Annotated in this window: 121 protein-coding genes, 1 tRNA gene and 2 other annotated features (1 of these 124 running past the window's edge); of the genes, 100 read left to right on the top strand and 22 right to left on the bottom strand. The window is 33.8% G+C overall.

What is annotated here, in order from left to right:
- From ACVQ8P_RS03940 to ACVQ8P_RS03915, 6 genes are all read left to right on the top strand, one after another.
- Window positions 1–534, top strand: the 3' portion of a protein-coding gene (locus tag ACVQ8P_RS03940; RefSeq protein ID WP_462297642.1) for a DUF4097 family beta strand repeat-containing protein. 327 nt of this gene lie to the left of the window's left edge; 534 of the gene's 861 nt are visible here — the last part of the coding sequence; the start codon falls outside the window, past its left edge; it ends in the stop codon at window positions 532–534.
- 17 nt (window positions 535–551) lie between these two features.
- A complete protein-coding gene (locus tag ACVQ8P_RS03935; RefSeq protein ID WP_462297641.1) occupies window positions 552–1,274 on the top strand; it encodes an ABC transporter ATP-binding protein in 723 nt (240 codons plus the stop codon).
- Window positions 1,275–1,279: 5 nt separating this feature from the next.
- Window positions 1,280–2,380: an FtsX-like permease family protein gene (locus ACVQ8P_RS03930; protein WP_462297639.1), complete on the top strand. Its 1,101-nt coding sequence runs from the start codon at window positions 1,280–1,282 to the stop codon at window positions 2,378–2,380.
- A gap of 33 nt (window positions 2,381–2,413) precedes the next feature.
- Window positions 2,414–2,659 (top strand): hypothetical protein, encoded by a 246-nt coding sequence (locus ACVQ8P_RS03925; RefSeq protein WP_462297637.1) that lies wholly within the window; start codon window positions 2,414–2,416, stop codon window positions 2,657–2,659.
- Window positions 2,660–2,963: 304 nt separating this feature from the next.
- The gene (locus ACVQ8P_RS03920; protein ID WP_462297636.1) at window positions 2,964–3,650 is read left to right on the top strand and encodes a response regulator transcription factor; all 687 of its coding nucleotides are present in this window, start codon (window positions 2,964–2,966) and stop codon (window positions 3,648–3,650) included.
- A gap of 38 nt (window positions 3,651–3,688) precedes the next feature.
- The gene (locus tag ACVQ8P_RS03915) at window positions 3,689–5,158 is read left to right on the top strand and encodes a HAMP domain-containing sensor histidine kinase (RefSeq protein WP_462297634.1); all 1,470 of its coding nucleotides are present in this window, start codon (window positions 3,689–3,691) and stop codon (window positions 5,156–5,158) included.
- Window positions 5,159–5,183: 25 nt separating this feature from the next.
- Here the strand turns inward: ACVQ8P_RS03915 and yidC are convergent, their stop codons facing one another.
- Together yidC and ACVQ8P_RS03905 are read right to left on the bottom strand one after the other, a co-directional pair.
- Complete coding sequence (gene yidC / locus ACVQ8P_RS03910; RefSeq protein WP_462297633.1) at window positions 5,184–6,116, bottom strand: membrane protein insertase YidC; 933 nt, start codon at window positions 6,114–6,116, stop codon at window positions 5,184–5,186.
- Window positions 6,117–6,202: 86 nt separating this feature from the next.
- Window positions 6,203–6,478: an acylphosphatase gene (locus tag ACVQ8P_RS03905; RefSeq protein ID WP_462297632.1), complete on the bottom strand. Its 276-nt coding sequence runs from the start codon at window positions 6,476–6,478 to the stop codon at window positions 6,203–6,205.
- A 133-nt stretch (window positions 6,479–6,611) separates the two neighbouring features.
- On the opposite strand from ACVQ8P_RS03905, the gene ACVQ8P_RS03900 reads away from it, so the two are divergent.
- From ACVQ8P_RS03900 to greA, 7 genes are all read left to right on the top strand, one after another.
- Window positions 6,612–7,376, top strand: coding sequence for a TrmH family RNA methyltransferase (locus ACVQ8P_RS03900; RefSeq protein WP_462297630.1), 765 nt, complete (start codon window positions 6,612–6,614; stop codon window positions 7,374–7,376).
- Between the two features lie 120 nt (window positions 7,377–7,496).
- Entirely contained in the window at window positions 7,497–7,997 is a 501-nt protein-coding gene (locus tag ACVQ8P_RS03895; protein WP_462297629.1) for an HD domain-containing protein, read from the top strand.
- Between the two features lie 124 nt (window positions 7,998–8,121).
- Window positions 8,122–8,466, top strand: a complete 345-nt coding sequence (locus ACVQ8P_RS03890; RefSeq protein WP_462297627.1) for a winged helix-turn-helix transcriptional regulator — start codon at window positions 8,122–8,124, stop codon at window positions 8,464–8,466.
- Between the two features lie 43 nt (window positions 8,467–8,509).
- Window positions 8,510–8,732: a binding site (T-box leader), on the top strand.
- Between the two features lie 64 nt (window positions 8,733–8,796).
- Complete coding sequence (gene pheS / locus ACVQ8P_RS03885; protein ID WP_462297625.1) at window positions 8,797–9,843, top strand: phenylalanine--tRNA ligase subunit alpha; 1,047 nt, start codon at window positions 8,797–8,799, stop codon at window positions 9,841–9,843.
- A gap of 6 nt (window positions 9,844–9,849) precedes the next feature.
- Complete coding sequence (gene pheT, locus ACVQ8P_RS03880; RefSeq protein WP_462297624.1) at window positions 9,850–12,270, top strand: phenylalanine--tRNA ligase subunit beta; 2,421 nt, start codon at window positions 9,850–9,852, stop codon at window positions 12,268–12,270.
- 50 nt (window positions 12,271–12,320) lie between these two features.
- Complete coding sequence (gene mltG, locus ACVQ8P_RS03875; RefSeq protein WP_462297623.1) at window positions 12,321–13,457, top strand: endolytic transglycosylase MltG; 1,137 nt, start codon at window positions 12,321–12,323, stop codon at window positions 13,455–13,457.
- Window positions 13,458–13,540: 83 nt separating this feature from the next.
- A complete protein-coding gene (gene greA / locus ACVQ8P_RS03870) occupies window positions 13,541–14,023 on the top strand; it encodes a transcription elongation factor GreA (protein WP_462297621.1) in 483 nt (160 codons plus the stop codon).
- 66 nt (window positions 14,024–14,089) lie between these two features.
- On the opposite strand, the gene ACVQ8P_RS03865 is transcribed toward greA, so the two are convergent.
- The gene (locus ACVQ8P_RS03865; protein WP_462297619.1) at window positions 14,090–16,726 is read right to left on the bottom strand and encodes a YfhO family protein; all 2,637 of its coding nucleotides are present in this window, start codon (window positions 16,724–16,726) and stop codon (window positions 14,090–14,092) included.
- 234 nt (window positions 16,727–16,960) lie between these two features.
- Here ACVQ8P_RS03865 and ACVQ8P_RS03860 point away from each other — a divergent pair, with 234 nt between their 5' ends.
- The 6 genes from ACVQ8P_RS03860 to ACVQ8P_RS03835 all read left to right on the top strand — a co-directional run bounded on the left by ACVQ8P_RS03860 (window position 16,961) and on the right by ACVQ8P_RS03835 (window position 21,780).
- Window positions 16,961–19,036: a peptidoglycan D,D-transpeptidase FtsI family protein gene (locus tag ACVQ8P_RS03860; RefSeq protein WP_462297617.1), complete on the top strand. Its 2,076-nt coding sequence runs from the start codon at window positions 16,961–16,963 to the stop codon at window positions 19,034–19,036.
- 166 nt (window positions 19,037–19,202) lie between these two features.
- On the top strand, window positions 19,203–19,352 hold the full coding sequence (rpmG, locus tag ACVQ8P_RS03855) for a 50S ribosomal protein L33 (RefSeq protein ID WP_057973409.1): 150 nt from the start codon (window positions 19,203–19,205) through the stop codon (window positions 19,350–19,352).
- Between the two features lie 111 nt (window positions 19,353–19,463).
- Complete coding sequence (locus tag ACVQ8P_RS03850; protein ID WP_462297616.1) at window positions 19,464–20,138, top strand: rhomboid family intramembrane serine protease; 675 nt, start codon at window positions 19,464–19,466, stop codon at window positions 20,136–20,138.
- A 20-nt stretch (window positions 20,139–20,158) separates the two neighbouring features.
- On the top strand, window positions 20,159–20,359 hold the full coding sequence (locus ACVQ8P_RS03845) for a YqgQ family protein (RefSeq protein WP_462297614.1): 201 nt from the start codon (window positions 20,159–20,161) through the stop codon (window positions 20,357–20,359).
- 27 nt (window positions 20,360–20,386) lie between these two features.
- Window positions 20,387–21,352, top strand: coding sequence for an ROK family glucokinase (locus ACVQ8P_RS03840; protein WP_462297751.1), 966 nt, complete (start codon window positions 20,387–20,389; stop codon window positions 21,350–21,352).
- 20 nt (window positions 21,353–21,372) lie between these two features.
- A complete protein-coding gene (locus ACVQ8P_RS03835; RefSeq protein ID WP_462297612.1) occupies window positions 21,373–21,780 on the top strand; it encodes a rhodanese-like domain-containing protein in 408 nt (135 codons plus the stop codon).
- 49 nt (window positions 21,781–21,829) lie between these two features.
- Here ACVQ8P_RS03835 and ACVQ8P_RS03830 read toward each other — a convergent pair whose 3' ends face one another.
- Complete coding sequence (locus ACVQ8P_RS03830; RefSeq protein ID WP_462297609.1) at window positions 21,830–22,006, bottom strand: DUF3042 family protein; 177 nt, start codon at window positions 22,004–22,006, stop codon at window positions 21,830–21,832.
- Window positions 22,007–22,132: 126 nt separating this feature from the next.
- On the opposite strand from ACVQ8P_RS03830, the gene ACVQ8P_RS03825 reads away from it, so the two are divergent.
- From ACVQ8P_RS03825 to ACVQ8P_RS03790, 8 genes are all read left to right on the top strand, one after another.
- The gene (locus tag ACVQ8P_RS03825) at window positions 22,133–22,870 is read left to right on the top strand and encodes a glycerophosphodiester phosphodiesterase (RefSeq protein ID WP_462297607.1); all 738 of its coding nucleotides are present in this window, start codon (window positions 22,133–22,135) and stop codon (window positions 22,868–22,870) included.
- A 2-nt stretch (window positions 22,871–22,872) separates the two neighbouring features.
- Window positions 22,873–23,796, top strand: a complete 924-nt coding sequence (gene miaA / locus ACVQ8P_RS03820) for a tRNA (adenosine(37)-N6)-dimethylallyltransferase MiaA (protein ID WP_462297605.1) — start codon at window positions 22,873–22,875, stop codon at window positions 23,794–23,796.
- Window positions 23,797–23,815: 19 nt separating this feature from the next.
- Window positions 23,816–25,069: a methionine gamma-lyase family protein gene (locus ACVQ8P_RS03815; RefSeq protein WP_462297603.1), complete on the top strand. Its 1,254-nt coding sequence runs from the start codon at window positions 23,816–23,818 to the stop codon at window positions 25,067–25,069.
- A 100-nt stretch (window positions 25,070–25,169) separates the two neighbouring features.
- Window positions 25,170–25,559 (top strand): MerR family transcriptional regulator, encoded by a 390-nt coding sequence (locus ACVQ8P_RS03810; protein ID WP_462297602.1) that lies wholly within the window; start codon window positions 25,170–25,172, stop codon window positions 25,557–25,559.
- A gap of 25 nt (window positions 25,560–25,584) precedes the next feature.
- Window positions 25,585–26,928 (top strand): type I glutamate--ammonia ligase, encoded by a 1,344-nt coding sequence (gene glnA, locus ACVQ8P_RS03805; protein WP_462297600.1) that lies wholly within the window; start codon window positions 25,585–25,587, stop codon window positions 26,926–26,928.
- Between the two features lie 151 nt (window positions 26,929–27,079).
- Complete coding sequence (locus ACVQ8P_RS03800) at window positions 27,080–27,964, top strand: exonuclease SbcC (RefSeq protein ID WP_462297598.1); 885 nt, start codon at window positions 27,080–27,082, stop codon at window positions 27,962–27,964.
- Window positions 27,964–28,896, top strand: coding sequence for a hypothetical protein (locus tag ACVQ8P_RS03795; protein ID WP_462297596.1), 933 nt, complete (start codon window positions 27,964–27,966; stop codon window positions 28,894–28,896). The genes ACVQ8P_RS03800 and ACVQ8P_RS03795 overlap by 1 nt, the downstream gene beginning before the upstream one ends.
- A gap of 56 nt (window positions 28,897–28,952) precedes the next feature.
- A complete protein-coding gene (locus ACVQ8P_RS03790) occupies window positions 28,953–29,495 on the top strand; it encodes a dUTP diphosphatase (RefSeq protein WP_462297595.1) in 543 nt (180 codons plus the stop codon).
- Window positions 29,496–29,637: 142 nt separating this feature from the next.
- Here the strand turns inward: ACVQ8P_RS03790 and ACVQ8P_RS03785 are convergent, their stop codons facing one another.
- Complete coding sequence (locus tag ACVQ8P_RS03785) at window positions 29,638–29,994, bottom strand: hypothetical protein (protein ID WP_462297593.1); 357 nt, start codon at window positions 29,992–29,994, stop codon at window positions 29,638–29,640.
- A gap of 231 nt (window positions 29,995–30,225) precedes the next feature.
- Here ACVQ8P_RS03785 and ACVQ8P_RS03780 point away from each other — a divergent pair, with 231 nt between their 5' ends.
- From ACVQ8P_RS03780 to ACVQ8P_RS03760, 5 genes are all read left to right on the top strand, one after another.
- Window positions 30,226–30,423: a DUF378 domain-containing protein gene (locus ACVQ8P_RS03780; RefSeq protein ID WP_462297750.1), complete on the top strand. Its 198-nt coding sequence runs from the start codon at window positions 30,226–30,228 to the stop codon at window positions 30,421–30,423.
- Between the two features lie 33 nt (window positions 30,424–30,456).
- Window positions 30,457–30,666: a CsbD family protein gene (locus ACVQ8P_RS03775; RefSeq protein ID WP_462297591.1), complete on the top strand. Its 210-nt coding sequence runs from the start codon at window positions 30,457–30,459 to the stop codon at window positions 30,664–30,666.
- A gap of 737 nt (window positions 30,667–31,403) precedes the next feature.
- The gene (locus tag ACVQ8P_RS03770) at window positions 31,404–32,372 is read left to right on the top strand and encodes a LacI family DNA-binding transcriptional regulator (protein WP_462297590.1); all 969 of its coding nucleotides are present in this window, start codon (window positions 31,404–31,406) and stop codon (window positions 32,370–32,372) included.
- 161 nt (window positions 32,373–32,533) lie between these two features.
- Window positions 32,534–33,925: an SLC45 family MFS transporter gene (locus tag ACVQ8P_RS03765; protein ID WP_462297588.1), complete on the top strand. Its 1,392-nt coding sequence runs from the start codon at window positions 32,534–32,536 to the stop codon at window positions 33,923–33,925.
- Window positions 33,926–33,956: 31 nt separating this feature from the next.
- Window positions 33,957–35,645, top strand: coding sequence for an alpha-glucosidase (locus tag ACVQ8P_RS03760; RefSeq protein WP_462297587.1), 1,689 nt, complete (start codon window positions 33,957–33,959; stop codon window positions 35,643–35,645).
- A gap of 126 nt (window positions 35,646–35,771) precedes the next feature.
- Here the strand turns inward: ACVQ8P_RS03760 and ACVQ8P_RS03755 are convergent, their stop codons facing one another.
- Complete coding sequence (locus tag ACVQ8P_RS03755; protein ID WP_462297585.1) at window positions 35,772–36,635, bottom strand: DNA/RNA non-specific endonuclease; 864 nt, start codon at window positions 36,633–36,635, stop codon at window positions 35,772–35,774.
- On the bottom strand, window positions 36,635–37,321 hold the full coding sequence (locus tag ACVQ8P_RS03750) for a sunset domain-containing protein (RefSeq protein ID WP_462297584.1): 687 nt from the start codon (window positions 37,319–37,321) through the stop codon (window positions 36,635–36,637). Before ACVQ8P_RS03750 ends, ACVQ8P_RS03755 begins: the two co-directional genes overlap by 1 nt.
- A 1,037-nt stretch (window positions 37,322–38,358) precedes the next feature.
- On the opposite strand from ACVQ8P_RS03750, the gene ACVQ8P_RS03745 reads away from it, so the two are divergent.
- The 9 genes from ACVQ8P_RS03745 to ACVQ8P_RS03705 all read left to right on the top strand — a co-directional run bounded on the left by ACVQ8P_RS03745 (window position 38,359) and on the right by ACVQ8P_RS03705 (window position 43,392).
- Entirely contained in the window at window positions 38,359–38,553 is a 195-nt protein-coding gene (locus tag ACVQ8P_RS03745) for a hypothetical protein (RefSeq protein ID WP_462297583.1), read from the top strand.
- 212 nt (window positions 38,554–38,765) lie between these two features.
- Entirely contained in the window at window positions 38,766–39,146 is a 381-nt protein-coding gene (locus tag ACVQ8P_RS03740) for an ArpU family phage packaging/lysis transcriptional regulator (RefSeq protein ID WP_462297582.1), read from the top strand.
- A gap of 137 nt (window positions 39,147–39,283) precedes the next feature.
- Entirely contained in the window at window positions 39,284–40,126 is an 843-nt protein-coding gene (locus tag ACVQ8P_RS03735) for a hypothetical protein (protein ID WP_462297581.1), read from the top strand.
- A 19-nt stretch (window positions 40,127–40,145) separates the two neighbouring features.
- Window positions 40,146–40,691, top strand: coding sequence for a hypothetical protein (locus tag ACVQ8P_RS03730; protein WP_462297579.1), 546 nt, complete (start codon window positions 40,146–40,148; stop codon window positions 40,689–40,691).
- Between the two features lie 162 nt (window positions 40,692–40,853).
- Window positions 40,854–41,633, top strand: a complete 780-nt coding sequence (locus ACVQ8P_RS03725; protein ID WP_462297578.1) for a hypothetical protein — start codon at window positions 40,854–40,856, stop codon at window positions 41,631–41,633.
- Window positions 41,634–41,729: 96 nt separating this feature from the next.
- A complete protein-coding gene (gene terS / locus ACVQ8P_RS03720; protein ID WP_462297577.1) occupies window positions 41,730–42,488 on the top strand; it encodes a phage terminase small subunit in 759 nt (252 codons plus the stop codon).
- Window positions 42,481–42,696, top strand: coding sequence for a hypothetical protein (locus ACVQ8P_RS03715; protein ID WP_462297575.1), 216 nt, complete (start codon window positions 42,481–42,483; stop codon window positions 42,694–42,696). The genes terS and ACVQ8P_RS03715 overlap by 8 nt, the downstream gene beginning before the upstream one ends.
- A complete protein-coding gene (locus ACVQ8P_RS03710; protein ID WP_462297574.1) occupies window positions 42,674–43,054 on the top strand; it encodes a hypothetical protein in 381 nt (126 codons plus the stop codon). The genes ACVQ8P_RS03715 and ACVQ8P_RS03710 overlap by 23 nt, the downstream gene beginning before the upstream one ends.
- Before the next feature lie 8 nt (window positions 43,055–43,062).
- Window positions 43,063–43,392, top strand: a complete 330-nt coding sequence (locus ACVQ8P_RS03705; RefSeq protein ID WP_462297573.1) for a hypothetical protein — start codon at window positions 43,063–43,065, stop codon at window positions 43,390–43,392.
- 355 nt (window positions 43,393–43,747) lie between these two features.
- Here the strand turns inward: ACVQ8P_RS03705 and ACVQ8P_RS03700 are convergent.
- Window positions 43,748–43,821 (bottom strand) — tRNA-Arg (locus ACVQ8P_RS03700).
- Window positions 43,822–43,990: 169 nt separating this feature from the next.
- Here ACVQ8P_RS03700 and ACVQ8P_RS03695 point away from each other — a divergent pair.
- The 19 genes from ACVQ8P_RS03695 (at window position 43,991) to ACVQ8P_RS03605 (ending at window position 58,455) form a co-directional block, all read left to right on the top strand.
- Window positions 43,991–44,623 carry a TetR/AcrR family transcriptional regulator gene (locus tag ACVQ8P_RS03695; RefSeq protein ID WP_462297572.1) on the top strand — a complete coding sequence of 211 codons (633 nt, stop codon included), beginning with the start codon at window positions 43,991–43,993 and terminating at the stop codon, window positions 44,621–44,623.
- A 53-nt stretch (window positions 44,624–44,676) separates the two neighbouring features.
- Window positions 44,677–44,762: a sequence feature (ribosomal protein L21 leader region), on the top strand.
- 18 nt (window positions 44,763–44,780) lie between these two features.
- Entirely contained in the window at window positions 44,781–45,089 is a 309-nt protein-coding gene (rplU, locus tag ACVQ8P_RS03690) for a 50S ribosomal protein L21 (RefSeq protein WP_462297571.1), read from the top strand.
- A gap of 21 nt (window positions 45,090–45,110) precedes the next feature.
- Window positions 45,111–45,440, top strand: a complete 330-nt coding sequence (locus tag ACVQ8P_RS03685) for a ribosomal-processing cysteine protease Prp (RefSeq protein WP_462297570.1) — start codon at window positions 45,111–45,113, stop codon at window positions 45,438–45,440.
- A 28-nt stretch (window positions 45,441–45,468) separates the two neighbouring features.
- A complete protein-coding gene (gene rpmA / locus ACVQ8P_RS03680) occupies window positions 45,469–45,756 on the top strand; it encodes a 50S ribosomal protein L27 (protein ID WP_462297568.1) in 288 nt (95 codons plus the stop codon).
- A 72-nt stretch (window positions 45,757–45,828) separates the two neighbouring features.
- A complete protein-coding gene (locus ACVQ8P_RS03675) occupies window positions 45,829–46,890 on the top strand; it encodes a M24 family metallopeptidase (RefSeq protein ID WP_462297566.1) in 1,062 nt (353 codons plus the stop codon).
- An 80-nt stretch (window positions 46,891–46,970) separates the two neighbouring features.
- The gene (gene efp / locus ACVQ8P_RS03670) at window positions 46,971–47,531 is read left to right on the top strand and encodes an elongation factor P (RefSeq protein ID WP_462297564.1); all 561 of its coding nucleotides are present in this window, start codon (window positions 46,971–46,973) and stop codon (window positions 47,529–47,531) included.
- A 20-nt stretch (window positions 47,532–47,551) separates the two neighbouring features.
- Window positions 47,552–47,983: an Asp23/Gls24 family envelope stress response protein gene (locus ACVQ8P_RS03665; RefSeq protein WP_462297562.1), complete on the top strand. Its 432-nt coding sequence runs from the start codon at window positions 47,552–47,554 to the stop codon at window positions 47,981–47,983.
- Window positions 47,984–47,991: 8 nt separating this feature from the next.
- The gene (nusB, locus tag ACVQ8P_RS03660) at window positions 47,992–48,429 is read left to right on the top strand and encodes a transcription antitermination factor NusB (RefSeq protein WP_462297749.1); all 438 of its coding nucleotides are present in this window, start codon (window positions 47,992–47,994) and stop codon (window positions 48,427–48,429) included.
- A gap of 105 nt (window positions 48,430–48,534) precedes the next feature.
- On the top strand, window positions 48,535–49,386 hold the full coding sequence (locus tag ACVQ8P_RS03655) for a bifunctional 5,10-methylenetetrahydrofolate dehydrogenase/5,10-methenyltetrahydrofolate cyclohydrolase (protein WP_462297561.1): 852 nt from the start codon (window positions 48,535–48,537) through the stop codon (window positions 49,384–49,386).
- Window positions 49,379–50,722, top strand: coding sequence for an exodeoxyribonuclease VII large subunit (gene xseA, locus ACVQ8P_RS03650; protein ID WP_462297559.1), 1,344 nt, complete (start codon window positions 49,379–49,381; stop codon window positions 50,720–50,722). Before ACVQ8P_RS03655 ends, xseA begins: the two co-directional genes overlap by 8 nt.
- A gap of 1 nt (window position 50,723) precedes the next feature.
- A complete protein-coding gene (locus ACVQ8P_RS03645) occupies window positions 50,724–50,957 on the top strand; it encodes an exodeoxyribonuclease VII small subunit (protein WP_462297558.1) in 234 nt (77 codons plus the stop codon).
- Window positions 50,950–51,837: a polyprenyl synthetase family protein gene (locus tag ACVQ8P_RS03640; RefSeq protein ID WP_462297557.1), complete on the top strand. Its 888-nt coding sequence runs from the start codon at window positions 50,950–50,952 to the stop codon at window positions 51,835–51,837. Before ACVQ8P_RS03645 ends, ACVQ8P_RS03640 begins: the two co-directional genes overlap by 8 nt.
- 8 nt (window positions 51,838–51,845) lie before the next feature.
- Window positions 51,846–52,670: a TlyA family RNA methyltransferase gene (locus ACVQ8P_RS03635; protein WP_462297556.1), complete on the top strand. Its 825-nt coding sequence runs from the start codon at window positions 51,846–51,848 to the stop codon at window positions 52,668–52,670.
- A gap of 87 nt (window positions 52,671–52,757) precedes the next feature.
- A complete protein-coding gene (locus ACVQ8P_RS03630; protein ID WP_462297554.1) occupies window positions 52,758–53,213 on the top strand; it encodes an arginine repressor in 456 nt (151 codons plus the stop codon).
- 58 nt (window positions 53,214–53,271) lie between these two features.
- The gene (gene recN, locus ACVQ8P_RS03625) at window positions 53,272–54,951 is read left to right on the top strand and encodes a DNA repair protein RecN (RefSeq protein WP_462297552.1); all 1,680 of its coding nucleotides are present in this window, start codon (window positions 53,272–53,274) and stop codon (window positions 54,949–54,951) included.
- Between the two features lie 58 nt (window positions 54,952–55,009).
- On the top strand, window positions 55,010–56,221 hold the full coding sequence (locus ACVQ8P_RS03620; protein WP_462297551.1) for a betaine/proline/choline family ABC transporter ATP-binding protein: 1,212 nt from the start codon (window positions 55,010–55,012) through the stop codon (window positions 56,219–56,221).
- Window positions 56,222–56,223: 2 nt separating this feature from the next.
- On the top strand, window positions 56,224–56,853 hold the full coding sequence (locus ACVQ8P_RS03615) for an ABC transporter permease (protein WP_462297549.1): 630 nt from the start codon (window positions 56,224–56,226) through the stop codon (window positions 56,851–56,853).
- A 13-nt stretch (window positions 56,854–56,866) separates the two neighbouring features.
- A complete protein-coding gene (locus ACVQ8P_RS03610; protein ID WP_462297547.1) occupies window positions 56,867–57,799 on the top strand; it encodes an osmoprotectant ABC transporter substrate-binding protein in 933 nt (310 codons plus the stop codon).
- Window positions 57,799–58,455: an ABC transporter permease gene (locus ACVQ8P_RS03605; RefSeq protein WP_462297545.1), complete on the top strand. Its 657-nt coding sequence runs from the start codon at window positions 57,799–57,801 to the stop codon at window positions 58,453–58,455. The genes ACVQ8P_RS03610 and ACVQ8P_RS03605 overlap by 1 nt, the downstream gene beginning before the upstream one ends.
- 39 nt (window positions 58,456–58,494) lie before the next feature.
- Here the strand turns inward: ACVQ8P_RS03605 and ACVQ8P_RS03600 are convergent, their stop codons facing one another.
- On the bottom strand, window positions 58,495–58,827 hold the full coding sequence (locus ACVQ8P_RS03600; RefSeq protein WP_462297543.1) for a hypothetical protein: 333 nt from the start codon (window positions 58,825–58,827) through the stop codon (window positions 58,495–58,497).
- Between the two features lie 180 nt (window positions 58,828–59,007).
- Here ACVQ8P_RS03600 and gmk point away from each other — a divergent pair, with 180 nt between their 5' ends.
- From gmk to ACVQ8P_RS03545, 11 genes are all read left to right on the top strand, one after another.
- On the top strand, window positions 59,008–59,628 hold the full coding sequence (gene gmk, locus ACVQ8P_RS03595; RefSeq protein ID WP_462297542.1) for a guanylate kinase: 621 nt from the start codon (window positions 59,008–59,010) through the stop codon (window positions 59,626–59,628).
- Window positions 59,625–59,840, top strand: a complete 216-nt coding sequence (rpoZ, locus tag ACVQ8P_RS03590) for a DNA-directed RNA polymerase subunit omega (RefSeq protein WP_462297541.1) — start codon at window positions 59,625–59,627, stop codon at window positions 59,838–59,840. The genes gmk and rpoZ overlap by 4 nt, the downstream gene beginning before the upstream one ends.
- A 113-nt stretch (window positions 59,841–59,953) precedes the next feature.
- Window positions 59,954–61,156: a bifunctional phosphopantothenoylcysteine decarboxylase/phosphopantothenate--cysteine ligase CoaBC gene (gene coaBC, locus ACVQ8P_RS03585; RefSeq protein ID WP_462297538.1), complete on the top strand. Its 1,203-nt coding sequence runs from the start codon at window positions 59,954–59,956 to the stop codon at window positions 61,154–61,156.
- A 26-nt stretch (window positions 61,157–61,182) separates the two neighbouring features.
- A complete protein-coding gene (gene priA, locus ACVQ8P_RS03580; RefSeq protein WP_462297537.1) occupies window positions 61,183–63,606 on the top strand; it encodes a primosomal protein N' in 2,424 nt (807 codons plus the stop codon).
- Between the two features lie 15 nt (window positions 63,607–63,621).
- On the top strand, window positions 63,622–64,569 hold the full coding sequence (gene fmt, locus ACVQ8P_RS03575; protein WP_462297535.1) for a methionyl-tRNA formyltransferase: 948 nt from the start codon (window positions 63,622–63,624) through the stop codon (window positions 64,567–64,569).
- On the top strand, window positions 64,566–65,918 hold the full coding sequence (gene rsmB / locus ACVQ8P_RS03570; RefSeq protein ID WP_462297534.1) for a 16S rRNA (cytosine(967)-C(5))-methyltransferase RsmB: 1,353 nt from the start codon (window positions 64,566–64,568) through the stop codon (window positions 65,916–65,918). Before fmt ends, rsmB begins: the two co-directional genes overlap by 4 nt.
- Window positions 65,919–65,933: 15 nt before the next feature.
- A complete protein-coding gene (locus ACVQ8P_RS03565; protein WP_462297533.1) occupies window positions 65,934–66,680 on the top strand; it encodes a Stp1/IreP family PP2C-type Ser/Thr phosphatase in 747 nt (248 codons plus the stop codon).
- Window positions 66,677–68,671 (top strand): Stk1 family PASTA domain-containing Ser/Thr kinase, encoded by a 1,995-nt coding sequence (gene pknB / locus ACVQ8P_RS03560; RefSeq protein WP_462297531.1) that lies wholly within the window; start codon window positions 66,677–66,679, stop codon window positions 68,669–68,671. Before ACVQ8P_RS03565 ends, pknB begins: the two co-directional genes overlap by 4 nt.
- A gap of 101 nt (window positions 68,672–68,772) precedes the next feature.
- Complete coding sequence (gene rsgA, locus ACVQ8P_RS03555) at window positions 68,773–69,660, top strand: ribosome small subunit-dependent GTPase A (protein WP_462297529.1); 888 nt, start codon at window positions 68,773–68,775, stop codon at window positions 69,658–69,660.
- A gap of 9 nt (window positions 69,661–69,669) precedes the next feature.
- Complete coding sequence (gene rpe / locus ACVQ8P_RS03550) at window positions 69,670–70,320, top strand: ribulose-phosphate 3-epimerase (protein WP_462297528.1); 651 nt, start codon at window positions 69,670–69,672, stop codon at window positions 70,318–70,320.
- The gene (locus ACVQ8P_RS03545; protein ID WP_462297527.1) at window positions 70,317–70,970 is read left to right on the top strand and encodes a thiamine diphosphokinase; all 654 of its coding nucleotides are present in this window, start codon (window positions 70,317–70,319) and stop codon (window positions 70,968–70,970) included. Before rpe ends, ACVQ8P_RS03545 begins: the two co-directional genes overlap by 4 nt.
- A gap of 46 nt (window positions 70,971–71,016) precedes the next feature.
- Here ACVQ8P_RS03545 and rpmB read toward each other — a convergent pair whose 3' ends face one another.
- Window positions 71,017–71,202, bottom strand: coding sequence for a 50S ribosomal protein L28 (rpmB, locus tag ACVQ8P_RS03540; protein WP_462297526.1), 186 nt, complete (start codon window positions 71,200–71,202; stop codon window positions 71,017–71,019).
- 239 nt (window positions 71,203–71,441) lie between these two features.
- On the opposite strand from rpmB, the gene ACVQ8P_RS03535 reads away from it, so the two are divergent.
- The 15 genes from ACVQ8P_RS03535 (at window position 71,442) to rplS (ending at window position 86,784) form a co-directional block, all read left to right on the top strand.
- Window positions 71,442–71,804, top strand: a complete 363-nt coding sequence (locus tag ACVQ8P_RS03535) for an Asp23/Gls24 family envelope stress response protein (protein WP_462297525.1) — start codon at window positions 71,442–71,444, stop codon at window positions 71,802–71,804.
- Between the two features lie 39 nt (window positions 71,805–71,843).
- A complete protein-coding gene (locus ACVQ8P_RS03530; RefSeq protein ID WP_462297524.1) occupies window positions 71,844–73,523 on the top strand; it encodes a DAK2 domain-containing protein in 1,680 nt (559 codons plus the stop codon).
- A gap of 77 nt (window positions 73,524–73,600) precedes the next feature.
- Complete coding sequence (gene recG, locus ACVQ8P_RS03525) at window positions 73,601–75,634, top strand: ATP-dependent DNA helicase RecG (RefSeq protein WP_462297523.1); 2,034 nt, start codon at window positions 73,601–73,603, stop codon at window positions 75,632–75,634.
- A gap of 21 nt (window positions 75,635–75,655) precedes the next feature.
- Window positions 75,656–76,666 carry a phosphate acyltransferase PlsX gene (gene plsX, locus ACVQ8P_RS03520; protein WP_462297522.1) on the top strand — a complete coding sequence of 337 codons (1,011 nt, stop codon included), beginning with the start codon at window positions 75,656–75,658 and terminating at the stop codon, window positions 76,664–76,666.
- A 60-nt stretch (window positions 76,667–76,726) separates the two neighbouring features.
- A complete protein-coding gene (acpP, locus tag ACVQ8P_RS03515; protein ID WP_462297521.1) occupies window positions 76,727–76,969 on the top strand; it encodes an acyl carrier protein in 243 nt (80 codons plus the stop codon).
- Between the two features lie 144 nt (window positions 76,970–77,113).
- Window positions 77,114–77,806, top strand: coding sequence for a ribonuclease III (gene rnc, locus ACVQ8P_RS03510; RefSeq protein WP_462297520.1), 693 nt, complete (start codon window positions 77,114–77,116; stop codon window positions 77,804–77,806).
- Between the two features lie 24 nt (window positions 77,807–77,830).
- Window positions 77,831–81,367 (top strand): chromosome segregation protein SMC, encoded by a 3,537-nt coding sequence (gene smc, locus ACVQ8P_RS03505; RefSeq protein WP_462297519.1) that lies wholly within the window; start codon window positions 77,831–77,833, stop codon window positions 81,365–81,367.
- Between the two features lie 32 nt (window positions 81,368–81,399).
- Window positions 81,400–82,407, top strand: a complete 1,008-nt coding sequence (gene ftsY, locus ACVQ8P_RS03500) for a signal recognition particle-docking protein FtsY (protein ID WP_462297518.1) — start codon at window positions 81,400–81,402, stop codon at window positions 82,405–82,407.
- A gap of 112 nt (window positions 82,408–82,519) precedes the next feature.
- Entirely contained in the window at window positions 82,520–82,861 is a 342-nt protein-coding gene (locus tag ACVQ8P_RS03495) for a putative DNA-binding protein (RefSeq protein WP_462297517.1), read from the top strand.
- 15 nt (window positions 82,862–82,876) lie between these two features.
- Window positions 82,877–84,313, top strand: coding sequence for a signal recognition particle protein (gene ffh / locus ACVQ8P_RS03490; protein WP_462297516.1), 1,437 nt, complete (start codon window positions 82,877–82,879; stop codon window positions 84,311–84,313).
- Window positions 84,314–84,452: 139 nt separating this feature from the next.
- Window positions 84,453–84,728: a 30S ribosomal protein S16 gene (gene rpsP / locus ACVQ8P_RS03485; protein WP_409022599.1), complete on the top strand. Its 276-nt coding sequence runs from the start codon at window positions 84,453–84,455 to the stop codon at window positions 84,726–84,728.
- A 10-nt stretch (window positions 84,729–84,738) separates the two neighbouring features.
- The gene (locus ACVQ8P_RS03480) at window positions 84,739–84,984 is read left to right on the top strand and encodes a KH domain-containing protein (protein ID WP_462297515.1); all 246 of its coding nucleotides are present in this window, start codon (window positions 84,739–84,741) and stop codon (window positions 84,982–84,984) included.
- A 71-nt stretch (window positions 84,985–85,055) separates the two neighbouring features.
- A complete protein-coding gene (gene rimM / locus ACVQ8P_RS03475) occupies window positions 85,056–85,571 on the top strand; it encodes a ribosome maturation factor RimM (RefSeq protein WP_462297514.1) in 516 nt (171 codons plus the stop codon).
- A gap of 2 nt (window positions 85,572–85,573) precedes the next feature.
- Complete coding sequence (gene trmD / locus ACVQ8P_RS03470; protein WP_462297513.1) at window positions 85,574–86,305, top strand: tRNA (guanosine(37)-N1)-methyltransferase TrmD; 732 nt, start codon at window positions 85,574–85,576, stop codon at window positions 86,303–86,305.
- A gap of 131 nt (window positions 86,306–86,436) precedes the next feature.
- A complete protein-coding gene (gene rplS / locus ACVQ8P_RS03465) occupies window positions 86,437–86,784 on the top strand; it encodes a 50S ribosomal protein L19 (RefSeq protein ID WP_462297512.1) in 348 nt (115 codons plus the stop codon).
- A gap of 542 nt (window positions 86,785–87,326) precedes the next feature.
- On the opposite strand, the gene ACVQ8P_RS03460 is transcribed toward rplS, so the two are convergent.
- Window positions 87,327–87,794 carry an Rrf2 family transcriptional regulator gene (locus ACVQ8P_RS03460; protein ID WP_462297511.1) on the bottom strand — a complete coding sequence of 156 codons (468 nt, stop codon included), beginning with the start codon at window positions 87,792–87,794 and terminating at the stop codon, window positions 87,327–87,329.
- Between the two features lie 115 nt (window positions 87,795–87,909).
- Here ACVQ8P_RS03460 and ACVQ8P_RS03455 point away from each other — a divergent pair, with 115 nt between their 5' ends.
- Window positions 87,910–88,755, top strand: coding sequence for an SDR family oxidoreductase (locus ACVQ8P_RS03455; protein ID WP_462297510.1), 846 nt, complete (start codon window positions 87,910–87,912; stop codon window positions 88,753–88,755).
- Window positions 88,756–88,802: 47 nt separating this feature from the next.
- On the opposite strand, the gene ACVQ8P_RS03450 is transcribed toward ACVQ8P_RS03455, so the two are convergent.
- Window positions 88,803–90,770 carry a CDP-glycerol glycerophosphotransferase family protein gene (locus ACVQ8P_RS03450; RefSeq protein ID WP_462297509.1) on the bottom strand — a complete coding sequence of 656 codons (1,968 nt, stop codon included), beginning with the start codon at window positions 90,768–90,770 and terminating at the stop codon, window positions 88,803–88,805.
- 687 nt (window positions 90,771–91,457) lie between these two features.
- Here ACVQ8P_RS03450 and ACVQ8P_RS03445 point away from each other — a divergent pair.
- The 3 genes from ACVQ8P_RS03445 (at window position 91,458) to ACVQ8P_RS03435 (ending at window position 94,123) form a co-directional block, all read left to right on the top strand.
- Complete coding sequence (locus ACVQ8P_RS03445; RefSeq protein ID WP_462297508.1) at window positions 91,458–92,276, top strand: CD20-like domain-containing protein; 819 nt, start codon at window positions 91,458–91,460, stop codon at window positions 92,274–92,276.
- Window positions 92,277–92,490: 214 nt separating this feature from the next.
- Window positions 92,491–93,438, top strand: a complete 948-nt coding sequence (locus ACVQ8P_RS03440) for an Ltp family lipoprotein (protein ID WP_462297507.1) — start codon at window positions 92,491–92,493, stop codon at window positions 93,436–93,438.
- A gap of 76 nt (window positions 93,439–93,514) precedes the next feature.
- Window positions 93,515–94,123: an SHOCT domain-containing protein gene (locus ACVQ8P_RS03435; protein ID WP_462297506.1), complete on the top strand. Its 609-nt coding sequence runs from the start codon at window positions 93,515–93,517 to the stop codon at window positions 94,121–94,123.
- Between the two features lie 185 nt (window positions 94,124–94,308).
- Here the strand turns inward: ACVQ8P_RS03435 and ACVQ8P_RS03430 are convergent, their stop codons facing one another.
- The gene (locus tag ACVQ8P_RS03430; protein ID WP_462297505.1) at window positions 94,309–95,223 is read right to left on the bottom strand and encodes a protein kinase domain-containing protein; all 915 of its coding nucleotides are present in this window, start codon (window positions 95,221–95,223) and stop codon (window positions 94,309–94,311) included.
- 168 nt (window positions 95,224–95,391) lie between these two features.
- Between ACVQ8P_RS03430 and ACVQ8P_RS03425 the strand changes: the two genes are divergently transcribed.
- Window positions 95,392–95,814 carry a hypothetical protein gene (locus tag ACVQ8P_RS03425; RefSeq protein WP_462297504.1) on the top strand — a complete coding sequence of 141 codons (423 nt, stop codon included), beginning with the start codon at window positions 95,392–95,394 and terminating at the stop codon, window positions 95,812–95,814.
- 57 nt (window positions 95,815–95,871) lie between these two features.
- Here ACVQ8P_RS03425 and ACVQ8P_RS03420 read toward each other — a convergent pair whose 3' ends face one another.
- Both ACVQ8P_RS03420 and ACVQ8P_RS03415 read right to left on the bottom strand, forming a co-directional pair.
- Entirely contained in the window at window positions 95,872–97,086 is a 1,215-nt protein-coding gene (locus ACVQ8P_RS03420) for a multidrug effflux MFS transporter (protein WP_462297503.1), read from the bottom strand.
- A gap of 35 nt (window positions 97,087–97,121) precedes the next feature.
- A complete protein-coding gene (locus tag ACVQ8P_RS03415; protein WP_462297502.1) occupies window positions 97,122–98,114 on the bottom strand; it encodes an MBL fold metallo-hydrolase in 993 nt (330 codons plus the stop codon).
- 74 nt (window positions 98,115–98,188) lie between these two features.
- Here ACVQ8P_RS03415 and ACVQ8P_RS03410 point away from each other — a divergent pair, with 74 nt between their 5' ends.
- Window positions 98,189–98,587, top strand: coding sequence for an iron-sulfur cluster biosynthesis family protein (locus ACVQ8P_RS03410; protein ID WP_462297501.1), 399 nt, complete (start codon window positions 98,189–98,191; stop codon window positions 98,585–98,587).
- A gap of 43 nt (window positions 98,588–98,630) precedes the next feature.
- Here ACVQ8P_RS03410 and yjeM read toward each other — a convergent pair whose 3' ends face one another.
- Together yjeM and ACVQ8P_RS03400 are read right to left on the bottom strand one after the other, a co-directional pair.
- Complete coding sequence (yjeM, locus tag ACVQ8P_RS03405) at window positions 98,631–100,103, bottom strand: glutamate/gamma-aminobutyrate family transporter YjeM (RefSeq protein WP_462297500.1); 1,473 nt, start codon at window positions 100,101–100,103, stop codon at window positions 98,631–98,633.
- A 34-nt stretch (window positions 100,104–100,137) separates the two neighbouring features.
- Window positions 100,138–101,574 (bottom strand): C69 family dipeptidase, encoded by a 1,437-nt coding sequence (locus ACVQ8P_RS03400; protein WP_462297499.1) that lies wholly within the window; start codon window positions 101,572–101,574, stop codon window positions 100,138–100,140.
- Between the two features lie 207 nt (window positions 101,575–101,781).
- Here ACVQ8P_RS03400 and ACVQ8P_RS03395 point away from each other — a divergent pair, with 207 nt between their 5' ends.
- Window positions 101,782–102,672 (top strand): YitT family protein, encoded by an 891-nt coding sequence (locus tag ACVQ8P_RS03395; protein WP_462297498.1) that lies wholly within the window; start codon window positions 101,782–101,784, stop codon window positions 102,670–102,672.
- Window positions 102,673–102,686: 14 nt separating this feature from the next.
- Window positions 102,687–102,875 carry a 2-hydroxymuconate tautomerase gene (locus ACVQ8P_RS03390; protein ID WP_462297497.1) on the top strand — a complete coding sequence of 63 codons (189 nt, stop codon included), beginning with the start codon at window positions 102,687–102,689 and terminating at the stop codon, window positions 102,873–102,875.
- Between the two features lie 89 nt (window positions 102,876–102,964).
- Here the strand turns inward: ACVQ8P_RS03390 and ACVQ8P_RS03385 are convergent, their stop codons facing one another.
- Window positions 102,965–103,777 (bottom strand): Cof-type HAD-IIB family hydrolase, encoded by an 813-nt coding sequence (locus ACVQ8P_RS03385; protein WP_462297496.1) that lies wholly within the window; start codon window positions 103,775–103,777, stop codon window positions 102,965–102,967.
- Between the two features lie 171 nt (window positions 103,778–103,948).
- Here ACVQ8P_RS03385 and ACVQ8P_RS03380 point away from each other — a divergent pair, with 171 nt between their 5' ends.
- Together ACVQ8P_RS03380 and ACVQ8P_RS03375 are read left to right on the top strand one after the other, a co-directional pair.
- Window positions 103,949–104,272, top strand: coding sequence for a metal-sulfur cluster assembly factor (locus ACVQ8P_RS03380; protein ID WP_462297495.1), 324 nt, complete (start codon window positions 103,949–103,951; stop codon window positions 104,270–104,272).
- Window positions 104,273–104,294: 22 nt separating this feature from the next.
- Window positions 104,295–105,260: an ABC transporter permease gene (locus ACVQ8P_RS03375; protein ID WP_462297494.1), complete on the top strand. Its 966-nt coding sequence runs from the start codon at window positions 104,295–104,297 to the stop codon at window positions 105,258–105,260.
- 77 nt (window positions 105,261–105,337) lie between these two features.
- Here ACVQ8P_RS03375 and fni read toward each other — a convergent pair whose 3' ends face one another.
- The 4 genes from fni to mvk are packed head-to-tail and all read right to left on the bottom strand — an operon-like array spanning window position 105,338 to window position 109,420.
- Window positions 105,338–106,375 carry a type 2 isopentenyl-diphosphate Delta-isomerase gene (gene fni, locus ACVQ8P_RS03370; protein WP_462297493.1) on the bottom strand — a complete coding sequence of 346 codons (1,038 nt, stop codon included), beginning with the start codon at window positions 106,373–106,375 and terminating at the stop codon, window positions 105,338–105,340.
- A 26-nt stretch (window positions 106,376–106,401) separates the two neighbouring features.
- Window positions 106,402–107,469, bottom strand: coding sequence for a phosphomevalonate kinase (locus ACVQ8P_RS03365; protein WP_462297492.1), 1,068 nt, complete (start codon window positions 107,467–107,469; stop codon window positions 106,402–106,404).
- Between the two features lie 30 nt (window positions 107,470–107,499).
- The gene (gene mvaD / locus ACVQ8P_RS03360) at window positions 107,500–108,465 is read right to left on the bottom strand and encodes a diphosphomevalonate decarboxylase (protein ID WP_462297491.1); all 966 of its coding nucleotides are present in this window, start codon (window positions 108,463–108,465) and stop codon (window positions 107,500–107,502) included.
- Window positions 108,455–109,420, bottom strand: coding sequence for a mevalonate kinase (gene mvk / locus ACVQ8P_RS03355; RefSeq protein ID WP_462297490.1), 966 nt, complete (start codon window positions 109,418–109,420; stop codon window positions 108,455–108,457). Before mvk ends, mvaD begins: the two co-directional genes overlap by 11 nt.
- Before the next feature lie 196 nt (window positions 109,421–109,616).
- Between mvk and ACVQ8P_RS03350 the strand changes: the two genes are divergently transcribed.
- From ACVQ8P_RS03350 to ACVQ8P_RS03335, 4 genes are all read left to right on the top strand, one after another.
- On the top strand, window positions 109,617–112,430 hold the full coding sequence (locus ACVQ8P_RS03350) for a helicase C-terminal domain-containing protein (RefSeq protein WP_462297489.1): 2,814 nt from the start codon (window positions 109,617–109,619) through the stop codon (window positions 112,428–112,430).
- Window positions 112,431–112,618: 188 nt separating this feature from the next.
- Window positions 112,619–113,005, top strand: coding sequence for a cell wall elongation regulator TseB-like domain-containing protein (locus ACVQ8P_RS03345; protein WP_462297488.1), 387 nt, complete (start codon window positions 112,619–112,621; stop codon window positions 113,003–113,005).
- 90 nt (window positions 113,006–113,095) lie between these two features.
- Complete coding sequence (asnS, locus tag ACVQ8P_RS03340; RefSeq protein WP_462297487.1) at window positions 113,096–114,397, top strand: asparagine--tRNA ligase; 1,302 nt, start codon at window positions 113,096–113,098, stop codon at window positions 114,395–114,397.
- Between the two features lie 69 nt (window positions 114,398–114,466).
- Window positions 114,467–115,168: a DnaD domain protein gene (locus tag ACVQ8P_RS03335; protein ID WP_462297486.1), complete on the top strand. Its 702-nt coding sequence runs from the start codon at window positions 114,467–114,469 to the stop codon at window positions 115,166–115,168.
- The last annotated feature ends 175 nt before the right edge of the window (window positions 115,169–115,343 follow it).

Genomic DNA, 115,343 nt, shown 5'->3' with positions numbered 1-115,343 from the left:
AGGAGTAATAAAATTATTATTACGGTGCCTGAAAATAGAACTTTAGATCAAGTTCAAGCTATGTCACAACAGGGTGATTTACAATTAACCCATTTAAAGATAAAAAAAGTACAAATTAAAAGCCGAGGTGACGTTTACTTAGACCATTTAAAAACGTCAAAATTAATTGAAATAAATGCAATTGGAGATAGTCAATTAACTAATGTGACAGCACCACAAGTGACATTAGTTTCATCAGAGGGAGATTTAACGTTGCGGGAAAATCATTTCAAAAGTGGGTCTGTTATTACTAGTGATGGCGATATCTCTTTAGTGAATAACCAGCTTGAAGACCATTTTTTCGTTAAAACTAATGAGGGTGACATTGATGTTAGGGCTAATAAAAATAGCGGTGTCCATGCTACTTCTCGTGATGGTGATCTATCTATATTTGGTCGAAATATAGATGATTCTAATTATACGTATCAAGCGACAGCTAAAAGTACGTATCGGTTAATGACAAGTGATGGGGATATAGCAGTAACTGATTATTAAAAGAGGGAGTCTTGATAATGAGTAAAGAAGTGATTTCTATCAATCATATTTCAAAAGAAGTTTCTCTTAGTGATAACACCAAGATAACAATCCTTAAGGATATAAATTTACATGCTTATTCAAATGAATTTCTTAGTATTGTTGGACCTTCAGGTAGTGGGAAATCAACTCTTCTAAAATGTATGTCTGGGTTATTACAGCCAACTGAAGGATATGTAGAAATAAATGCTACCGATCCGTACAAGTTGTCACCATCACAAATGGCGAAGATGCGACGCCAAGAAATTGGATTTATTTTTCAGTCCTATAATCTTATACCTGCATTACCAGTAATGGAGAATATCGTTTTACCATTACGACTTGGACGGAAAAAAATTAACAGAAATGAAATCACCGATTTATTAAAAAAAATGAATTTCTTAGCAAGCCCTGATAGTTTTGTGACAAGTTTGTCGGGGGGAGAAAAGCAAAAGGTAGCAATTGCACGTGTTTTAGTAACAAACGCTAAGATAATTTTTGCGGATGAACCAACTGGTGCGGTCGATTCGGTTTCTAAAGAAATAATTTTTAAATTACTGAGGGAACTTGCCGATAATGGGGCATGCGTTGTCATGGTCACCCATGACATTGAAATGGCTGCTAGAACTGACCGAACTATAACTTTAAAAGACGGAATGGTTAAACAAATTTTTACTAAACCAAATGCTCAAACCTTATTAACAGCAATTGAGGAGGGGTAAATATTATGTTGAACATGACGTTCTGGCAATTCCGTTATTCTTGGCGCAAATGGTTAGGATCATTAGTTGTCTTTTTTTCTGCGGGATTAATATTAGGAGGCAGTTTCATTGGTATAAATTCGACAATACTTGAGCATTTAAATCATGGGACTTATAATCCATTAGTTATTTTTGTCTCTCCTATTATTTTTGGAGGTATCACCGTGATGTTAATCATAAACGGTGTTACGCGTTTATTAATTAACAGTTTCAGTAAAGATTATGAACTGTGGGCAATTCTTGGTGCAAATCCTAAACAACTTGCATTTTTAATTAGTGGACAGATGACTATTACTAGTATGATTGGGGCTATTTTTGGTTATTATCTATCGTTTCCACTAGTAATTAATTTATATTCTTGGATGCGTATGACACCTGGAATGGAAGAGTTGCCCGAGGTAAAAATGCACTTATCAGTACAATCTTTTTTAGCGACAATTTTATTGGTTGGCGTAATTTGTGGCATAATGAGTTTTTTTGATGCAAGAAAGATATTTGTAGGCAAGCAATCATTTGCACACGGGTTAAAGAAAGTGACCAAGTTTGGCGTAACTCCGGTAGCAATTATATTAAGTACGCTTAGTACTATTTGTTTGATTGCACTGTACTCGGTCTTCTTTATTACCCCGAACACCACTCGAATAATGTTTGGTGGGGAGAATAGTTCGTTAGAAAATGCCTATACACAGGCTTTTCTTGCTGTCACTTTTGTTGCAATTATCGCGTTTAGTTTATCTGCTTCAATCATATTACCCTTAGTTTTGACAACTATTTTTAAATTGTTTCCGCATAATCATTTAAAAACTGCTAATGTCGCATATTGGAATGTTCATAGTAATTCTGATTTTCTAAAATCAGTTGTTGTTCCTTTATTCATATTCTCAATACTCTCTTCTTTCTTTAGTTACTTAGCTGTTGATTTGGCCAATGTTTCAGCCAGCAAGAGTTTATCTGAGATTGTCGGAACACTTGCAATATTTCTAGGTGCACCATTTTTAGTTATTTTTGCAAATATTATTTCAATAGCAATTATCTCAAGCACTCAACGAAGTGAGAGTATTCAGTAATTTCAACTATTAGGATTTACTTTTAAAGATCTCTTGTTTGAAAAATATGCTGAGGCAGCTTTCTATGCGATTGTTATTTTTGTTTGTGGAACTTTTAATAATATATTTTTATTTGCTGCTATTTTAAATGCAGCACGGAATACGCATGTTTCTCCTGGCGATGGATGGTTATCGGTTACTTATTGGCCTGCAGCATGTGCAGTCATAGCGTTTATTTTTATTACTGCCGTAGATATTATGAATATTTATAGGATATCTACGAATAAACAATCAAATTAACCCTTTTTTATAATAATGAAGTGCCTTAAAGTAGTTAAACAAAAATAGTGATATATTAATTCATAGTATGCCGATTGTAGGTTTATTGATAGGTTCTTTGTCAACGGTTGTTGATGATAGAGCCTTTTTAATTTGGTTAAAAAGTGTTCGTTTTAAATTCTTAAAAGGCTATAAATACCTATATGAGTTACAGTGTATGCAAGGATATCATTTAATGGTAAAATAAGAAAAGTAAGATATTGGTTAAAAATCGTGTGTATACGAATGAGAAAATAAAAATAAACTAACAGGAGATCGTGAAAATATGAGTCGTATTCTAATAATTGAAGATGAAAAAAATTTAGCGCGCTTTGTGGAATTAGAATTACAGCATGAAGGGTTCGAAACTGAAGTCCATTTTGATGGACGTACAGGATTGGAAGCAGCTCTAAATGAAGATTGGGATTCAATTTTACTTGATTTAATGTTGCCTGAATTAAATGGACTTGAAGTTTGTCGTCGTGTGCGACAAGTTAAAAATACACCAATCATTATGATGACAGCTCGTGATTCTGTTATTGATCGTGTATCTGGGTTAGATCATGGTGCAGATGATTATATTGTTAAACCATTTGCGATTGAAGAATTATTGGCGCGTTTACGTGCATTGTTACGCCGTATTGATATTGAAGGTGAACAAAATATTGCGAAACAAACGACCGTTACTTACCGTGATTTAACAATTGAAAAAGAAAATCGTGTCGTTCGTCGTGATGAAGAAGTGATTGAATTAACTAAACGTGAATATGAATTACTTTTAGCTTTAATGGAAAGTGTCAACGTTGTTTTAGCTAGGGATGTTTTATTAGCTAAAGTCTGGGGCTATGAATCAGAAGTTGAAACGAACGTTGTAGATGTCTATATTCGATACTTACGAAACAAAATTGATCGTAGTGGTGAAGAAAGTTACATTCAAACCGTTAGAGGAACAGGATACGTAATGAGATCATGAGAAGAAAAATAACCCAGCATCCAAAAGAAGCAAGACGTATGTCGCTTAAATGGAAATGGGCATTAGGAACGGCAATGGGTGTTTTACTTATATTTGCCGTTTTTTCTTCGCTTATTTTTCAGAGTTTTAGTGGTGTTTTATTAGATAAAGAAAAAAAAGATGTGCAAGATACGTTAAGAACGGTGACACAACAATTAAGTCGTGAAAATCAAGAGTTAACAATTTCAAGTACTGCGCAACATTTGAAGCCAATAAATTCTAATGCTAGTTCTTCTAAAGATGAAAATAATTTATATTCGAATGCGGTAATTGTTAACTTATCACGAGAAAATGTTGCAGTTGGTGTCTATAATTTGAAGCAAGAAGAGGTTTTTGCTTCAAGAAATTTAAATGTGCCATTCGTTAAAATAAATAAAATGACATTCACTAGCCAAACCATTAATGGTGCAAGTGGTTATGTTGCCAGAAAGGCCATTTATTCATCTAAAACGGGTAAAAAAATTGGCTATGCACAAGTGACAAATGCGTTAGAGAACTATCATAAGATTAGTAATAAATTAATTTTAATTTTTATTGTTTTAATTATTACGGCAACTTTTGGTAGTGCCATTTTAGGCTATGTCTTAGCGTCTTGGTTACTTAGTCCCATTGATTTAGTGAATGAAACCATTGATCGCATTAATGCGGGTGATACACCGATTGGACATGTTCGTGTCCCAGACATGCATCGAAATGATGAGTTATCTGATTTAACGGACTTGTTTAATAGTATGCTGGATCGAATGGAACGCTATATTGATCAACAACAACAATTCGTTGAAGATGTTTCGCATGAATTAAGGACACCAGTTGCGATTATTCAAGGGCATATGGAATTATTAAACAGATGGGGGAAAGACGATCCGGCTGTTTTAGCCGAATCGATTGAAGCATCCCTCCAAGAAATTAATCGGATGAAGAGTTTAGTTCAAGAAATGTTAGACTTGTCACGAGCTGAACAAGTTGAAATGACATTTAAGAATGAACTTACCGATGTTCGTTTAGTTGTTTTACAGGTATTTAATGATTTCAAAATGATTCATCCAGATTTTACATTTATTTTGGATGAAGATTTCAGAGGAGAAAGCTTAGTAAAAATTTCACGAAATCATTTAGAACAAGTTTTAATTATCTTAATGGATAATGCGGTTAAATACTCAGAAACAAGAAAAGAAATTCATATCTCAGCTTCAAAAGATATGAAAATGGTTCGAATTGCTATTCAAGATTTCGGTGAAGGCATTTCTAAAAATAATTTGAAGAATGTCTTTAATCGTTTTTATCGTGTTGATAAAGCAAGAAGCCGTGATAAAGGTGGAAATGGGCTTGGATTATCAATTGCACAAAAATTAATTATGGGTTATAAAGGGACATTAGTCGTTGAGAGTGTTGAAAAACGTGGATCAATTTTCAGGATTTCATTACCCTTAATCGCAGAACAAATAAATGAAGAGACAAAAAAAGATTAAAACGTCATGTTTTAATCTTTTTTATTTATTTACGATTTTGTTTACCGGCATTACGATTACGATTATTTTTTGTAGCGTTTGACAAGTCATCTTCAACATTGTCAATTGTACGTTCAACGGTTTCTTCAACAGCATCAATTGTTTTATGTTCTCTAACGACGGGTGGGTTTTTAGCAAGTTCTGCTTGAATCTCACGACGAATTCTTGGACGCATTAACATAATAATAAACGTTTGGACACATGCAAAGATTCCACCGATAAAGAAGTAGAGACCAATCCCTGCTGGAGCGCTCAATGTAACAAATACCATCATTACTGGACTAGCAATTAACATTGTTTGCATGGTCTTTTTTTGTGCAGGTGGTAGACCAATTGTTGAGATGAACCCTTGCCCTAAGTACACAATGAAACACAAGATAGTAAAGACGATTGAAGGCGTACCTAATTTAATACCAAAGAATACAGCACCTTTTAATTCTGCAGAATAGCGAATAGCAGCATATAAAGCAGCAAAGATTGGCATTTGGATTAATAAGGGTAAACAACCAATCCCACCAGTCATGCTGACGTTGTTATCTTTGTAAAGTGCCATCATTGCTTGACTACTTGCTGCTTTTTCTTCTGGTGATTTAGCAGCCTTTTGACGGTCTTGAATCACTTTTAGTTGGGGTTGAATGGAACCCATTTTTTCTTGTTGAACGGTCGCTTTTTTCGATTGGTTAATCATCATTGGCATTAAAGCCATTCGAATGACGAATGAGATGACAATGATCGCAAGACCATAATTATTGCCTAAATGAGATGATAACCATTCAAGTAACCCTTGAGTTGGTTTTGCTAGGTAGTCGTAAACCATGCCGTAAGGGTTACCGCTTTTGTCCTGACGCACACATCCTGATAAAAATAGGACGATGGTCATAAATATTGGGAGCAGTGTTAAACGCTTAAGCTTTTTCATTAATTATTTCTCCTCTTATATGTGACTATATCGATTACTATACTTTAAATATAAGGGGATTTCAATCAGATATGGATAAATGGCGTTTAGTAAAGAACACTAAATTCTGTCGGCGCATAATTAGTTAAGGGGGTTTCTTTGTAATCAGTGACTTTACCGGCTGGTGTAGGTGATTTTTTAACTTTTTGAATAAATTTTTCTAATTGATTATTATCTGGACTACTTGCTTTAATTGTGACACTATCATCAAAATTATTTTGAACGGAGCCATAGATACCTAAATCATCAGCTAATCGTTTTGTTGTATATCTGAAGCCAACGCCTTGTACGCGGCCAAAAACTGTTATTTGAATGGCACTCATAAGATAATCCCTCCATATTTATAGAAATAAGTCATTGTTATTACTTCTAGTATAACTTGAAAATATAAGGACGACCAACTAATGGCATTTTAAATATGATATAATTATTTTTAATAGTAAGAGGGGTATCGTTATGGAAAAAATTAATTCAACACAGAACGCTAAAATTAAATACTGGAAAAAATTACAAACAAAAAAAGGTCGTAAAAAAGAAAATAAATATCTCTTGGAAGGCTGGCATCTTGTTAAGGAAGCTTTGATGGCACACGCAAAAATTGAGTATCTGCTTGTTACAGATGATTTCAGGTATTTTGATGAGATTACTGATATGTCAATTGAACAAGTAGAAATTTCATCTGAAGTCAGTTTGTATCTTGCTGATACAAGTACCCCACAAGGTATTTACGCAGTAACTGAAATGGAAGAAAATATAAAATTATCAGCTGATAATTTAGCTGGTGGTTGGTTAATGTTAGACGGTATCCAAGATCCTGGGAATATTGGGACAATGGTGAGAACTGCAGATGCTGCTGGATTAACGGGTGTTATTTTTGGTGAAGGTAGTGCAGATAGTCATCATCCTAAAGTTTTGCGTTCGATGCAAGGAAGTCAATTTCATGTTCAATTAGTGACTGCTGACTTAATGGAAGTTACGACATTATTTAAAGAAAATAATGTGCCAATTTATGGCTCTGAATTAAATGAAGAAGCACGTAGTTATCGCGAGATTACTGCTGTGGATAGTTTTGGGTTAATTATGGGTAATGAGGGTAACGGGATGCGCAATGATTTATTGAATGCAACGGATGCTAATCTTTATATTCCAATTAAGGGTCGTGCCGAATCACTTAATGTAGCTATTGCCGCTGGTGTATTGATGTTCCAACTCAAAGCTTAATTAATGTTGTATTAGGAAAGAGTATTACGATTTCCTAAAGATAACTGATTACGCTTGCATTGATTGTTTAATCAGTTATGATGAAGGTAGTTAAAAATGATTCTGGAGGCGCAGGGGTATATGAAAAAAGATTCGTATCTTGATGATGAATTATATATGAGTTATGTTGGCGATCTTTTGGCAAAACCAGAAGTTCAAAGGTTAAGTGAATATACACAACATCACTTTTCTACACGATTAGAGCACTCAATCTCAGTTTCTTACGATAGTTATCGTATCGCTAAAAAATTACATTTAAATGCAAAAGCAACAGCAAGAGCCGGATTACTACATGATTTATTTTATTATGATTGGCGGACAACAAAATTTGACCGCGGAACGCATGCTTGGATTCATCCTCGTATCGCTGTCAGAAATGCAGAGAAATTAACATCATTATCTGATTTAGAAAAAGATATTATTATTAAACATATGTGGGGTGCAACGGTTGCACCACCTAAATATCCAGAAGGTTACATTGTGACAATGGTTGATAAGTATGAAGCAACAAGTGAAGTTTCATCACCACTGAAAAATATGTCAAAGCTTGGCTTTCGAAAGTTGATTGCGGTTTTAAAATAATTTCTAAAAAGAATGGACCTTTGGGCCTATTTTTTTTGGTTAATCAAAAAAGTAAACCAAGTTTGTTTACTTTTTGTTAGTTAATGATAAAATAATAACAGTGATATATTGGAGGAGGGATAATATGCAAGTGATACAAGAGAAAACAAATTACGAAACGTGTCCAAGATTTGAAAAAACTTTTTCGATCTTAGGCAAAAAATGGAACGGTTTAATTATTGATGTTTTATTAGATGAAGGACCACAACGTTTTAAGGAATTAGCTCAAAAAGTTGATAAATGTAGTGACCGTGTATTGGTTGAACGTTTAAAAGAACTTGAAGATGCTAACGTTGTTGGAAGAGTTGCTATTGGTGAAACAAGCCGTAGTTTTTATGAACTAACTGAACAAGGTGAGGACATGAAGAATATGATGACTAGTGTTCACGAATGGTCAGAAAAATGGTATACATTGAAAGATTGTGAGTAAGACTTGACGGTAAGCCTCGTTACCTTTAAACTATGAATATAGAGTAAAGGCTTAGATAGAAACTAGTAGATATTTTTTTAAGATCCAAAGGGATGGTTAGCTAGACTGAAACTAATCAATAAATAAAAATATTGAATTCACTTCTGGAGCTGTTAATTTAACTTACGACGACATAATTAACCGGTTAATGGCCGTTATCATTTTGAGTGTTTGGGGTTATTTTAGCCTCAAAAACAAGGGTGGTACCGCGAGACCTCGTCCCTTTTAGGGATGGGGTCTTTTTGTGTCCAAAAATCTATCAAAAACAATTAAACGAAGGAGTCGATATTAATGGATTTAAAAGAGAAATTACTTGAACTGCAAGAAAAAGGCTTAAAACAAATTCGTGAATCAGAAGATTTAAAACAAATTAATGACATTCGCGTTAATTTACTTGGTAAAAAAGGACCTATTACGGAAGTTTTAAGAGGGATGAAAGATTTATCTGCTGAAGAACGTCCAAAGATTGGTAGCTTTTCTAATGCCATCAAAAATGAATTGGCTGAAGCAATTCATGCAAAAAATGAAGAATTAGAAATCAAAAAAACGGCTAAAAAGTTAGAAAAAGAAAAATTAGATGTCACCTTACCAGGTGCGCAAATCCAATTGGGTCAACCACATGTTATTATGCAAGTTATTGAAGAATTGGAAGACCTCTTTTTAGGTATGGGTTATCAAGTTGTTTCTGGTCCAGAAGTTGAAGAAGACCATTACAATTTTGAAATGTTGAATCTACCTGCTGATCATCCTGCTCGAGATATGCAAGATACATTTTATATTACAAAAGAATTGTTAATGAGAACGCAGACGTCACCTGTTCAAGCAAGAACAATGGAAACGCATGATTTTTCAAAGGGGCCTTTAAAAATGGTTTCACCGGGTAAAGTTTATCGACGTGATACAGATGATGCAACGCATTCGCATCAATTCCATCAATTTGAAGGCTTAGTAATTGATAAACATGTCACAATGGCTGATTTAAAAGGAACAATTGAATTAATCGCTAAAACAATTTTCGGAGAAGAACAAGAAATCCGTTTACGACCAAGTTACTTTCCATTTACTGAACCATCAGTTGAAGTTGATGTGACTTGTTTCAAATGTCAGGGTAAGGGTTGTTCAATCTGTAAATACACAGGCTGGTTAGAAGTTTTAGGTGCCGGAATGGTACATCCAAATGTTCTAAGAATGGCCGGTGTTGATCCAGAAGTTTATGGTGGGTTTGCCTTCGGTTTAGGGCCTGATCGTTTTGCAATGCTTAAATATAGTATCGACGATATCCGTAATTTCTACTTGAATGATAATCGTTTCTTGTCACAATTCGCGAAGAGAGGTTAGAGAAAAATGAAAGTATCTAAAAATTGGTTAAACGAATATTTAACATTAGACATTGCGCCTGATGTTATTGCTGAAAAAATTGCCCGTACGGCTGTTGAAATTGACAGTGTTAAACGTCCTTCTGAGGGACTTAAAAAAATTGTTGTTGGCTATGTTGATAGCTTAGTTCCTCATCCAGATTCTGATCACTTGAGTGTTTGTCAAGTCGATGTTGGCGAAGATGACCTCAGTCAAATTGTCTGTGGTGCACCCAATATTGCTGCAGGTCAAAAAGTTATTGTTGCACTACCAAATTCTAGAATTGCTGATAATGTCAAAATTAAGCGTGGTAAGATGCGTGGACAAGCTTCAGAAGGAATGATTTGTGCCTTACAAGAAATCGGATTTTCTGAAAGTGTTGTTCCTAAAGAATTTGTTGAAGGTATTTATGTGATGCCAGAAGATGCTATTCCTGGCGAACCTGTTTTTGATTATTTAGGGATGAATGACGATATTATTGATATTGATGTAACACCAAATCGTGCTGATATGTTAAGTATGCGTGGTGTCGCTCACGAATTATCAGCTGATTATGATGTTCCAGCAATATTTAAGCATCCAGATTTGAAAGAAACGTCTGATGAAAAAACAGAAGACTACATTTCTTTGGCTTTGCCTGATAAGACCTTAGCGCCAACTTATTCTATGCGTATAATTAAAGATTTAACTGTTAAACCAAGCCCAATGTGGTTACAAATTCGCCTTTGGAATGCTGGTGTTAGACCAATTAATAACGTTGTTGATGTCACTAATTATATGTTGATGGATTACGGTCAGCCTTTGCATGCCTTTGATTATAATAAATTAGGTAGTAAAGATATTTTAGTAAGAACAGCTAATGCCGGTGAAAAAATAACGACACTTGATAGTGAAAAACGTGAATTGAAAGATTCAGATATCGTTATCACAAATGGTAAAGCACCCATCGCTATCGCTGGAACAATGGGTGGCGAATCAACACAAATCACCAATGAAACGGTAACCGTTGCGCTTGAATCTGCAGTATTCAATAACTCAATGGTTAGAAAAACAGCACGCTCACAAGGTATTCATAGTGAAGCTTCAATGCGATTTGAACGTGGTATTAACGTAGGGACCGTTCAAGAGTCTCTAGATGCTGCGGCTGATTTAATTGCTGAGTTAGGTGATGGAACGGTTCTTACTGGGACAGTTAGTGCAAGCAAATTAGAAGCAGAATCAACTTTTGTGGATACGACAGTTGCACATATTAATAATGTACTTGGAACTGAATTATCAGAAGAAAAAATTGTTAAATTATTTGAACAATTAGGATTTACTGTGATAAATCGAGATAACACTTTAACTGTTGAAATTCCTGCAAGACGTTGGGATATTAGTATTGAAGCAGATTTAGTTGAAGAGATTGCACGTATTTATGGATACGACAATATTCCGTCAACATTGCCCACAGGTGAAATGACACCTGGTAAATATACGTATAAACAAAAAATGATTCGACAAGCGCGTCATATTTTGGAATCAGCTGGTTTATCTGAGGCAGTTAGTTATGGGTTAACAACAGAAGACAAAGCGGCTAAATTTGTTTTTGAAGAAAAAGATGTTTTTACAACTAATTTGATGTTCCCAATGAGTTCAGAACGCACAACTACAAGAATGAATTTAATTAGTGGACTATTAGACGATTTAAGCTACAATGAAGCACGTAAATCTGATAATATTGCCTTTTATGAACAAGGCAGAGTCTTTTTCCGTAGTGAGGGTGAGGACAGACCTGTTGAAATTGAACATATTGCTGGTGCAATGACAGGCTTATTCAAACTTGCTAATTGGCAAAGTGAGAAACAACCCGTTGATTTTTTCATGATTAAAGGGGTTGTTGAGCAGTTATTAACACAATTACAATTGGCAGATGATGTTAGCTATGTCGCTTCTGAAGGTCATGAAGATATGCATCCAGGACGTACAGCTGATGTTTATTTGAAAGATGAATTAATTGGATTTGTTGGACAAGTTCATCCTAATACAGCTAAAGAATTTAATTTAAAGGAAACTTATGTTTTCGAATTGGATCTTCAAAAATTAGTTGATGCAGTCAAAGAAGAACGTTTATTTGCAGCTATTTCTAAATTCCCATCAGTGACTCGTGATGTAGCGCTAGTCGTTGCTAATGACGTCGCTAACAGTGATATCGAGACACTTATCAAAGAAAAGGGCGGTAAGTCTTTAAGTGATATTCATCTATTTGACCTTTACCAAGGCTCTCATATTGAAAAAGGGATGAAATCTTTGGCTTATACGTTAACTTATCAAGATGTGACAAAAACTTTAATTGAAGAAGATGTGACAAAAGATTTTGACCGTGTTATCGAAGCTTTAAAAGAAACATTCAGAGCTGATATTCGATAAGCGAGGACGCACAATAACGTAGTCGTTATTTAGCGTAAGGAGGTCAAATAATGAAAAATGAAGAAACATCTCCAGAATTACCGCCAGAGAATAATAAAAATCAGGCTCATAGGATTATCGCTGGCGTTATTACATTATTGTGTGTATTGTTACTGACGATAATGTTTGTGACGTATCGGTATATTAAAGCATCCTTAGATCCATTGGATAAAAATAATAACACAATTGAGCAAGTTTATATTCCCATTGGTTCAAATACAAAACAAATTGGGACTATTTTAGAAAAAAATAAAATCATTAAGAGTGGCACCGTTTATACGTATTATGTAAAACAAAAAAAAGTTTCAAAATTTAAGGGTGGCTATTATCAACTTAAAGCATCCATGAGTTTAGATAAAATTGCTTGGACGCTTCAGCAAGGTGGAAGTAGTGAGCCAATTCAAAATACGTTAGCAAAAGTTTTAGTTAGTGAGGGAACAACGGTTAATGAAATCGGTAAGGCTATCGCTAAAAAGACTAACTTTTCATATGATGATTTTATGAAATTAATGAAAAATAAAACATTTTTAACTTATTTAGATAAAAAATATCCGGGGCTGCTAGATTCTTCTATGGCATCCAATAATGTAAAATATCATTTGGAAGGGTATCTGTTCCCGGCAACCTATACAGTTTATAAAAAAACAACGTTAAAAGATCTTGTTGAGCAAATGGTTGTGAAGTCAAATAATGAATTGTCGCCTTATTATGCAACGATTAAAAAGCAAAAACTGACAGTTCAAAAGGTGATAACACTTTCGTCATTGGTTGAAAAAGAGACCGTAAATCATGCGGATCGTCAAAAAATTGCAGGTGTTTATTTTAACCGAATTGCAGCGGAAATACCGTTACAATCTGATATTTCGGTTAGTTACGCTTTAAATACACCTCAAAAAGACTTGACATCAGCTGATTATTACGTTGATAAACCATATAACTTGTATGTTTATAAGGGATTTGGACCTGGGCCATTTAATAATGCTAGCTTAGATTCCATTCAGGCTGTTTTGAAGCCACTGGATATGAAAAAGCATAATATCTATTTCATTTTAAATTCAAATTCTAAAAAAATAGAGTATTCTAAGACGTATGAGTATTATCAAGCATTTTCACCTACAACTCAAACAGATAACAGTTATGCGCAATAATCTGCGTAACCGGTTTACAATCACAATATTAAATGTTAATCTGGTAGGCATATTGAACTTATCAATTTTAAAAGGAGCAAGTAATGGCAGAAGATAAAGTATATCCAATGACCCTAGATGGTAAAAGTAAACTTGAAGAAGAACTTGAAACATTAAAAACAAAAACGCGTGCAGAAATTATTAAACGAATTAAAATTGCGCGTAGTTATGGTGATTTATCAGAAAATTCAGAATATGAATCAGCTAAAGATGAACAAAGCTTTGTTGAAGGCCGTGTTAAAACGATTGAGCATATGCTTCATTATGCTGAAATCATTGATAATGCTGGTGTTGATGACGATGAAGTTTCTGTTGGCAAGACAGTTTCATTCATGGAACCTGGTGAAGAAGCAGAAACGTATACAATTGTTGGGGCAGCAGAAGCTGATCCAATGTCTGGTAAAATTTCTAATGAAGCACCAATTGCAAAAGGATTAATTGGTCATAAACTAAATGAAACAGTTACAATCCAAACACCAAATGGTAGTTTTGAGGTTAAAATTACAGCTGTTACAGATAATTTATAAGCGTTAAAGATAAATAAAAGGGAAAGATTGCATATTGCAATCTTTCCCTTTTGTATTACACAAAAACTATTTAATTAATCTTTTTATGTGTTTGATGATTGGGTTAAGTAATGTTAAAAGCAAGGCTAAGATTGAGACTAGTAGGCCAATTCTCATGTAAGGTGGCCAATAAACGAACTGAATGGTATGGGTTCCTTTGGCAACTTTGAAACTAAGAAAGGTATCCATTGCTTTTTTAGTTGAAACAGATTTTCCGTCTACTTTGACGTGCCAACCCTGGCTATAAGGAATCGTTGTGAAGACAGCTTGATTATTTTTCTTGACGGCTATTGAACCAGTAATAGCATGTTGATTGTACTTTGTAATTTTTAATTCGCTAGATTTTAATTGTTTCATTTGAGATTTGAACGATTTAACGTCCATGTGGTAAAGTGTAAAGTTTTCTAAGAAAAGGGTTCTTTTCTTTAATTTAGCTGTTAAAATGATTTTTTTACCTTTATTATTGGCAGTAATATTGACAACAACGGTATTTCGATAAGTTTTATATTGTTTTAATTCATGCCCATTTAATTTGAATAAGACGTTATCTGTACTTAATCCTGCACCTAAGGTTAAATAATAAGCATCATTTGTTGCTGGAATATAGGTAAAGGTAACTGTTCCAGGTTTATTTAATTTTGTTTTGGTTAGAATTGAATCCGTCAAGTTCGTTTGTGTACCGACGTTATCAAAATTAACAGTATCAAAATTAATAGGTGTAAATAAGGCGTCATTATTAATACCTGTTAGAGAAGATAACCAATTTGATTGGTATCTTAGTGGGTTAGTTGCTTTGTTCTTTTTTGTTAAAATTGTTTTATTGGCCGCGTAACCAATTGATAGTGCGTAGGGATTTTTGACTGTTTCAGTTAGTGCTTCACTTGAAACGGCTTTATAGTAAGCAGTATCAGGTTTTTCAGTTAACGGTGTCAATGTTTCTAATTGTGTTGTGAGTGCTTTAGATGTCTTTATTTGTTTTGGCATGAAGACATATTTCATATCTAATAGAGAATCTGTCACCAATGTACCGTTTGAATAAGTGACGTAATTATCGCCATCAGGTTGACCCATTTTACCGTAAAAGGTTGGGATTGATTTGGAAAAGGCGGAACTGAAATGAGATCCACTGAAGAAATCAGCTGACATTGCATCATTTTTAGTTCGACTGTATGTTTGTGCCACACGATAAAAAGAATGATCAATTTTCTTTAATGCTTTATTTTCAGTTGCTAAGGCTGTTGTTGATACGTCGTATTCGCTCGTAGATAAATAACTGATATTATCTAGTGAGTAGACAGCGTTACAAGCCATTTCAGCGATAACACTCAGAAATAATAACCATTTGAATGAAGGTGACGCATGATCTTGAAACTGAATTAAAATTAAAGTTAATAAAATAAATAGGAGCGATAAAATTAAAGTTTCATTAGACAAATAATTATAGGCCGTTTTTGCTAAAAATAGGTACGTGAACATCCCAATGAATAAAAGCCCCACAACACTTAGTTTCCAGAGCTTAACAGGATTAAAATACTCGAATTGTTGTGCAGCTAAAAGGATAATCCAGAAGCAAAAGACAAATGAAAAACGATAAGGATACCAAACAGGAAATTGCATGCCATGCCATAGTAAGTCTAAGGGTTCAAAGCACATTGATAAAATTAAGAAACTTGTGATTAAGAAGGCGACAATGCGTTCTCTAATTGAAAAACGTTTATTCATGAAATATAAGATGAAGCCAATTAAAGCAAGGCTACCAATGAAAATATTAGGAAATCCGGAAGGCATCTGATCAAAGTTGAATGAACCAATAATTAATTTTGAGAGCATAGCCAATGGATTATATTCAAATTTTGCTTTAATCGAATCTTCAGTATATTGCCCTTTGCTTGAAAGTAATGAAAATAGGGTTGGAAATAAAATGACTGCTGAAATTGCGACAGAAATTAATGATTTATAAGCAAAGGTCCAGGCGCTTTTTAAAAATTGTCTAAAGGTAAGTTTAACACGACTTGTTGTATACAAGAAGTATAAAATCATGAAAAGACAGACCATGTAACCCATGTAATAATTAACGATTAAAAGGAGTGCAAGCCACCAAGTATAAGCCCAACTTTTTGGCTTATTTTGTAATTTTTCAAAGCCTAAAATGACTAATGGCAATAGAATTACTGCATCTAGCCATAGTAAATTGAGTTGATTTGCGATTGTCCACCCCATTAAAGCATAGGCTGTGGCAAATAATGGTATATAAAATGATTTCATTCTCGTTGTTTTTTTCAATAATAGACCAAATGTGAGACCTGATAGAGCATATTTTAAAAGGGTAACTAGCATAACCCCTGCTAAAATTGATTTGCCTGGGAATAGTAAAAAAATCAGATTAAAAGGACTCATAAGGTAATAAGCCCATTCACCCAACATGTCACCGCCAATTGCTTGTGAGAACGAATAAAAGAAACTAGTAGGGTGATGAAGGAGCGTTGCTCTAAAATAAGAGAAAAAATCGATATATTGTTGACCTAAATCAACGGTTAATAAGGAACTGTTTCCGAATGGATACATTTTTCGACCAACAAAGTAGCAAAGCATGATGGCCAATGGAATAAAGAAACTTAGAAGGAGTACCTGATGTTTTTTGATGTTGTTTTTTATCGGGATCATTTTAAAACCTCTCAGACTATTTATATATGGTAATAAGAATAGCATATTTGAGCCCTTGTCGCATGATTCTATGATAGATAGCATTTATGTTTTAATGATAATTAAAGTTTTTATTACAATCTAAATTGTTAACTCACTTATGTCCACAATGGGCTTAAAAATGTGGTAATATGATAAATGATATATTTAAACGAATTGAAAGACTAATAATGATACAGTGAGAGGTAATTAAACGTGAAACTTCCAAAAGCAAAACAAGGTCGAAGCAAACAAAATAAATCACATATTCCATTCAGATTGAATTTTTTATTCTTTATTGTTTTCCTACTATTTGCGGCATTATTGGTGCAATTAGCCTATTTACAAATTTTAAATGGGGCATCATTTGAAGCAACCGTTAATAGCACGGATACAACAACAGAAACTAAGAATGTGCAACGGGGAATGGTCTATGATTCAACAGGTAAAGTGTTGGTTGGCAATAACTCTTCACGGGCAATTACTTATACCAAAGGATCAGGTGTTCTTTCAACGGATTTGTATAAAATTGCTAATCATTTAGTAACATATGTCAGTATTGATACAAGTAAATTGACGGATCGTAATGCTGCTGACTATTATTTAGCAAATACAAAACATTTAGCAACGGTTACAGCTGCTGTTAAGAAAGAAAAAAAACTAACGTCTGCTCAAATGACTAAGTTAACGAGTGTTGATTTTAATACATTCGCAGTAGCGTATGTCGTTGAACATAATATTAATTCATTGACTGATCAAGAAAAAGAAGCTGCAGTTATTTTTTCAAAAATGTCAGGGGCTTACTCGCTATCAACTGTTTACTTGAAGACGTCTAATGTGACTGATAAGGAAATGGCTGAAGTGGGTGAACATTTATCAGGAATGCCTGGCATTAAAATAGGGACTAATTGGTCAAGAAGTTACCCTAATGGTAAGAGCATGAACACGATTATTGGGAACGTAACCAGTGAATCAACTGGCTTACCTAGTGATAGTATTGAGACGTTGATGAGTGAAGGCTATTCACGAAATGATAGTGTTGGTCAAAGTTACTTAGAAAAACAGTACGAAAATGTTTTAAAAGGAACGAAGTCACAAACTAAGATGGAAGTGGCTAATAGTAAAATTGTGAAACAAGCGCAAGAATATAGTGGTAAAAAAGGGGATAACCTTGTTTTAAATATTAATGCTAAATTTCAAGCTCAAGTTCAAAAAATTATGAAAGATAGTGTAACATCAATTGCTGGGAGTAATCCTTATAACCCAGGGGCCTATGCAGTTGTTATGAATCCGCATACTGGTGCGGTTTATGCAATGTCCGGCGTTAGTCGTAATATTAAGACTGGTAAGATTACGGATGATGCATTAGGTTCAATTAACCAAGTATTTACAATGGGATCTGTTGTAAAAGGTGCTACGGTAATGGGCGCTATGATGGACGGTGTGATTACCCCAACAAGCAACACACTGACTGATGAACCAATCAAGCTTGCTGGAACAGCTACTAAATCATCATGGTTTAATGCGTCTGGAGCAGCTAACGTTGCATTGACAGCATCTGATGCGTTAATGGTTTCTTCTAACTCGTACATGATGCAATTAGCAATGAAAGAAGGAGGATTCAATTATTCAAGTGGGTCTTCACTAGATATGTCTAATTCAATCTTCTCAAAAATGCGTGGTTACTTTAATCAATTTGGACTGGGCGTTAAAACGGGTGTCGATTTACCCGGTGAGTCGACTGGTTTTGAAGGGGTCGCTAACCAAACTAATATTGGTAAAGCACTTGATTTATCTTTCGGAAATTATGATTCGTATACTACTATTCAATTAGCACAATATATGTCAACAATGGCTAATGGTGGGACAAGATTACAACCACAAATTGTAAAAGCAATTCGTTCAACGAATGCTGATGGCTCTTTGGGTTCTGTCCAAACTGAAATGACACCTAATGTCTTAAGTACAGTTAATGCAACAAAACCAGAATTTGATGTTGTTAAATCAGGTCTTTATAAAGTTGTTCATGGAACCAATCCGTTGAGAACGGGTGGCACAATGAGTACGGCAACACCATCTATTTCAGCTAAAACGGGTACTGCCCAAACATTCTATGGTACAACTGAAACTGAAGCACTTAGTTTGGCTTCATATGCGCCTTCAAATGATCCTAAAGTCGTTGTTGCATTGGTTTTCCCTGGTATGGTCAATAATACAGGTAGTGCAATTAACTCACAGGCAGCACTTAAAATTTACTCAGCATTTTGGAAAACTGTGGAATCAAGTAAATAATCTGAGCAAAATAAGTACTTAATACCTGATTTTATTGCTGTAAAGTAAATTTCCTTAACAAATAAAAAAAAACACTAGCGTTTACTTATTAATAATGATATTATATAAGACGTTAAAGACTAATTGTCTTATGAAATTATGAAGAAATATATGGAGGGTTGCAACCATGCGTGTACACATTACATTAGAATGTACGGAATGTCATGAACGGACATACCTATCAAGCAAAAACAAACGTAATAATCCAGATCGTGTTGAGCTTAATAAATTTTGCCCACGTGATCGTAAAGTTACTTTACATCGCGAAACAAAATAACAACGGGATTTTTCCTGTTGTTTTTTTGTTTTAAATAACTTTTATACTAGTTGAAATAAAATCTTGTAAACGTTATTTTAAAGAAATTTGAAACAAATGAGGAGCTATTTCATGAATTTGGCAAAATATAAACACACACCATTTATGACATACTTCTTTATTAGCATATCGGCGATTGTTTTTATTGCAATGACAATTGCTGGGGGTAGCCAAGATACAAATGTATTAATCGAATTTGGTGCTAAATATAACCCACTCATTATGAACGGTGAGTGGTGGCGATTATTTAATCCTATCTTTTTGCATATTGGATTTGAACATATTGTTCTTAACATGTTCACCTTGTATTTTATTGGCATCCAAATTGAAGAATTATTTGGTCACTGGCGTTTTACAGGTATTTATCTATTAGCGGGAATCGCTGGGAATATTGCAAGTTTTGTCTTTAGTCCGGGTACTATTTCTGCCGGTGCCAGTGGGGCCATCTTTGGTTTGTTTGGGGCTTTCTTAATGCTAGGTGATAACTTTAGAGAAAGTGCTTATTTCAGACAAATGTCACAGCAATTTTTACTATTTATTATGTTAAATCTTGTTTTTGGCTTTATGTCGACGAGTACAGATAATGCTGCCCATATTGGGGGGATTCTATCTGGATTCCTAATTGCGACAACCTTGGGTACTGCAGGATTAGCCAAAATTAGTCGTGTTAAACGGATAGCTGCGTTCATTATCTTTATTGTCATCAATTTTATTCTGATTAAAATTGGTATTTCCAATAGTATCTAGTTTAAGGCGGTGACTATTGATTGAAAAATTTATACGATGTCCAACAACTATTGAAACAATTCGGCGTGTACGTCTATGTTGGTAAACGAATGTGGGATATTGAATTAATGGCGTTAGAGTTAGATAATTTACATCGATCAGGTGTGATTGATGATAAAATCTATGCCAGAGCTAAAATCGTCCTGGCCCATGAGCACAGAATTGAAGAACAAAATAATTGAGAACAAGTGGAGGAATTAATTATGACAATTGAAAAAAAATTAATCGGTGTTGATTTAGGTGGCACAACGGTTAAATTCGCAATTTTAACAGAAAATGGCGAGATTCAACAAAAATGGAGTATTGAGACAAATGTCCTTGATGAGGGCGCACATATTGTGCCAGATATTATTGATTCAATTAATCATCATATTCAATTGTTTGATATGACTGCTGATCAATTCAGTGGTATTGGAATGGGTTCACCTGGTACAGTTGACCGTGCAAACGGAACTGTTATTGGTGCTTACAATTTAAATTGGAAAACATTACAAAATGTTCAAGCAGAAATTGAAGAAGGTACAAAGATTCAATTTGCCATTGATAATGATGCCAATGTTGCCGCTTTAGGCGAACGTTGGAAGGGTGCTGGTGAAAATGATGATGAAGTTGCTTTCATTACGCTTGGAACAGGTGTTGGTGGTGGTATCATCGCTAACGGTGAATTATTGCATGGTGTTGCAGGTGCCGGTGGTGAAGTGGGTCATATTACAGTTGAACCAAATGGCTACATGTGTACTTGTGGTAAACGCGGATGTTTAGAACAATACGCTTCAGCTACAGGTGTTGTGCGTGTTGCACGTGATATGGCTGAAGAATTTGCTGGTCAATCAAAATTAAAAGAAATGTTAGATGATGGTCAAGAAATCACATCAAAATTGGTTTTTGATTTAGCTAAAGAGAACGATGTTTTAGGTAAAATGGTTGTTGATAAAGTATCATACTACCTTGGTTTAGCTTGTGGTAACTTAGGTAATATATTGAACCCTGCTTATATTGTTATTGGTGGTGGTGTTTCTGCTGCTGGTACTTTTTTATTAGATCAAGTTGCAAAATACTTTAAACAATTCTCATTCCCAACAGTTCGATCATCAACATCATTAAAATTAGCACAATTAGGAAATGAAGCTGGCGTTATTGGTGCTGCTTCACTTGCTCGTCAGTTTATTAAATAATAATTGAGGGGAGAAATATCATGATCTTAGGAGCAATAAATGTTAGTGTAGTCATTAATATTATTTTGATTATTATTTTAGTTGGACTTGCAGGTAATCAATTTTACCTTTGGTACATGGGCCGTCGCTCAGCTAAATTAGTTACAAATGAAGTGTTTAATGAAGGTATGCGTAAGGCGCAAGTTATTGATTTACGTGAAAAAAGTGAATTTGATGCTTCTCATATTATGGGCGCTAGAAATATTCCATATTCTCAATTTAAAACAGCAGTTGGTGGGTTAAGAAAAGATCTACCTCTTTATTTATATGATCAAGGCAAATCGATTAGTACGCGAGCTGCTTATAAATTGCATAAAAAAGGATATACAGATATTACTGTTTTGAAAGCAGGTTTTTCAAAATGGGATGGCAGAACTAAAAAACGTTAAATAAAAGCACTGAAGAATAAAAATTCTTCAGTGCTTTTATTTAACTTATTTATGAATGATGTGATGAACGACTCTTACGTGTTGCGCGTTTACGGTTTTCTTCAATCATTTGTTCTTTTTCTTCAAGTGGTGCAATGACGGTTTTTTTAAAGGCAAAGACGCTACCAATTAATGCGCCTACAGTTGCAGCAGTTCCAACAAAGAATCCTTTTGAAAAGTTTTTCATTATGTAGACCTCCTTATTCATTTGACCTCTTTATTATGACTTATTCGCCCCCAAATTGCTACTAAAAGCACTGTCAATTTATAATTAATGATATAATAATTCTTGAAAGTTAGGGGTGAGTTGCGAATGAAGACAAAAGTTTTTGCACATCGTGGTAGTAAGGGAAATAGGCCAGAAAATACATTAATTAGTTTTCAGGCTGCAATAGACGCTGGGGCTGATGGCATTGAAACCGATGTTCAGTTATCTAAAGACAATGAGTTAGTTATTATGCATGATGAAAAGGTTGATAGAACAACCAATTTAACGGGTAAAGTGAAGGATTTAACACTAGCTGAATTGAAAAAGGCAGATGCCGGTATTAAATTTAGTTCAGACTATCAGGGTGAACAAATTCCAACTTTAAAAGAAGTGATTGATTTGTTGAAGATGAACAATTTTAAAGGCACTTTTAATTTGGAGTTAAAAACGAATCATATTGAATATCAAGGCATTGAAGAACTTGTGAATAGACAAATGCAAGAATTACCGTCAGATATTCATCTTCTGTATTCGAGCTTTAATCCAAATTCTATTCGTAGAATGGAAAAAATTAATCCCGATGCAGAATTTGCGAGTCTTTTTCAATTTAAAATTAAAGAGTCACGACGTTTGGCTAAGCATCATTTAATCACTAGTTTACATCCTGATGTGACTTGGTTGCGCGAACGACATGGATTGTTTTGGCCTAAGCTGCTTATTCGGCCATGGACGGTTAACTCAACTAAAGATATGACCTATTGTTTTAAAAAGAAATATGATGCTATCTTTACGGATTATCCGGCAAAAGCAATAGCAGTGCGAGAGAACATCCAAGGAGATTAAAAATGACACAAAAAGTAGTCTTAATTGTTGGTCCAACTGCGGTTGGTAAAACAGATTTATCAATTAAACTAGCTAAAAAAATGAATGGTGAAATTATTTCAGGTGATTCCATGCAAGTTTATCGTCATTTAGATATTGGAACGGCCAAAGTGACGAAAGCTGAAATGGCTGATGTTCCACATCATTTATTAAATCATAAAAATGTTGATGAACGTTATTCCGTTGCAGATTTCATAAAAGAAAGTCGCTTAGCAATTGGTGATATTGCATCTAGAGGAAAGTTGCCAATAATTGTTGGTGGGACTGGATTTTATTTACAGGCGCTACTTGATAATTTTCAATTAGGTACGAATAATGATGATGATTTGAGTCTCAGAAAAGAGTTACAAGAACATGCTGAAAAAGTTGGTTCTGAGGCAATTTGGCAAGAATTAAATATTTTAGATTCAGAAGCTGCGTTGAAGATTCCGGCTAATAATACGCTCAGAGTGATTCGAGCACTGGAAGTCATTCAGAAATCAAATCATTTATTTTCTGCACAAGCTGATCAGAAAACCAGTGAATTTGATCCTTTTATTATTGGCTTATCAACAGATAGAGCTGTATTGTATGAGCGCATTAATCGTCGAGTTGATTTAATGATTGAATCAGGATTAATTGATGAAGCAAAGTGGCTTTTTGATCAAAAAATTGCTGACTTACCAGCTGGTAAGGGGATTGGTTATAAGGAACTGTACCCTTATTTTGAAGAGGTACAATCACTTGATGAAGCAACGGAATTAATTAAACGAAATTCAAGACGTTATGCGAAACGTCAATTGACTTGGTTCAGAAATAAAATGACGGTTAATTGGTTTGATTTAATTGAACATCCAGAACAAATAAAGATTATAGAAGAGCAAGTAACAGAGTGGTTACTTGTATAAAAAATGAGGAGACAGATATATGCAAAAATGGACAGATCATTTACCAGAAAAATTAGTGGAAATTGTGGCGGAAACGGATGCCCAAATTGAACCTAAATTAAAAGAAATTGATGAACAAGTTTTATTTAATCAGCAAAAAGTTTTAGAAGCATTTAAGAAGAACAATGTTTCTGAAACCTATTTTGCTGGATCAACAGGCTATGGTTATGATGATATTGGTCGTGATGGACTTGATCGTATTTATGCAGATGTTTTTAAAACAGAAGCAGCCATGGTGAGACCTCAAATTGTCTCTGGTACACATTCAATTTCAACGGCTCTCTTTGGTATGTTACGACCAGGGGACGATTTATTGTATATCACAGGAATGCCATATGATACGATTCAAGAAGTTATTGGTGTTTCCGGTACAGGTATCGGTTCGATGAAGGAATATGGTATTGGGTTTGATTATGTGCCATTGACGGACGATGATCACCTAGATGTTAATGGGTTACAAGAAAAATTAACGGATAAAGTCAAAGTTGTCGCTATTCAACGTTCTCGTGGATACGCAACTAGAGATAGTTTTGTTGTGTCTGAAATTGCTGAAATGATCAAAGAAGTTCGTAAAATATCAAAAGATGTCATTATTTTTATTGATAACTGTTATGGTGAATTTTCTGAAACCATTGAACCAACAGAAGTTGGCGCTGATATTATGTCTGGTTCTTTAATTAAGAATGCAGGTGGTGGCTTAGCTAAAACGGGTGGTTATATTGTTGGACGTGCTGATTTAATTGAAAAAGCAGGGTATCGTTTAACAACACCTGGGACTGGTAATGAAGAAGGGGCTACTTTAGATGTTATGAGAGATTTCATTCAAGGCTTCTTTTTATCGCCCCATGTGACTGGTGAAGCGATTAAAGGCGCTATTTACACAAGTGCTTTGCTTGAAAAAATGGGCTTAGATGTTTCGCCAAAATGGGATGCACCTAGAACAGATTTAATTCAGACTGTTAATTTTGGTAAACCGGAACCAATGGTTAAATTTGCACAAGCTATCCAACATGAATCACCGGTAGATGCTTATGTTGATCCTAAACCAAGTGCGATGTCTGGGTATGAAGATAAAGTGATTATGGCTGCGGGAACTTTTGTTGAAGGAGCGAGTGTCGAGTTGTCAGCTGATGGTCCGTTGAGAGAACCTTATACCTTGTATGTTCAAGGTGGATTAACATACGCTCATGTTAAATTGGCTGTTACATCGGCTGTTAATAAAACATTTTATTAAACCGTTAGTTATAAGTTATGTTATAAAATCTAACATTGTTCGTTGACAGTGATTTATTTCCTTGTTACTATAAGGTTGTAATTAAAAAGGAGGCTTGTTTATGAAAGAGAAGGAACTCAGAAGATCATTGTCAGTTCTACCAATTGGAACGGTAATGAAATTAACGGACTTAACGGCTCGTCAAATTCGTTACTACGAGGAGCAGGAATTAATTATGCCCCAAAGAAATGATGGTAACCGTCGAATGTACTCACTGAATGATATTGATAAGTTATTTGAAATTAAAGATTATTTAGATGAAGGCGTGAATATGGTTGGCATTAAAGAAATCTATTTTGAAAAGGAAGTACAAGCTAAAAAGCAACGTGATCTGTTAAAGCAACCTTTAACAGACAACGACGTTAGACGTATTTTTCAGAATGAATTTCTTTCAGTTAGTGGACTCAAAAATCCAGATGACCCTTCTTTTAACACAAACAAGCCTCTATAAATTATAAATACTGAGGAGAGATAAAATGGCAAAAGCTGCATACACTAAAGATGACATTGTTTCAATGGCAAAAAAAGAGAACGTTAAATTTTTAAGACTTATGTTTACAGATTTATTCGGGATTATTAAGAACGTGGAAGTTCCGATTAGCCAACTAGACAAATTATTAGAAAACAAATTAATGTTCGATGGTTCTTCAATCGATGGATTCGTTCGAATCGAAGAAAGTGATATGTACTTATACCCAGATTTATCAACTTGGATGATTTTTCCATGGGAACATGAACATGGCAAGATTGCGCGTGTCATTTGTGAAGTTTATAACGCTGACCGCACACCCTTCCAAGGTGATCCAAGAAATAACCTTATCCGTGTGTTAAAAGAAATGAATGATTTAGGATTTACTGAATTTAACATTGGACCTGAACCAGAATTTTTCTTATTTAAATTGGATCCTGTAACAGGGAAACCAACCACACAATTAAATGATAAAGGGAGCTATTTTGATTTAGCACCAGTTGATTTAGGTGAAAACTGTCGTCGAGATATCGTGTTAGAACTTGAAAACATGGGCTTTGATGTTGAAGCTTCTCATCATGAAGTAGCACCTGGTCAACATGAAATTGATTTTAAATACGCAGATGCTTTACAGGCCTGCGATAACATCCAAACATTCAAATTAGTCGTTAAGACAGTTGCTAGAAAGCATGGCCTTCATGCAACATTTATGCCAAAACCATTGAATGGTATTAATGGTTCAGGGATGCATATCAATATGTCATTATTCCATAAAGACGGGAATGCTTTCTTTGATGAAAAAGACAAGATGCAATTGTCTGAATCAGCTTATCAATTCCTTGGTGGTTTATTACAACATGCACGTGGTTATACAGCAGTTACTAATCCAACAGTTAACTCATATAAACGTTTGGTTCCTGGATTTGAAGCACCCGTTTATGTTGCTTGGTCTGGACGTAACCGTTCACCATTAGTTCGTGTTCCAATTGCTCGTGGGTTATCAACACGATTAGAATTAAGAAGTGTCGATGCAACGGCTAACCCTTATCTTGTAATTGCTGCTATTTTAGAAGCAGGACTTGATGGTCTTAGAAATAAAGTTGTACCACCTGCATCTGTTGATAGAAATATTTACGTGATGAATCGTCAAGAGCGTCAAGACAATCAAATTGGTGATTTACCATCAACATTGCACAATGCGATTAAAGCATTGGAAAAAGATGATGTTATGGAAAAGGCAATGGGACCTCATCTATACCCAAGTTTTATTGAAGCCAAACAATTAGAATGGTCTGCTTATCGTCAGGAAGTTTCTGAATGGGAAAGAGATCAATATTTAGAACTTTATTAAAAAAATGTAATAAAGGTTTGAAATGATTAAGTAAATGATTGATAATGAAACTAGAGCAATTAAAATTGTTTTAGTTTTTTTTGATTATGCAAAGTTTAATGATAATACATATAAAAAAGTAACAATTAAATATGAAATAAAGGGGTAAGACATGATAAAAGACAACCAATTTAGCTTATCAGATCATGGTGAAGCAACGAATAATATTGAACGCGCACTTTCTAAAAAAGTTGAATACTTGAATCAACTAAGAGAGGCAATCAAACAGCAAGATGATCGCTTGGTTTATCAATTGATTAATCAGTCACGTTACGCACGACTTTTATTAAAGAAAAGAAGTGTTTCAGAAATGGCTGTTCAAGAAGAATTGGTCATTAAAGATTATCCACAAATTCAACAATATTTAAGTTTGAAACTTATTTCATATTTACGTGATACGTATCCATTTTTCTATTTTGAAGAAATGGAAGTTGGTAAATTTAAAATTCATTTTGGTAATTGGTGGGACAGAAAAGAATTTGGTTATTTAGATGTTTTAAATGTTGAATTTAAATTTGATGAAGAGGAATTAGCCAAATTAGCCAAATCGTTTGAATTAGAGACAACCAATAAGCGAGTTAATACAGATAAAATTAACCAAATTTCGGTTCAAAATAAAGAACGCCAAAAATTAGTTGATACCCAAGATGAACGCGATGCTGAGAAAGATAAAATTCGTGAAGAAATGAAACGTAATTCTCAAGAAAAAGGGCGTCCTTGGGATGCTGGACGTATTCGAGAGGAACGTCGCGTTTTAAAAGAGCGATTAACAGAATTAACTGAGATGGATGAAAAGGCTAGCAGTGCTTATCAAGATATTAAATTAAGTGAAACTGATGTTTTAAGTTTAGCCAAGGAAGATACATTAATTGGTTATGAAAAACAAAGTGTGATTAGTGTGTTCGGTGACTTTGAAAAATTCACTCAATATAATGATGCTTTATATTACAATTATTTATCTCACTTGATTACTCAAAAAGGACAGGTGACTGAATAATGGTTGAAGCAGAAAAAAAATTAGTTTCTACAAAATCTCGTTTAGTAGATTTCAATGAACAAATTAAATTAAGTTTAAATAATGGTATTAAATTTACTGAAACTTTAGATATTTTAATGAACACACAAGATAAGGTTGAATTAATGAATGCCGCCATGAGTTTAATGGGTTATCAACTTGATACTGATTATTTAACATTCCCACAAAAATATAGTGCTGCCGATTATTGTTTACTTTTCTTTAATCGCTTGATGGACTTACATGATAACGAAATCGCCATTCTACATTTTTCAGAGCCTAGAAAAGCATTAATTCATGAAATTCCAGGGATTAATTCAGTTGATAGTTTTTCATTTAAAATTGATGATAATGATGGCGCTTATTATGTTGCGCAAGAATCTGGCGAATCGTTATTCTATTTAAATTTACGAAAAAGAATGATTCGTATCAATAGTACAGCTATTACAAATGTTTTAATTGTTAGTTATTTGGAAAAATTAGATGCCAAATCAATTAAACATCTTGAAATGATGCTAATTGATTTCGCAACTTATTTAAAAGAAGATTATGGATTCAGTGTGGATCTTAATCTTTTGGATTCTGGAAATCCAGCAAGATATGAGTTAACTGAAGATGTACTCAAACGAGATGTTATTGATGAATTATTTGTGCTTGCGTCAGAAAATGAGTTAATGGTTGAAGCAGGTGCAAATAATAGTGCTGTTCTAAAATTAGCTAATTCTGAAATGACTATTTATGACCAACAACAAATGGGTGAAAATGATAACGAAAAATGGGTTATTTCAGTTATGGATACAGCTCAAGAAATTTCATGGTTTGATATTTTATTAAATGAAACCTTTATTAGAAATTGGTACTTAAACAATATTAATGAACTAGGTATCAAATCAGACCCTTTAATTTTTAAATAATAAAATGAAATCTGTCCGTTAGTTATTAGTGGGCAGATTTTTTGGAGGATAATTTAGTGAATTTAACAGATATGATTCAGATGGAACGCAAATTTGATCGAGATGTTATTCAGGATAAAAAAATCAGATGGAGTCCTGAAGAAAGACTATTTAACGCTTATGTAAGTTTAGATGTTGAATTATCAGAGCTAGCTAATACAGTTGAATGGTTCAAGGTTTGGAAAGATAATCGAGGGCAGAAAACTGAAGCAGGTAAAACACATGAAGAGACAGTACTTTCGGAATACGTTGATGCAATGAGTTTTTTCTTTAATATTGCTAATCAAAATAAGTGGACTTATTTATTATTGGTCAGTGATGAAGAAATGACTGGATTTTCTAAAAAGCCCATGACAATGTCTTTGAATAAGGTCTTTTTATCACTAAAATTAATGATTTCAAAAAGTTTATTTAGTCATAAATTAGATGATTTCAAGCATGCTTGGCATCTTTTTATTAAATTTGGATTGGTTGATTTAAAGTTATCTTGGGACGATATTGAAGAAGAATTTATTAAAAAGAATCAAGAAAATATTGAAAGACAAGAAAACAATTATTAATGATTTTAATTTTTATTATAAAAGATATAAAAAGAAGCTTAAATACCTAAATTGAAGACTTCCAGAAAAGTTAGATAATAATTTAACTATTTGGAATCTATCAGTTGTTAGGTAGTAAGCTTCTTTTTTTTGCGATCTATTATTATGGTGCTATAATGAAAATTTTTTGGGATAATGTGATTGAAATGAGTGAACAGATAATAGCTACTAATAGTAGAGACCAGAGTGCTGAAAAATCAGAAATCAACGTTATACCAAGTACAATATCTAAAATAATGGTTAAACTACTAATGATTAACTGAACTTTAATATGATTTGTGAAGAAAAATAGTAATATTAGTTGTATTAAACAAAGAATACATAATACAACTAATAATAAGACTAGGGGAATTGACCCTACTGCGCCCCAAATGTTAAAACCAAATAAAAATGCAATATCAAGCAAGGCTAAAGCTGTAATCCATTTGAAGGGTAAATATAAATATTTAGGTAGTATCATGAAATGTTCTCCTTAATTAGTTGGTGTCTCTTATTTGTATGAGTTGTGTCGTAAGACATAAAATAATAATCTTGATTTAATTATACCTTATTTTAATATAAATGAAGTAACGATATTTATTAAAATTAACCATATGAATTAAATAATGGTTATTATAATCATATAATTTGATTATATTTGTGGGTATGATATGGTTAGAGTGTACTAAATAATAGATAGGAGGGAAAAATGATGAAAATACTTAATAATATTCTGCTTGGATTATTGATTGTTGGTGGCTTGAACTGGTTATTAGTAGGCATCTTTGGATTTGATCTTGTTGCTTTTCTATTCGGAGGTGCCGCGTCTGTTATTTCTAGAGTTGTCTATACTCTTGTAGGTATCAGTGCTTTGTATTCAGTTAGTTTTTTTAACAAGATTAATAATTAAAATTAGATATAACACATATAAGGAGGAAACATTATGACAAAAGAAGATAGATTAGATGCGAAAAAAGATCAAATTAAAGGTAAAGTAACAGAAACTAAAGGTAAAGTAACACATGATAAGCAAGAAGAAGTTAAAGGTAAAACGGAAGATTTATTTGGGAAAGCTAAAAAAAAATTAGAAGATGTTAAAGATGATGTTGCTGAAAAAATAGATAAGGTTATGGATAAAAGTAAAAAGAAATAACAATTAGTTGTTACGAAAAGTGTATTGCTTATTGAAAGCAGTACACTTTTTTTGTAAATTAGTTAGAGAAATTAAGGAAATAGATACAGTCATGACGTTAAGTAATATATATTATTTAACGAAGACAATGGAAATAAAATTAATGGGTGATAACAATGAAGACTGGTTTTTAGATTTATTAGAAGAAAGTAAAAAATTTATAAAAAGTTTTGTTATAAACTCAGGATTATTAAAAAAAAGTAGTTGAATATGGAGTGTCATATCCAACAGTGAGAAATAGATTAGATTATTACATCTATTCATACCACTCAAAAAGATTATGGACTATTATTTTTTAGAATAGGTGTGATATTTGTACTGATACAATGTTATATATTATTAAATACATCTAATTAATAGACTTATTGCAGGTATCTTATTGGAGATTTATGGTTAGCAATGATTGTAGTAACGATGTGAATGATTCAGGCGGGGAATGTGGAAGTAAGTATTTATTAAAAAGTAAAAATAAGAAATGTTAAAAATTAAATCTATGGATAAGTAAGAGATAAGAATGAACAAAATTTTTGGAAAAGTAATTCTGAAGTCTTTAAAATAAGTCCGAGTTATTGACAGTTAAGTAGGAAAACTAGTATTCTTAAATTTAAACATAACTATAAAATAATGTGGTTAATCCATAAATAGAAAGATTCAAAAATTAGGGAACATTAAATAACAATTTTGAAGGTAAAAATAAAATGGTAACAATTCGTGACGTGGCCACTGCAGCCGATGTAGCAGTATCAACAGCTTCAAGAGCGTTAAATAATAATCCACGTATCAGTCAAAAAAGTCGTGATCGGATTCAAGCACTGGCACACGATATGGGATATCGTGTTAATTCTAATGCAAAAAATCTCAGTCTTGGTGAATCCAATGTCGTTGGAGTTATTTTCCCTCTGACTAAAGTGGGTAATCAAGAAAATGCGTTTCATATTGACATGATGCGAGGGGTGAATAAAGAATTAGCCCCTAGAAAATATGTGATGTCTGTTGCAATGGGACAAACAGATGAAGACTTGTTAACGAATGTTCAGGCGATGGTTCTTGAGGCGCAGGTACGTCGGTTTATTTTATTGTATTCAAAAACAGATGACGTAGTTACACAATTTTTGGCAACTCAAAAAGGTGTGAAGTATGTAGTTATTGGCGAGTCAGCAGATTCTGAGACTAAATTTTACGTCAATAATGACAATATTTTAGCAGGTTTTGATGCGACTAAATTTTTAGTAGAAAAATATAGCACTAAAAATATATTATATGTTAAATCAGCTAAAAATTGGAATTTTGAAATTCAACGAGAACAAGGATTTACGCAGGCAACTAATCATTTAAAAATAAAACATAATAGTATTAACTTAGGGTTACGACACGGGAATGATGATAGTGGCGCGTTAATTGCGTATATTAAAGCCCATTCTGATTTAGATGGTGTTGTAGCCGCTGATGATATGATAGGATTTACTTTTTTAAATTTTTGGAAACAAACGTTTAAAAAAGAAATACCAGTAATTGTTTTTAATAATAATCAATTATTTAGTCGAATGGGCAACAATGATTTTCATTGTGTAGATTTATATCCGAATAAATTAGGACAGGAAGCTGCGAAACTGGTATTTTCAAAGGATATGCAAGGTTCTGTTATTGTTTCACACAAGGTTATTTGATAAGTCTGATTAAGATGATAAAAAGATTGAAAAGCGAAAGAAATTTCGCTTTTTTTATTTAATTTCGTGCAACCGCTTGCATTTTAGTGCAAGCGGTTGCATAATAGAAATTGTTGAAGACGTTCAACGTTATTATCAAATATAGATAAGGAGAAATTATAATGGATAATACAAAGAAAACAGCAGTAAAAGCTGCTAAATTACCAACCTTACCGATCAGTACAATTTGGATGATGAGTTTTGGATTTTTAGGTGTTCAAATGGCATTTGCACTTCAAAGTTCAAATATGGGACGAATTTTTCAAACATTAGGTGCGGATCCAACTAAATTAGGATTTTTCTTCATATTACCACCTTTGGCCGGAATTGTTGTACAACCCATTGTTGGTTATTACTCAGATCGAACATGGATGCCTAAGCTTGGACGTCGGATACCTTATCTTTTGGTAGGTGCAATTGTTGCCGTTATTGTTATGTGTTTATTACCCAATTCAGGTAGTTTTGGTTTCGGGGCTGGTTCAATGACAGCCTTGATGTTTGGAGCCATTACAATTATGTTTATGGATGTGTCTTCAAACGTGGCAATGCAACCTTTTAAAATGATGGTTGGGGATATGGTTAACGAAGATCAAAAAGGTTTTGCTTATTCAATTCAAAGTTTTTTATCTAATACTGGTGCAGTATTAGCAAGTATTTTTCCATTTATTTTAACAGCTATTGGTGTTTCAAATGTGGCTCCAAATGGGGTTATTCCACAATCAGTTGTTGTTTCATTTTATGTTGGAGCAATTATTTTAATTATCTGTTCATTGTTCACCGTGTTTAAGGTTAAAGAATACACGCCAGAACAATACGCGATATATCATGGTATTACTGAAGAAGCCAATACTGAAAAAGTAGGCATGTTTACACTTCTAAAAAAAGCACCAAAAGTATTCTGGACAATTACATTAGTACAATTCTTCTGTTGGATTGGATTCCAATACCTTTGGACATATGGAACTGGTGCCGTTGCAGTCAACGTTTGGCATACAACTAATGCTGCATCATCTGGATTTCAATCTGCTGGTAACTGGTTTGGTATTTTATCAGCTGTTCAATCAATCGCAGCCGTTGTCTGGTCACTTGTTTTATCTAAAATTCATAATGACAAGCACAAATTAGCTTATAGTTTAAGCTTATTCCTTGGAGCTATTGGATTTGGCTCAATCTTCTTTATTCATAGTCAAATGGCATTACTTGTTTCATTTACATTAATCGGTATTGCATGGGCTGGAATGATGGCCTTTCCATTCATTATGTTAACAAATGCACTTTCAGGTAGTCATATGGGCACTTATCTTGGATTGTTTAATGGGTCAATTTGTTTACCACAAATCGTAGCATCTATTGCTAGTTTTGCTTTATTCCCATTGCTTGGTTCAAGTATGCCTAAAATGCTAATGATTTCAGCAATTATGCTGTTACTTGGTGCTGTATCAGTAATGGTTATTAAAGAAACTTCTGCGGAAACTGAAGAAGCAGAAAAAGAAGCAGCAGAAGGAAATAAATAGGTATAAAATTAAAAATAAAGAGGCGTTTAATATGGCTGAACTAAAATGGTGGCAAAATAGTATTGCATATCAAGTTTATCCGCGTTCATTTCAAGATACGAATAATGACGGGATTGGTGATATTGGTGGTATTATTCAAAAGCTTGATTATTTAAAATCACTAGGAATTAGTATTTTATGGATATCACCCATTTATAAATCACCAATGGTTGATATGGGTTATGATATTGCTGATTATCAAGCAATCGATCCACAATTTGGTACGATGGCTGATTTTGATAAATTATTAGCAGAATGTGATAAACGTGGTATTAAAATTGTGATGGATTTAGTTATTAATCATACATCGGATCAACATGATTGGTTTAAAAAAGCATTAGCAGATAAAAATAGCAAATATCGTAATTATTATATATTTAAAACGACAACTGATGGTAAAGTCCCTAATAATTGGCGATCAATTTTTGGTGGTTCAACTTGGACTGAAGTCCCTGATGAGCCTGGGACGTATTATTTTCATACATTTGCTAAGCAACAACCCGATTTAAATTGGGAGAATCCGGTATTACGTCGTGAGATTTACGATATGATTAACTGGTGGTTAGACAAAGGTGTGGCAGGGTATCGTTGTGATGCAATTACTCACTTGAAAAAAGATCTTGATTGGGCAAGTTTAGAGCCAGATGGTAAAGATGGCCTAGTCGCTGTTATTAAAAAAGGTCAAAATCGTCCAGGAATTGATGTATTTTTGGATGAACTTAAGCGTGAAACGTTTGATAAATATGATGCGGTTACGATTGGCGAGGCGTATGGTGTTCCTGCTAAAGATTTACCTAAATATATTGGTGAAAACGGGTACTTCTCAATGATATTTGATTTTTCATATTTAAATATTGAAGTTAAAAATGTTGATGAGTGGTATCAAGGACGCTCAAATTGGACTATTTCTGATTTGAAAAAAATTATTTTTGATAGTCAAAAATCAATTACAAATGCACATGGGATTAGTGCTAATGTGTTGGAAAATCATGATCAACCTAGAACAATTTCTAAATTAATTGTTAACAAAGAAGATCAAACACCAACAGCTGCAAAAGCTTTAGCAACGATGTACTATTTCTTACCTGGGGTTCCGTTTATCTATCAAGGTCAAGAAATTGGTATGAAGAATATGCACCGTGATTCTATTGATGAATTTAAAGATGTGTCAACTGTTAATAATTATCAGATGGCATTAAAAGAGGGGTATTCTGAAACCGAAGCTATGGAACTGGTTAACGAGAAATCTCGTGATAACGCACGGACACCCATGCAATGGAATTCTGATGAATATGCAGGCTTTTCAAATACAGAACCATGGGTGAAAATGGGTAATGATCGTAAGGGTATCAATGTCGCTGACGAAGAAAATGATGAAGAATCAGTATTATCATACTATCGTAAGCTTGCAACTTTACGTAATAATCCTAAATTTCATGAAACGATTATCTCTGGTGAATTACAGCAAATAATGGGAATACCTGATGATGTTATTGGGTATAAACGTGTGATGGCTGGTCAGGAACTTATTATTTTAGTTAATTTATCAAATGATAAGCAAAAAATTGAATTATTGAATCCAGCATTAATACTATGTTCAAATATTGCTGTTGATGCTAAAATTAGTCAAGGAATGTACAACTTGCAACCTTATCAAGCAATCATTATCAATAACAAATAGGCGATAATTTAAAGTGTACCATAAGTGTTAGACATAAAATCTAACGAATATGGCGCACTTTTTGTGTTCAAATGGGTACAAAAAAAGGTCTAATTCCTAAGAGAATAAGGGATTAGACCGTTTCATTTATTTTAGTTTACTAGTGCCATCGTTGTAATTGAGGGTGACACCAGCTTCTACATTAAAAATATAAGTATTAAATTTAATAGTAGAGCTGCCGATGGATTGTGCTTCCATTTGCACACCTCGAGCAAGAAGTTCATTTCCTTTAAAGATAGGCGTCACACGATATCTAATATAGTTATTAGGATGTTCTTTAAGATAAGTCGCTATATCCATTTCATGAGCGAGCATTTCTGGTGCATTAAGTTCCCGAGTACCAGTAATTAAATTCTTGGGATTGTTATTTTGGCCACTTAGCTGATAACCAATTAAATGACTACGATTATATAACCACCCACTACTAATTCGTTTATTGTTCCAACCAGTAGGGTCCCAAGTCAAGCCCGTACGTTTTGCAGTCGGCATTAATGACTTATTTAACATTGCGTTGGCGACACCAGCACGATTTAGGTGATCTAAATGACTATATGATTCCCATGTCCCTTTACTAGTAGATAAGGTGTTTTTACTGAAATTAGGCTTGTTGTTATTAACTTGGATTTCATTTGTGCCATTATATTTTAAAGATGAAAGGGTTGGTGTTTTAGATTTCTTATGTGTTATTTTGGTGGCGGGTATTTTCTTTTTTGATTTTTCATCATACTTAGCTAACTTAGCTTTTAAATCTTTAATTTCTTGGTTAAGGTTGTCTAGTTTTTCTTGTTCTTTATCAGTTTTTTTATTAATTTTTTGAGCTTGTTTTTTATCAGTATAATCGTATGTAATATGATCTCCTGTTTTTGCTAAAGCAACGGGAGTATGACTGATACCTAGAAAAATGACTGATAAAATTAGAGTGCTTGTTAATAAGTGTTTATTAATTTTCATTATCTTTTTGCCTTTCTATATCCAGCATTTTGTGCGTCTTGCTCACTATGGAATGTTATCGCATTGGCTGAATTCATATGATAGCCAGCTTGGCCTGGAACATGGTAAATTTTAGAATTAATGTTACCAATAATAGTTTCTCCACCAGTAGTAACCTCGTTGGCATCAGTGTGAGTAGGAGTGGCTGAATTTTGTTGTGGTCTCGTTTGTTGTTTATGGGATACTGAATTTGTAGTACGGGTTCTAGGGACTGCAGCTTTTACTTTTTGAGAACTTTCAGTTTTAGACGCAGCTACAACTTTTTGCTTATTAATTTTTTGAATACTTTCAGATTGGGCTTCAGATTCTTTTTTATCTAATTTAGCAGTTAGTAATTTAGCTTCAGATTTTTTTGAAGAAACTTCTGTCTTAATCGATTCATATTTAGATTCTGCTTTTTTCTTATCGGCAGTTCCAACTTTTTTAACGATTGTATGAGCAGGGGCCTTAGATTGAGTAGAATCAGAGCCACTGGTTATGCCTATTGCTACAAATGAAATTATAAATACAATGACAGCGTACCAAACACGGTTCTTGATTTTAGTATATGTATCAATATCTTTCTTTTTTGTTAGAAATCTTTTAATAACGTAATAGATGATAAAACCAAATGAAATTAAAAATAATAGTGTTAGAAATGTGGTCATGTTAACCCCTCCAGAGTTTTTTTAGTTCAAAGTGAACGGCAAGAATTATATCATAAATGTGAAAAAAATGCTTTTCAAAAAATTATAAATAATCTAATTGTAGGCTTAATTACCAGAATATTGGCTGATTTGATGCTGACTGTAAAAGATGTGATAGGAAAGAAAAAATAATAAATTATGCCATAATAGTTAAGCACAAAAAAACGCAAAATGTTTTGAGCATCTTATGCTTTTTAGTGTTTTTTTAAATCGTTCTAATATGACTAACCAGGACAATGAACTTAGACACACATCATCACATGGTTAGAGTTAAATCCACAATGAAAAGTGTAATTACTGTAGAAGCATACGATCTAGTTGAACAGGCAAATTTTATTGCTAGTTTATTAACTGACGAAGAGTGGAGAAAACTTTAAGGATAAGTTAATTAGGCAGCTGGATAGAAGAATGAAAGGTGGGACTGTCTTATGACATACACTCAGGCAGTAGCATGCACAATCGGAGCACTAGCGTTAATAATTTACATTTACTGGAGGAGTATCAGATGAAAGATTTAATTGCATAAATTGAAAGTAAAATTATATTTTTAAATGGAGATTATGGATATGACTCAGATGTGATAAGCTGCACGAATGATTGGGTTCATTGCGGAACTGAACAACTATTAACTTATACAAAATTGGTAGAATTTAACGAACGAATTGATGGAATATTATATTATTTGGGATCAACGGAGGGATATTACAGATGACAATAAGGACATATAAAAGAACAGATCTAATTGAAAAATATAAGGGTGGACTATCTTATGGAAAAGGTATGGAAACTGTTTAGATATTACTAAATGAAAAAGAAACGGCTGATAATGAGCTATTCTTTCAGGCATATGACGCCAATATGTTTCCCTTGCCTGATATGAGTAGTTGGAACAAGTCATTCGTTAAAATTGTAACATCATTTGTGCTAAGTCAGATTAGCGAAGATTGTACCGTCATTTTAGATGATTTAACTATTAGGAATTAGTGGAGGAGTATTAGATGACGAATAATCAGAAAATATACCGTGATGCACTATTACAATGTGTATCAAATAACGATGTCGTTAGCGAAATTATCAGATTCAATAATCATTTTAGCGAAAAAGGCAGCGTGATTATTAATGCGGTACATGATTTAACCGTTGAAGAAAAGAACGAAGTAATCAGAGAGATTACATTAATCGGGATAGGGTGATTAAATGCTTAAAGCAATAGCAGAATTTTTAGAGTTGTTAGTAATATTATTCGTCATTATTTTTTCAGTGATTATATTGATGAAGTTTACAGTAAACGTGTGGGACTTTTTCTTTTAGATTTAAAAGTAGACACAAAAAAAGCCACCTCTTGAAGGTAGCTGTAATCAATCGCGTAAATTAATTATAGCATACTAAAGGGGTGGCTAAGTTGATGGTTGAACAACAATTAAATTTTGATGTTGACGTTAAAAAGACGCAAGAAAAGGTACGTGAATTTCTTGGTGATGATTTAGATCATTACCTTACTATAGCTAGAATGTCACGATTAGATATTAAGTCACCGCTTATCAGTGATATGCCTGGTAGTTCTCAATATGGTAATGGTAGAGAAGCTGCACAGGTTGAATACGCTGATGCAGTTATAGAAATAACAGGGTACAGTAATAGCCGATATTATAAATTGAAAGGTGCTGCATTTTTATATTTTGCGGAAGGATATCCTAAGCAGATAAAAAATTTACAAGTATATAAAAATTGGACTGTGATGAGAGTGACATCGGAGTACAATGAGACTGAAAAGGTAGTAAAATGATAATGTTAGATGTTTTAGACAACTAGAATATTTAACAAGAACTCTAAATATTTATACACGCGTTAGACAGGTATTGATTACCTGTCTTTTTTACTGTTTAATAGTGAATGCGAGTATAAATATTTGGAGGAGATTTTATGGCACAAAAATTTTATGGTTCAAAAATAAATATTAATGGAAATATTTTTAATCAAAATGTTAAAGAAATTAAGATGAGTTTGATTCCAGAAAAAATAAAACAATATGATAACAAAAATAAAGAAAATAGATTTATAAAGCAAAAAAGTAATCAAAATAGTAAAATTCAAAATATTGAATGGACTTTAGCTAACATTGTTCAAATAAGTGATGATATATTATCTGGTGATATTGTAAAAAAATTCCAACGTTCTATTGAACAATTGGTGGGTGCGAGGACTCAAAAAACGTTTAGAGATGAGGCAGAAAAAGTACATTTTTTTTATTTTATTGAAACTGAAATTTTGTTATGTCAGACTAAAACTGATATTTCTTATGAAGAAGCTTTTGAACATTTTAAAATGCTTCTTGATCATAACGATGAACAAATTGGCTACTTAAATATACAATTGCTAACAAGGGTTGATGAATTTGAAACAGAATTATTTTCTGATACTATACAAAAAATAAAATTAAATTATGTAGTCCCTAATGATCCAGACACATTGAATAGCATTAGTGATATTTTATTGGATAATAATGCATCTACTGGAAAATTTGAGATAGAAAATAAAGAAAAAGGAATAAAAAGTTATGAGCAAGACGGAAGTAAGTCAAAATTAGTTTTAAATTTATTAGAAATTATGAAAAAAGGATTTGGTTCAATTGAAGCAAGAATTGGAAATAGGCGTCATTCAAAATCAATTAAATCGAAAGAATTTCCAGTTAGTGCTAGAATAGAAGAAAGCGATTTAAAGGATATTAAAGCAATAGAGAAATTAAAAAAAGACATAATAGAGTAGCAGATAGAAGGTGGAGTGTATGACGTTAGGCGATGAAATATATAAAAGGTCTAAAATGATTCATCTGATGAAAGTCGTTTCTAAAAAACATTTCTTTAATTGGAGTATATATCTATCAGCAATAACTTCAATATTATTTGTTATAAGCGTGTGGAATGATAAAACTTCACAAGAGCACTTTACACTATTTATGAAGCAAAATAGTATGGTGTTTTTTTCAGCAGGAATTGGAGCTATTGCTATGATATTAGCAGCAATAGCAATTATAATTGTGATTTATAATAAGAAAAATTTACATTTAATTGTTACAAGTGATAAAAAAACATTTGAAGGATTTATTTTTCCATATAGATGGGGAGCGAGTTTATGGGCTTTATTAACTGTAATATCTATTATGATAAACATCATTCCCTATAAAATTACTGGTGATTTAAAAATTTTACTATATACAGGATGGTTATGGTTAGTACTGTACTGTATTAATTTTACAGTATATTTAATTGGTGAAGTTGTACAGCATGTATTATTGTCAGCTACCTTTGAAAAAGGTGACAATAATAATTAGTTAACTGAAATCGTAACCACTAAAAAAATATTAAAAATAGATACCGTAGTAGTATAACCGAGCATCCACATTGTGAGTGCTTTTTTGATATCTAAATAGTACTGGTTACAAGAGCAGATATCCTGTAATATTAGTCTTAGTATTAAATTAGGAGGGACGTTGATGAATACTATTTTAGCAGCAGTGATAGCGGCAGTGGTTTCTTTCATAGTGTCAAGTATATCTGCTAATGAACAGAAAAAAACACTAATTATGACATTGAGAGATTCTTTAGATAGTAAATCAGGATGGCGTGAAAAACTTTTTGATGTTGCAGCTAAAGATAAAATGACATTATCAGATATATATTTATTAAGAACCGCGTTACAAATTAATGCAAAAGAAGGAACAATTAATTTGCAAAAGTTACAAGAAGGTGAATTAGTTAAATTAATGATATATAATTTAACGGGATCAAAAGAGGAAATTGAATTAGACAAAATAAAAATATTTAGTTCAGATGGACAAAAGCAATTAACAATATATAAAATGAATGAGCTAACTAATTCAGGTAAATTAGATGAAATGCTTTGCCGGACTAACGTAAATGAAGTAATGAAAATTAAAGTAAATGATATAACTGTTTTATTACCTGAAGAATTAAAAGAACATAATAATAAAACGTTTGACGATATGACTAATACGATGATAAAATTTTGCGAAAAAACCGTAAAGGTTGCAAACGAGCGCCCTTTAAATTCTAAAAAGGAGCGAATTCTTTTAAATGATGAATCTGAAAAAGTCAGAATATATTGTCGGTTTCTTTTGAAAAATCATTGGGAAGATCTTAGAAATACAGATGAAAACGGAGATAAAAGAAAAGAATATTGGAATGGTTTCCATAAAGCGGTGGCTGATACTATGGACATGATAAATAAAATTGACAAGTCTGTTCTAAAATGATGAATGATAGGAGTTAGATAATAATCTAGCTCTTTTTTAATACCCAAAATAGAAGGAGATTACAAAACAACACAGATAGCGAGGTGGTGAGAATGGATGCCAAGAGCAAGGAATCCTAAGCGAGATGAAGCATATAAACTGTGGCTTGAATCAGACGGTAAGGTAGTATTATCAACGATTGCCGAGCAGTTAGGTGTGTCTAGTTCGAGTATCAGAAAATGGAAGTCACAAGATAAATGGCAGGCGGAAAACGTAGGGAGCGCTCCGATAAACGAAACGGAGCGTTACGATTCAATGAAGGATAATGAGAACGCAAAGAGTAATCATGGGGGAGCACCTCCTGATAATAAAAATGCAGTATCACATGGGTTATTTGCTAAATGGCTGCCAGATGATACAAAAGATTTAATGAGTGAAATATACGACAGTAATCCGATTGATATTATTTGGAATAACATTATGATTCAGTACGCTGCAATCATTAGATCACAGAAGATTATGTATGTTAAAGATGAATTTGATGAAACATCTAATCAAACGTCAGCAGAGATTGCTCCGACACTTGTCGATAAAGAGGGTAATCCTATCCAGATTAAAGCAACTAGAGAGTTTCAATATGCTTGGGATAAACAGGCGTCATTCTTATCAGCGCAATCAAGGGCAATGGGGACGTTATCTAACCTGATTAAACAATTTGTTATGCTAGCTGATGAATCAGATATGAGACGTAAAAAACTGGAATTAATGGAATCACAAATTACGAAGCTTAAGACTGAAACTAAAGTTGACACAAATGAGCATACATTTATTGTTGATGATATAGACGACATTGAAGAAGGTGATGATAATGAGTAATGTATTAACGCTTAAGAAAGTATTTAATAAAGCGTTCTACTCATTATGGAGTGATGTTAAATCAGGAAGATATCTGCGATATACCGAAAAAGGTGGCCGTGGTTCTGCTAAGTCAACGCACATCGCAATGACAATTATATTATTAATGAAGAAGAAGCCTATATCAGCGTTAGTTGTCCGTAAAGTTGGTATTCAGAAAGATATCTGATGAAGAATTTAATTCATTCGATAATATCAGACAAGGTCTCGACTTTGGATATGCGACTGATCCAGTTGCTGGTGTTCAATGGCATTATGATAAGACAAGACTCCAAATTTATGCCATGCGTGAAGTTCATGGAGTCAAGATGTTTAATAGAGAACAAGCTTCTAAAGCAGAACAAGCGATGTTCTTTCAACATGAAACGATAGCTGATAGTGAAGACCCACGAACAATCAGCGAATTAAAGAATGAACATGGCTGGTCAGCTAATTATCTAAGGGGTGCTAAGAAAGGTCCTGATAGTGTTATTCATGGTGAAAACTGGTTTGATGATTTAGAGGTGATCATCTTGCGAAAGGTTTAAAGAATGGCGTGGATTCATCATCTAAGCCTAACAAGTCAAGCGCACCAAGCGCACCAAGCGCACCTAATAAACCTAGTGTATCAACAGGGATTAAATGGATTGCACAAAAGGAAACATTTAAATTAAATTCAAGTTTGCCATTAACAAAAGATGCTAGTGGTAAAGGTGCTTTAATCGCCAATATCGGCAAAGGCCAATCTATTGATTACAACGCATGTGGGATTGAATGGGTAGACAATCACGAGGTAATGATTATGGTTACATGTTCACAGGTAACGCAGCAAATGGTAAACGCAAAGATTACTGGGGTAGTTTTAAATAATAGAATATTAAACTAAAAGCCAACTTCTTATTAATTTAAGAGGTGAAGTGAGGTAGGTTTTTATTTTTGTTTAATGTAACCAAAAATAGCTTTTCCTACTATAGAAAAATCCATATTAAAAGTAAAGGTATAGGTAAGATATTGTATGATACCATTATTAGTTTTGCGGTAAAAATAAAATGTAGAATAAAGATGGAAAATAATGAATAAATTTATAATAATTTTGATATAAAAAATATCCATACAACAAATATGCACAAAATGTTTTGAGCATCCTATGCTTTCTAGTACGTTTTAAGACAAATAAAAAAACAGGAATGCCCATTTAAAGGTATTCCTGTTTTTTAAAATCGTTCTTATATGACTATCCATGACTCGGGTGAGATTCGAACTCACGACCGTCCGCTTAGAAGGCGGATGCTCTATCCAGCTGAGCTACCGAGTCATAACAACAAATATTATATGATAAAATGTTGGTACTTGTCAATCAAATTTTGGAAAACTCTTTAAATTATATTAAATACGAATGAATATTTTGTTAAAATGTACTATACTAATGAAATAATATACATAAATAAACATAAAGTCTATTAAATATAATAAAGAGGTTAGAAATGGTTGATTCTAGTGACCCAAGGGTAAAGAGAACGAGGCAAAATTTAAAAAAATCATTAGTTGTGCTCATGCAACATTATAAAGTTGAAAATATTAGTGTTCAAAAAATTACCCAAGAAGCAAATGTGACTCGAGGAACATTTTATTTACATTATCATGATAAACAAGATTTTATTGATCGGGCAATGGATGAAATTTTAGATGATTTTTTTGACAATATTATGATTTTAGCAAAACAAACGCCAGATAAAAAATATGTTTATTCAAATCCAGTAGAAGTTTGTTGTTTAGATAGAGTATTTAATTATTTACAAGATGAATCAATGATGTTTGGTGTTCTTTTTAATAGTCAAGAAGATGTTGCATTCTCTGATAAAGTTTATGATCGACTGGTTGTTTACTTGAATAATTTTAGAGAACGTTTAGCAGGTGATTTTGAAGCGTCTAAGATACCTAATGAACTACAAGTATCATATGTTGTATCGGCACATTTAGGTTTTATTAAACGGTGGTTACAGGATGGCATGATTTATACACCACATTATGTTGCTAGGGTTTTAAAAGAAATTACTGGTGTCGATACAACGCATGGTATTAATTTGACACATTTTTTTGTTGAAAATGATGGATAACGTTGACTTAAGAAGTTACATTTGATATTATAATAACGTTGTATTTGTGAACACCACAACTGCAACCGCACGTTTTAAGTTTTTAAGCGTCGGATTAGCTTAATCTGACCACTAAATTACGGCGAGTCTAAGTAATCTATAAGGAGGTGTAATACACATGTACGCAATTATTAAAACAGGTGGTAAACAACTTAAAGTTGAAGCCGGAGAAGCTATTTACATTGAAAAATTATCAGCAGAAGCTGGTGAAAAAGTTACATTTGATGAAATTGTTTTAGTTGGTGGCGAAAAAACCGTTATTGGTGCTCCTTTTGTTAAAGGTGCTACTGTAACTGGGACTGTTGAAAAACAAGGCCGCGAAAAGAAAGTTGTTACTTTCAAATACAAAGCTAAAAAACATTCTCATACAAAACAAGGTCATCGTCAACCATATACTAAGGTTGTTATCGATGCTATCAACGCATAAATTTGAAAGTAGGTTACTAGTATGATACGTGTAGTTATTTCTCGGAGAGATGCCAAAATCATCGATGCGTTTGAAATAACAGGGCATGCTGATTCTGGTGAATATGGTCAAGATATTGTGTGTGCTGCGGTTTCGGTGTTAACTATTAATACGATTAACAGCTTAACTGAGCTCGCTAAAATGAATCCTGGGGTTTTAATGGATGAAGAAAATGGTGGTTTAATGAAAGTTAAATTATTAGAATCTGAAATAGTTAATTCTACAGGACAATTATTTTTAGAAAGTTTAGTCTTAGGACTACAGTCAATTGAGCAAAACTATCAAGATTACATTAAATTAACACTTAAATAATAAACTATAACAAGGAGGTGCATTGATTATGTTAATGAATATGGATTTACAATTTTTCTCACATAAAAAAGGTGGGGGTTCTACTTCTAATGGTCGTGACTCTGTCGGTAGACGTTTAGGTTCTAAAAGAGCTGACGGACAAGAAGTAACAGGTGGTTCAATTCTTTATCGTCAACGTGGAACACGTATTTATCCTGGTGTTAACGTTGGTAAAGGTGGAGATGATACTTTGTTTGCTAAAGTCGATGGTATCGTTCGTTTTGAACGTAAAGGCCGCGATAAGAAACAAGTCTCTGTATACCCTGTAGCTGAATAGTAATATTTTAAAGGAAATCTCGTCATTTATGATAGAGACTTCCTTTTTTTGTACCTAAAAAGGAGAGTTCAAATGAATATGGATAGAATTGAACGATTACGGTCAACTTTTGAAAATATTTCAATTGATGCATTTTTAGTGACCGACGCAACAAATATGGGCTATCTAAGCAATTTTGAAGGTGATGGCGTCTTATTAATTACGGACTCACAACAATTTTTAATAACTGACTTAAGGTATGAATTGGCACTAGAAAATCATGACAGAAAACTAGAAATTATATTTACACGAAATTATCTTGGTGCGGTAGCTGATGTAATTAAAGAAAATGGACTTACCGTTATGGGATTTGAATCGTCGCTATCATTTTTAGAATACGATCAATTAGATGAAGAGCTTACTAGTGATTTAGTGCCATTTACGAACATAATTGAAGAATTACGACGTAGTAAAGATAGTGGCGAACAGGCCAAATTAATTAAAGCAGGCAAATTAGCTGACGCGGCTTTTAATTATATTGTGAAAACAATTGAAGTTGGCCAAACAGAAATTGAAATCGCTAACCGTTTAGATGCGTATATAAAGGATTTGGGTGCTACAAATGAATCATTTGAAACAATTGTGGCCAGTGGTGTTCATTCAACCTGGCCTCATGCAACAGTTTCGAATCGAAAGATTCAAAATCAAGACTTAATCACGATAGATTTCGGCTATTATTATGAAGGGTATACTTCTGATGTAACGCGGACTATTGTTGTTGGGTCAATAAGCGATGAACTGAAAAAAATTTACGATACCGTTTTATTGACGCAAGAACATGTTATTTCACTGATTAAGCCAGGATTAAAATTGAGTGAATTAGCTAGAGTTGCAAATCAAATGATCGATGAAGCGGGATATGGCGCCTATTTCAATCATGGAATTGGTCATGGAATTGGACTATCCATTCACGAATTACCAAATTTTAGACTTGATGATTTAAATGGTGTTTTAGAGGTGGGGGATGTTATTACAATTGAGCCTGGAATCTATGTACCCAAAATGGGTGGCGTTCGAATTGAAGACGATATTTTAGTTGTTGAAACTGGTTTTCAAATGTTAACGGATTCTTCTAAAAAATTAATGATAATATAGACTTTAACTTGCTTTTGTAGGTTCATTATTGCTATTATTAGAACTATGAGATACACGAGATAGTAGGAGGAATTTGTATTATGATGTCCGTTAATGAATTTAAAAATGGTGTTACAATTGAGGTCGATGGAGATTTATGGCGTGTTGTTGAATTTCAACATGTTAAACCAGGTAAAGGGTCAGCTTTTGTTCGTTCAAAACTAAAGAACCTTCGTACAGGTGCTGCTCAAGAAAAAACATTCCGTGCTGGTGAAAAAGTTCAAAAAGCGCAAATTGATAATAAAAAAATGCAATATCTTTATGCTGATGGTAATAACTATGTGTTCATGGATATGGATACATATGAACAATTGGAATTACCTGAAGAACGCGTGCATGAACAATTAAACTATTTGAAAGAAAATTTAATTGTTAATGTTATTATGTTTGGAACAGAAACAATTGGTGTTGACGTTCCTAACACAGTGGAATTAAAAGTAGCATCTACTGAAGCGGGTATTAAAGGGAATACACAATCAGGTGGGACAAAGCCTGCTGTTTTGGAAACGGGATTGGTTGTTCAAGTACCATTTTTTGTTAATGAAGATGAGATGTTAATTATTAATACGCAAGATGGCACATATATTTCCAGAGCACAATAAATCAACGGAGGTAAAAGCTTATGGCTGAAGAAACAAATATTGTATTAAAAAGTACAGAACCTTCTTTAGGTGATATTAAGATTGCACCTGAAGTTATTGAAATTATTGTCGGAATTGCTGCTAATCAAATTGATGGCGTTTATTCAATGCGTGGGACAATTGCCAAAAATTTAACTGAATTATTTGGTCGTAAAAAAGCCCTCGGTAAAGGTGTTAAGTTGGATTTAACTGATGACCAAGTAAATATTGACGTTTATGTTTACCTTGATTATGGTGTATCTGTACCTAAAGTGGCATTGATGATGCAAGAAAAAATTAAACAACAATTGTTATTTATGACAGGTTTAGAAATTATTGAAGTAAATGTCCATGTTGAAGGGGTCATTCCTGAAAAGGAAGCCAATAAAATGGATACGGATGATTTATTTTCAGAAAAAGATGGTGAAAATTAGTGAGTGTAATATTAACTAGACATGCTATTCGTGAGAAGGCATTTCAAGCATTATTTGCGTTGAAGTCTAATCCAGATGCGGATAGAGAAGCAATTTACCGTGAATTATTAGAGGTTCCTGATGAAGAGTCAGCTGTCATTCCACCTTATTTAGAAGCATTGGTTTCAGGTGTTAGTGATAAACAATCAGAATTAGATGCTATTATCGAAGAAAATTTAACATCGCGTTGGAAATTATCACGTTTAAACAACACAGATTTAATTATTTTAAGATTAGCTATTTATGAAATGAATGATGTTGATGATGTTCCTGCTAAGGTTGCATTGAATGAAGCTTTAGAAATTGCTAAAGAATTTAGTGATGATGAATCAAGAAAATTCATTAATGGCGTGTTAGATCCAGTTGTTGAAAAAATGCCAATTGAAACTGAAAAAACAAATGAATAATCGGTATTAGAAAGTGTTGCAGTTTTTTGCGACACTTTTTTTTTAGAAATTAATACTGGAAATATGATAAAATGTAAGAAGTAAACGCGGAATAGAGGTGCCAATATGGTTGAAATGATTGATGGTAAAAAATTAGCACAAATAACGACTGATCATTTAAAATTAGAAATTGAAGACTTGGCAAAGAAAAATATTTTTCCCGCATTAGTTGTTATTGTTGTTGGAGAAAATCAAGCAAGTCAAATTTATGTTAAAAATAAGCATCGAATTGCGGAGACAATTGGGATTAAGTCAATTGTCACAAGATTGCCTGAATCAGTTTCTGAAAATGAGTTATTGGCTCTTATTACTGAGTATAATGAGAATTCAGATATCCATGGTATATTGGTTCAATTACCGTTACCAAAACAAATTAATGAGAAAAAAATAACAGAATCGATTAAACCAGAAAAAGATGTTGATGGATTTCATCCGGTTAATATTGGACGATTAGTGATGAATGACCCGTTGGCGATTCCATGTACACCAATGGGGATTATGCGAATGTTTGCAGCATACAATATTGATTTAGATGGTAAAAATGCGGTCATTGTTGGTCGCAGTAATATTGTGGGTAAACCGATGGCAGCATTACTTTTAAATGCGAATGCGACAGTAACGGTGACCCATAGCCATACGAAAAATTTATCAGAGATAACGAAACAGGCTGATATATTGGTTGTTGCAATTGGTCAGGCGAACTTTATCAAAAAGGCAGATGTGAAACAAGCTGCAGTTGTCATTGATGTTGGTATGAACCGCTTAGACAGTGGCAAGCTAACAGGAGATGTTGATAAGAATGTTGCAGAAGTTGCGGGCTATTTAACGCCAGTACCCAAAGGTGTTGGTCCCATGACAATCGCAATGTTGATGGAACAAACAATTGAATTAACAAAACGGAGTGTTGGAATTGAATAAAGATAATTATTTATCAGTCACGTCACTAACTACATATCTGAAGAAAAAATTTGATGCCGATCCTTATCTTGGGACCGTTTATTTAACTGGTGAAATTTCTAACTTAAGACCACGACCTAATGCTCACCAATATTTTAGTTTAAAAGATGACCACGCTAAGATTAGTGCGATTATGTTTCGGTCATCTTTTGACAAGATAAAATTTCAACCAGAAGATGGGATGAAAGTGTTAGTTATGGGTCGTGTCTCCTTGTATGAAGCAACTGGTAATTATCAAATTTATATTGAGCGCATGGAACCTGATGGTGTGGGTGCATTGTACCAAGCTTATGAACAACTAAAAAATAAGTTACAAGCTGAGGGATTATTTTCAGCACCGAAAAAGGCGTTAGTTAAATATCCTAAGCGAATAGCCGTGATTACTAGTCCTTCGGGGGCTGTCATTAAAGATATTATGACAACTGTTAAAAGACGGTATCCAATTGCTCAACTCGTTTTATTTCCTGCTATTGTTCAGGGAGACAAAGCGGCCAGTGATTTAATTAGACGCTTAAAACAAATTAATGAATTAGGTCATTTTGATACTATTATTATGGGTCGAGGTGGTGGTTCAATTGAAGATTTGTGGCCATTTAATGAAGAATCTGTTGCAAGAGAAATTGCTGCTAGTCAGATTCCAATTATTTCATCAGTTGGACATGAAACGGATACAACGATTGCCGATTTAGTTGCTGATGTTCGAGCAGCAACACCGACAGCGGCAGCAGAATTAGCTGTGCCTGTCTATGCTGAAGAACTGATTAAAATTAATCAATTAAAAGTTAGATTACTACAAGTAACACAAAATCTATTGAATTTAAGACGGCAACAACTAAATAAAATTCGACAATCATATGTTTTTCAACAACCTAATCGGCTGTATGAGGGTTATCTGCAAAATTTAGATAATCTAACACAACGTTTAATGCAAATTATGAAACAAACGATTATGACTAAGAAACAACAATTTGAACAAGCTCGTAATCAGTTAGGTTATCAAAACCCACAACAATTGATGGGTCGATTACAGGATCAGGTGCAACAACAAGATAAGCAGTTACGTCAAATAATGACCTATTTACTTGAAACAAAGAAACAACAGGTTGGCGAAAAAATTAATGCGCTTGATTTATTAAGTCCCTTGAAAATTATGGGTCGAGGGTACAGTTATGTATCAATGGAAAATAAAATTATTAAGAGTGTTGATTCAGTGAGTGTGGATGATAATGTTGTGTTACATCTTACGGATGGTCAAGTGCATGCGCAAATTAAAAAAATAGAAAAAGAGGAACAATAAAATGGCTGAAAAAAAAGCAACATTTGAAGATAACCTAGTAGAACTTGAAAAAATTGTGACAGAACTTGAGCAAGGGGATGTGCCTTTAGAAAAAGCATTAACACAATTTCAGAATGGGGTTAAACTAAGTTCAAAATTACAAAAGACATTAGAAGATGCTGAAAAAACATTAACTAGTGTGATGAACGATTCCGGTGAAGAAGTTCCTTTTGAGCAAGGCGTCGAAAATGATTAGTTTAGCTACTTTTTCAGATAGTATTTTGCCAGAATTCAATCATAAATTACTGGATAGATTACAAGAATTAGATACTGAAAAAAATTTAAAAAAAGCAATGATTTACTCAGTTGAAGCTGGCGGTAAACGAATGCGTCCGTTACTTATTTTTGTGATTTGTCAGATGTTAGATCGTGACATTGATGACTCAGTTTATTCTGTTGCAGGCGCTTTAGAATTAATTCATACGTATTCCTTAATTCATGATGATTTACCAGCAATGGATAATGATAATTTAAGGCGCGGTAAAGCCACTAATCATATTGTTTTTGGTGAGAGTATAGCAATTTTGGCAGGTGATGCCTTAAATACGCTGGCTTTTGAGTGGCTTAGTCAAGCTAAATTACCTGACTCACAAAAAATGTTATTTGTGAGTCAATTGGCTAGATTGGCTGGTCCTGAAGGTATGGTTGGTGGGCAAGTTGCTGACATTGAAGGAGAACAAAAAGCGTTATCGCTTGCTCAGTTAAAAAAAGTTCATAAACGTAAAACGGGTGATTTGATTGAATTTGCAGTTTATGCGGGTGGTATACTTGGAAAAGCGACTACTGATCAACAAACATTACTCATTCAATATGGGCGTCATTTTGGATTAGCTTTTCAAATTTATGATGATATTATGGATGTGGTCGGGACTTCTAAAGAAATGGGTAAGGCTGTTCATAAAGACAGCCAAGAAAATAAAAATACATATCCTGGATTGATGGGGTTAAACGGGGCCTATGACACACTTGAAAAAGTGATTAACCAAGCCAAAGCGACTGTTCAATCGCTTAAACAAACGGGTTTAGAAACTGGATATTTAGAAGAATTGTTGCATTACTTTAAATTTAAAAATTAGGAGTTACTATGAAAAAAGAGCGCATTGATGTTTTATTGGTTAAACAAGGATTATTTGAAACTCGGGAACAAGCTAAACGGGCAGTTATGGCCGGTGAAATATTAGGTGAAAATGAAGAACGCTTGGATAAACCAGGTGTTAAAATTTCTGAAGAAACTGAACTTCATTTTAAAGGTAAAAAATTGCCTTATGTCAGCCGTGGTGGCTTGAAATTAGAAAAAGCCCTCAAAGTGTTTGATGCAACTGTGACAGATAAAACGGTTTTAGATATTGGATCATCAACAGGTGGATTTACGGATGTCGCTTTACAAAATGGTGCCAAATTAAGTTATGCGTTAGATGTCGGTACCAACCAGTTAGTATGGAAATTACGACAAGATCCAAGAGTTATCGTCATGGAAAATACTAACTTCAGATATAGTAAAAAAGAAGACTTTGAATCAGGACAACCTAATTTTGCAACGATTGATGTCTCATTTATTTCGTTACATTTAATTTTGCCTGCTTTGAAAAAGATAATTACTGAAAATGGGGATGTTGTGGCGTTAATTAAACCTCAATTTGAAGCTGGTAAAGAAAATGTTGGGAAACATGGTATTGTGCGAGATGAGAAAATTCATCGTCAAGTTCTTGAAGATATTGTCCAATTTTCTATTGCCAATGGATTTGATGTTGCAGATTTAAGTTACTCACCAATTAAAGGTGGCGAAGGTAATATTGAATTTTTAATCCATTTAAAGTCAGCAACAGATGAACTTGGTAAAATTGCAGATAAAGTTAGCGTCGATAAGACGTTAGCCGTTGCATATAGTGATTTGAACGCTGTTAAATAGTCTTTAAAGTGAATTTCTTTAACCATCGCTAGTATTACGTTATACTAACTGTATTAAGTAATGGGTTTGAGGTTAGGGGGAACTTTAATGAAAAAGCAAGAACGTCAACGTTATGTCCGCGAATTATTGAAAAATAATAATATTGATAAGCAAGAAGACTTTGTGATTCTCTTGGGAAAACAAGGGATTACGGTCACACAGGCAACGATTTCTAGAGATATTAAAGAAATGCAATTAGTTAAGGTTCCGTCGGCTGATGGGAGTTATAGTTATAATCTACCCGTTCAAAAACAATTAAATACAGAAAAAAAATTAACGAAGACATTGAAAGATGCTTTTATTTCAACGAGTGTTCAAAATGAAATGTGTCTTGTTAAAGTAACGCCGGGAAGTGGCCCGGCAATTGTCTCGTTGATTGAACAAATGAATTATTCATTTGTTTTTGGTACTTTAGGTGGAGATGGTTCAGCCTTAATTATTTGTCATTCAAATAAAGACGCGTTAAAGTTAAGTAAGATTTTAAATGAAATTGTAACTGAATAAATAAAGACGAATCTGTGACATTTTGTTTCAGATTCTTTTCTTTTAAAGGAGTGAAAACATGTTACAAGAATTGACAATTAAGGATTTTGCCATTATCGATTCTTTGAATATCGATTTCATGGCTAATATGACAGTTTTAACTGGTGAAACTGGTGCTGGTAAATCAATTATCATTGATGCTTTGGGTCTTTTGTCAGGTGGTAGAGGGTCCCAAGAATTTATTAGAAAAGACGCCAAAAAAATGGTGTTACAAGGCTTATTTGTTCCAGTAGAACCTTCAAATACGTTAACAAAATTAGATCAGTTAGGCATTGGACATGAGGATAATTCTGTTATTTTACAACGTGAAATACATAGATCTGGTAAAAATATTTGCCGGATAAATGGCATGTTAGTTAATACCAGTACGTTAAAATTAATTGGTGAAACGTTAGTGGATATTCATGGACAGAATGAGCATCAAGAGTTAATGCAACAGGATAAACATTTAGGTATGTTGGATGAATATATTCAAAATGATATTCAATCGCTGAAGGTGGATTATCAAGAAGCGTTTGAACAATATCAAAACTTAAATAAACTGCAAACTAAACGACGAACGAATCAGAACGAATGGGCACAGCGTTTAGACATGTTACATTTTCAAAAAGATGAAATTGAAAGTGCTGATTTAATTGCAAATGAAGAAGACATATTAAATGCTGAAAAAGAACGTTTAGAAAATTTTCAAACGATTAATCAGTCTTTAGATGCTAGTTATCAAGCATTAGCAGGTGATGACGAAAATACAGTCGATCGAGTTGGCATAGCAATGTCTAATATGCAAAAAATTGATAATTTAGATGTTGAATACAAAGAGTTAACAGAACGTTTATCGTCTGCATACTATATGTTACAGGATGCTTCTAGTGATTTATTGCGTCAGTTGGATGCTTTGGAATGGGACGAGCAAAGGTTGAACGAAATTGGAAGTAGACTTGAACTAATTGGTCAGTTGAAGCATAAGTATGGTGATTCAGTTGAAAAAATATTATCCTATTTAAATAAGATCTCAGATGAATTAGCTGAGATGGAAGCAACTGAAGGAAATGCGGATGATTTGGATACTCAAGTTAATCTAGCAAAAAAAGCAACACAAAAATTGGCTGATCAGCTGACTGAAGCACGAAAAAAAGCGGCGCTTATTTTACAAACAGAAGTGCATAAACAATTAAGTGAGTTATATATGGATAAGGCTATTTTTGAAGTTAGATTTGGATTACTCAGTCAATTAAATGGTACTGGACAAGATAAAGTTGAATTTTATATACAAACTAATGTCGGGGAAGCAATGGGTCCTTTGGTTAAGATTGCTTCTGGTGGTGAGTTATCTCGAATGATGTTGGCGCTAAAGACAATTTTTTCTAAAATGCAAGGTGTCACAAGTATTATATTTGATGAAGTTGATACGGGTGTTAGTGGCCGTGTCGCGCAAGCAATTGCAGAAAAAATCAGTCAAATCGCCCAAAATTCACAGGTATTATGTATTACTCATTTACCACAAGTTGCGGCAATTAGTGAACATCAGTATTTTATATCTAAAAAGGTCATTGGCAAGCGCACAGAAACAGCAATTAAATTGTTATCAAAGAAAGAACGTATTCAAGAAATTGCAAGAATGCTAGCTGGGTCTGAAATTACCCCGTTGACTGTTAAACATGCTGAAGAGTTATTGGATATGGCTCAAAAAAATAATTAGAACCAAGATAACTTTATAAATAACTGATTGGTTATTTATAAAAAAGGAGAGTGCTAATATGCTTAAGTTTGACAATATATCAAAAATCTATAAAGGCAATAAAGCCGTAGATAACTTTAATTTAGAGGTTCAAGATGGTGAATTTATTTGTTTTATTGGAACGTCTGGTTCTGGTAAAACAACGACCATGAGAATGATTAATCGAATGCTGACACAAACAGAAGGAACAATCACGATTGATGGTAAAGACATCGCAAAAATGGACCCCGTTAAACTACGTCGTCAAATTGGATATGTGATTCAAAATATTGGATTAATGCCACATATGACAATTCGGGAAAATATTGTTTTAGTACCAAAATTATTAAAATGGCCTGAAGAAAAAAGAAATGAACGTGCTAAAGAGATGATCGCGTTAGTTGAATTACCAGAATCCTATTTAGATCGTTATCCATCTGAACTTTCTGGTGGGCAACAACAAAGAATTGGTGTTGTTCGAGCTTTGGCAGCGGATCAAGATATCATTTTAATGGATGAACCTTTTGGTGCATTAGATCCTATTACTAGGGAAGCTTTGCAAGATTTAGTTAAGGATTTACAGGAACGTTTAGGTAAGACATTTATTTTTGTAACGCACGATATGGATGAAGCTTTGAAATTAGCAACACGTATCGTGGTTATGTCTGAAGGTAAAATTGTCCAAGTAGATACACCGGACAATATTTTGAAAAAACCAGCTAATAAATTTGTTGAAAATTTGATTGGTCAAGATCGATTAATTCAGGCACGTCCAAGCATTACAACTGTTGGGCAAGTGATGCTAGCTAGTCCAGTTTCTATCACACCGGGTAAATCATTAGTAACGGCTATTCGTTTAATGCATGATCGTCGAGTTGATACGTTATTAGTGACTGATGATGCAGGTATTTTGAAAGGTTATATTGATATTGAAAGTTTAGATTATAACTTTAATACGTCAAGTAGTGTCAGCGATATTATGAACAAGGATATTTTCTATGTTAAAGAAGATTCATTAGTTCGTGATACCGTTGAACGCATTTTAAAACGTGGCTTTAAAAATGTGCCAGTTATTAATAAAGAAGGTATTTTAGTTGGGATTGTTACCCGTGCAACCTTAGTTGATATCGTTTACGATGCACTTTGGGGTGATGAAAATAGTTTATCTCATGAAGAAACAGTTGAAACAAAACCAGAAGTGACAGATAAAAATATAGACGGAACTAACCCAAGCTCAACGAAGGAGGGTTAAGGATGACTTCATTTTTACAAGAATATGGGGCGATGATTGTCTCGAAACTATGGGAACATATTGAAATATCTGGAATGGCGCTATTTCTCGGAGTTATCATAGCCGTTCCTTTAGGAGTCTTACTAACGAGATTACCTAAGACGGCAACGATTGTCATTGCAATTGCCAGTATGCTACAAACAATTCCAGCCTTGGCTTTATTAGCTATGATGATTCCATTATTTGGTATTGGAAAATTTCCAGCTATTATTGCGTTATTTGTTTATTCATTGTTGCCAATTTTAAGAAATACATATATTGGTATTAACGATGTGGACCCAGTGTTAAAAGATGCTGCTAAAGGTATGGGGATGACAAACTTACAATCAATTATGCAAGTTGAACTAGTTATGGCTTCTCAAGTTATTATGTCTGGGATTCGACTAGCTGCAACGTACGTAATTGCTTGGGCAACGTTGGCTTCATATATAGGTGCTGGTGGTTTAGGGGATATGATTTTTAATGGCTTAAACTTATACCAACCAAAATTAATTCTGGGTGGGACAATTCCAGTTATTTTATTAGCGTTGCTAGTTGATTTTATACTCGGACAAGTTGAAAAAAAGGTAGCACCAAAAACAACAAGAAATTAAGGAGGGCTTTAACATGAAAATAACGATGAAAAAAATACTTGTTAGTTTGGGCCTCCTGCTTGTTGGTGTGAGCTTATCAAGTTGTGGCTTTCCTGGGTTAACAGGTGGATCTAAGTCAACGATTAAAATTGTTGCGCAATCAACGACAGAATCTCAAATTATTGGGTCAATGTTACAACAATTAATTGAACATGAATCAGATAATAAAGTTGAATTGATTAATAACTTAGGTTCGGGTACGTTAAGTTTTAATGCACTTAAAAATGGTGATGCAGATATTTCATCTGCTAGATATACGGGAACTGATTTGAGCGCTGTATTAAATAAACCGGTAGAAAAAGATACCGTCAAAGCTAATAAAATAGTTAAAGATGGGTTTCAAAATAGGTTCCAAATGAAATGGTTTGATACTTTAGGATTTGCAGATACCTATGCATTCATGGTTACGCAAGAAACAGCTAAAAAGTACCACTTAAAAACTGTATCTGATTTGAAAAAAATTGAATCCAAATTAACAGTTGGTGTTGATGCTAACTGGATTAGTCGTGTTGGTGATGGCTATGATGGTTTCCAAAAAGAGTATAATATCAAGTTTGGTAATATCTATCCAATGCAAATTGGGCTAGTGTATAGTGCACTTGCAAAAGGAAAAATGGATGTTGTACTTGGTTATTCAACGGATGGTCGAATTAAAAGTTATAATTTGAAAATTTTGAAGGATGATCGTCAATTTTTCCCACCATATACGGCAAGTCTTGTCGCAAATGATTCTATTTTGAAGGAACATCCTGAGTTAACACCTCTTATTAGTCGACTCACCAATAAAATTAATTTATCAACGATGCAATCGTTGAACTATAAGGTGGATAATGATTTTTATGAACCATCAGTGGTTGCAAAACAATTTTTAGAGAAGCATCATTATTTTGAAAAGGCGGGTGATTAATGATGAATACTTTTAATCAGTTAATGTCTTATTTTGGAAATAATGGGTTATATGTTTTACAAGAATTTACACGACATTTCTTAATTTCAATTTATGGTGTTTTAATCGCCGCAATTATTGGCATTCCAGTCGGCATTTTTATCTCAAAACGTCATGGATTAAGCGATGTGGTTATTGGTGCCGCTAATGTTATTCAAACAGTTCCTTCTTTAGCGATGTTGTCTATCATTATGTTAGGACTAGGTTTGGGTGTTAATACGGTTATTGTAACTGTGGCACTTTATTCTCTTTTACCTATTTTGAAAAATACTTATTCAGGGATGATTAATGTTGATCCTGGGGTTCTTGATTCTGGTAAGGGAATGGGAATGACAAGATTTCAAATTCTCTATATGATTGAATTGCCATTATCTTTGTCGGTAATTATGGCTGGGGTCAGAAATGCTCTAGTGGTTGCAATTGGTATCACTGCAATTGGCTCATTTATTGGTGCAGGTGGACTTGGAGATATTATTATCCGAGGAACAAATGCAACTGATGGTGCTGCTATTATTTTAGCTGGGGCATTGCCAACGGCTTTAATGGCTGTTATTGCTGATGCAATTTTAGCATTTATTCAACGGAAAATTGATCCAACAACAATTAAACGTAAATAAAAAAATGGCCATTTTCTAGTTGATAGAAAGTGACCATTTTTATATGGAGTCAAGTAAAGCAATATAACGAAGTTGGTTATTATTAAGTAGGTAAGTGACGTTAGTATATTGTGTTTTAAATAGTAATTGTTTGGAAGTAGAGTGCCTATGCAAAGTACCACGAAGTTCTTGAAACTCTTTTTGAAATCCAGTTGGATTTAGTTGTAGAATAATTGTTTTTTTGGATTTTAAACTCTGTTCAGTAAAGAGCTTTAATTGAAATTGGGGCATTTGTGGTTTTAGAATAAAATCATCTAAATCAAAAATTTTGTGATATGAGTATTGTAATGTTGAACCAATTGTTTGAATTGTCGTTTGTTGTTTGTTTTGCATAATAAAGTTCCTCCCCGAACATCTGTTTGTATTTTTATTATACGAACAAACGTTCGGTAAAGCAAGCATTAATTTAAAATAAATTTTAAAAGGAGAGCGAATGGATAAAAGGCTTGAATAATTGGTGTAAAAAGTGCATACTATTTATTAATACTTATCTTAGAGGAGTTTACAAAATTAATGGCTAATCGTGGAATGTTGATCGTACTATCTGGTCCATCAGGGGTCGGTAAAGGAACCGTAAGAAAAGCGATTTTTGATCAAGATGACAATAAGTTTCTTTATTCAATTTCGATGACCACTCGTAAAATGCGAGAGGGTGAAGTTGATGGTGTTGATTATCATTTTGTATCAAAAGAAGAATTTGAAAATGAAATTGCGACGGGCGGTATGTTAGAATATGCCAAGTATGTTGACAATTACTATGGAACACCGTTAAAATATGTAAATAAGATGCTTGATGCTGGTCAAGATGTTTTTCTTGAAATTGAAGTACAAGGTGCTATGCAAGTTCGAGAAAAAATTTCTGACGGTTTATTTATTTTCTTAACGCCACCTGATTTAATGGAATTAAGACAAAGAATCACGGGACGTGGAACAGATGACTCTGCAACTATTGATAAGCGAATGTTAAAAGCTATTGGCGAGATTGATATGATGCAAAATTATGATTACGCGGTTGTTAATGATGAAATAAATGATGCCGTTGAAAAAATCCAAACGATTATTAAAGCTGAACGTTGGCGTGTTAAACGTTTTTTACCTGACTATAGAAAACAATTAGGAGATGTATTTAAATGATTTTATATCCTTCAGTCGATGACTTATTGAAACAAGTAGATTCAAGATACTCATTAATTATGTTAGCAAGTAAACGTGCCCATGAATTGGATGCGGGTGCCTTACCAATGCTTTCTAATTACAAATCAATTAAAAATGTCGGACGTGCTTTGGAAGAAGTCGTTACCGGTGATTTAATTATTGATCCAGTTGAAAAAGAAGATATTCGTTAATTCAATTAAATGAAAAGGAGTTAAGACAAGCTAATTGTCCTAACTCCTATTTTATTTCATAGAAAATTGATACAATAGAGAATAAACTAAATTCGTCATGGGAGCGATATAGAATGACACTTGAAAATAAAAAAATTGGGATTGTTGTAACGGGTGGCATCGCGGCATATAAAAGCTTGGAATTAGTCCGAGCGTTGATTAAACAAGGTGCAGCTGTTCGAGTTGCAATGACAGATGCAGCAACTGAATTTATGACGCCATTGAGTTTTAAAACGTTGAGCAAGAATAAAGTATTGACTGATTTATTTTCAACACAAGAGTCTGAACATGTTGCTCATATTGAATTTGCAGACTGGGTAGATGTGATGGTTATTGCACCAGCCACGGCGAATATGATTGCTAAAATGGCTAATGGAATTGCGGATGATTTCGTATCAACTGCAATATTAGCAACTGAAGCGACTAAAGTAGTTGTGCCTGCAATGAATGAGCATATGCTAATGAATCCTGCAACGCAACGCAATCTTAAATTATTAGAACAAGATAATGTGCAAATAATTGAACCAGAAACGGGATTTCTAGCAGAAGGCTATTCAGGTAAAGGACGTTTTCCAGAATTAGCGACAATTATGTCCGTTATTAATGCTAATTTTGAGGATTCAATTCAACCACTAAAAGGTCAAAATGTGTTAGTCACGGCTGGTGGTACACAAGAAAGAATTGATCCAGTTCGTTTTATTGGTAATGATTCTTCTGGTAAAATGGGTTTTGCAATTGCAATCGAAGCACGAAAGTTAGGGGCTAATGTTACTTTAATTAGTGGTGTCAGCCAATTACCTGATCCTGTTGGGGTTGAAACAATTCGAGTTAAAACGGCAGTAGCGTTATCGGAAGCTATTAATAGTCGATTCGACAAACAAAATATTTTAATTATGGCAGCGGCCGTTTCAGATTATCGAGTTCAAACGGTTGCGGATCAAAAAATTAAAAAGTCTGCAGATACACTCACTTTAACCTTAGAAAAAAATCCAGATATTTTAAAACATTTGGGTGAAATTAAGCAAAAGCAATACCTAGTTGGATTTGCTGCTGAAACGCAAAATGGGTTGGTAAATGCGCAAGAAAAATTAGAAAAGAAAAATTTGGATTTATTAGTTTTGAATGATGTCTCAAATTCTGCCATTGGTTTTAACAGTAATGAAAATGAAGTAACGTTGCTTAGACCACAGATGGAAAATAAATTTATCAAACAAACTAGTAAAAACCAGATTGCTAAGGACCTATTAGAGGTTATTATAAGTGATTTAAGGAAATAAATAGGTTAATGAAAGGAGGCTTCGGTATGATGCAATATGCAAAAATTATCGTTGATGTTCCTACGATGCAAACGGATCAACCTTATACGTATTCAATCCCTGAATTGTTAACGGATGAGATTGAGATTGGAATGCGTGTTATTGTGCCGTTTGGAAATGGTAAACGGCTAGTTCAAGGATTTGTGATTAGTCTTGATGATGACGAGTTTGATGGTAATGTAAAAGATATTCAATCAATCGTTGATCTTAAACCTGTTGTGAATACCGAATTATTAGATCTATCTAAGTGGATAGCTAATGAAACCTTCTCATTTCGAATTACTGCTTTACAACTAGTATTACCAAGCGTCATGCGGGCTACGTATAAAAAAAGGATTCGCCTGATTGATGAAATTGATAAAACACTGCAGGCTGAATTATTTCAAGGTCAGGATTCGATTGAATTTGATCCAGAACATATGGATGCTGAAATCATAAAAAAATTGTCACAATTAACTAAAAATGAAAAAGCTGAAATAGTCTATGAAGTTGGTAATAAGGCTAAAGTAAAAAAACAATTATCAATTCAACCCAAACTGGATTTTGAAGCTTATGAAGATATTAAAAGCGGCTTACGTAAAAATGCGAAGCAACAACATTTATTAATTAATTATCTTCAATCATTAACTGAAATGGCAGATAAGCTGATTCCACAGAAACAGGTCGTTGAACAAATAGGTGTAACAAGTTCGACAATTACGGTTGGTGCTAAAAATGGGTGGTTGCAAAAAGTTGAAACAGAAGTATATCGAGATCCGTATAAAGATACTGTTATTGAATCAACTGACATGCAAAAATTAACACCAGATCAAGAAGTTGCAGTTAAAGCGGTTGATGAGGCTATTAAAAGTGATACTGATAAGACCTTCTTACTTCAGGGTGTTACCGGAAGTGGTAAAACAGAGGTCTATTTACAGACAATTGCAAAAGCACTTGAACTTGGTAAAACGGCATTAATGCTTGTTCCAGAAATTGCATTAACCCCTCAAATGGTAAAGCGAGTTAAGTCGCGTTTTGGAAATTTAGTTGCAGTTCTTCATAGTGGTTTATCTGATGGTGAACGTTATGATGAGTGGCGTAGAATTGAACGTAAAGAAGCGCAGGTCGTTGTTGGTGCGCGCTCAGCTGTTTTTGCGCCTTTAGATAATATTGGTGTCATTATTGTAGATGAAGAACATGAATCAAGTTACAAACAAGATGAAACACCAAGATATCATGCAAGAGATGTTGTTCTTTGGAGAAGTCAGAGGCATCATTGTCCAGTGATATTAGGGAGTGCAACGCCATCCCTCGAATCACGTGCTAGAGCTCAAAAAGGGGTCTATGAGTGGTTACAATTGCCACATCGTATAAATGGTCAACCAATGCCTGAAGTGACGTTAATTGACATGAGAGAAGAAATGAAAAATACAGGGGAAAGTAATTTTTCAGAACCTCTTAGAAATGAAATTACTAAACGACTTGATAAAAAAGAACAGACTGTCTTGATGTTAAATAGACGTGGTTTTTCATCTTTTGTGATGTGTCGTGATTGTGGATTTGTCTTACCTTGTCCTAACTGTGATACATCCTTAACGTTGCATATGGATACGCATACGATGAAATGTCATTACTGTGGCCATGAAGAAGGCATTCCTAAGGTTTGTCCTAACTGTCATAGCCGAAAAATTAGGTATTATGGGACAGGGACACAAAAAGTTGAAGAAGAGCTTAAAACGTTATACCCTGAGGCTAGAATTTTACGAATGGATGTTGATACGACACGTAAAAAAGGAGCACATGAAAAAATTCTAGCTAAATTTGGTGCAAAAGAAGCGGATATTTTGTTGGGCACACAAATGATTGCAAAAGGGCTAGATTTTCCTGATGTGACATTAGTGGGGGTGCTCAATGCAGATACGGCACTGAGTTTACCTGACTTTAGATCAAGTGAACGAACCTTTCAATTGTTAACACAAGTGAGTGGTCGAGCTGGTCGAGCTGAAAAAAAAGGGCAAGTTATTGTTCAAACGTTTAATCCGGATCATTATGCTATTCAATATGCGAAACATCATGATTATGAGTCATTTTATAGAAAAGAAATGTCCGTTCGTCATATGGAAAATTATCCGCCATATTATTATACAATCCAACTTACCGCAAGTTACACGGATGAAGCAGGTGCGGCTAAAAAAATGATAGAAGCTGTTCAATTTTTGAAGCCGGTGTTATCGGATCAAGCGATTATTCTTGGACCAACACCAAAATCAATTATGCGAGTTAACAACCGATTTTATTATCAAGTTGTCATTAAATATAAATCAGAAAATCACTTAAAAGATCGATTACGAGAATTAATGACAAAATCTCAAGCTGAGGTTCGAAAAGGCTTGAGATTAACGATTGATTCTGAACCAGTGAACTTTATTTAAATTAAGGAGAATATTATGACATCAATCGTATTTATGGGAACACCAGAATTTTCAGCACCAATTTTAGAAAGTTTAATTGAAAATGGCTATGACGTGAAAGCAGTCATGACCCAACCAGATCGTCTGGTTGGACGCAAACGGTTATTAACACAATCACCAGTGAAAAAGGTTGCAGTTAAACATGGTATTGATGTTTTACAACCAGAAAAATTAAGCGGTAGTGATGAGATGGCTAAAGTGATTGCGATGGAACCAGACTTTTTGGTAACTGCAGCATTTGGTCAATTTTTGCCAACAAAATTGTTAGAAGCTGCCAAAATTGGGGCCATTAATGTGCATGGTTCATTGTTGCCTAAGTATCGTGGTGGTGCACCAATTCAATATGCTATTATGAATGGTGAGCAAGAAACAGGTATCACGATTATTTATATGGTTAAAAAAATGGATGCTGGGAATATCATTAGTCGCCGTGCAATCAAAATTGAAAATAATGATGATTCAGGTTCGATGTTTGAAAAGTTGAGTCTATTAGGTAAGGAACTTCTTCTTGAAACATTACCAAAATTAATTGATGGGACAAGTGAATCAACGCCACAAAACGAAGATGAAGTTTCTTTTTCTCCTACTATTAAATCAGAAGAAGAAGCACTCGATTTTTCGAAAACAGCTAATGAAGTTGACTGGAAAATTCGTAGTTTAAGACCAGTTCCGGGCGCATATACGAGTTTTAAAGGTAAAAGAACTAAAATTTGGGATGTGACTGTATTAGATGAGAAAACTGATTTATCAGTTGGACAAGTTGTTGAAGTCACTAAGAAGTCATTAAAAATAGCTTGTGGCAAAGGGACTGTTGTCGCAATTAATACGCTCCAACCAAATGGTAAATCAAAACAAACCATTGTTGATTATCTAAACGGTAGTGGACAAGGAATAAAAGAAGGACAACAGGTGATTGATGTATGAAAACTGATTTAAAAGCAACCCCCCGATTCTTAGCAGTTGATCTTTTAACAAGGGTAGCTAAACAAGGAACTTATTCAAATATTGCATTGAACCAAGTGATTAAGAATAATCATATGGAAGTTCGTGATGCCCATTTATTAACGCAATTAGTCTATGGTGTTATTCAAAGACGACTTACCTTAGAATACTGGTTAGCCCCCTTTGTTAAAAATCCTAGTAAAATGGATAATTGGGTTCAAGAATTATTATTGAGTGCTATTTATCAGATGCATTACCTGGATAAAATTCCAACTCGTGCTATTTTTAATGAATCAATTGAAATTGCGAAGCGAAAAGGTCATGCTGGAACGCGTAAATTTGTGACAGGCGTTTTGCATGCAATTGAACGTGAAGGTATTCGTCCTGTTTCTGAAATTAAAGATGATATTGAACGATTGAGTATTGAGAGTAGTACGCCAGTTTGGTTAGTTAACGAATTAATTAAACAAGTTGGATTAGAAAAAACAACGCATATACTAGCTTCAATTAATGAAGCACCTGATCAATCTGTCAGAGTCAACACGGCAAAAGCAACGGTCGATGAAGTCGTTGAACAAATGGAAACTGAGGGATTTGATGTAAAACGTAGTCAAGTTTCACCAGTTGGTTTATTAGTGACTAACGGATTTGCGCCTGATAGTGGGGCTTATCATGATGGCTTAATAACGATTCAAGACGAAAGTGCAATGCTAGTTGCTGACGCAATGAATATCCAACCAAGTGATAAAGTTCTAGATGCGTGTGCAGCACCAGGTGGTAAAACCACACATATTGCTTCATTTTTAGATGAGTCACAATTTGGAGAAGTTATTGGGCTAGATATTCATGCACATAAAGTTAAATTAATCGGTGAAAATGCTAAACGATTAGGGCTGTCAAGTGTCGTTGAAGAGATGGTGTTGGACGCTCGTTTAATTTCAGAAGAATTTGATAATGAGTATTTTGATTCAATTCTTGTTGATGCGCCTTGTTCTGGAATTGGATTGATGCGTCGTAAACCAGAAATTAAATATGAAAAAACGTTGGCTGATTCAAATAACTTACAAAAAATCCAATTAGCTATTTTAGATAAGGTTGCACCAACTTTGAAAAAAGGTGGTCGATTAACTTATAGTACATGTACGATTTTAGATATTGAAAATAAGGATGTTGTTAACCAATTTGTTGCCACACATCCTGAATTCAAAGTAATCGAAACACCAACTGCTCTAGCGTTAAAAGAAAATCGCGATGATAAAGAATTAACTATTTATCCAGATGATTATCATTCAGATGGATTCTTCATTACGTGCTTAGAAAAACAACTTTAGATTCGGGGTGTAAGTATGAAGGTTGCCTATCAAACAGATGTAGGTAGTGTTAGAAAGAACAATGAAGATTATGTTGGTGTCTTTCATAATAGAAGTGGCATTTCTTTTGTGATGGTCGCAGATGGTATTGGTGGTAATTTAGGTGGGGATGTTGCTTCAGAGATGGCTGTTTCACATATGGGATTCCGGTTTGAAGAAACAAATTTTAGTGAACCTAGTCATGCAATAAAATGGATTGCCAAAGAAGTAGAGATGGAAAATAAAAAAATCATCGAAAAATCTAATCAATATAAAGATCTTTCAGGTATGGGGACAACCATTGTATGTGCAGTTTTCTTTGAAGATAAATTTATTGTTGCTAATATTGGTGATAGTCGGGGGTATTTGTTGCGAAAACAGCAACTTTATCAATTGACGGAAGATCATTCGTTAGTAAATGAATTAATCAAGCGTGGGGAACTATCAGTAGAAGACGCTAAAAATTATCCTCAAAAAAATATGATTACCAGAAGTTTGGGTATTTCTTCGGAAGCTGACGCAGATATTGCGGTTAACGATTCTGAACCAGGTGATTTATTATTATTATGTACGGATGGTTTAACTAAAATGATTTCTGATGAAGTTATCAAAGAAGTTTTAGAAAATTCTAGAACAGTTGAAGAAAAATGTGCAGAATTAATTCGATTGGCTAATAAAGCGGGCGGATTAGATAATGTTACCGCACTCCTAGTTAACGATGATCGACAGGAGATAGTAAAATGAAACCTGATACAATTTTTAATGAACGTTATAAAATAATTAATTCATTAGGTGAAGGTGGCATGGCCAATGTTTATCTTGCAACTGATTTAATTTTAGACCGACTAGTGGCTGTTAAAGTACTACGAGTTGATTTGAGAGACGATCAGGACACCGTTAGACGTTTTAAACGTGAAGCGTTGGCGACAACGGAATTAGTCCATCCTAATATTGTGAACGTGTATGACGTTGGTGAAGTTGACGGTCTGCAATATATGGTCATGGAGTACGTTCCTGGACATGATTTAAAAACTTATATCACGAAACAATTTCCAATTCCATTCCAAGTAGTTGTTGATATCATGATTCAAATTTTATCAGCTGTACAAGTTGCTCATGATCATAATATTATTCATCGTGATTTAAAGCCTCAAAATATTTTAATTGATGAGGCAGGCAATGCTAAAATTACTGATTTTGGTATTGCAGTGGCATTGGCTGATCATTCATTAACGCAGACGAACACCTTGTTAGGTTCTGTTCATTACCTTTCGCCTGAACAAGCTAGAGGTAGTATGGCAACGAAGCAATCTGATATCTATTCACTGGGGATTATTTTGTATGAAATGTTAACGGGTAAGGTTCCCTTTGAAGGCGAAACGGCTGTTTCAATTGCACTTAAGCATTTTCAAAATGAGGTACCATCTGTTCGTAAGTTTGATTCAACTATTCCACAATCACTTGAAAATGTTGTTTTACAAGCAACCAGTAAAGTACCACGAGATAGATTTCAATCGGCCGAAGAGATGTCAAGTGCTTTAGAAAAATGTTTAGCACAGAAGAATGCAACAAAATGGCAACCTGAAGAATTAGTTAGTGATGAGACAAAAGTATTGCCAGTATTTGATAAGCAAACAGGGAAGATAATTAGTCCAGATAAGAAATCAGAAACGATGATAGCTAACAATAAAAAAATGAGTCATCGCAAAAAGTGGACTATTGGGACAATTTTCTTTGCGCTTATTGTCATTATTTTAGGTGGTACGGTCATTGCGATGAGTTCGCCAAAAGAGGTTAAAGTTCCTGATTTGAGTGGTATGACGGTCAGTGAAGCCAAATCAAGTTTATCAGATAAAAATTTAGAAATTGGTAAAATTATTCGAACGAATAACGAAACGGTTGATAGTGGAAACATCATCAAATCGACACCTAAGAAAAATGAAACGATTCGAGAGAAAAATAAAGTTGATGTTATTGTGTCAAAAGGAAAAGCTAAAATTAAAATCGCTAAATATGTTGGCGATGACTATGATGATGTTAAAGCAACATTAGAAAACGATGGATTTACTGTTGAAAAAGAGACAAGTCATTCGTCTTCTGTACCTGAAAATGAAATTATGGCGCAGGATATTTTAGCAGGCAAAAAAGTAGTACCTAGTGATACCGTTATTACTTTGACGGTTAGTTCAGGTGCTAAAGTATATACACTTAGAGACTTATCGGGATACACGAAAAAAAGTGTCCAGGATTACGTAGATGAAATTGGAGCTAACTTATCAATTAGTGACGCTTATTCAAATACGATTGAAAAGGGTCAAGTAATCAAACAATCTCCAGCAGCTGGAACTTCATTTTCTAAAGGTGGTAGTTTGGCAGTTACTATTTCAAAAGGTAAAGAAGATACAACGGATGAGTTTGTAAAAACGGTGGCTGTTCCATTTAAGTCGATTGTTTCAGAAAGTGCTAGTTCAGTTGATAAAGATTCTTCGTCAGATGGCAGTTCTAGTTCAAGCACTAGTTCCAGTTCTTCAGAATCAAAAACCAATGAGAATGTCATTGAAGTGTATATTAAAGATAAGACACACAGCCTAGATACTTTGTATGAACGTAAAATAATTACAAAAAATACTGATTTTAAATTGTCATTTGTTTTAGATTCTGGCAAATCAGGAAGTTATAAGATTTTACGTGATGATAAAGTTATTGCGGAAAATGATAATGTGACTAAGAATTAAATTCAAGATGTGGTAAAATTAAAGGTGAGGTAATGACTCACCTATTTTTAAACTTTTGATATAAAACGGTTACATCAATTCGGTTAAAGGAGGATTATTTATTGGTAACAGGTCAAATTAGACAATCATTAAGTGGCTTTTACGACATTGATGTCGAAGGCGAAACTTATCGAACAAGAGCTCGAGGTAATTTTAGAAATTCAAATCAGGCACCCTTAGTTGGTGATTGGGTTGATTTTAAAGCTGAAAATAAAAAAGAAGGTTATATTCTTAATATTCATGATCGTGAGAATAGTTTAATTCGACCACCGGTGGCGAATATCGATGAAGCCATTGTTGTGACATCATGTGTCGAACCCGCATTTTCAAGTAATTTATTGGATAGACAGTTGATTATGTTAGAATCACATCATATTAAACCTGTATTGTATTTTTCAAAGGGTGATTTAATTCCTGAAGAAAAAATAGCTGAATTAAGCACTATTATTCAGGCTTATAGCCAAATCTATCCAACGTTTTTTCCATTGGGTGAAAATGAAGATGCTGTTGTTAAAGAATTACAAGATACTTTTCCAGGTAAAATTGCCGTTGTGATGGGTCAAACGGGAGCAGGAAAATCAACTTTATTAAACAAAATTATGCCAGAATTGGCTTTACAAACGGCTGAAATATCAAAAGCATTACATCGTGGAAAGCATACAACACGTAAAGTCACGTTGATGCCAATTGCCGGTGGATTAATTGCTGATACGCCTGGCTTTTCATCTTTTGATTTGTTTGATATGTCAAAAGAAGAGTTGCCAAAATTATTCCCAGAATTTAATGAATTATCTGTCGGATGTAAATTTAGAGTTTGTTTACATATTAAGGAACCTAAATGTGCAGTCAAGGCGGCACTTGAACAAGGCGACTTATTGCAAAGTCGCTATGATAATTATGTACAATTTAATCAATTAATTGTTGCTCAAAAACCAAACTATAAGAAATGAGATGTCAAAATGAAATTATCACCTTCGATTTTAAGCGCTAATTTTGCAAATTTGGAAAAGGATATTAAAGTAGTCGATCAAGCAGGTGCTGAATACTTGCATATCGATATTATGGATGGTCATTTTGTACCTAATTTAACTTTTGGCGCAAATGTTGTTGAAGCTATTCGCCCATTAACAAAAATGGTTTTAGACTGTCATTTGATGGTTGAAAATCCAGAAAATTATATTGAAGAATTTGCTAAAGCTGGTGCTGATATTATTGGCATACACGTTGAAGCAACGGCACATATTTTTGGTGTAATCCAACAAATTAAAAAATTGGGTGTTAAAGCTGAAGTTGTTATTAATCCAGGAACATCATTGGAAACTATTAAACAAGTTTTACCATTTGTTGATCAGGTATTAGTAATGACTGTTAACCCTGGATTTGGGGGGCAATCATTTATTCCAGAAATGAAGCGTAAAATTGATCAATTAGACCGTATTAAACAAGTTCAAGATTATAATTTTGATATTGAAGTTGATGGTGGTATTAATGAACAAACAATCAAAGAATGTCTTGAAAGCGGCGCAACAGTCGCAGTTGCAGGCTCATACATTTACAATAGTGATGATCCAACTGAACAAATTAACAAATTAAGAGAAGCAACAAAATGAAACTCAATATCTTAGTTGGTGGACCTAAAGAACAGTGGCCAGAAGAATTGATTGCTGGCAATGTACAGGGCCCGTGGATTGGGGTCGATAGAGGGGCGTTACGGCTCATTCATTTGGGGATTACACCGGAGTTGTCGATTGGTGATTTTGATTCAATGACTGAAAATGAGTTTGAATTAGTTTCTAATCATAGTAAACAAGTTAAAACGGCTAACCCTGAAAAAGATGATACGGATACTGAATTAGCTTTGAAAGAAGCGATTAAGGTATTTGATTTTGATTCAGTTGCGATTTATGGTGCAACGGGTGGTCGAATTGATCATTTATTGGCAAATCTATTCTTTATTTTTAGAGAGCCATTTAAGACGATGTTTGAAAAAATTTGTTTAGTTGATAAACAAAATTCAATTCGTTTTTTTAAACCGGGAAGTTATCATTTAACTAAAGAAAATAACAAAAAGTATCTTGCCTTTATTCCATTGACGCCAGTTACAAAATTAAGCTTGGTAGATGAAAAGTATACCTTGAATCAAGTTGATTTTGTGAATCCGGTATCATTAGCTAGTAATGAATTTATGGGAGATACAGGGGAATTTAGCTTTGAATCGGGTGTTGTTGTCGTGATTCAAAGCCGTGATGATGAGAAATAGGGTAAAAAAAAAGACTTAGCATAATGCTGAGTCTTTTTAATTTGAATTAAACACGAGTAACTTTACCTGACTTCAAAGCGCGAGCAGATACATAAACTTTTTTAGGTTTACCATCAACTAAGATGCGAACTTTTTGTAAATTAGGTTTCCAGCTACGGTTTGTTTGGTTCAATGCATGAGAACGTTTCTTACCGAAAGTAGTCTTACGTCCTGTAATAAAATCTTTTGCCATATTCATATCCTCCTCTGCAATTCACTTAAAAAGCAAAGCTATGCTTACTTACCTAAACCAAAATATCATATTTGGCCATATAATGCAATACTTTTCTTTCAAGTAAATTTGCTTGACAGCTTGAAATTCCCAAACGTCGGGGAATTGAATTTTCTTGGTTGCTATTTTTCTTTTATTCTATCATATCCTATGATAAAATACTCTTATTGATTGTGTGAAAATATAAGGAGGCTATTCTTATGGCTGTTAAGATCAAAACGCAATTTGGTACGATTGATATTGATAATGAAGTTATTGCAACAGTTGTTGGCGGTGCTGCAACTGAGATTTTTGGTATTGTCGGAATGGCAAGTAAAAATCAAATTCGTGATAATGTGAATGGAATTTTAAGAAGAGACAATTATTCTAGAGGTGTTGTTGTGCGTCAAGAAGATAATGGTGTGGCTATTGATGTCTATATTATTGTTGGTTATGGCACAAAAATATCTGAAGTTTGTCGAAATGTCCAAGAAAAAGTGAAGTACAATTTAGAAACAATGCTAGGTGTATCTGCTAATTCAGTTAACGTATTAGTGCAAGGTGTTCGCGTACTAGGCGATTAGTAACCAGCTATTTTAGTAGGGACCAAGGAGGAAAACGAAGTGACTGTTACAAAAATTACGGATCAAGAATTTAGACAAATGATCCAAGTTAGCTCGCAACGATTGGCTAAAAATGCCGAATTTATTAATTCATTAAATGTTTTTCCAGTTCCAGATGGTGATACAGGTACAAATATGAACCTTTCGTTCGCAAGTGGGGCAAAGTATGTTCAAGATTCACCTTCTGAGCATGTTGGGGAGTTAGCATCAATTTTAGCTAAAGGTTTATTAATGGGTGCTCGAGGTAACTCAGGTGTTATTTTATCGCAAATTTTTAGAGGTTTCTATAAACGAATTGAAGCTAAAGACGTTTTAACAGCTGCTGATCTAGCAGATGCTTTAACAGGTGGTGTAGAAGTCGCTTATAAGGCTGTTATGAAACCAACTGAAGGAACTATTTTAACAGTTGCAAGAGAAGCCGCTAAGGCAGCAAATAAAGCTGTTTCTGAGAGTGACGATGTTATCGTTGTTATGGAAGCTACTTATGAAGCTGCTAAAAAAGCATTGGCAACAACGCCAGACTTATTACCTGTTTTAAAAGAAGTCGGGGTTGTTGATTCAGGTGGCCAAGGGTTAACATTCGTTTATGAAGGCTTTTACGATGCATTAACGGGGAAAGAAACGGTTAGTGAAGAATACAAACCAAACGAAAAAGAAATGGATGAAATGGTTAATGCTAGCCATCATCAAAGCGTGCAAAGTCAACTAAGTACAGAAGATATTAAATTTGGTTACTGTACGGAAATTATGCTTAAATTGGGTGCAGGTCGCTTAGTTGATCAAAAGTTTGATTACGATGAATTTAGAAATCATTTGAGTGAAATCGGTGATTCTCTTCTTGTGGTTGCTGATGATGAAGTCGTTAAAGTTCACGTTCATACAGAACATCCCGGTGAAGTGATGACTTACGGTCAACATTATGGGTCATTGATGAAAGTTAAAGTTGATAACATGCGTCAACAACATGAAACAATTTTAGAAAATGATGAAGAAGATGAAGTGAAGTCTGAGGCTGTTGAACCTAGTGAAATTGCGGTTATTTCAATTTCATCTGGTGCGGGTGTTGCGACATTGTTCAAGAGCTTAGGTGTGTCTTACATTTTAAGTGGTGGACAAACGATGAATCCAAGTACGGAGGATATTGTTAAAGCAATTGAAGCAACTAGAGCTAAGAATGTGATTATTTTACCTAATAATAAAAATATTTTCCTAGCTGCTGAACAAGCTGTTGATGTTTCTGCTGTTCCTGCAGTTGTTGTGCCAAGTCGCACAATTGCGCAAGGGATGACAGCAATGCTTGGATTTAATATTGATAGCACATTGGAAGAAAATAAAGACGCAATGATTGAAAACTTGGATACCGTAACTTCTGGTCAAGTAACGATTGCCGTTCGTGATACAACCATCGAAGGTGTAGCAATTAAAAAAGATAATTATATGGGTATTATTGATGGGAACATCAAAGTAACTGATAATGATCGTAAAAAAGTTGCCATTGAAATGACTAAAAAAATGTTAAATGAAGATAGTGAAATCATCACCATTATTGTGGGTGAAGATGGCTCTGAAGATGAAGCTAAAGCAATTGAAGAAGCTATTTACACGATTGATGAAGATTTAGAAGTTGAAATTCATGAGGGGAATCAACCGGTCTATCCTTACTTAATTTCAGTTGAATAAAAATAGAACAAAATAAAGGCGGGATGAGACTGTGTTCTCTCCTGTTTTTTATATTCTGTAGAAAGTGAGGTATCATAATGTCTTCATTGAATGATTCGGTGAGTGTTTTAACTGGCGTTGGGCCTAAAAAATTAACGGCGCTTAATCAATTAGGTATCAACACAATTGCTGATTTACTAACCTTTTATCCTTATCGATATGACGATTTAAAAGCAAAAAAATTATCTGAAATTACGGATCAAGAAAAAGTGACTTTAAAAGGAACTGTTTCTTCTGAACCCGTTTTAATTCGATTTGGTCAAAAAAGAAATTTGTTAAATGTGCGATTATTAGTAGACGACGGTAATATAACCGTTAGTTTTTTCAATCAACCTTTTCTACAAAAACAGTTTGAGATAGGTAAAGAAGTGGCTGTATATGGTAAATGGGATGACAAGCGAAAAAGTTTATCAGGCATGAAGTTATTGACTAAACAAACTGATGATAGACTAGCTGCGATTTATCGATCTTCTAAAGATATTCATCAAACAGCTATACGCCAATTAATAACGCAAGCATTTAAACAATATGCTGATCAGATAGATTCGTTATTACCCAATGAATTAATTCAGAAGTATCGGTTAATTGATCGTCAGACAATGCTACATGATATCCACTTTCCGCAGGATGAAAAAAATTTTCATGATGCCAAACGAACAGCTATTTTTGAAGAATTCTTTTTATTTCAGTTGAAATTACAATATGTCAAAAAGAGTGATACTAAAAATTATGGCATTAAAATTAATTATCGAAATGCTGAATTAAAAAAATTTATTCAGACGCTACCTTTTGAATTAACGGCGGCTCAAAAAAGAGTGGTTAACGAAATTTGTGCTGATATGAAGCAACCCATTCATATGAATCGCTTGCTTCAGGGTGATGTTGGATCAGGTAAAACGATTGTTGCGGCTATAGTTATGTATGCCGCTATTACGGCTGGATATCAGGCTGTTTTAATGGCACCAACAGAAATCTTAGCTGAACAACACGCTAACAATTTGGCAGCGTTATTCGCAGATTTTCCAGTCAATGTTGCTCTTTTAACTGGTTCAATGAAGGTTAAAGCCAGACGTGAATTATTGACGCATCTTGAATCTGGTGAAGTCAATTTAATTGTTGGGACGCATGCAATCATTCAACCCGACGTTTCATTTAAGCGTGTTGGGCTGGTTATTACCGATGAGCAACATCGATTTGGTGTGAATCAGCGCCGGATTTTAAGAGAAAAAGGTGCTGAACCTGATGTCTTAGCGATGACGGCTACGCCAATCCCAAGAACGTTAGCTATTACGTCTTATGGTGAAATGGATGTGTCGACGATTAATGAATTACCTGCAGGACGTCAACCGATTACGACTTCGTGGCTGAAAAGTTCACAAGTGGGTAAAGCAATTGATTTAATTAAAGAACAGTTAGCTCAAGGGTCACAAGCTTATGTAATTACACCCTTAATTGATGAATCTGAAACGTTAGATTTAAAAAATGCGTTGGCACTATATGAGAATATGAAAGAAGTATTTGAACCAAAATATAAAGTGGGTCTTTTGCATGGTAAAATGAAAAACGATGAAAAAGATCAAATGATGACTGATTTTAAAGCCAATAAATATCAGCTGCTAGTATCGACGACAGTTATTGAAGTTGGTGTCGATGTGCCGAATGCCACAGTGATGATGATTTATAATGCTGAGCGATTTGGTTTGGCACAATTACATCAATTACGAGGTCGAGTGGGTCGTGGAAAAAAGGCCTCATATTGTGTGTTAATTGCTGACCCTAAAAATGAATTTGGGAGACAACGGATGCAAATTATGACGGAGACAACAGATGGTTTTGTGATTTCGCAAAAGGATTTAGAATTGCGAGGTGCTGGAGACGTGCTAGGACGGAAACAATCGGGGATACCTGATTTTAAAATTGGTGATCCAATTGGTGATATTAATGCATTACAAGTCGCGCAACAAGAAGCGCATGAACTTGTTTTTAGGGATGATTTTGCAAGTAATCCTGAATTTAAACCACTGAACGATTATTTAAAAGGACATCAAAATACGGATTTAAAATTCGATTAAACGAGTTAGGAGAATTCAATTATGAAATTAGCAGTCGATGCAATGGGCGGCGATTTTGCGCCTCAATCAATCGTTGAGGGTGTAGAGCGCGCTAGAAATGAAGATAATACCATTCAATTTACATTGTATGGGGATGAAAAAAGAATTCGTGAATTTTTGAAAGATGATAAAAATATTGTCATTGTACACACGGATGAAGAAATAGATGGCAACGATGAACCTGTCAAAGCGATTCGTTCAAAGAAAAAGGCATCAATGGTTTTGGCAGCTCAATCTGTTAAAGATGGTGAAAATGACGCTATCTTTTCATGTGGGAATACAGGCGCATTACTTGCTGCGGGGTTATTTGTGATTGGCCGAATTAAAGGCATTTCACGTCCAGGATTACTAGCAACGTTGCCTGTCATTTCAAGTGATAGTACTGTGAATTTATTGGATGCTGGCGCAAATGCAGAAAGTAAACCTGAACATTTGCATCAATATGCGGTGTTAGGTAATTATTATGCTAAAAATGTCCGTCACATTGCTAATCCTAAAATTGGGTTATTGAATAATGGGACAGAACCACATAAAGGTAATAAAGTGACCCAAGAGGCACATCAATTATTGCAAAATGATCCTGAATTGAATTTTGTGGGTAATATTGAATCAAATGATTTACTTTCTGGTAAGGCTGATATTATTGTTTCTGATGGGTTTACTGGTAATGCGGTTTTGAAATCAGTTGAAGGAACGGCTTTGGGGATGTTCTCATTACTAAAAAGTGCCATCATGAGTGGTGGGTTACGTGCTAAAATCGGCGCACTTTTACTGAAACCTAGCTTGAAACAATTGAAGCATAAAATGGATTCACCCAAGTATGGTGGTGCGGTTTTATTAGGAATTAAAGCACCTGTTGTGAAGGCTCATGGATCAAGTAAGGCTGAAGTCATTTATTATACAATCAAACAAATTAATGACATGGTAAACGCAAATATGGTACCCAATATTGTTGACTACTTTGAAAAAGAGACTAGTAAAAAAGAAAATTAACTAGACATTTCTCTGAAAAATGGTTAAAATTACGTCATGATTCAAAAGGAGGCTATTGGGATGACAGAAGAAGAAATTTTTGGAAAAATTGCTAAAATAATCGAAGAACATTTTGATTTACCAGTAGAAAAAATTACGACTAGCTTAGATTTTAAAAAGGATTTAGATGCAGATTCAATTGATGTTGTTGAGTTCGTTTTAGAACTTGAAGATACATTTGGTGCAGAAATTTCTGATGAAGATGCAGAAAGTTTAACAACCGTCGGAGACGTTGTTACGTATATTAAAACGAATACAAAATAATAATTAAAAGTAGTTAATTGAATAGGTTTATAAAAGCGTCTAGGCAGTTTAGCTTGCCAGCGCTTTTTTGCGTATTGAGTACCTTTTAGCCAGTAAAACGGGTATAATTGTGAGAACGTTAATGATAGTAATGGAGGATAATAAATGATTAAAGGGTTAAATGAAATGTTAGCAGAAGATTTTGGTATTAAGTTTACGAACGGTGCGCTTTTAGATGAAGCGTTCACGCAAGCATCATATGTGAATGAACATCCAAAAGAAAATTTGAAATTTTATGAACGAATTGAGTTTTTAGGGGATGCTGTTTTGCAGTTAACCGTTTCAGAATATTTATATCAACGTTACACAATGCTACCACAAGGCAAATTAACGCGTCTAAGAGCCGCAATGGTCTGTGAAGAGAGTTTCAGTGCATTTGCCAAAGAATGCCGATTTGACGAATTTATTCGCTTAGGTAAGGGTGAAGAAAAAGCTAATGCACGTCAAAGACCTGCATTATTATGTGATATTTTTGAGTCTTTTGTAGGAGCGCTTTATCAAGATCAAGGTAAATTGGCCGTTGAAACATTTATTAAAAAAGTCATTTTTCCTAAATTAGATTTGGGTTGGTTTGACCATGTCATGGATTATAAAACGTCGCTACAAGAGTTTTTACAAAAAAATGGCGATATCGTGATAACGTACGATGTTGTTGATGATCTTGGGCCGGAACATGATAGACAGTACGTGATGACTGTTAGTGCTGATGGCAAGATTATTGGGCAAGGTGCCGGCCATTCTAAAAAAATTGCGGAACAACAAGCAGCAAGTAATGCATTGGAGTCGTTAAGATCATAAAGATGTTCAGGAGGTTAGTGACGAATGAAATTAGAGTCTTTAGTCATTAATGGGTTTAAATCATTTGCAGATAAAACAACAATTGAATTTAAAGACGGGATGACTGGTATTGTTGGCCCTAATGGTAGTGGGAAAAGTAATATTGTTGAAGCTATTCGTTGGGTTCTTGGTGAACAATCTGCTAAAAATTTACGTGGTGGCAAAATGCCTGATGTTATTTTTGCGGGGTCAAAAGATCGGTTACCAGTTAATCGTGCTGAAGTTAGCATTACTTTTGATAATTCTGATTTTTATATTCAAGAGAATTCTGAAAAAATAACGGTCACTAGACGCTTATTTAGAGAAGGCGATAGTGAGTTTCTGATTAATCAAAAGCAATGTCGTCTTAAAGATATTACGAATTTATTTATGGATACTGGGCTTGGAAAAGAATCATTTTCGATTATTTCTCAAGGCCGTGTTGCTGAAATTTTTCGTAGTAAACCAGAAGATAGACGGTCAATTATTGAAGAAGTTGCTGGTGTTCTTAAATATAAGCAAGAGAAACATATTGCTGTTCGCCAATTAGAAGAAACAAAGGGTCATCTTAATCGTGTTTCTGATATTATCTTTGAACTTAAAGGGCAGGTTGATCCTTTACGAGAGCAAAGTAGTTTAGCAAAAGATTACTTAGCTCAAAAGAAACAATTTGATGAATTAGAACGCAGTCGCTTAGTAAAAGAAATTAAAAGCCAATCATTGCAGAAAAATGATGTGACGCGTTCATTGGAACAGTTAATTAAAATGAATCTCAGCTATAAAACAAAAGTAACGGTAAAAGAGCAAGAAGTCGCTGATTATCGTTTACAGTTAGGCAATATTGAAAAAAGTATTGATCAAACTCAAAATGAATTATTAGATTTAACAATTAATAAAGAACGTTTACTGGGTCAAAACAACGTATCAACGCAAAAAAAAGCGTTTGAAAAACAGCAGATAACAGAATTAAAAAATGAACAAGCGGCCTTGAATAATCAAATTAAATTTAAGCAAGACGCATTAGTGAACTTAAACAAACGTTTATTAGAATTACAACAAAATATTATCGATGAAAATAACGTTATTGAAGCTATTGATAAAAAAATTGTGACTAATGATTTGTCTGGTCAAGAACGTTTGAAGGAATTAGGACGATTTATTAATGATGCGATTCAACAACAGACACGATTGCAGAGTGAAAATGAGTTTTTAAAAAAATTGTCAAATCCTGATGTGATATTAAGTGAAAATGATAATCGGATAGTTACTGAAGAAAAACGGTTAAATCAAGTACGCAGTGATTTTGAAATTAAAAATGAGTCGTTTAATGTGATTAATACCAAATTAAGGGATGAAGAGCAAAAATTGGCTGCATTGAAAGTTACTTTAAAGGCTGATACAGAGACCTATGAGTCACAACAACGAAGCTGGTTTGAAGCAGCCAATATCTTACAACAGGCAAAAAATAAAAAAGATAATCTACACTTAGCGCAAAATAGTTATAATGGATACTATCAGGGTGCTAAAGCTATTTTAAAAGAAAAAAGGAATTTTCCTGGTTTATATGGTGCAGTGGCTGAATTAATGACGGTACCAAAGGAAATTAATCAAGCAATTGAAACAGCATTAGGTGCGCAGTTACAACAAATAATTGTTCAAGATGAATCTGTTGCAAAGCGTGCAATTAAATTCTTAACACAGAAAAATTATGGGCGAGCAACTTTTTTACCTATTTCAATCATTAAAGGGCGCTTTATGAGTGAGGGGCAACGTTCAGTGTTAAGTCATGAGGGTGTCATTGGGATTGCTTCCGAGCTTATTCAGGTGGAACCAAAATTTGCTGAAATTAGTCAATCCTTGTTGGGAACGACGATAATCGTTCGAGACTTGGATGTAGCGATTGAAGTTAGTCGTCATCTGAATCATCGCGTTAAAGTTGTGACACTTACCGGAGAAGTTATGAATGCTGGTGGTTCAATGACTGGTGGTAAACAACAACGAGCTGGCGGTTTATTGGACCAAAAACAAGCTATCACACAATTGGATGAAAGTATTCAAAAAATGCAACAAGAACTAGAAGTTCGTGAGGTTCGAGGTAATCAAGCTGGCGTTTCTGTTGGAAATCAGAAACAAGTGATTGAATCAGTTGAACTAATGATTGTTGATTTTAAAAATCAGTATCAAGAGACACAATCTCAGTTAACAACTAGTCGTTTGATTTTAGAACAACAGGAACTTAAGTTAACTGAAATACGCAGTGAATTTAAAAAAAGTCAATTGACTAAAATAAGTAATGAAGCAAAACGTAAAGATAATACACAAGAAATCACGACATTGGGCAATCAAATCCAAGCGGCGAATGACGATAGTGCTGCTATTGAGTTACAGTTAAAAAATGCTGATCAATTTGAAAAGCAACAACAAGTTAAGAAACAAAATCATCGTGAGAGTTTATTAGTTTTTCAAGAACAATTAAAACAACAAAATCATAACGGTGTTCTGTTGAGTAAGGAAATTCAAGCATTGACTGAAGAAGTTACAATAGTTAAGGAGCGCTATCAAGCATTGCTTAATCATACAGAAAGTAGCCAAATGCAAGAGAACGAAAGTCAAAAAAAGCTTCAAGAATTTCAAAGTCAAACAGATAATGCTGATTTACGATTAGCTAATTTCAAGCAAAATCGAACTGAGATTAATCAGTCATTAACTGAAGAAACTGAAAATCTGTCCCGTTTATCCGACTTACAGCGCAATGTTATTGCTGATAAAAGTCAAACTGAAAATCAAAAACAACAAATTGATCAGTCACTGGACGAGAAGTTGAATCAGTTAGCGACTGACTTTCAGCAAACTTTTGAAGAAGCTGAAAAATCAGAAAATCATCAAACACTGGAGACTATTTTAGCGCAACAAAAGTTATTAAAAAAAGGGTTGAAAGAAATTGGTGACGTGAATGTCGCAGCTATTGATGAATTTGAAAGAATCAATGAACGCTATTCATTCTTATTGAAACAGCAGGCTGATTTATTAGAAGCCGATGAACAATTGAAAAAGACTATGACAAATATGGATGCTGAAGTTGAAAAACGCTTTAAAGTTAGTTTTGATGATATTTCTAAAGCATTTGAAAAAGTCTTTCCAGTTATGTTTGGTGGTGGAAAGGCCAAACTTCAGTTAACGAATCCAGAGGATCTTTTAACCACAGGAATTGATATTTTGGCACAGCCGCCGGGTAAAAAAGTGCAAAGTTTGAGTTTACTTTCTGGTGGAGAGCAAGCATTAACAGCGATTGCGTTATTATTTGCTATTTTAAGAGTTAAACCAGTGCCTTTCTGTATTTTAGATGAGGCTGAAGCCGCTCTTGATGAAGCTAATGTGGCTCGTTTTGCGAGTTATTTAAAATCATTTCATCAAGAAACACAATTTATTGTGATTACGCATCGAAACGGAACGATGGTTGAAGCCAATACTTTATATGGGGTCACAATGCAAGAATCGGGTATATCTAAAATGGTCTCAGTATCATTAGATAGAGCGGTTTGATATACTATATAAAAGATTAGGAGGCGTTATGAATGGGAATATTTAGTAGAATTAAACAAGCCTTTACGGGTGAAGAGCCAGAATCATCCAACCAAGAAAAATATGATAAAGGTCTTGAAAAATCAAGAAAAACCTTTGGTCAACGTTTAAATTCACTATTCGCCAATTTTAGAACAGTTGATGAAGCTTTTTTTGAAGAATTAGAAGAAACGTTAATTGAAGCTGATGTCGGTTTTGAAACGGCGATGACAATTAGTCGTGAACTGCAAGAAGAAGTTAAATTGCGTAATGTTAGTAATCCTGATGCCGTTTCCGCCGCAATCATTGAAAAATTAGTTGATTTATATGAATCAGAAGGTCAAAGCGAAGATAATTCGATTGCTCAAGCTGAATCAGGTCCAACGGTTATTTTATTTGTTGGTGTTAATGGTGTTGGTAAAACAACTACGATTGGTAAATTGGCACATCGCTACCATGAAGAAGGTAAAAAAGTGCTTTTGGCTGCTGGAGATACATTTAGAGCCGGAGCAATTGAACAACTTGCTGAATGGGGCCGTCGCGTCGATGTTCCTGTTGTTCGGGGACCAGAAAAAAGTGATCCTGCCTCTGTTATTTTTGATGCTGTCAAGCGTGCTAAAGAAGAAGACTACGATGTTTTGTTAGTTGATACAGCCGGGCGTTTGCAAAATAAAGTGAACTTAATGAGTGAATTAGATAAAATTAAGCGCATTATCTCTAGAGAAATTCCAGATGCACCGCATGAAGTTCTACTTGTTTTGGACGCAACAACTGGGCAAAATGCTTTAATCCAAGCTAAACAATTCAAAGAAACAACGGATGTCAGTGGGATTGTTTTAACAAAACTTGATGGCACTGCTCGTGGTGGGATTGTTTTAGCGATTCGTAATGAAATGCACTTACCAGTTAAACTTGCTGGTTTAGGTGAACAAATGAATGATTTGCGTGATTTTAATGCAGAAGATTTTGTTTATGGATTGTTCAAAGGTCTCGTTCGTGAACAACCAGAAAAAGAAGAATAAGCTTAGAAGTCGGATTTAATCTAATCTGACTTCTTTTTACTATTGACGTTTAGGTTTAAAGTCGGTACTCTTCTAGTAGGACTAAACGAAACAAAATGAGGGAGTTTTTTTAGTGGCGATTGATAAAACCAATCGAGTCAATGCATTATTTGAATTTTACGAATCATTATTAACTAAGAAGCAGGCTGAATATATGGCCATGTATTATGGCGATGATTTTTCTCTTGGTGAAATTGCGGATAATTTTGATGTGAGTCGGCAAGCCGTTTACGATAATATTAAGCGGACCGAGAAGATTTTAGAGGATTATGAAGCCAAGTTAAATTTGTATCATAATTTTATTAAACGTAATGAAAAATTAGACCAAATTAAGCACTATACGGATAGTGCCTATAAAGAAGACAAAAAATTAACCGATCTAATTAATCAATTAGAAGAATTAGACGAAGAGTAAGGGTAGGTAGGTAAAATGGCATTTGAAGGATTAACAGAAAGATTACAAAATGCGATGACGAAACTTCGTCGTAAGGGTAAAATATCTGAAACTGATTTAAAGGAAGTTATGCGTGAAATTCGCTTGGCTTTACTTGAAGCTGATGTTAACTTTACAGTTGTTAAAGATTTCGTCAAAGTTGTTCGAGAACGTGCAATCGGTGCGGAAGTACTTGAAAGCTTAACACCGTCGCAACAAATTGTTAAGATTGTTAATGAAGAATTAACTAAAGTAATGGGTGAAACAGCTGTTCCACTAAATAAATCACCTAAGATTCCAACAATTATTATGATGGTTGGGTTACAAGGGGCTGGTAAAACAACAACAGCTGGTAAGTTAGCTTTAAAATTAAAAAAAGAAGAAAACGCAAGACCTTTAATGATTGCAGCTGATGTTTATCGTCCAGCGGCTATTGATCAATTACAAGTTTTAGGCCGTGATTTAGAAATTCCAGTTTTTGAATTAGGGACAAAAGTTAACCCTGTTGAAATTGTCCGACAAGGGTTAGCACAAGCGGCAGAAAATAAAAATGATTATATTATTATTGATACAGCTGGTCGTTTACAAATCGATGAAGCCTTAATGGATGAATTAGCTCAAATTAAAGCGTTAGCTATGCCTAATGAAATTCTTTTAACTGTTGATTCAATGACTGGACAAAGCGCTGTAGACGTTGCTAAGGGCTTTAATGAGCAATTAGATGTTACTGGTGTTGTCTTAACTAAATTAGATGGTGATACTCGTGGTGGTGCTGCATTATCAATCCGTTCAGTAACGGGTAAACCTATCAAATTTATTGGTCAAGGTGAAAAGATGACTGATTTGGATGTCTTCTATCCGGATCGTATGGCATCAAGAATCTTGGGCATGGGTGATATGCTTACGCTAATTGAAAAAGCGCAACAAGATTTTGATGAAAAAGCATCAGCTAAAATGGCTGAAAAATTCCAAGAAAATACATTTGATTTTAATGATTTCTTAAGCCAGATGGATCAACTACAAAATATGGGTCCTATGGAAGATATTATGAAGATGATTCCAGGGATGGCTAATAATCCAGCTATGAAGAATGTTAAAATGGATCCAAAGGATATTGATCATATGCGTGCAACCGTGTATTCAATGACGCCACAAGAGCGAGAACATCCAGACGTCTTGAACCCAAGTCGTCGTCGCCGTATCGCTGCAGGTGCTGGTCGTCCAATCGTTGAAGTTAATCGAATGATTAAACAATTTGGCGAGATGAAGAAAATGATGAAGAAAATGAACAGTGGTAATTTTGAAGGCATGGAAGGTATGCTTGGTAAAGGCGTAACAGGTCGCTTAGCTAAGATGTCGATGAATTCAATGGTCCGTAAGAACAAGAAAAACAAGAAAAAACGCATGAAAAAAAATAAAAATTCTAGAAAATAAGCATAAAATAACTAATACTGGTATGGCTTTAAAGGTATTTTTGAAATTTATTTTAACTGTCAAGAAAAAAACCTTTACAAGCTGATAAATAACTGGTATATTAATTACTGTTGAAGTAGATATCAGGAGGTGTATATTAATGTCAGTAAAAATTCGTTTAAAACGTATGGGTTCTAAAAAGAGACCGTTCTACCGTGTCGTTGTAGCTGATTCACGTTCACCACGTGATGGCCGTTTCATCGAAAACGTGGGTACTTACAATCCATTAACAGAACCACAAACAGTAACACTTGAAGAAGAAAGTATTTTAAACTGGTTGAACAATGGTGCACAACCATCAGATACTGTACGTAACATTCTTTCAAATGCAGGCATCATGAAGAAATTCCATGAAGCTAAATTCTCTAAAAAATAAGGACAATTAAATGACTGAAGCAGAAGTGACAAACTTAATTTTAACAATTGTCAAACCGCTTGTTGAAAATCCTGATGATGTCCAAGTAGGGCAGAAACAAGATGATCATTATGTCTATTTTGAATTATCTGTGAATGCAGATGATATTGGCCGTATTATTGGGAAGCACGGACAGGTTGCGCAGGCTATTAGAACAATAATCTATGGTGTGCGTTTAACGAGTTCGAAACGAGTGCGTCTAAACATATTAGATTAAAATAGTAACTCTTGAATGAAGCAGCAATGTTTTGTTTAGGAGTTTTTATTTTACAATGAAAAGGAGCAAATATGGCTTATTATCAAGTAGGAACAATCGTCAATACTCATGGAATCAAAGGAGAAGTCAGAGTTATGGCTACAACTGACTTCGTTTCTGAGCGTTTTAAAAAGGGAACCGTGTTGTATCTGTTCGATAAGAACGGGAAACAAATTATTTCGTTAACGGTTATGACTTATAGACATCATAAAAATTTTGAACTCGTGACGTTTGAAGGTTTACAAGATATTAACCTGGTTGAAAAATATAAAGGGCTTGATTTAAAAGTCGCTGATGAAGGTCTTCGAGAATTAGAAGAAGATAATTACTATTATCACCAAATTATTGGGTTAGATGTCCAAACCGAAAAAAAAGAAAAAATAGGGACAATTTATGAAATTTTAAGTCCAGGTGCCAATGACGTCTGGGTTGTTAAACGTCAAGGTAAAGGTGATTTATTATTGCCAGTGATTAAAGATGTTATTAAAAATGTCGACGTTGAGCACAATATTGTAACGGTTGAACTTTTAGAAGGATTGGACGACTAAATATGAAAATTGACGTTTTAAGTTTATTTCCAGAAATGTTTGATGGTCCAATGAAACAATCAATTGTTGGTAAGGCAATCGAAAAAAAGGTGCTTGATTTGAAAGTCACTAATTTTAGAGACTTTACGACTGACAAACAAAATCATGTCGATGATTATCCATATGGTGGTGGTGCGGGAATGTTACTTCAAGCACAACCCGTTTTTGATGCGTTAGAAGCTGTCCAAAAGGAATCTAACGCAAAAGGTAAGGTTATTCTTTTAGATCCGGCAGGTCGTAAATTTGACCAGACAGTGGCTGAAGAATTTGCGAATGAGGAACATTTAACGTTTATCTGTGGTCATTACGAAGGTTACGATGAACGTATTCGAGAAGTTGTGACTGATGAGGTTTCACTTGGAGATTACATCCTAACAGGCGGTGAATTAGGCGCAATGGTCATGATTGATGCAACTGTACGTTTATTACCCGAAGTTTTGGGTAATAAAGAATCAGCCCCAGGAGATTCTTTCTCAAATGGCTTGTTAGAATATCCACAATACACACGTCCAGCTGATTTTAGAGGGATGAAAGTACCTGAAGTTTTAACAAATGGCAATCATAAATTGATTGATGAATGGCGTCAAAAGGAATCATTGAGACGTACATTTGAGAGAAGACCAGATTTATTGGAAGAGATGCAATTATCTAAACAACAAATTGAATGGTTAGCTGATATAAAGTTAGAGAAGTAAAGGAAAAGCACTTTACGCCTTTATATTAATATGATACACTTTCAAAAGTGGTTAAAAGCCACATAAAAATTACGATATTCCGCTGGCATAATAAATGTGCATGAATTTCTGTTGAAAAGGAGATCCAAATTATGAGTCCAATGATCGCAAAACTTACAGAATCACAATTACGTACAGATATTCCTGAGTTCCGCCCAGGTGATACTGTTCGAGTTCACGCCCGTGTTGTTGAAGGCACACGTGAACGTATCCAACTTTTCGAAGGTGTTGTTTTAAAACGCCGTGGTAAAGGTATTAGCTCAAGCTACACTGTTCGTAAAATCAGTAACGGTGTTGGTGTTGAACGTACTTTCCCATTACATTCACCTCGTGTTGCTAAAATTGAAGTTATCCGTCATGGTCGCGTACGTCGTGCTAAATTGTACTACTTACGTGCTCTTAATGGTAAAGCTGCTCGTATTAAAGAAGCTCGCCGTTAGAATGATGTTGAAAAGTCTTGATTATATCAAGGCTTTTTTTATTTGGATTAATTATAAAATTTAGGCTCTAAGTAATTGGCTATATTATGAATAGGTTTCTATTGTTAATTGAACTAGGCTACATATTAAGTTGATAAGGAATATCTAAATATGACAATAAGACCAGAATTTAATAGGTATATGACTAGTGATGTATTTAAAAGTTATTATTGGTACAAAGTGGAGTTAAAATAAATTTGTAGAAATAGTACATCACCAATACCATATTAGCTACTGATATAATTATCTTTGCTATAGTAGCAGATTTAATAGAAGTTTTTAGTATGAATAAAAATAAATTTATTGATAATAGATGAAGAAAGAACTTACCATTATTAATGGATTTATTTTGTTGGGGATTTTCGTAATGATTCAATTTCAAGAGAATATAATTCTTTTATGAAAGTAGCGGTAATATTACGGAAAACTGTACGAGATTTTAATCGAGACAAAAAATATAGTCACGAATTAGTTATTGAAAATAAAGAAAAAATAAGTAAATTTTAAATAAACGGTGCCATAATTCCAGCATTCTCAGGTCTACGATCTGTTTCTAATGTTGCTATGTGGTGAATAATTTTGTCTAATGTAATTTTAGCCATTTCTTGTTCAACTTTATCTTGAAGTAAGGCATATTGTTCGGACAAGACATCTTGAATATTACCACCAACGAAGCAAGCGGGATTTGTTTTAGGATCTACCTGAATCAATCGGGTATTACCCTCGATACTTCTATAAATATCTAATAAGCTAATTTCTTTGGGTGATTTAGCAAGAGTTGCTTTTGCTTGTCCATTGGTTGTCATAATTAATTCTGATTTTTTTAAGTGACTCATAATTTTTCTAACATTTGACGGGTTTGTTTCAACGCTATTCGCAATATTTTGACTAGATAGAAAATTTGTATCTTTAGAAATTTCGATGTAAGCCAAAATATGAATCGCGTCACTGAATTGAACTGAATATTTCATTTGTTAAGGTTCCTTTCTAAAAGTAAGTCTTGACTATTTCTCTGATAGGTATACTATATACCTGTACCAAATAAATGTACAGGTACTTAAAAATAAAATTTTAGGAGTGGTTGATATGACATACTTAGTAACTGGCGCAACGGGTGGCTTTGGTGGCTACGCATTAAAGGTTTTAAAAGATTTAGTTCCAATTTCTGAAACTTATGTACTTGCTCGTAGTGAAGAAAAAGGACAAGCATTAAAAGATGCTGGTTATAACGTTCGAATCGGGTCATATTCTGATGAAGCATCAATGAAAAAAGCATTAACTGGTATCGATCGCTTGCTCTTCATCTCAATGGGTACTGATGATCGTCAAGCTAACCAAAAAAATGTGATTGATGCAGCAAAAGAAGCGGGTGTTTCTTATATTGCATACACAAGTTTTCCAGATGCAGATAACTCTAAGAGTGGCCTTTCGGCAGATCATCGGTTTACTGAAAAATTAATTAAAGAATCTGGTATTGCACATACATTTTTACGTAATAATTGGTACTTAGAAAATGAAATGCCAATTATTGGCGGCGCAATGGCTAGTGGTAAATTTGTCTACGCTGCTGGAGAAGGTAAAACAGGATGGGCACTAAAACGTGAATATGCGGAGGTTGCCGCAAAGGCACTTGCAGGCGCTGATTTCTCAGAAGTATTGGAATTATCACGTAAGCCTGTTACTTATGCTGTTTTGGCTGATGCTTTGGAACAAGCAACAGGTAAGAAATTTGACATTATTGCAGGTAATGATAAAGAATTCATTGATAGTTTAATAAATGCTGGATTACCTGAACAAGTTGCAAAAATCTTCTTAGTATTCCAATATGATATTAAAGATGGTCAGTTAGATGTTGATTCAACTGATTTTGAAATGGCTTTGGGTCATGAATTAATGTCATTCCCAGAAGCAGTAAAAGAATTATTAAAATAAAAATTAATGTACTTAAAAACCGCAATTTTAAAATTGCGGTTTTTTTATTATTCAAATTCTCTAAATACCTTTAAAATTCTTAACCGAGCATTACAATCAGTAAACGAATAAAGATTTTCATGAATGAGTTGCTGATAGGTAACGTCTAATGAATGATTGAATATTTTTACTTTTATTTGGTTAATCAAATCAGTTTCTTTAGAGACAATTGGTCCAGGTAAGAAAAATTCTGAGTTGGTCTGATTCGGTTCTTTAGTCAATTCTTCTGGAAATCGATAATAGAGAACAGGTCTATTTTGTAGGGCAAAATCTAAACCAACACTGGAATAGTCTGTTATTAAAAGCTCATGATTTTTTAATAAGAATTGGACACTTTTTTGTCCTTCTGGAAGGATTGACACAAATTCAGAATTAAAAAGGTGGCGATATTTTTGAAAATTAGTATGAAGATAAAAATTAACGTCTATTTTATGAGATTTAACAAATAGTTTTAAATCTGAATTAGTGATTAAACTCTGGTAGGTTTTGTAAAAAGTAGTTTCCAGAAAGTCACTATCAGATAGAAATTCTTGATTATTACGCCAAGTAGGCATAATTAGGATCCGCTTTCTATGGGGTAAAAAAGATTGTCGCCAATTTTTATTAAGTAAGTTATCAAATCGCGCTAAACCAGTTATTTTGATGTCATTTTCTGAATAGTTGAATTTATTTTGAATTATATTAGCTTCTCTTTGAGAACTGACAATAAATTTATCTGTAAAAGTAGGGTGATATTGGTTACCGTAAAGTTTTGAGACATCTTTAGAACCAGTAATGCCATGTTGAAGGAATACTTTATTAATTTTTTTTAGTTTGGTAATAGTTGAATCACTGTAAAAGGGTAATACATAATTAGAATTATGGGTGTGGGCGAGATACTTAGCTTTGAAAAATAATTCAATATGGGCAATACTTTTGTAAAAAATAACGTTGTCCCTATATTTTTTTAAATTTTTTAAGTCTTTGGAATCATTTGTTACAACATAATAGGGCTTAAATTCAGTTTTATTTTTCATCAGATAATCAAAAAAGGCAAGTCCGTTATCTTGTGCTTTTTGTGGATATTCGGTAATCAAAAGAATTTTTTCCGTTGTAACTGGATGGAAGAAAGTGTCATCTTTTGTTTTAAGTTCAGAATAGACCTCTTTTTTAAGCAGACTAAGCTTATTCGATAAATTGCCATTTTTAGTTGAATAAAAACTTAAAAGAATCATCGTTGATTGATCGTAAGGATACCAAAAATCTAATGCAGCTTTTTTTGATTGCATGGGTAGTCTAAAAATTAGTTCTTTAATGGTCATATTTGTAAGGGTCGTTTTAAATGAGTAATCAAAAATGGAAAGATCATAGGCATTTAAGGTTAAATCTTCTGTTAAGAGAGGAAAGATTTCAGAAGGAATCAATTTTACGATAAAAATAGATTCATAGTTATTTGTTGATAAATTTTCAACTGAAATTAGATTACTGGGTAATTCTGTCGTCAGGTTATATACTCGATTTTTTATGATTAATGTAAGTGATGAAAGTGGTAAGTATTGTGATTTTATTTTGATTGTAAATTCGAGCGAGTCATGGCTGACATCAGAAACTTCTGTGAGATATCCTGATTTATAATATGACTTCAGTGAAGGTTGTTTATTCCACATAAATCGTAAATAATGACCTAATGTATGATAAAGAACTAAGTCTTGATTGTCTATACACAATTGTAATGCTGTGGTTGTGATGATTTCAAAATTTTCTCCAGAAATTTGTTTATCATCTAAACCATAATAAATAAACCCCTTATTTGGTGAATTATTTTCAAAAAGTTGGCTGAGTGTTGTTGTGCTAATCTTCCAGGTTAACTGATTAATTTGTTCAAATTTAAGCGTTTTACCAGATTTTTCATTTTTAACGTGAATATGCTCAAAAATATAGGTATCACTTTCAAGATAGTAAGCATTTTCTTTTGTATAAATCGTTATTTTATCCATAAAAACACCAGCCTAATCGTACAAATTTAATTTTATCTGCTGAATAAGTATTCAGACTTTGTACTGATAGTGTAGCATAAAATCAATTATTTAAATGTTAAGAAAGTTTAATGCTATTTAATTTTACTATAATAATAATCTAAATGAAAATTATGCAAAATGCAGACGTTTTTAACTGGTCAATTTATTATACTTAGGTAAATTCTATAATTAATTTGAATATAAATTACAAAATCTTAAATTAATAATCCTTTAAAATAAATTCAATGAGGAGCCTCAGTAGTACTTTTAAACTATTTTTTAGTTAAAATTGGTAAGATTACATGAATGATTTTAATCTTATGATGACATTAATTTATAAATATCAGCGAAAAGATATGTACCTAACTAATTTCAGACGCTGGTAAAAAGTGGGTTATGCCATTTTAGTTATTAACAGAATGGATACTTTTTACCAGTTTTTGAAATAGCAGGTATTTTTTTAGTTGTTTTTACTATTATATTTGGAATTAATTGGTTTTATAGAGATATTTTATTACAGACAAATTGACGATAAGTGCATGGTTCATTAAGTTTGTTAAATTAGTATTAACAGAATATTTTACATCACTGTTTGTAGTAAGTTAAAAAATCTATCTTACGTGCAGAGAAGACTCACGTTAAAAGCTGAAAAGGAGAGTATTTACAATGTCAGAAAAAAAAGTTTTAGGTTTATTGTCAATTATTTGGGGAGGCCTGGCTTTAGTATTTTCATGGGTTCCAATTATTAATAATTTTGCATTCTTTTTAGGAGTTATTGGAGTTATTTTAGGCTTTATTGCGCTTATCATAAATAGAAAAAGTAAAAAAACACTTGCACTTATCGGTACAGTTCTAAGTATAATAGCAATTGCTATTGTTTTAATGGCACAATCTTCGTATAGTGATTCAGCAGAGAACACGGATACTAATAATGATACTGCAAGTAAGTCTGTCGCAGGACATACAACAACTGATAGTGAAAAAGACCAGTCTAAAACTAATTCTAAAGAAAAATCAATAACCGTTGCTTATACGGACTATAAATTTAATGATAGTAAAAATTATGCTGTTAATTTTACTGACAATAGTTGGGCTGGAACTAAAGTAAAAATTGATAAAGTTACTGTGTATAAACTCGTTAAATCTTACTCATATGAATCAGCAAACGATGGTACTTTTAACGCTGCAGGATTTGTTCAGTTGCATTTTTCTGTAACACCTTCAAAAGATATTTCATTTTATCCAACTCAAGGTACCGCTATTTTTAGTAATGGCGAACAACATGAAGCTGATTCTGACGAAAATTGGGATGGGGATATTGCTAACAAGGTAACAAAGGATGGGACCGTTACTATTCCTGTTAAATCATTAAAAAAAGTGACTTCATTAACAAGTATTAGATTTAAATTTGATGCAGACTATGATACTGATAATTATGATGATGAGGACGCATATCATACGTATGACCTTACTTTAAATCTATAAACAAGTAAAATTAAAAATTCAATATCTAGATCTGGTAACTCGCTAATAAGCTGCAGTTGTTTAATTATTTGGATTGTACTTATTCTAGCAATATTATAACAACAAAAAAATCCCTTAACCTGTTAATAGCAAGTTAGAGGACAGAAATATAAATCGTAAATAAAATTTATCATATTTCTAGGGGTAGGAATATAGATTATGGAGGAATTACCATATGAAAAAAGTACTATTAGTTACATCATTATTATTATCTACGTTAATTTTTACGGCATGTGGTTCAACTACCTCCAATTCATCAACAAAAAACACCAAAGTTGATAATCGGAAAGTATACACAACTAAAATTACAAGCATAACAGAAAATGAGTACCATGATTGGGAAGTTGAAGGAACAACTAATGCCCCAGATGGTTCTAAAATTTTATCATCAGTCGCTGATGATAAAAATATGAATTACGGGTTTAATGCTTCTGCATCTCTCAGTGATATGACTTCTTTCCCTAAAGTTGAAAATGGAAAATTCTCTGCTAGCATTAATCCTATTTCATTAATAGATTCAGATAATGAAAAAACTGGGCAAAAAATAAATGCACTTATTTTTGTCGTTACTAATTATACAACTAAATGGACATCAGTTACTATTCCTTCAAAAATTATGAGCATGGCATCATCAAAAATAGACCCAACTATTTTAACAGTGACATCTAGCCAAGTAAAATATTATAATAGTCTAGATTCCGATGATTCCGACTCAAATGAAGACAGTTCTAATTCATCAACAAACAAATCAAAAGGCGAATCATCAAAAGTAGGCTCCGAATCTAAAAAAGAAGCCCATAGTGCTAAAGCCTCAGTACCTGCCGAATATAAAAGTGCTTTAAACAGTGCTGATTACTTTGCTAATACCGATAATATGTCTAAAGCTGGCCTATATGAACAACTCACTTCTGATGCTGGAGAAAAATTCTCAGCAGAGGCGGCACAATATGCAGTTGATAATGTAGATGCTGACTGGAATGCTAATGCTTTGGTTTCAGCTAAATATTTTCAAGATGATATGTCAATGTCACCTGAAGCTATACGAGAACAACTTACTGCTGATGCTGGAGAAAAATTCACAGCAGAACAAGCAAATTATGCAATTGATCATTTAACCAAGTAATCTCTCAGTTCAAGAAGCATACTTACCTACGTGCAGATATGATCCACGTTAAAAGCCAATAAGGAGGGGTATTAACATGGCAATAGGCGATACTAGCATCTCAAGCGTTGTTGAATATAAAATAAAATTAGGTTTTTCATCAACCAAAAACAACTTTATTATTGCCGAAACGACTGGCAAAAGCGAATGGATTCTCGGATCAGCCATTAAATCACTTATAGATAAATTTTATATAATTTCTTTTGAATCAGATGGATTATTATTTATTGGACTAACTAAACTATATAAATTTTCTGGAAATGATATGTTTATTTCATTAAATGATTTCACTAATATAGACCTTAAAAAATCGAGACTCATTAATGGCAGATTAGTGTTTAATGCACAAAAAATGACAATCTCTATGAAAAATGAAAAAAATCGTGAATTTCTTGTGTATACTTATATAATATCGATTCCTTGGTTAAAAGAAAATGTTAAACAATCGAAAATTTTACTCTCAACATATATAGGAAAATCAACTACAAAAAAATCAGAATTAAATTTAGTATTGCATTCTATCATGACTAATCAACCCACTTCTAATATCCAAGATGATATTAGGAGTTACAAATCACTACTGGATGACGGAATCATTTCAGAAGAAGAATTCAACGCTAAAAAGAAAGAACTCTTAAACTTGTAAAAATTAGTATTGTTTTAAAAAGAAACTAAACACCCTTTTAGGGGGCCTCATAATTGTTAGACATAAGTCTAACGATTATGAGGCAATTTTTTATGTCCAAATATCTAGACATAAATATTGTTGAAATTTAACTAACTTTTGAAAATATTTGCTGATAACTTAATCGCTTATTATTGAACATGTTATTATATGGTGATACCAAGTAAAGAGGCAATCGTAGTTAATAAGAAACCATTAATTGTAAACCAGATAACGATGAATAACAGGATACCGATTATTTTTAATAAAAATGGCCCTTTGATAAAATAATTGAGTTGTTTTATGTGCTTAAAATAAGTTAGGTATCTGAAAAAAAGATAGGGAAGAAGTGCTAGTGTCATTATTATGATCCAGTTGAATGCTGTTTCGACTGGGTTAGCAATGTTAAATTGAACGAGAAATAATATGATAAAAAATATATAAGCAATCCAGTCAAAAAAAGTAACAGTAGTATGTGATATCCTTTTGAAAGGGAGCTCTTTTTGCATCTCATCAATTGTTTGAAAACGCTGTGCTGGATCAATTTTAGTTGCTTTTATGATGATACTTTGTAAATAGCGTATTTTTTGATTCGTTAAGTCTAAATTTGATTGTGTCAGAACTAGATTTAAAACAACGCCTAATGAATAAATGTCACTTCTGACATCTGTTTCAGCAAATCCAAAATGTTCAGGAGAAGCAAAACCAATAGTTCCTAAATGGACGGTATCACTTTGCAAGGTTCCTTTATAAATTCTAGCTGCATCAATATCAATTAACTGATAGTTGTTGTCAGTAGTCTGAATAATATTATTTAGGCTGATGTCGCGGTGTAAGATTCCAACTTCGTGCAAATCGGCAAGACTATCTAATAATTGAGTTGCTAGTTTAGTTATTTGTTGAAAATCTAATTGAGTTGTTTTTAGTACATCAGTTAGGGATGCACCAGATATGTATTCTGTAATCGTCATCTTAAAGTCAGGTTCATTAATAAATTCAACAATTTTAGGCATGTGACGTGGTGTTTTTTCATTATAAACGGTAATTAATTGTAAATCGTCAGCAGAAATTAACTTAGCCACAAAGATTTGTGAACGTTTTTTTATTAGAAGCGGAGATTGTGAGTCTGATTTAAGATGGCTAATAACTTGATAATCATGAGAAAGTAAAAGAGTTTCTATCGTAACGTCTGAAGGAAATAGCAAAATGTCGCAACCTTTCAAAAATATATAGTTGTAGGGAGTACTAAAATGAGTGAAACTACAGATGAATTTATTAATCAAATTAAAAGTGCAAATTCGAGTGATAATTTAAATGACTATCAATTTATCCCAAGCGATGTAGCAGGACATTTAAAAAAATTATTAAAATTGAAAAAGCTTAAAAAAATTGATGTTATTAGACGAGCTGACTTAAATGCAAGCTCCGCTTACCAATGGTTTGATGGCCGACGTAATCCTAATAGAGATGCTTTAATTTTATTGGGATTTGGGTTTAAGTTATCTTTAGAAGAAATGAATATTTTGCTGAAGCAAAGTAACTATTCTCAATTATACGCAAAAAATAAGCGAGATGCGTATATTATTTATTCGCTATTACATTCGGAAAATAAATCTGACTTAGAAACACATTTAACGATGAATAGTCTTGAACCCTTATATGAAGAAAAATAAAACAGTTACAGCTATCTATTAAGGATAGTTATAGCTGTTTTATTTTATATTTAGAACTTAAATCATAACTTTTTTTGTAGAAATATTAAGATAAACAAGTAAAGCACAAATTTCACAAATTAAAATTAAAATGGTCATCGGAATATAAGAGTGATCACCCATAATACCTACAAATGGAGATAAAAGACTTCCAACTAGGTTCATACCGACACCAAGAATAGCAGAAGCACTTCCGGCATGTTGACCTTGCTGTTGCATGGCCAATGAAAATGCAGTTGTGTTAACAATTCCGACCATTGAAACAATGAGAAATAAACTAATGAGTACAAGCCACAATGAATGACTAATAAATAATGAAGTTGTTAATAACAAGCTACCTAATAAGGCTAGATAAACGCCTAATTTTAGGCCAGTTTGTTCAGAAAAGGTATCTGAAATACGGGAACTAAGTTGTGACGTTAAGACAATGCCTAGCCCGTTGATTGCATATACCAAACTAAATAGATTAGACGATAATCCGAATAAATTTTGTAAAACGAAAGATGATCCTGAAATATAACAGAACATCGCTCCAGAGATAAAGCCTTGGATTAGCGCATAGCTCAAAAAGAATTTATCAGAAATTAAATTCTTTAGAATATTTTTGGTTGAGCCAGAATCACTTGATGTTGATTTAGAAAGTGTAATTTGATTCGTTTCAGGTAAGGTGACTAATACGAGAATAAATAGTAGTAAACCGATTATTGTTAAAATAACAAAGATGCCACGCCAAGACATAAATTTTAAAATAAAACTACCAAGTATTGGCGAAATAATGGGGAAAATACCATTAACTGCCATTAAAAGAGAGAAAAATTTAGTTAATTTTTTTCCAGTGTATAAGTCTCGGGCAACTGCTCGTGAGATAACAAGCCCAGCTGATCCAGCTAATCCTTGTAGTAATCGAATGATAATTAGAATGGTTATATTCTGACTTGCTGCTGCGGTAATAGAAGTCATGGCAAATATCACGAGTCCATAAAGCAATGGCTTTCTACGACCAATTTTATCACTATACGGCCCAACGATTAATTGTCCCAGTGCTAACCCTAGTAAACAAGTTGTAATCGTTAATTGGGTAAGAGATGCGGTTGTATGTAAGTGCTGCTGAATAGTAGGTAATGCTGGCAAGTACATATCCATTGAAAGTGGGCCAAATGCACTTAATGTTCCTAGAAGAACGGTCAAAAATAATTCATGTTTTTTGGGATTTTTGAAATACGGTAAAACCAATCGATTCACGTCCTTTTTAATGATTAAAATAAATATTAGTAAGTTACACTATTATCTTTGAAAAATGGATCTATGACTATGAGTTGTTTAGGTTTATTGGCTAGTCTATTTAATAACTCATGGATGTCTGACGGCGATAAATGAGAATTAATAGGTAGTTCATTTATATTTTTGGAATGTTCCAAAAAATCAAGAAGTGAATATTGATTTTTAGCAGTTATATTAAATGGTGCTGCCATATTTTTAGTTGTGACTAAAATATATTTATCTGGCTCATTTTTAACGGCTAAAGTAGTTTCAGCATTTAATGATAGAACCTCAGTATCAGGATAAAAATACGTTAATAAACGATTTAAGTCAGGATTAAGCACGACTGTTTTTTCTAATTTTTTTGCCAGAGTGGTTAGTCCATGGATTAAATGGAGGTTCTCGGCAGAGACGTTGAGACAAGTTAATTCTGGTACAGATAAAAGCTTATTAAGATGATCTAAAATTGTAGTTTCAGTGTAGTCATTAACATCAGTTTCATAAGGAACATCTAAAATGATGATATCTAAGGGTAGTTGATTAACACTGTGAATCCATTTCTTTGTTCTTTTTTTATGAGGCCCATTTAATCGTGTATCGCCAGTGAAAAAAGCTCGCTTATGCTTATTATCTTCTATTAAAAAAGCTAATGAACCAGTATAGATTGAGTCTGATAGAAAAGCTGTAATTATAAAATCACCAATAGTTAGTGGGACGCTAACTGGGATAATTTTGTAATTTAAGTCTGTTTTACTAATTTTGCCTAGTAAGACAAGCTGTTGTTTTAGCTCGAAGGCTTCTTTAGACAAATAGATTGGTAAAGTTGGATTTGGGTTAGATTTAAGCAGTCTTTCATGAATGGCAACTGAAAAATGGGTTAATAAAAGCACATCTACTTCATTGTTTGGTAATGATGCACTATCAAATTGGATGATTGAATGTGAACTTTTGAATTGTATGCTATTACCAAATGAATTTTTGGACAGATTAATTGTAGTCATTGTGTACCTCGCTTTCTAATTAAAACTATCATACCACGATGGTCTCAAGTCGTCATAGTTGTCTTGAATAATAGATGGTGTACAATTTAATTATTGAAGAAGAAAGTGGTGAGCTCATGTATTTAAAAATTAGTGAAGATGCAAAGAAGAAAATTGAGACATCTGTTGGTAATGATTCACAAATCTTACTTGATTTTGATGATGGTGTTGGTGCATTATCAAAAGAAGGTAGTTGCTCATTAGATTCGAGTTTTAGAATTTTAATTGTTAATAACCAAAATGATAGTAGTGCTTACGAAGAAGTTATTGATTCTGACCTGGGTCCAATTAGAGTAAAGGGATATAGCAAGACGTATATGGATGATAATATGCAGCTTTTAGTTAATGATCGTTTTAATAGTTTGTCGTTACATGGCGATAAGTCAGGTTTATTGACGGGGACTGTTAGTTTAGAAAATTTTATTAAAATTTAAAAAAATAGCGTAAACAATTTTTATTGTTTACGCTATTTTTTGATTATTTTTTAATTTTACGTTCATAACGTGAGTAATAGAGGAAGGCAATTAATCCTGAAATAACAGGACCAGCTATCATCCAGAGTGCATTACTTAATGTATCACTGATAACAGTGAATAGAATTCCAAAGGCTAAAACTAACCAAACGAAAATTGTAATGATAATTGTAGCTGTTTTATTTTTATATACTTCAAAAGGTCGGTTTAAATCTTGACGATTTTTGAAGAATGGGAAGGCACCAATTAAGAATAAATAAGGAACAGAAGTTGAGATATTTCCCATTAATGTTAATTTTGAATAGAATAATGCTGAATTTGAACCGCCAAATGAAACAGCCATAATGATGACAATAACGACGGCAGCTTGAATCCACATTGCAAATTCTGGCATGCTATGTTTATTTAATTTCGTCATTTTAGCTGGCCAAATGTCTTTAGGCGTTCCAAGAATAAATGATTTAAGTGGTGAATAGATTAAAACGAAGAATGCGCCTGTATAAGCCATAAACATGCTTAAACCAGTAATTCTAGCAAGTGTGTGCCCAAATACTGTTGACGCACCTGCACTCATTCCGAAGCTATGACCTGCGAAGTTACCTAAGTTTTCCATTAAGACGTAAGAGATGTTACCTAAATTAGCATTTTGACCACCAAGTTTGCTCCAATTGGTGCTGACACCCCAGAAAAAGATTGAGATTGAATAAGCAAAAAGAATCAATAAAGTTGAGATGATTAAACCTTTTGGAAAGTTTTTCTTGGGATTTTTAATACTATCCGTCACACCACTAACAGATTCCATACCACCATATGCAAAGATTGCAAAAACAATAAATGAAATCAAAGCAATGGGTGATTGGTAGTTAGGATTTCTAGAAGTCATGATACTTGTCATCCCGTGCCATGGTTCTTGAAGTGCACCATGATTAACAATTAAAATAATAATACTTAAAATTAAGAAAATAGCATTTAAACCTAAAATTGCGATACCACCAATTGAAGAAATCTTGGCAATGCTACTAATACCACGACTAGCAATAAAGGTAACCAACATAATCCAGATAATGGCTAGAACACCAATAGATTGTGTTGAAGATAGACCTAAAATAGCCCAAGATTGGGTTTGATCACTTCCGGCAAAAATTGTTGAAAGCGGGATCCAAACTTTAGAGGAAATAGATACCATCCAAACCACCCATGAGAAAAGCCAGATAAAGGTTCCTGTGAAGGCGAGTTTTGGGCCGATTGATTCAGCTAACCAAGAATAAATACCACCTTTTGATTCATTTAAAGCTGAACCATATTCCGCAAACATTAATGCAGTTGGTAAGAAAAAGAAAAATGCGGCTAAAACGTACCAAATAATACTGGCATACCCCATCTGAATAAAAGCAACAGGGGTGTTAGCAAATCCAAAAATGGTAGTGAAAATCATTAAAATGAAACTTGTTAGGGAAATCTTCTTTTGTTTGTCCATAAGACTGTTATAATTCCTTTCGGTTTCTGATTAATTATAGATTTTGGTCTGTTTTAAAATTCAATGGTGAGAAGTCAGTTGACAATGTAATTAGCTGACCAATTAAGGCTTTAACTTTAATTTCGGTGGTATTAGCCAACTTTAGATTTTCTTTAGTTAAAAAATCTGTGAGTGCTGGACCACTTTTTGAAATGGCATCTGTTTGAATTAATTTTACAGAGGCATTAAATTGACTCGCTAATTCTTTTTGGAGATTTTTTAATAAAGGACCAAATTCTAAATAATGAGAGTCAACTAAAATGCCCAATTGTTTGTATAACCAGTAAGCAGATTTATCGTCATACACATCGCTACCAATCTTGTAATTCTCTGGTGTATCCGAAATACCCGCAAAGAAAGGAACGTAAACGCTTTGTGCGGTGACGCCCATTGATAACCAGTGAATACCACCAATTTCAAAGGGTAAGGCAGGTTTAATTTGTAAAATGTGTGATTCCTGCGTTTTTGCTAAGCTAATAGGTCTGAATTTATGTTTGTCGCTAATTGACCCAGAGCCAATTGGATCATATTGGGTTCCTTGAAAATGCGATCCAAGAATTTGTTCCAGGTCTTCGAGCTGAATTAAATGGTCTGCTTGACGAATGAAGGGTAAATTCATGCTCATAGGATCCTGTGGTTCTACTGAAGGTGTCAAAAGTAATTGGCCATACCAAACTCTTGGTGTACTGTAGATTGCATCAGATTGATTTTGCGTCCCAAATATATTTCTAAAGTTAAATGAATTATTTTGACCATTTAAGTGATTATCAGAAACGAACTTTTGAATACCGGTGCTAAACATGAAATTATCAGAATCAGTAAAATCAATTTCTTGAATAGCCAGTTGGTTTGCAACAACGGCGTAAGAATTATCAGGTATACGTTGTGCAACCCAGTGATGGCCTGTCGCAATTTCCATATACCAAACGTTTTCTTGATCAGAGAACAAGACGCCATTTGTTTCACTTGAACCATATTGTTCAATTAGTGAGCCGAGATAGCGCACACCTTCTCTTGCAGAATGGATATAAGGAAGTGTGATTGTGACGATTGCTTCTTCTCCAATCCCGGTTTCAGTTAACAAAGGATCATAGCTGAGAACACGACTGTTTGCGTAGGCACTTTCAGTCGCGCTCATCGCAACACCATATTCGTTAAAGCCATCTTCTTCAAAAATCCCAAATTCAGGGGTCCATTCAGGAGTTGCTGAATATTTGCCACGAATATTTGGTAAAGGCATTTTAAAGTGGTTATCAGGTGATTCAAATACGGGTGATTGCTTAAATTCAGTATGGGAGTGAACAATAAAATGTTTTGGCCATGCTGTCTTTGCATCTTCATTACGACCAATAAATGTTGAACCATCTGCAGTTGCTTTGGAACCAGCTAAAATACTTGTACATGCTGAAAAACTAAAAGGGTCTATTGTCATGAGTATATCTCCTCTCTGTGAGTAAATTTATATCTTCCTATTTTATCATTTAATTTATATTTGGAGCAATAAATATTCATATTTAAAGGGTTATGCTGTATAAGGTTAGTTTAATGGAAATTTAAAATGAGAGATTTCTCATTTTATTAATAATTTTACTTAATAAAAGGTAAAATATATAGAATAATAAACAAAGGAGGGCGATTTATGAAACTATCTATTTCTGATACTGGCAAGAGACTTGGTGTTATTGTTTTTGCTGGTTTATCAAGTGCGCTAGCACTGAACTTTTTTTTAATTCCTGGTAACATTTTTGGAGCCGGAATTAATGGTATTGCGCAATTATTTTCATCAATTACAAATGATTTATTTCATTTTAAAATTGATACTGGATATTTAATTTTACTTTTTAATATTCCAATTGGATTATTAGGATGGTATAAAATAGGTCGTACCTTCACGTATTATAGTATTTTAACTGTTGCAGTGACGACGATTTTTACTATTATTTTACCGGTACATCAGTTATCAGATAATCCATTAATGGCAGCATTATTTGGTGGTGTGATCACGGGTGCCGGCGTTGGATTTGCATTGAAATATGGGTTTTCAACGGGTGGTATGGATATTATTGCATTAGTTCTAACTAAAACAACGGGGCGAACGGTTGGGTCATTAATGTTGTTAACGAATATGATTATTATTTTAACGGCAGGTTTTTACTTTAGCTGGGAAAGTGCCCTTTATACCATTATTTCAAATTATGCTATGTCACGAGTTGTTGATAGCATTCATACTTCTCATCAAAAATTAACAGCATTTATTGTCACTAAAAAAGCAGAAACGGTCGTCAGTGCCCTGCAAAAATCGTTAATCCGAGGTATTACGGTTATTGATTCAAAAGGGGCTTTCTCAAATGAAGACAGTAATGTTTTAATGTTGGTAATTACGCGCTATGAATTATATAATTTAAAAATGACAATTGGTGAAGTTGATCCGCATGCCTTTATTAACTTGGTGAATACTGCCGATATTGAGGGGAATTTTTTGGATGCAGATCAACAGGAACTATTGCGAAGAGAACAGTCAGCAAAATAAAAAGGAGATTTAGTATGCCTATTGTAAATATTGATTTAATCGAAGGGCGTTCACAAGAACAACTTAAGAATTTAGTTAAAGATGTCACTAGTGCAGTTTCAAAGAATACGGGTGCACCAGCAGAACATATTCATGTCATTTTGAATGAAATGCGTAAAGACCGTTATAGTGTTGGTGGCGTTCTAAAAAGTGACGAAAAATAAGAGCGTTAAAATGACTTTCGGGCTATCCTGAAAGTCATTTTTTTGTAAAAAAAGCCCAGACTGCATACTTGTCTGGGTTTTAACGATAATTATTTTGCTAAATTTAGATAGTTTTCTAAATAATGAGCAAGGCCATTTTCTTGATTATTTAAAGAGGTAACATCATTAGCTAGGTCTTTAATTGCAGGTGTCCCATTCTGCATTGCAACGCCCCAACCAGCATATGAAAGCATTTCTTTATCATTACTTTCATCACCAAAGGCAACAATATCTTTTTGCGCAATACCATAGTAATCCGCTAGATAAGAAACGCCAATTGCTTTTTGAATGCCTTTTGAAACAACTTCAAGAACGGCTTTTGGGCCACCCCAAGTATTCACTTCAATTACATCGCCATATTTTTTAAGTAGGTTATTTGTAATTAATTGCTTTTTATCTTGATCAACAAACATAGTGATTGATGTTGGATCCTTTTTTAGATTTTTCTGATTAAGGATTTGATTTGATTTTAAATCTTGTGGAAAAAAACCTTTAACCAATTGACTGGCATTATCAGCCAATAACATATCTTTTCCTTCAGCTGCTAACATATTGATACCTAATTCTTTTCTAGAATTAAGAATATCAAAAACGATATCTCGATTAATGGTGTATTCGTAAGATTTATCCCAATCTTTGTGTGGAATATGGGCTAATGCCCCATTAAAATTAATCATTGGAGTTGTTAATCCCAATGAGTCATAGATATGCTTTGAAATACGGTAGGGGCGGCCAGTGACGATACTGACAATGTGACCTTCAGCGGTTGCCTGATTAAGTACTTTTTTTGTTGTAGAACTAACTTCTGCATCATTATTTAAAGTGGTACCATCTAAATCAATTGTGATTAATTTTTTATTCATATTATTGTCCTCCATTAGCTTCACTTAAAATATCATATTACTGCGTTGAATTCTAGTACAATTACTTTTTAGTAAAAGTAAAGAGTTTAATAACATCAAAATAATAGATTGCAATGCTAAAATAGAAACGATAAACTATTGTTATTAGCTGGTTAAGAGAGGGTTGAACCTATGAGCGAAAGACGAAGTGCAGAAATTATTAAGCAAGATATTTTGGAACATCTAGAAAAAGTGATAGATCCAGAATTGGATATGGATATTATTAACTTAGGATTGGTCTATGAAGTTGAATTAGACAACAATAATTATTGTAATGTACAAATGACTTTAACAACAATGGGTTGCCCATTAACAGGTGTTTTATCAGATTTGGTAGAAGAGGCACTAAAACCAATTGTAGAAATACAAAAAGTGACTGTCCAATTTATTTGGAGTCCAGCCTGGTCAATTCAGCGTATGTCGAGATACGCAAAAATGGCATTGGGTGTACATTAAAAATTAAGGGGTAATTGAATTAATGATGCGAAGGCGGTACATATTTATAGTAGTCATTTTGTTATTGACATTTTTTACCACATTTTTATTTTTTAAGATGCAAGAAAAAGATTTGATTACAAAATTAGATAATCATAATTTATCTGAAAATGCTTATGTTCTTAAAACAAAAGAACAAGATTTAGATAAGTATAATAAGTCGTTGGCAAATTCAGGGAAAATTTCAAATTTTCAAATCCATTATCAAGTTAAAAATAAGAAAAATCTGTCTTATTTTTATGCAAAAGGCAAATATGAACAACCCCCAATGATTTCGGGGACGTTCTTTTCAAGTAATGACTTTCTATCTGAAGTTCCAGTAGCGGTAGTAGGCCGAAATGTAGAAAAAAAATTGTATTCACCATTTCATCAACAGTACTACGAATTAAATGGGCAATATATTGCTGTTATTGGTATTATGGGTGATAAATATAATTCTGAACTGGATAATCAAATTTTTATCGCAATGTCGGCTGCTGATACAAGTAACTTAAGGGCACATGATGCGAAAATTATTATTGATTCAAAAAAAGCCGTGACGAAGGATACATTAACTGCTGAACTAACTAATACAAAAGTGTCAAAACAAGTTAAGGATAAGCTGATTTTGACGGACCATTCATGGATTAGTAGACATTGGCAGCAAGCTGTTGGCTTATTAGCTGTTGTTATTGGTGTTATGATGGCAACGTATATCTGGATTATTGGCGTTAGCAAGCAAATACGTAACCAAAAATTTATCAAACAATCAAACCGAGTAATTATTTGGAATAATCTGTTAATTTATATGGGTTCTTTCTTAGTTGGTGGTTTAATAGGGACAGCGATTGGGCAAGAACAATTTTCTATTAAAACAAATATGCTGGCTTTGTATGAGTTTGAGGGAATTCTTTTCATCATCGCATCAGGTATTTTCTATTTGATGATTCGCAAAAGAGTTAATAAATAAGAATAAAATTAGTAAAGGCCTCAAATCAGTTAGTTTCTTCTAACAATGATTTGAGGCCTTTACTTATGTCGTTATCGCTATTTAGTATTTTTAAAATTTTGTAACTCAGGGGATAAAATGATTCTAGTTTTTGGTAAATCGGCTACGGTTTTTGTGCCAAGTAGAGTCATAATCATATTAATTTTTGTTTGATAGTCTAAAATAGTCTTTGTTAGCGCTTCTTGTCCTTGTTTATTAAGAATATGCAGGAATGTCCCTGATAAACCGACGCTTTTAGCACCTAAAACAAGGCACTTAACGATATCTAATGGTGTCCGAACACCACCAGAGGCAAAAATTGTTAAGTCATTTTGCAATGATTGTGTATCGATGAGACTTTCAGCTGTTGTGAGGCCCCAATTTTCAAGGAAGGAAAAATCTTTATCATGTCTACGTTCATTTTCAATTTTTGCGAAATTTGTGCCACCACGGCCAGAAATATCAACATAACGAACACCAATATTAGATAATTGTTGAACTGTTTTATGTGACATGCCAAAACCAACTTCTTTAACAATGACGGGTACTTCAAGTTGATTCACAATTTTTTCAATATTCTTTAACCAGTGAAATTCGCGTTCGCCTTCAGGCATAACAATTTCTTGAGCAACATTGATATGAATTTGAAGGGCATTTGCTTCAATCATATCAACTGCTTTTTTGGCCTGATCTAGCGTAGCATTGGCACCTAAGTTGGAAAAAATTAGGCCATTTGGATTTTTTTCACGTAGAATTTTAAAAGTATGTGCTACTGAAGGATCTTTTAAAGCAATACTTTGTGATCCTGTCGCAATCGGTGTATTTGTCATGGCTGCGACTTCAGCCAGTTGTTGATTCAAGAGTCCTGTTTGTTCACTGCCCCCAGTCATAGCATTAATGTAGAAGGGTGAATGAAATGAAAAATCGGGAAGTTCAACATTAGATTGAACTTCCCTGACAGAAAGCTCAGGTAAATTTGAAGGAACAAGCTTGATTTCATTCAATTGATTTTTCGATTCAGAGGTGAATAATTTTTCAGTGATAAATACGTGCTCGTCTTTTCGATGACTTTGAATTAAATTAGCGTCTTCAACCATAAAAGCTCCTTATCTTAACGATCCAATTATAATAATGTTACTTTAATATTTAAGGGTTGGATATGATTTTTTTCCCAATCTTTAAATAATTTTTTGCGGTTGGTTTCAGATGTTACTAAGGCGATACCACAATCACCACCACCAGCACCTGATGTTTTTGCGGCGGCATGCTGAGACTCTGATAAATCACAAAGGGTAGTTAGTGCCTTAGTTTCAATAATAATCTGACTTGCATTGGCCAAACGTTGTAAAATTAATCGGTTATTTGTGATTTCTTTTTGAATAAGTACAGAATCATTTAATTCAAAACCTTTAATCAATGCTGTGACACATTTTTTTGAAGCCTCTAAAAATTGAGTATAAATTGCTTTTTGTTTTGATTTGAAAATGGCCATTTTATCAACAAAAATGGAAGTTGAGGCTGGAGAACCAGTCCAACCTATTAATAAGTCTAAGTCTTTTGGGTGCGTTAAGCGTTTAACGGAAAGCAAGGGCCAATCCATAGTTAGAAGTTCAGTTAATGATTTGTCTTGTCTCATAATTTTTAACCAGTCTCGATCAAATGAATGATAGGCGATCCAGCCCCCGTAAACACTAGCAGCGATGTCGCCAAGTGAACCATTTCCTTGAACATCTAAATGAGCCATTGCGGCTAATTTGAAAAGTGCGTTCTCTGTTAATGTTAACTTATAAAATTGAGAAAGGGCACGGACAGTTGCTACGGTGACAGCGGCAGAACTACCGAGACCATATTTTTTCCCGTCAGTACTATCCAAGTCACTATCAATGTTAACGTGATAGTTAACCATTTGTTTTCCAACAGATTGTGCATATAATTCAGTTAGATGGATTGCTGATAATATATAATGAAACGGATTATCTCGATTATCAAAAATAATGTCATTTCCCTGACGATGCCAGAATAAAGAATTTTCTTGATATTGTTTGGACGAGATACTGCCTATTTCTTTGCTTGCTTCAATCGTCACGGTCACAAATTGGTCAATAGCAACAATAATTGCTGGTGATCCAGGTTCAACGATTGCATATTCTCCTGCAATATAAAGTTTACCTGGTGCTTTAGCGGTAATCAAATGGCTCAATTCCTTTCGATAGGGATAACATTAGATGAGTGTTACCCCTGGTCCTGGTTTAGCGACTAGAAGTTTGTCTGAGCCGAAAAGAGGACTTAATTTATTTAAAATATAAGGTGTTTCAGCTTTAGAACAAATAATTTTAACATTTGGACCAGCATCCATTGTAAAGTAACAGGTAATACCAGCTTGTCGTAATTCACGAACAGCATCCATTGCACGAATACTATCAGGATTAAAGTAAGTAAAGCTGGGATTAGCACTTAAAGTTGTTGCGTGCATCTTCATTGCATTATTTTCAGCAATTTGACCAACTTGATCAAGATTCTTTTCCGAAATGGCTTGCTTCATTGCAATTAAATCACGTTCAGAAGATTTAACCCATTCGTGATAAAAAGGGGACGTATCTACAGAGTGCTGCATCCCTGAGCGAGAACCAATTTCTTTTTCATGACTATTAATCATAATAGCAATCATTTGAATATCCCAGTCAATAGTTTCTTCAATGGGGACGGCGAAAGAATCTTCGTCGTTGTGTCCTTTTTTCCATTCAACAAGACCGCCAAAAATAGAACGACTAGCTGAACCGGAACCACGACGTGCGAGTCGTGATAATTCACGTTTTGTTAAATCTAATCCAATTGCTGCGCTAGCTGCTGTTGCCAGGGCAGCGTACGCACTGGCTGATGAGGCAAGTCCAGCTGAAGTAGGTACATGATTTATCGATTCTACTTTGGCGAACATATTTTTTTTTGCTTTTTGACGCACAATGTCTAAAAAGGCAGAGACTTTCTTATCGCTTTTTTGTTGATTATTTAGGTAAAAATGATCTTCGGATAATGTGTCATCAAAAGTGACCGTTGTGTCAGTATAAAAATGATCTAATGTTAAAGAAAGACTACTGTTATAGGGAATAATCAAATCTTGATTTTCTTTACCCCAGTATTTGATGAGTGCGATATTAGTATGTGCACGTGCGGAAACTTTATTTTTCAATATCTTGTGACTCCTTTTTAAGGGGCTGAATCCAGGTTGCAATCGCACCATTTCGATTTAAGAGATGACTTAGCGTTAAGGCTTCTTCAGATGTTTTAACGAGGGCAATCATACAGCCACCGCCACCACCACCAGTCAGTTTGGCTCCTAAAGCCCCATTTGCTAAACTCGTTTCAACAAGTGCATCTAATTTTGGATGACTAACGCCCAAGTCTTTTAATAATTCGTGTGATCGCGTTAAAGTATGGCCTAAACTAATCGCATCATCTGTGGCAATTTGAGATTTAGCCATGCTCGTGAGTTGACCAAGTTCAGCAATTATTTTTTCAGTTGTATCAGGACTTGATAGGACACGATCACGAACTTTTCCAACAGTCAGGCCAGTTTTTCCTTTGATACCAGTATCTGCAATGACTAAAGTTGCTTCTATATTTAATGGAACCGGATAAGCTTCTTGATGTTTAATGAACCAGATTGGATCATGGCTACTCGTCGTTGCTGCATCAATGCCACTTGGAGAACCATGTGTGGTCGTCTCAGCAATATTGGCAATCAGTAAGAGTTCTTCGCGACTAATATCAGTTTTAAAAAAAGTATATAGGCTTCTGATGATAGCAATGACTGTTGCTGCTGAAGATCCCATACCACGTTCAGAAGGAATATCACTGTCAATCGTTAATTTAAAAGATTGTTTTTGCTTATTCAATAATTGTAAAATGTGCTGAACGACTTGTTTGATGCCACGCATATTCATTGGAACATATTTTAATTCGCCACTATAAAAACGACTTGTGATCCATTGTTTATCGGCCATAGCTTCCGTTGAAACTGAAATCTTCACGTTTGGTAAGGGAAGTGCAATGGCTGGTTGACTATAAACGACAGAGTGTTCGCCGATTAGTATAATTTTGGCATGACTAGTACCAATTGCTTTGTGCATTAAATTATCTGACAAATTGTTCAAAAAAAAGAGTCCTCTCCGGATAAATTTACTTCTATTATCATACCTTAAAATCGTCGTTATGGCTATAATTGACTAAATGAACTTAGGTAATTCATAATGATTTAGGTTTTAGCATATGATTCTTTAAGCAATATGGTAAAATAAAAACATAGAAGCGCTAACTTAAAAAGACTGGTGATAAACTGCAATGAATAAAAATACGATTTACGCCGTGGTAGATATTGAAACGACAGGAACGAATCTTAAAAGTGGTAACCGAATGATTCAATTTGGTTGTGTTTTGGTTCAAAAAAATAAAATAATAAATTCTTTTTCATTTGATATTAATCCTGGTATGGCAATTCCGAAAGCTATTACGGAATTAACGGGTATAACAAACCGTCAAATTAGAAAGGCCACGTATTTTGAAGATGTGGCTGCAACTATTTATGCCCTTCTTCAGGATACTGTTTTTGTTGCGCATAATATTAATTTTGATTTACCATTTATAAATAGTGAATTGGAGCGGGTTGGCTATCCTGCATTAACAATCAAGGGCATTGATACTGTTCAGCTTAGTCAGATTTTATTGCCAACGGCACCTAGTTTTAAATTAAAAGATTTAAGTCAATATCTGAATTTAACGCACGAAAATCCGCATCATGCTGATAGTGATGCTCACGTAACTGCCGAATTGTTTATTTTTTTATTAACGCGTTTAGAAACAATTCCGAGAGAAACACTATTTGAAATAAATCAACTGAGTTCATTTTTATTAAGAAATACGAAAGAATTATTTTTGGATGCTTATAATGATAAGCAAATGAATCAAGAAAGACTTCCCAATTATTTACATATTGTTGGGGGTCTCGTTCTTCGACGTAGGAAACAAAATACTTTTAATTTAACGAACTATGATTACCCAGAAAATGAAATAGATAAGAAAAAAATCTTTGAAACGTTGTTAAGTTGGCGACCTGAACAAGCAAAAATGATGGATATCATTGATGCACATTTAAAAAGCCATGAACGAACACTAATTGTTGAAGCACCTACGGGAATTGGTAAAACGTTGGGTTACTTAATACCATCTGCGTATTATGCCCAGAACCATAAGCAAATTGTGATTAGTAGTGCAACAACGTTACTTCAGACACAGTTAATGAATCAGGCCTTACCACTACTTAATCAATTATTACCTTTTCAAACAACTGCAGTTAACTTGAAAGGGAGCAATCATTACATAAATTTGGCGGAATTCAAAAAAGAATTGACGCAAAAAGAATCCTCAGGACAGGTAGCCTTGATGAAGATTCGAATCTTGGTTTGGTTAACAATTACTAAGACTGGGGATTTAGATGAGTTAAGATTATCAAGTTATCAAAATCCTATTTTTAATCAAATTAAGCACCATGGTGTTGGAAGCTTGGTCTTGACTGATCCATTTTTTGAAGTTGATTTTATTAATGCATTATACAAACAAGTTGAAACGACAGCAATTATTTTTACGAATCATGCTTTTCTGATGAAACATCCGGACTTGTTCAATTCAGACCGCACTAAAAGTGCACCTGAATTGATTGTCGATGAAGCACAGCATCTGGCGGATGTCGCATTGCAATCAAATAAAGGGCGCATTCGATTTTGGAAGATGATTAATCTATGTGATTCACTTTTAACGAGTATGCAAAGTTCACAAAAATTTTCTTTTAATAATTTAATGGCAACTAATTTTTTAACAATTGGTGAAAACAATCAATTGTTGACTGAAATTAGAAAGTTACGGGAATCAGTTGAGATACTCATTAAACAACTTTCAAGGGAATATGGTCGACGAATTAATAGAAATTCAAAAATAAAAAATGACACAACTGGTAAAGCAATTATTTTAAAAGCGACTGAGTTAATTGAATTAATTAACAGAAATAAAATTGTGATTGAATCCGTTTCGAAACTATTACCTCTATTAAAAAGAGATGATAACATTTTGCAAGACCGATATATAGTTGCGAAAAATCAACAGAATGTTGGTCGAGAAGAACGGCAACTTTTGAGTCGTGTCCATAGCTTTTTTAAACAATTATTTGCAGAACTTGAAGGTTGGAGTATCTTTGATCAAAATCAGGATAAATTAAATGAAAAGGTCCTTTGGCTGAGCTTTCCAATTAATGGACAAACAGACAAGTTGCAATTTGAATTTAGCTTATCGGATTCGACACATTTTCTTTCGCAAACCATTTATCGACACTTCAATCATTTAACGTTCACAGGAGCGACATTATTATTGCCTGATAATCCAAATTATATTGTTGATCAGTTAGATATTCGTGAAGATAATTATAAAATTGAAAAATTAGGAAGTCCTTTTGATTATGTGAACCAAGCTAAATTGTATATAGCAAATGACTCAATTGATGTTCGTTCATCAAAAGACCTTTATGAGGCATATCTAGCTGATTCAATTTATCAAATCATTCAATCACAACGTCGTCAAACACTTATCTTATTCAATTCACTTGATACAATCATGAATGTTTATGAGTTACTTACGAAGAAAGGATTACACATTGATCGTGAGCTTCTAGTCCAAGGGATTACAGGACGACCTGAAAAATTAACTAAGCGCTTTTTATTAGGCAAGGATGCGATTTTATTGGGTACCGGAAGTTTTTGGGAAGGCGTTGACTTGCCAAATGATAGATTAGAGCTCTTAATTGTGACCCGGTTACCGTTTGAGTCACCAGAATCATTGAACGTCAAAGCGAAAGAAAAAGAGTTTGAAGGGCAAGGTAGAGATGTCTTTAGTGATTATTCTTTGCCAAGAGCGACAATGAAACTTAAACAAGGATTTGGACGCTTAATTCGAACACCAACTGATAAGGGTGCAATGATTGTGTTAGACAATCGTTTAATTAATCAGAGTTATGGCAAACAAATGATTGATGTGTTGCCAGAAAAATTACCAATTGCAAATGAGCCATTGTTGGCTATCATTACTGATTTAAAGAAATTCTTTAGTTGATCATGATATTCAATCGGAATCATAGAATGTCTGTTATAATGTGGTAATACAAAGTTAAGACAGGAGTAAAATTAGTTATGCGAAGATCCCAAAAGAAATCAAAGAATGTCGTTTTTCTTTCCATACTCGGTGCTATAATTGTTATTTTAGTAGGAGCTTTCATTTTGTATAATCGCGCGAAATCTCCAATGGTTACTGCAGAAAAAGAGGCAGTTACAATCGCTAAAAAGTACGCGAATTTAGACAAAGAAACTGCATTTTATAGATATAATAGAAACGCAACTTATTTTACAGTTGCGGGTACAACAAAAGATAATAAAAATATTTACGTGATTGTTGCTCAAAAAGGTGGAAAAGTTAAAGTGCTATCTCAATCAAATGGCAAGTCAAAAAATGACATTTTAACTTATATCTGGAATGAAAAAAAGCCAAGTAAAATATTGAATGTTGGACTTGGTATATACAATGGTGTGCCTGCATGGGAAGTTAGTTATTTGAATAAGAAAAAAGCACTTTGCTATGAGACTATTCAATTTTCAAATGGGAAAATTTTGAAATCTGTTGAAAATATCTAATTGTCTTATGGACTAATATATCCGACTAATGATATTATAAAAGGAATGAAATCGGTCTTGTAACTAGGATCGTAATGAGGAGGAAGTTTATTGAAAACAATTAGTATAATTGATGCTAAAAATCATGTTGATGAAGAAGTAAAAATCGGTGTTTGGCTTACTAACAAAAGATCAAGTGGTAAAATTGCCTTTTTACAATTACGAGATGGTAGCGCCTTTTTCCAAGGAGTTGTTATAAAAAGTAATGTTAGTGAAGAAACTTTCGAAATGGCTAAAGAATTACATCAAGAATCTAGCTTGTATGTTATTGGTGAAATTCATGAAGATAAACGGTCACCATTTGGTTATGAAATTGAAGTAAAATCGCTTGAATTAGTTGGTGATAGTCAAGATTACCCAATTACGCCTAAAGAGCATGGAACAGAGTTTTTGATGGATCATCGTCATTTATGGCTACGTTCAACAAAACCATTTGCGGTTATGCAAATCAGAAATGAAATTATTCGTGCAACGTATGAATTTTTCAATAAAGAAGGGTTTATCAAGATTGATGCCCCCATCTTAACTGGTAGCGCACCAGAAGGAACAACTGAACTTTTCCATACTAAATATTTTGACAAGGATGCTTATTTATCACAATCAGGTCAATTGTATGAAGAAGCTGGTGCAATGGCTTTTGGTAAAGTCTTTTCTTTTGGACCAACTTTTAGAGCTGAAAAATCTAAGACAAGACGTCATTTAATTGAATTTTGGATGATTGAACCTGAAATGGCATTCATGCATCAAGAACAAAGTCTTGAAGTTCAAGAACAATATATTGCTTTCTTAGTTCAGAATGTTTTGGATAATTGTGACTATGCTTTAGATATTCTTGAAAGAGATAAAGAAGTCTTAAAAAGTTATACGAAAACACCATTCCCTAAAATCTCTTATGATGAAGCCATTGAATTATTGCAAAATTCTGGTGAATTTCCTGATACTAAATGGGGAGATGATTTCGGTTCTCCAGAAGAAACTTATTTGGCAGAGCATTTCAGTATGCCAGTATTCGTTTTAAATTATCCAAAAGCAATTAAACCATTCTATATGAAACCACATCCAACAAGAGAAGATGTTGTTATCTGTGCTGATTTGTTAGCACCTGAAGGATATGGCGAGATTATCGGTGGTTCAGAACGTGAAACTGATTTAGACAACTTAATGGCCCAAATTAAAAAAGCTGGCCTTAATGAAAAAGATTACGAATGGTATTTAGATCTTAGAAGATATGGTAGTGTTCCTCATTCAGGCTTCGGTCTTGGATTAGAACGCGCAACAACTTGGATTACAGGTGAAGAACATATCCGTGAAGCTATTCCATTCCCACGTTTATTAAACCGTATTTACCCATAAAGCAGTTAGAAAGAACCTTAAAACAAAAAATGTTTAAGGTTCTTTTTGTTATTGAGGAGGAAGTTCAGTATGGAACAATTTATGAGTCAATTTTTAGAAGCAGGAGAAACACATGTTTCTAATTTAATTTTACAGAATTATCGAAAAATTGGATTAACTGGCGATGAATTGCTGTTTTTAATCCATTTGTTAAGCTTTAATCAAGCCGGGAATAAGTTCCCAGATACAAATCAAATAGCAAGTCAAATGGGGGTTACAACTCAAGAAACATATACCTTATTGCAAAAATTAATTGAGAAAAAAGTTATTTCTATTAAAACAATTGATGATCTTAATGGCTATAGTACTGATCAATTTGATTTTAACGCTTTGTATGAAAAATTAAATAACTTGAGTCAAAGAGTACAAGAAAAGGTTGAAGTTGTTAAAGATAATAATTCTCGAAAAGATGTTTATGAAAAAATCGAAGTTGAATTTGGGCGTCCGTTATCGCCGATGGAATTAGAAAGTATCAGCATGTGGATTGACCAAGATCATTATAAACCAGAGCTTATTCTGATGGCGCTTAAAGAAGCTGTGTTGAATCAAGCCTATAGTTTAAAATATATGGATAGAATTTTACTAAATTGGGAAAAGAAACATATCAAAACAAGTCAAGATATAAAAAAAGATAAAGAGAAAAGACAACAGAAGAATTTTTCAAATAATAATGATAATTCAAATAAGTCGGGTGATAAGCCAGAGATTCCACTATATCATTGGTCAAACTGATGAAAAATTTGAAATTATAAAAAAAGTGCCTGTCAACAGTCAAATACTGGCTCTTCGTCAACTGTTGTTGGTGAAATTGTCATTGAGAAATCTGTTATTTGATAACAGGTTTCTTTTTTTGCTTAAAATTTAATTGTACTCAAAATACGTAAACGATACTGGCTAAAATTTTTAA

This window comes from Dellaglioa sp. BT-FLS60 (assembly GCF_054941065.1).
The sequence above is the reverse complement of the archived record's forward strand: the minus strand, read 5'-3'. Positions and strand labels throughout refer to the sequence as shown.

Excerpts from the sequence above, each read along its gene's own strand:
- ACVQ8P_RS03935 (WP_462297641.1), top strand. The coding sequence starts at position 552 with ATGAGTAAAGAAGTGATTTCTATCAATCATATTTCAAAAGAAGTTTCT.
- ACVQ8P_RS03930 (WP_462297639.1), top strand. The coding sequence starts at position 1,280 with ATGTTGAACATGACGTTCTGGCAATTCCGTTATTCTTGGCGCAAATGG.
- ACVQ8P_RS03920 (WP_462297636.1), top strand. The coding sequence starts at position 2,964 with ATGAGTCGTATTCTAATAATTGAAGATGAAAAAAATTTAGCGCGCTTT.
- ACVQ8P_RS03915 (WP_462297634.1), top strand. The coding sequence starts at position 3,689 with ATGTCGCTTAAATGGAAATGGGCATTAGGAACGGCAATGGGTGTTTTA.
- yidC (WP_462297633.1), bottom strand. The coding sequence starts at position 6,116 with ATGAAAAAGCTTAAGCGTTTAACACTGCTCCCAATATTTATGACCATC.
- ACVQ8P_RS03905 (WP_462297632.1), bottom strand. The coding sequence starts at position 6,478 with ATGAGTGCCATTCAAATAACAGTTTTTGGCCGCGTACAAGGCGTTGGC.
- ACVQ8P_RS03900 (WP_462297630.1), top strand. The coding sequence starts at position 6,612 with ATGGAAAAAATTAATTCAACACAGAACGCTAAAATTAAATACTGGAAA.
- ACVQ8P_RS03895 (WP_462297629.1), top strand. The coding sequence starts at position 7,497 with ATGAAAAAAGATTCGTATCTTGATGATGAATTATATATGAGTTATGTT.
- ACVQ8P_RS03890 (WP_462297627.1), top strand. The coding sequence starts at position 8,122 with ATGCAAGTGATACAAGAGAAAACAAATTACGAAACGTGTCCAAGATTT.
- pheS (WP_462297625.1), top strand. The coding sequence starts at position 8,797 with ATGGATTTAAAAGAGAAATTACTTGAACTGCAAGAAAAAGGCTTAAAA.
- pheT (WP_462297624.1), top strand. The coding sequence starts at position 9,850 with ATGAAAGTATCTAAAAATTGGTTAAACGAATATTTAACATTAGACATT.
- mltG (WP_462297623.1), top strand. The coding sequence starts at position 12,321 with ATGAAAAATGAAGAAACATCTCCAGAATTACCGCCAGAGAATAATAAA.
- greA (WP_462297621.1), top strand. The coding sequence starts at position 13,541 with ATGGCAGAAGATAAAGTATATCCAATGACCCTAGATGGTAAAAGTAAA.
- ACVQ8P_RS03865 (WP_462297619.1), bottom strand. The coding sequence starts at position 16,726 with ATGATCCCGATAAAAAACAACATCAAAAAACATCAGGTACTCCTTCTA.
- rpmG (WP_057973409.1), top strand. The coding sequence starts at position 19,203 with ATGCGTGTACACATTACATTAGAATGTACGGAATGTCATGAACGGACA.
- ACVQ8P_RS03850 (WP_462297616.1), top strand. The coding sequence starts at position 19,464 with ATGAATTTGGCAAAATATAAACACACACCATTTATGACATACTTCTTT.
- ACVQ8P_RS03835 (WP_462297612.1), top strand. The coding sequence starts at position 21,373 with ATGATCTTAGGAGCAATAAATGTTAGTGTAGTCATTAATATTATTTTG.
- ACVQ8P_RS03830 (WP_462297609.1), bottom strand. The coding sequence starts at position 22,006 with ATGAAAAACTTTTCAAAAGGATTCTTTGTTGGAACTGCTGCAACTGTA.
- ACVQ8P_RS03825 (WP_462297607.1), top strand. The coding sequence starts at position 22,133 with ATGAAGACAAAAGTTTTTGCACATCGTGGTAGTAAGGGAAATAGGCCA.
- miaA (WP_462297605.1), top strand. The coding sequence starts at position 22,873 with ATGACACAAAAAGTAGTCTTAATTGTTGGTCCAACTGCGGTTGGTAAA.
- ACVQ8P_RS03815 (WP_462297603.1), top strand. The coding sequence starts at position 23,816 with ATGCAAAAATGGACAGATCATTTACCAGAAAAATTAGTGGAAATTGTG.
- ACVQ8P_RS03810 (WP_462297602.1), top strand. The coding sequence starts at position 25,170 with ATGAAAGAGAAGGAACTCAGAAGATCATTGTCAGTTCTACCAATTGGA.
- glnA (WP_462297600.1), top strand. The coding sequence starts at position 25,585 with ATGGCAAAAGCTGCATACACTAAAGATGACATTGTTTCAATGGCAAAA.
- ACVQ8P_RS03800 (WP_462297598.1), top strand. The coding sequence starts at position 27,080 with ATGATAAAAGACAACCAATTTAGCTTATCAGATCATGGTGAAGCAACG.
- ACVQ8P_RS03795 (WP_462297596.1), top strand. The coding sequence starts at position 27,964 with ATGGTTGAAGCAGAAAAAAAATTAGTTTCTACAAAATCTCGTTTAGTA.
- ACVQ8P_RS03785 (WP_462297593.1), bottom strand. The coding sequence starts at position 29,994 with ATGATACTACCTAAATATTTATATTTACCCTTCAAATGGATTACAGCT.
- ACVQ8P_RS03780 (WP_462297750.1), top strand. The coding sequence starts at position 30,226 with ATGAAAATACTTAATAATATTCTGCTTGGATTATTGATTGTTGGTGGC.
- ACVQ8P_RS03775 (WP_462297591.1), top strand. The coding sequence starts at position 30,457 with ATGACAAAAGAAGATAGATTAGATGCGAAAAAAGATCAAATTAAAGGT.
- ACVQ8P_RS03770 (WP_462297590.1), top strand. The coding sequence starts at position 31,404 with ATGGTAACAATTCGTGACGTGGCCACTGCAGCCGATGTAGCAGTATCA.
- ACVQ8P_RS03765 (WP_462297588.1), top strand. The coding sequence starts at position 32,534 with ATGGATAATACAAAGAAAACAGCAGTAAAAGCTGCTAAATTACCAACC.
- ACVQ8P_RS03760 (WP_462297587.1), top strand. The coding sequence starts at position 33,957 with ATGGCTGAACTAAAATGGTGGCAAAATAGTATTGCATATCAAGTTTAT.
- ACVQ8P_RS03755 (WP_462297585.1), bottom strand. The coding sequence starts at position 36,635 with ATGAAAATTAATAAACACTTATTAACAAGCACTCTAATTTTATCAGTC.
- ACVQ8P_RS03750 (WP_462297584.1), bottom strand. The coding sequence starts at position 37,321 with ATGACCACATTTCTAACACTATTATTTTTAATTTCATTTGGTTTTATC.
- ACVQ8P_RS03745 (WP_462297583.1), top strand. The coding sequence starts at position 38,359 with ATGACGAATAATCAGAAAATATACCGTGATGCACTATTACAATGTGTA.
- ACVQ8P_RS03740 (WP_462297582.1), top strand. The coding sequence starts at position 38,766 with ATGGTTGAACAACAATTAAATTTTGATGTTGACGTTAAAAAGACGCAA.
- ACVQ8P_RS03735 (WP_462297581.1), top strand. The coding sequence starts at position 39,284 with ATGGCACAAAAATTTTATGGTTCAAAAATAAATATTAATGGAAATATT.
- ACVQ8P_RS03730 (WP_462297579.1), top strand. The coding sequence starts at position 40,146 with ATGACGTTAGGCGATGAAATATATAAAAGGTCTAAAATGATTCATCTG.
- ACVQ8P_RS03725 (WP_462297578.1), top strand. The coding sequence starts at position 40,854 with ATGAATACTATTTTAGCAGCAGTGATAGCGGCAGTGGTTTCTTTCATA.
- terS (WP_462297577.1), top strand. The coding sequence starts at position 41,730 with ATGCCAAGAGCAAGGAATCCTAAGCGAGATGAAGCATATAAACTGTGG.
- ACVQ8P_RS03715 (WP_462297575.1), top strand. The coding sequence starts at position 42,481 with ATGAGTAATGTATTAACGCTTAAGAAAGTATTTAATAAAGCGTTCTAC.
- ACVQ8P_RS03695 (WP_462297572.1), top strand. The coding sequence starts at position 43,991 with ATGGTTGATTCTAGTGACCCAAGGGTAAAGAGAACGAGGCAAAATTTA.
- rplU (WP_462297571.1), top strand. The coding sequence starts at position 44,781 with ATGTACGCAATTATTAAAACAGGTGGTAAACAACTTAAAGTTGAAGCC.
- ACVQ8P_RS03685 (WP_462297570.1), top strand. The coding sequence starts at position 45,111 with ATGATACGTGTAGTTATTTCTCGGAGAGATGCCAAAATCATCGATGCG.
- rpmA (WP_462297568.1), top strand. The coding sequence starts at position 45,469 with ATGTTAATGAATATGGATTTACAATTTTTCTCACATAAAAAAGGTGGG.
- ACVQ8P_RS03675 (WP_462297566.1), top strand. The coding sequence starts at position 45,829 with ATGAATATGGATAGAATTGAACGATTACGGTCAACTTTTGAAAATATT.
- efp (WP_462297564.1), top strand. The coding sequence starts at position 46,971 with ATGATGTCCGTTAATGAATTTAAAAATGGTGTTACAATTGAGGTCGAT.
- ACVQ8P_RS03665 (WP_462297562.1), top strand. The coding sequence starts at position 47,552 with ATGGCTGAAGAAACAAATATTGTATTAAAAAGTACAGAACCTTCTTTA.
- ACVQ8P_RS03655 (WP_462297561.1), top strand. The coding sequence starts at position 48,535 with ATGGTTGAAATGATTGATGGTAAAAAATTAGCACAAATAACGACTGAT.
- ACVQ8P_RS03645 (WP_462297558.1), top strand. The coding sequence starts at position 50,724 with ATGGCTGAAAAAAAAGCAACATTTGAAGATAACCTAGTAGAACTTGAA.
- ACVQ8P_RS03640 (WP_462297557.1), top strand. The coding sequence starts at position 50,950 with ATGATTAGTTTAGCTACTTTTTCAGATAGTATTTTGCCAGAATTCAAT.
- ACVQ8P_RS03635 (WP_462297556.1), top strand. The coding sequence starts at position 51,846 with ATGAAAAAAGAGCGCATTGATGTTTTATTGGTTAAACAAGGATTATTT.
- ACVQ8P_RS03630 (WP_462297554.1), top strand. The coding sequence starts at position 52,758 with ATGAAAAAGCAAGAACGTCAACGTTATGTCCGCGAATTATTGAAAAAT.
- recN (WP_462297552.1), top strand. The coding sequence starts at position 53,272 with ATGTTACAAGAATTGACAATTAAGGATTTTGCCATTATCGATTCTTTG.
- ACVQ8P_RS03620 (WP_462297551.1), top strand. The coding sequence starts at position 55,010 with ATGCTTAAGTTTGACAATATATCAAAAATCTATAAAGGCAATAAAGCC.
- ACVQ8P_RS03615 (WP_462297549.1), top strand. The coding sequence starts at position 56,224 with ATGACTTCATTTTTACAAGAATATGGGGCGATGATTGTCTCGAAACTA.
- ACVQ8P_RS03610 (WP_462297547.1), top strand. The coding sequence starts at position 56,867 with ATGAAAATAACGATGAAAAAAATACTTGTTAGTTTGGGCCTCCTGCTT.
- ACVQ8P_RS03605 (WP_462297545.1), top strand. The coding sequence starts at position 57,799 with ATGATGAATACTTTTAATCAGTTAATGTCTTATTTTGGAAATAATGGG.
- ACVQ8P_RS03600 (WP_462297543.1), bottom strand. The coding sequence starts at position 58,827 with ATGCAAAACAAACAACAAACGACAATTCAAACAATTGGTTCAACATTA.
- gmk (WP_462297542.1), top strand. The coding sequence starts at position 59,008 with ATGGCTAATCGTGGAATGTTGATCGTACTATCTGGTCCATCAGGGGTC.
- rpoZ (WP_462297541.1), top strand. The coding sequence starts at position 59,625 with ATGATTTTATATCCTTCAGTCGATGACTTATTGAAACAAGTAGATTCA.
- coaBC (WP_462297538.1), top strand. The coding sequence starts at position 59,954 with ATGACACTTGAAAATAAAAAAATTGGGATTGTTGTAACGGGTGGCATC.
- priA (WP_462297537.1), top strand. The coding sequence starts at position 61,183 with ATGATGCAATATGCAAAAATTATCGTTGATGTTCCTACGATGCAAACG.
- fmt (WP_462297535.1), top strand. The coding sequence starts at position 63,622 with ATGACATCAATCGTATTTATGGGAACACCAGAATTTTCAGCACCAATT.
- rsmB (WP_462297534.1), top strand. The coding sequence starts at position 64,566 with ATGAAAACTGATTTAAAAGCAACCCCCCGATTCTTAGCAGTTGATCTT.
- ACVQ8P_RS03565 (WP_462297533.1), top strand. The coding sequence starts at position 65,934 with ATGAAGGTTGCCTATCAAACAGATGTAGGTAGTGTTAGAAAGAACAAT.
- pknB (WP_462297531.1), top strand. The coding sequence starts at position 66,677 with ATGAAACCTGATACAATTTTTAATGAACGTTATAAAATAATTAATTCA.
- rpe (WP_462297528.1), top strand. The coding sequence starts at position 69,670 with ATGAAATTATCACCTTCGATTTTAAGCGCTAATTTTGCAAATTTGGAA.
- ACVQ8P_RS03545 (WP_462297527.1), top strand. The coding sequence starts at position 70,317 with ATGAAACTCAATATCTTAGTTGGTGGACCTAAAGAACAGTGGCCAGAA.
- rpmB (WP_462297526.1), bottom strand. The coding sequence starts at position 71,202 with ATGGCAAAAGATTTTATTACAGGACGTAAGACTACTTTCGGTAAGAAA.
- ACVQ8P_RS03535 (WP_462297525.1), top strand. The coding sequence starts at position 71,442 with ATGGCTGTTAAGATCAAAACGCAATTTGGTACGATTGATATTGATAAT.
- recG (WP_462297523.1), top strand. The coding sequence starts at position 73,601 with ATGTCTTCATTGAATGATTCGGTGAGTGTTTTAACTGGCGTTGGGCCT.
- plsX (WP_462297522.1), top strand. The coding sequence starts at position 75,656 with ATGAAATTAGCAGTCGATGCAATGGGCGGCGATTTTGCGCCTCAATCA.
- acpP (WP_462297521.1), top strand. The coding sequence starts at position 76,727 with ATGACAGAAGAAGAAATTTTTGGAAAAATTGCTAAAATAATCGAAGAA.
- rnc (WP_462297520.1), top strand. The coding sequence starts at position 77,114 with ATGATTAAAGGGTTAAATGAAATGTTAGCAGAAGATTTTGGTATTAAG.
- smc (WP_462297519.1), top strand. The coding sequence starts at position 77,831 with ATGAAATTAGAGTCTTTAGTCATTAATGGGTTTAAATCATTTGCAGAT.
- ftsY (WP_462297518.1), top strand. The coding sequence starts at position 81,400 with ATGGGAATATTTAGTAGAATTAAACAAGCCTTTACGGGTGAAGAGCCA.
- ffh (WP_462297516.1), top strand. The coding sequence starts at position 82,877 with ATGGCATTTGAAGGATTAACAGAAAGATTACAAAATGCGATGACGAAA.
- rpsP (WP_409022599.1), top strand. The coding sequence starts at position 84,453 with ATGTCAGTAAAAATTCGTTTAAAACGTATGGGTTCTAAAAAGAGACCG.
- ACVQ8P_RS03480 (WP_462297515.1), top strand. The coding sequence starts at position 84,739 with ATGACTGAAGCAGAAGTGACAAACTTAATTTTAACAATTGTCAAACCG.
- rimM (WP_462297514.1), top strand. The coding sequence starts at position 85,056 with ATGGCTTATTATCAAGTAGGAACAATCGTCAATACTCATGGAATCAAA.
- trmD (WP_462297513.1), top strand. The coding sequence starts at position 85,574 with ATGAAAATTGACGTTTTAAGTTTATTTCCAGAAATGTTTGATGGTCCA.
- rplS (WP_462297512.1), top strand. The coding sequence starts at position 86,437 with ATGAGTCCAATGATCGCAAAACTTACAGAATCACAATTACGTACAGAT.
- ACVQ8P_RS03460 (WP_462297511.1), bottom strand. The coding sequence starts at position 87,794 with ATGAAATATTCAGTTCAATTCAGTGACGCGATTCATATTTTGGCTTAC.
- ACVQ8P_RS03455 (WP_462297510.1), top strand. The coding sequence starts at position 87,910 with ATGACATACTTAGTAACTGGCGCAACGGGTGGCTTTGGTGGCTACGCA.
- ACVQ8P_RS03450 (WP_462297509.1), bottom strand. The coding sequence starts at position 90,770 with ATGGATAAAATAACGATTTATACAAAAGAAAATGCTTACTATCTTGAA.
- ACVQ8P_RS03445 (WP_462297508.1), top strand. The coding sequence starts at position 91,458 with ATGTCAGAAAAAAAAGTTTTAGGTTTATTGTCAATTATTTGGGGAGGC.
- ACVQ8P_RS03440 (WP_462297507.1), top strand. The coding sequence starts at position 92,491 with ATGAAAAAAGTACTATTAGTTACATCATTATTATTATCTACGTTAATT.
- ACVQ8P_RS03435 (WP_462297506.1), top strand. The coding sequence starts at position 93,515 with ATGGCAATAGGCGATACTAGCATCTCAAGCGTTGTTGAATATAAAATA.
- ACVQ8P_RS03425 (WP_462297504.1), top strand. The coding sequence starts at position 95,392 with ATGAGTGAAACTACAGATGAATTTATTAATCAAATTAAAAGTGCAAAT.
- ACVQ8P_RS03415 (WP_462297502.1), bottom strand. The coding sequence starts at position 98,114 with ATGACTACAATTAATCTGTCCAAAAATTCATTTGGTAATAGCATACAA.
- ACVQ8P_RS03410 (WP_462297501.1), top strand. The coding sequence starts at position 98,189 with ATGGTGTACAATTTAATTATTGAAGAAGAAAGTGGTGAGCTCATGTAT.
- yjeM (WP_462297500.1), bottom strand. The coding sequence starts at position 100,103 with ATGGACAAACAAAAGAAGATTTCCCTAACAAGTTTCATTTTAATGATT.
- ACVQ8P_RS03400 (WP_462297499.1), bottom strand. The coding sequence starts at position 101,574 with ATGACAATAGACCCTTTTAGTTTTTCAGCATGTACAAGTATTTTAGCT.
- ACVQ8P_RS03395 (WP_462297498.1), top strand. The coding sequence starts at position 101,782 with ATGAAACTATCTATTTCTGATACTGGCAAGAGACTTGGTGTTATTGTT.
- ACVQ8P_RS03390 (WP_462297497.1), top strand. The coding sequence starts at position 102,687 with ATGCCTATTGTAAATATTGATTTAATCGAAGGGCGTTCACAAGAACAA.
- ACVQ8P_RS03385 (WP_462297496.1), bottom strand. The coding sequence starts at position 103,777 with ATGAATAAAAAATTAATCACAATTGATTTAGATGGTACCACTTTAAAT.
- ACVQ8P_RS03380 (WP_462297495.1), top strand. The coding sequence starts at position 103,949 with ATGAGCGAAAGACGAAGTGCAGAAATTATTAAGCAAGATATTTTGGAA.
- ACVQ8P_RS03375 (WP_462297494.1), top strand. The coding sequence starts at position 104,295 with ATGATGCGAAGGCGGTACATATTTATAGTAGTCATTTTGTTATTGACA.
- fni (WP_462297493.1), bottom strand. The coding sequence starts at position 106,375 with ATGGTTGAAGACGCTAATTTAATTCAAAGTCATCGAAAAGACGAGCAC.
- ACVQ8P_RS03350 (WP_462297489.1), top strand. The coding sequence starts at position 109,617 with ATGAATAAAAATACGATTTACGCCGTGGTAGATATTGAAACGACAGGA.
- ACVQ8P_RS03345 (WP_462297488.1), top strand. The coding sequence starts at position 112,619 with ATGGTTACTGCAGAAAAAGAGGCAGTTACAATCGCTAAAAAGTACGCG.
- ACVQ8P_RS03335 (WP_462297486.1), top strand. The coding sequence starts at position 114,467 with ATGGAACAATTTATGAGTCAATTTTTAGAAGCAGGAGAAACACATGTT.